The sequence below is a fragment of the Sphingobacterium sp. UBA1498 genome (genome assembly GCF_002325125.1).
Classification (GTDB): Bacteria; Bacteroidota; Bacteroidia; order Sphingobacteriales; family Sphingobacteriaceae; genus Sphingobacterium.
Map to the genome: position 1 here is coordinate 1 of NZ_DCRG01000026.1, position 115,343 is coordinate 115,343.

The window sequence follows — 115,343 nt, forward strand, 5'->3', positions numbered from 1 at the left end:
AATTGGCCCAATATCACCGAAATCACTGTCCCAGTATCACCGAAATAGACACAAGCAACGTGCACAGGCAATTCGTGCTGATGCTATTATTGGGCTTAGTGTAGATATCGACGAAATCTCAGGAAAGGGGAGTCAAATGTTTATGATTACTGCAGTGAGTACACCAGTACATCTTAAAGAAGTTGCTTGTGTTCCCGTAGAGAAGCAGGATGATCTATTGGACGGCGAACTGATTCAGCAGAAGGTTCGAGCCTGTGATGTTATCTAATATAGATTAATATGATGAAGACACTGATTAAAAATACATTGAATTGTTCCAAATAAAATTAATATTATAAGGGATACCATTGTAACTGTGCAAGAGTATAATTTTAAGAAGAAATTGATTTAATGAAATATTTTGCTTTTTTTTGGATTATGGCGAGGGAATAATTATTGATTTGTATTGCGTTCGTGCAATACGTATAAGAATGTCGAAAATAGCTTCTTAATATTTTAATATATCTCGATAACTGTAACTTTCTAAAACTGTTAAGTCAAGTTAGATTACATTATATCATAACATATTTTTCTGTTAAAATAATTCTAATAGGAAAGTTGAATAACCCTCGCCATTTATGGAATTTTTATCTATCAAAAACAAAGATAATCTTTGTGAATTTCTCGAAATATCTTCTCAGGAATTGGATTATATTCTTTTGAATATTAATAGACTATATTATACTTTTAAGATTTCAAAAAAGAATGGAACATTTAGGGAAATTAACTCCCCAAATTTAAATTTAATAAAAATCCAATATAAAATTAAAGAGGCTCTAATGGAGAGTTTTAAACCTAAGAAATGTGTGCATGCTTATGTTAAAAAGAGAGATATAAAATCAAATGCTCGTATGCATGTAAGAAGCCAAATTGTATTAAATTTAGACTTAAAGGATTTCTTTCGAACAATTACTTATAATAGAGTTACAGGTTTATTAAAAGCATACCCATTTTGTTTAAATGAGGAGGTCAGTCAAATCTTGGCACGCTTGGTTTGTTTTCAATCACGACTTCCTCAAGGAGCGCCAACTTCACCAATTATCAGTAATTTTATTTGTAGAAATTTTGACAAGTCCCTTACAGAAATTTGCCGAGAATTAAAGTGTTATTATTCAAGATATGCGGATGATATTACAATTTCAACTCGAGTTAAAACATTTCCTACATTTTTTGGTTCGTACGATGAAATAAATCGTAAATTCATTCTTTCCGACAAATTTAAGAAGATTTTTAAGAATAATGTGTTTTTTATAAATGACGATAAGATAAGATATCAAACAAATAAAGAACGACAAGTAGTTACTGGGTTAATCGTGAACAAAAAACTCAACATTAATCGTCTCTATTTGAAAAAGATTAGAGCTACATTACATTCGATCGAGGAATTTGGGATAGAAAAGGCTATGTACCATCATTTTGAAAAGCAAGGTATAAAAATAGAACTTGGCAATTTTCAGAAAAATATTAATTATTTCTTGAAACGTATTGTGGGAAAGATATCTTTTATTGGTTTTATTAAAGGTAAGGATAATGAAACATATGTAAAACTCGTAAATAGGATAAAAAAGATTTTTCCCGAAGCAAATTTATCAATCATTTATAAAGAAGTTGCTCAGTCCAATCTTCCGGTTATAATTACGGAAGGCAAAACCGATTGGAAACATTTAAAGGCTGCATTTAATCATTTTAGGTCAGCGCAGCATAAGTTCGTTGACTTAAAGTTTAAATTTCATGAATATGAAAACGATATTGAAATGGGAGCTGATAATTTACACACTTTTTGTAAACATCAAGGACAAGGAGTGTTACAAAATAGGAATAAAATAATTTGCATTTTTGATAGAGATATTCAAAGGATTACGACAAGTGTAACATCTTCAAAAGAACGATTTAAATACTGGGGCAATAATGTCTATTCATTGGTAATTCCCTCACCAGATTTTAGGGAATTTAATGAAGTATCGATTGAACACTTATATAAAGATGATCAATTATTAGTGCCAGATTCAAAATCTAGAAGAATTTATTTGTCAACAGAATTTGATCCTATATCTGGTGAGCATATCAAGCAAAAAGATATTTTGTTGAAAAAAGCATCTATAGCTAAATCTCCTTTTCCCAAAATTATATCGGAAGGTGTTTTTAAGGAAAGTGAAAGTTTGGCACTTTCAAAGAATGAACTTGCAGAATATATTTTAAATGAAAGGCCCCCTTTCAATAAGATGAGTTTTGAAGCATTTTTAACAATTTTTACAACAATTGAGAAAATTATTAATATTGCGTGAGAATTCCTAAAGAGTCACATAAATAAAATCTCATTATTTTCGGTAGATTGTTATCGCAATAAATAGACTTTGCGATTTACAACGAGTTCAATTATTCTTTGGATTGGGAGTGTAAATCGAACTGTGTCACTAGTTCCTTTTAGGGTTCGTGCTCAGAGGCTGTAAGCCTCGAGTGCGAACCCTAAAAGGAACCGCCGAAGGCTTTAATCCTCTCCCCAAATTTAATATGTAGTTGTTGCATTGTCAAGCCCCAATTGTGAATCGGCATTGTCCATTTTTTTGTAATATCCTGAATAACCAGGTAAATGAGCTTTAACAGAGACTGATCAGAAGTAAAAGCACCCTTACTTTTAGTAACTTTTCGGACCTGTCGATGCATCGCTTCAATAGCATTAGTTGTGTAAATGGCTCGTCTTATCTCTGGAGAATACTCAAAATAAGTGGAAAGATTCACCCAATTATCCAGCCATCCTTTGACCGAAAGCGGGTATTTCTTACCCCATTTATCCTCAAATTCAAGGAGTTTCTCATAGCCTTGCTCTTGGTTAACTGCTTGATATACTGGCTTCAGATCAGCAACAACTATTTTTTTATCCTTCTCAGGCACGTAACGAAGACTCGTACGAATCTGGTGTACAATACACAGCTGAATCTGTGTCTTAGGGTAAACAGATTCAATAGCTTCCGGAAACCCTTTTAATCCGTCAATACAGGCAACAAGAATATCTTCCACACCACGCTGCCTGAGCTCGCTCAAAACCGAAAGCCAGAATTTAGCACCTTCGCTTTCTGAAAGATAGACGCCAAGAAGCTCCTTTTTACCCGCTCTATTAATACCTAGAATATTATAGACCGCACGACTCTGGACAGAGCCGTTCTCTTTAACTTTAAAGTGCATACAATCAAGGAAAATAAACGGGTAAATGGATTCAAGTGGACGGTTGCGCCACTCCGTCATAGCAGGAATTACCTTATCGGTGATATTGGAAATCTCCGTAGCTGAGATGTCCATAGCATACATTTCCTTAATATAATTTGAAATATCACGGGTACTCATACCTCGTGCATACATGGCTAAAACATTGGACTCTAGCTCTTCAGTAATAATTAACTGTCGCTTAGCAACAATTTTAGGTTCGAAAGTTCCATTGCGGTCACGACCACTCTCCCGTTCAAAATGTCCCGATTGAAGGCTACGTACAGTCTTTGTGGTCTTCCCATTTTTACGATTGGTCGCTCCAGAAGCTTTACTCTCCTGCAAATGGTGATCAAGCTCTCCTTCCAACATGGATTCCAAAAGATGTTTTAACATCGGTGCAAAAACACCATCGGTACCACCCATTTTCTTACCTTCATAAAGGCCTTTCATGGCTTCCTCTTTGAAGCGTGCAAAATCAAATTCCTCTTTCATGATTATCTGTGTCTAATATAAAAAATATTTTATATGACACAGTTCACTTTACACCCTCTTTGGATTTGCTATTTTTATCAGCAAATATCCACTTTAGACGAGAGTTCTCTTCTTGAAGAGCCTTCAGCTCTTTAAGTTGCTGAGCATCCATACCACCGTACTTTTACTTCCATTGATAGAAGGTAGCTGCTGAGATCCCGTGCTCTTTGCAGATATCCTCTATGGCCTTTTTTGACTCATATTCCTTGAGAATATTGACGATCTGATGTTCTGAAAACTTGCTCTTTTTCATAATATATAACAAACTAATTTAACATTTTTAATTTGTCTGAAAAACAGGTAAGTCTACCAAAATGGTAAGTCTTAAAAATGTACAAAATTAAAAGTTGATTTTTTTGATCCACTATTGCTTTTTAGTACCGGAAATTTTCGTAAATTAGTTTTATCGAAAAGACGTTAGTAATGTTTGTGTTTTTTGAATTTTGAGTTCTTTGAAACCACTCATTTCGCCAATACTTTTCTGTTGCATGGAATTTAACCAAACTAAAGTTTGTGAAAATATTTAAAAGTGGCGTGGACAGGTGTCCGACCGGAAACGGTTTGCTGGGTTCGATTCCTGGCCGAAGATATTTTTTTTGTTGTCTTCGGTCAGGGTTGACCTAAATAATGAAAAAAATGACTCCAATTGAACTAAATCAATACTTTCATTATCATAACTCCAATATTAGGCTTCTAAAAATTGGGTTTGAGCACATAAGAAATCAAATTAAAGATCTTTATCATAAACAAGATAATAACGGTAATTATATTTTTAACTTGTCTGATAGCGATATAAAGAAAATTGAGACCAAAAAAATCGAAAAATCATTATCACGAATTTTATCTGGAATACAAGTTTCATGGGCTGAAGAATCAGTAAAAAGACTCCTATATGAAACGAATCTTTTTACTGATACCCAACGTACTCATATTATAACAAAAGGTGCGTTAGATCAAAAATGGTATGAGAGTTTAAAAATTGTTTTCTGTATCGCTTATGATTTAGTCCCTATTGGAGATGAAATCTGTGCTTCTGTAAGTATAAACACAGAGAGAGGAAATTTAGGAAACGAGTTAGTCAATCAATATTTTGAACTTCGAGACATTATAACTAATCATTTTGTTCCTAATTTCTTTATAAGAAATAAAGTACAACACGGTGAATGGGAATATGCATTTAAACCAAAACATTCAGCAGAATATAGTCAAGAAATAACTGATTCGCTAAATTCTGAAAATATAGTAACAACGACATCAAGGTTTACATTAGTAAATACCTTTTATCAAATGGTCGTTGATTTAGGGCGTTTTAAAAGTAATAGTTTTGCTTTAGATTCTATGCAAACTCCATTTGAATTCTTCTATGCAGGATATATGAGAAAAATAAGATTTGAAATCTCAAAGATAAATTCCACTGATTTAGAAAGTTTTATTTCCGAAATAATTGATAAAGAAAAAAGGGGTAAATTATATAGACAACAAAATTCTGCTAATTAAAAACGTTTTGCAAAATTATCGCCTATAATTATATAAGATTATTACCCCGCAAGCTCCATTGTCAAAGTAACATCAAAAAAATGGACCATACCTATTCAAAAGTGGCTACGGACAATGCAACAATTACATATTAAATTTGGAGATAGAATTAAGGCCTTAGACGACTCTTTTTAGGGGTCGCACTCGAGGCTTCCAGCCTCTGAGCACGAACCCTAAAAAGAGTGATGTGACACAGTTCAGTTTACACTACCGTCATTTCGGTCGGATGGTGCCAGATATTGCGGTTCAAATGACATGTACTACTGTATGTCATATTTGGATTCCCTCGTTTTGAATGCCTCTTTTCCTCCTTCTAATCTTAACAATCTTTCCCTATTTGATAAATCTTCAATTGTTGTGGATGTAACGTTCGTATATAAATCTTTGTGTGGAATTTCTAAAATATGTATTAATTCAGCGTCTCCATTTATAACAAAATTTGAATTATGAGTTGCAAAAATTATTTGTCTATCAGGCTTTTTTGTCTTTATTAATTCAACGAGATATTCTGCAATTAATTTGTTGTCTAAATGAGCTTCTGGCTCATCAATGATTAAAGGTTTAATTCCTGTCATCAATAAAGTGACGACAACAGCTGTACATCGCTGACCAAAAGAACAAGACTTTAAATCCTTGTCTCCATAGAAACCTTTGAATTTAATATAGGTTGGAACATCATAGATATGTTTAGTGATGATTAATTTGTAAATAATGAAATTTGCTCTACTTTTGAAAATTTCCTCAATTATTTTTATATAATTTGTTGCTCTATTAAAATTTAAAAATATTTTAGATTCAAGTTCTTTTCTAAATTGATTATAATCTAGATTTACTACATCACTCAGTTTTAATTCTAATAGGGCCCTTTTAACATCACTTTTAGATGTTCCGCTAATGTGATATTCTAAAAACTTATTATAAAATTCATCAAAAACATATTCTTCGATTTTTTCATTATCAACATAGGTATCGAAATTAATTTTTAAAAGATTTTCATTTTGTATATCAAGTCTAGAATTTATTATATCTAGATTGGATGAAATTAATTGAGAATACTCTTTTGAAAGAGATACATATGTTTTTGTTATTGATTCATTCTCCTTATATTCTTCTAATAAATTCTTTATTTCCGTTTCTAATTTTAATATTTCCTGATTTAAAAGAGATATTTTCTCATTTGCGTTTTGTGAGTCTTTTATCACCTCTTCACTTGTTCCTTTCTCTTCGAAGAAGCTCTTCAATTTTTTGATTTCAGTATCGAAAGATTGATTTAATAGTTCTAACCTGTCATTTACCGATTCAAAATTTTTCTCGACAATAATTGTATCACTTTCGATAAATTCCACTTCATCAATTGTTGTTAATATATTAAGTATTTCGTTATATCTTTTTGAATAATCGTCGACCTTTTCAGAAGTTGGATATTTGTTAATAAGATTTTTAATATCCTTTAATAATTCCGAATATGAATTTTTACTAGCCTTCAAAGCGTTTACTTCTTCTTTGTTTGTACTAATTGCATTCGATATTTCTTTATATTTGACATCATTGACTGAATCAATTATTTTTTGAAATGTGTCCTTCTCATTATTTTTATCCTTTTTAAGTTTATCCTTTTTATCTATGTCGTCAATAATCTTGATATTTGAATCTATTTTAGATTTAATTAATTCAATTCTATTATCATGAACTTCAAAGTTAGAGTCCAAGTTTTTGATTCGTTCATCAAATACAAGATTTGTTAGTCTGTTTCCTTCTGCGAGTTGTTCTATCTTTCCTTGGCTTACAAATTCTATTTCGTTTGTTCCCTCTAATTCTACAAATGTTAAATTATCGCTTCTTAAATCATATTGCTTATTATCAACTGTTAGAAAATTATTTGCAAAGAAATCTGACTCTTCATTAAGTTTTTCTGCAAGTAGATTTATTATTGTACTTTTACCTGTACCTCTTCCGCCTACTAAACAAGTAAAATAATTACTGAATTCTAATTTACCTCTAATGTTTTTCAGACAAAATTCTTGAACATCAGATGAATCCTTTCTTTGAATTTTTATATTAGCTGGAAAATTGAAATTAATATATTCAATTTTTCGAGTAGAGTTTCTTGGTTCAGTCTCTTGAATTACGATTCTATGCTTTGGTTCATATAACACTTGTTTTAAGCCTTCAAAACTCAAATCGGCCTTAATCCAAGTGTTATCGCATATAGTAATCGAATTATCTCTATCGTCAAGTAATTTTTTACCGAGTTTTAGTTTTAAATCATCAAATGAATGTGCATCACAACCGCTTAAAACAGGTTTAGGTTTAGATATTTTAATTGGCTCTTCATATCGATCTGTTGACATATAATAATCAACGTTTTGGACACCTCCAAAAAATGCATCACATTTTTTATCAATCTCATCTGTAATAGATAATTTTCTAGGCGATCTAGTAGGACGTAAGCCTGCGTTATTAGCTGCTGCAACTATTAAATATGGTTTGTTTGTGCCAAAAACTTCTTTTAAACCTCTATTAATTTCTTCAATTGAAATTGTAGCACTTATAAATTTATCTGGTGTTAGATTCTTACATTTTATATTTGCTCCATTTTCATCAGTATCACTTGTCTTTAAATTTAAAAGAAATTCATCAATTTTGCTTTTTTGTACTTTGTTGTCAAATATAATATGGATATTTACTTCTTCTCCTTGTCTGTTTACTGCTACTGGCAATCTAAATTCAATATTCAAAAAAAATACTTTTCTTGATTGTGGATGGTTACTTTTAAATAGGGATAAGAATTCAAAATAATTTTCACAGCAGAAATAATCTGTTATTCCAAATGCAGAAACATCTGATTCTTCTATTAATTTACAGTACTCTTTCCAGACCTCTATTTCATCTTTTCCTTCTAAAATATAGTGGTTTGATAGTTTAGTTTTAGGTGTATGTAAATGTAGATCCCATTTTCTCCAAATTGAGCCTTTCATATTTTAGCGGTTAATTAGTATTGTGTATAAAATTATTATATACGCAATATATTAAATTTTCTGATAAGCTAATAAAAAAATAAAGAGAGTAGTTGGGATCTTCTTCGTCCGCATTTAACCGATACTAGATTCTCACAAGATGCAATATTTAGAAATCAGATACTGTATCCTGAATTAGCATGTCGGTAAGCTTTAGTGAATGCAATAACACATAGAGATTACAGTAGTGAAGGGAGGGGGATCGAAGTCAAAATTTTTAACGATAGACTTGCCATCAATAATCCTGGAGAACTTTTATCATCAATAACCGTCAAAGATTTAAAATCCTTATCTGGTGTGCATCAATCTCGAAATACTTGTATAGCTAGAGTTCTGAGAGAGACTGGCAATGTCCGAGAACTATGTGAGGGGATTATACGCATCCACGAGTTAATGAAAAGTAATGATATGGTCGAGCCTGTCTTGGAATATAGAAATAAAACCTTCTCAATCACTCTATTTTATAAACATGTTTATAGCACTGAAGAAAAACTTTGGCTAGAAGAATTTGATAGCCTTACATTATCCAGAGAGAAAAAAACAGTTGTCAGACTAGGAGTTAATGGGAGACTTATCTCTGCAAAAGAGATTTTCGAAGCCGTCGGCATTATCGATGAGAAAGAGTATCGTGAGCTAATTCAATCTTTAAGGTTACATGGGATTCTATCCACAACAATGTCTTCAAAAGAAGCAACAATTAAAACATAAGTATGGAGGATCGAGAAAAGCAGTCCCTCGATACCAAATCCATAAACCAACAACAGAATCGATTGAGGAAATGGGAGAGGAAGATAGATCTGATTACGCTAGGATTTATGTAGGAAATATTCCATATAATATAAAGGAAGAGAAGATGTACGAAGTTTTAGGGAAATTCGGTGAAGTCGTAGATGTAATCATCCCAAGATGGTCAGGAGGAGCAAGAGATGGGCAGTCGAAGGGTTTTTGTTTTGTTGAATTTGAAAAAAGAATTTCAGCCAACAATGCCTTAAATTCTACTAGACCAGTAGTAATTGAAGGAAGGAAATTAGGATTCAGAGAGTCAAATAAATTAGTTAATTAGTATCTTTCAATACGACACTATCGTTTTATAATTTTTATTCACAAACCTTTTTGAATTAATTTTTTCTCATTATTATTGTATAATCTTGTATAAGGTTGTGTATAGTTTATATGAATAAATATTATAAAGTTAGTGAAGCCGCTGAGCTGCTGGATATTAGTGCAGAAACCTTGCGGCGCTGGGATAATTCTGGAAAATTCAGAAGCACCCGACATCCAATAAATAATTATCGAGTCTACTCGGAAAATCAATTACTTTCTTTGGCGAAGGAATTTAATCTGAAGGAATTTGATTTATTCGATACCGTTCTCTATGATCAAAACAGGTTATTAGAGCCCATATTTAGGACCGATCTTGGTCAGCTCTATAATATGGATGCTATAGAATTTATGCGAACTATTCCTTCGAATTCTGTACAACTAGTTTTTGCAGATCCACCATATAATATTAAGAAAGCGGAATGGGATACTTTCGAATCGCAAAAAATATATGTAGAATGGAGTATGGAATGGATCAGAGAGGCGCATCGTATATTAACGCAAGATGGTTCTCTATTTATTTGTGGGTTTTCGGAGATACTTGCTGATTTAAAATGGGCATGTTCATCTCTTTTTAAGGGATGCAAATGGTTAGTATGGTATTATCGTAATAAAGGTAACTTAGGGAAAGATTGGGGACGTTCACATGAGAGTATTTTGCACCTTAGGAAGGGATCCAATTTTATCCTCAATATGGATGAAGTAAGAATACCTTATAATGCTCACACTACGAGGTATCCGAATCGTACACAAGGCGCTTCTTCCCAATTTTCAAATGGCAAGGAGAAGAAGCCTGAATGGAGCCCAAATCCTCTTGGTGCAAAAGCTAAAGATGTATTTGAGATTCCGACAATCTCAAATGGTTCATGGGAAAAAATGGCTCATCCTACACAAAAACCTGTTGAATTGATGCGTAAGATAATTCTCGGCTCATCGAATCAGGGCAGTCTTATTTATGATCCATTTGGAGGATCAGGATCTACTTACGCAGTGGCAGAAGCATATGGACGTCAATGGATAGGCACAGAATTTAGTCTTGAATATTGTAACCTGATAGCAGGAAGAATTCAAGATAAAGAACACATTGAGCGTATTAGGTCTCGAAAAGACGAAATTTCTTCTGCCAAATTGCGGGGGAAATTAAGATGATAATATTTTATGTAAATCTTCACTCAATAATTTTGAAAAAGGTTTAATATGTCTATTATATGGTGATAACAATGCATTTGGGGGAGGGTCTAGATAATAGACACCTTCCAATTCTGTTAGAAATCTATTATAAACCATGAATAGCCCAGAAACTAGGGTGAAACTGATATCATTATCCTTTTTTCGTTGTACATCATTTAGAAATATACCCAAAACTTTCACGGGATGTCCAATAAATTTTTCAAGCAATATTTTATCCATAAAGATCTTACCCATTCGATCTTTAGACGTAGTTTTTACGGATACCACGATTTCTGTTTGATCGAGTGAGCGCACATGGGTAAATTCCTTTGAAGGGCTTAAAATTAAATCATTCTCACAGCTATAAAACTTAGTGCCTTCAGATGTTTCATAGGGAATTTTTGTAACTCCTTTTTTATTATGAATAGCGATTTCGTTAAATACTGAACGTACAAGTTCTTCAAAACGGTTACCAACGTGTTTTTTTGAACTATTCGATTCGACAAGAAGGTCAAGTCCCATACCTACTGACTGAATCAACGTGTATAAAAAGCTATCGATTATAAACTCTTCTTCATTATTAATAGATACTTGGATTTTAATTTTTTCAATTATTTCCCTAAATTTTATTTCATGAAAATCTATTCCTGCACTGCTAGGTATAAATAGTAATTTGTTGATAGGTCTTACAAACTTTTTGGTATTACCAATATCTGAGGAATATATATAATAATTACCCTTTTCCTCTTTTCCCGAAAGTACATTCGGGGTATAATCTAAAACTCTTTTAGCAAGTATAATAAACTCATCTAAACTATTCTTTTTTATTTGTAAGTCTGTTGCTAGTGGTAACATTTTAATTTAGTATCTTTTTTATTAAATGGGAATGCAATTTGAAAATTATTATGCTATTGATAGCCATGGTTAAAGCGATTTTATTCTAATATGCAGAGCTCCAATCCAAACTTATTATTTTTTTCCTCTTTCAAGAATCAATTGCTAAGCAACTCCAAAATCTCTTCCTTCGACATCTTTTCATACTTTGCGGCATGATCCTTATGTACAAAGATCTTTGGCGAAGTTTTTTCGAAAAGCGAAACAATTATTTTGTTGCGCGGGGATTTGCTTAGAAGATTGGTAATTTCGGTTGATTGCTTCTCCGAGAGTTTCTCGTCCATTTTTGAATGGAGATATTTTGCTGTACAAGGCTTATTTAAACAACCTTCCGAGATAAGACGATCGAGCTCATTTGCTAAAAGTCTATCTTTATCTATACTCTTTTTTCCTATGGATTTTCTCCTTATTAATACTTCTTTTATATTTCTTATGAGTTCATCTTTATCAGGAATCGGATAGCTTGGATTTGCAAAATTATAATACACTTGCCCAAAGAGATTTGCAATGGTTATCATTTTGCCAATCGTAAGACCAACTTTTCCTTTTAAAATATCATTCACATTATCTTTATTGGATTTGATTAGTTTAGTGAAATCATTAATGTCCAAACCTGATTTTTTTAAGTACTTGGTTACTTGTTTCCCAAATTCAATTTTATATTTCTCCTCAATATCCATAAATATAGATTATAATATTTTGTAAACTCTATTTAATTGTTTATCTTTGTTTAGCGATTGAAATTCATGGCTGTATTGCCTTGATTAACGATGTTTTCTCATGCCAAAAAGACCAAATTACCAGTGAGGAGACCGTGAAATCGCCCTATGCTTAAAAAAGTTTTATACCTTTACATAAGTTATAGGGTGGTTCTCACGTTAACTTCAGATGGTAACTATAAAGTAATTTATAGGAGGGTTGGTCCCCTTGGCTCTGGAGTTGTGAGGCCACCTTATTTATTATAGGTCACACTTATCTTAAGAGTAACATCGTTCACATAAAACCAAAACAATTATGAGAACGAACAGTAAAAACACCACCCATCACCCGCAATCGATCCAAATTGGATTGACGAGGTATTCCCGCAAATCACTTTTAAAGAACATATTCCGCGCACCCGAATAGGTTGCGCTCCATCAAACACAGGCTGTAAAGAGCAATAAAAAGGGGAGGTCTTAACTTTCCTGTAAACGAAAAGACAGCTGACCCCTGTTCAGTCTAATGTCCCGCTATTTACGCCTGTCACCGACCTATTTATCAATATAATTGCATTAAAAGGTAATATTGGCCAATGATACAGCTTGATTTAAAATTCGCACCTTAAAATTAAGCAATTTTTCATTGTGTCCAAACTTTTTATCCGTAGTTTTTATTGCAAACCAATATTGTGTTAGGTCGGTACTTACTTCTTTCCGGCAGGGAGCGCCATAATGAACCCTATTTATGCCTTGAAATTGTATCTCGGCGCTTTTCGGACTTTTAATATTATTTGTCCATTTCGCATAGGTCGCATTTGATCTGTGCAATGACAAGCCTTTTGAACGTGAAAAATCGCGAAGGGGAAAGCTATGCCTTTAGCTGAGCGAGCATCAAAAGGTTTGTCGTACTCGATGAAACTAAGTTATGAACCAACAATCAAACAATCTGCTGCCTTTTGAGCTAGCATGTTATGAAATATACGACAATGGATACGATCCATTACATACCATTCGGGAGTTGTGGTCCCAACATACCATAACCGACTGTCAGGAAACCCTGTGGACACTTTTTGAAAACTATAGAAAGGGCATCGCACAGGAAGATGCTGCCGACGTAAAGCAGATGCATACCGTTTTAATGAAACTGTGCCGTGTGCTGATGGCTTATTTCCTGGTACACTTCCGCAAGATCGGTATCGATGCGGTGCCATTCACCTTTGCTGAACCTACCGACGTCATTACAGCCGATCTGGAAGCCAAACAAAGGATCCACAGTTTCTTTAACCGAATTGCAGAATAATACCTAATCCATAAGCAGATGACAAAAAGAGCCAATCTTTACGCTGCCTTATTGGATAAGGTAGTCAATATTCCAGTTATACAGATTACATTTCTTGTAATCGTGTTCCTCTTAGTTTCTATGTTTAGTTTATCAGCTCAGACGCCCCGCAAGGACAGCGGGGCCAATGGGCTTTTAACAGTGTCTGGTACTGTTGTATCCGCTTCGGATCGCAAACCAATAGCAGGGGTATCCGTCAGCATAGCCGATGAAAAGGGGCGGGCATCCTCCAAAAGTGATGGCTCCTTTACCATCGAAGTGAAAGCGAAGAATGGTAAAATACTATTTTCCCATTTGGGCTATAATGCACAGTCATTGAATTATACTGCAGGAGTATCAATCGATGTGCAATTGATACCTATGGATAATAGACTGGATGAAGTGGAGGTATTCAATACGGGTTATCAGCGTATTTCAAAGGAAAGGACGGTAGGGAGTGTCGATGTGTTGGACCAAAAGCTGATCGACAGGTCAGTTTCTTCCAACATACTGTCGCGAATAAATGGGCTTACCACTGGGCTGCAACTGCCCAAGATCAATAGTAACGAGGGCGGCAATCAGCCCGAATTTACCATCCGTGGTAAGAGTACATTATTCGCCAATTCGGAGCCACTGATCGTTGTAGATGGCTTTCCCTATGACGGTGGATTAAGTAGCCTCAATCCTGCAGATATTGCATCGATCTCTATCTTAAAGGATGCCGCTGCGGCTTCAATATGGGGGGCTCGCTCGGGCAATGGTGTTGTTGTTATCAGTACCAAACAGGGGAGTAAAGACCGACTTTCCTTGTCTGCGGAAGTGACCCAGAGCATCGCCGATAAACCTGATCTTTATTATAACAAATCCATATCGAGCAGTGACTTTATTGACGTGGAGATGTTCCTCTTTGAAAAGGGCGCTTATAATGCTCGATTGAAGACTGGCTATCAGCCGGTTTCACCAGTGGTGGAGCTATTGGATAAAATGAGGAAAGGTGAATTGGCAGAAGAATTAGGGAATGAAATGATTGATGCTTACCGCTTAAAAGACAGTCGTATACAGCGATTGAAATATTTATATAGGATCCCGCTCGAACAGCAGTATAATCTGGCGATTTCAAGACCTTTTAAGGACGGCAGTTTTTATATTTCGGGCGGTCTCAATCGAGTAGATCAGGCAACGAAATATACTCAAAATGAGCGCAAGACACTTCTGATGAAATACGATCAGCGATTTCTGAATGATCGGCTCAATTTTTCCTTTCAAACCAGTCTGACAGATACAAGAGTACAGAGTGCACAGAACAGCCCGTCGATGTATCCTTATGAAGAATTGGTCTCGGCCGATGGTTCGCCAGTCGCAGTAACAGGTGCTATGCGTAATAGCTATGTGGATACTATCGGCAATGGGAACCTGCTTGACTGGCACTATAATCCGTTGACGGATCTCGGTAAAGGGATGTCTACCAGTTCGCTGTTCAACCTACGGCTGAATGGTGGAATAGATGCCAAAATCTTACCATTCCTGACAGCCAGTGTAAAGTACCAGTATAGCAAATCCATAGGGGATGATCTTATGCGTTATGCAGAGGATTCCTATTACGTGCGAAATATGGTCAACACGTTTACACGGTATGATAACGCTACAGCTAAATATGTACAACAAATACCAGTCGGGGAAAATCGCACAATCAGTCACTTGCGTGGGACTTCGTATTTGTGGCGCGGGCAACTGGCGCTGGATAGGAAGATCAATAAAGATCATCATATAACGGCGCTAATGGCGATGGAATTGTCGGATGCTAGGAGTGAAGTGGATAAGAAGCAACTGTTTGGCTATGATCCCTCTACTGCGGCATCAGCGACAATAGACCATATCAATGCCTTGCCGCGTATCTATGGGGGTAGTCAGGTCATCAATAATGGAAATTACCAGAACTGGCATGTAGACCGTTACCGTTCGTATCTGCTAAATGCCGCCTATAGTTACAAAAGTATCTATGATGTATATGGGAGCATCCGTAGAGATGAATCTAATCTATTTGGTGTAGCAACCAACCAAAAGGGGGTGCCGCTCTGGTCGGTAGGCGGTGCTTATAATGCCAAGCGGGATTTGCTAAATTCAGTGCATTGGCTGTCTGAATTGAGGCTTCGTTCTTCCTATGGTGTACAGGGAAACGTAGACAAGACGATGTCGGCCTGGTTAACAGCAAGGTATCAGACATCTAAGAATGGTTATCAAAATTTATATGCTACAATCCTTAATCCGCCTAATCCATCGTTGCGTTGGGAAAAGACAAGGGTCACCAATATTGGCTTAGACTTAGGGATCTATAATCAGCGTATTGTGTTGCATTTTGATCATTACTGGAAAAAGGGAAATGATTTGATCGGCAATGGACCGATAGCACCGCAGACTGGACTGATCCAGTACAAAGGTAATGTTGCGGATACGGAGGTAGAGGGATTTGATCTCTCGCTGACCAGCAAAAACTTAACAGGGGCCTTCCAGTGGCAGTCGGTATTTAATTTTTCAAAAGCTAAGGATAAGGTTGTTCACTATCAGGTCAAACAGGCAAGTAATTTTAGCTATATGACCACTAATTATCTCAACCCGTATGAAGGATTTCCGCAATCGGCATTATTTAGCTTCCCTTATGCTGGGTTGGACAATGAAGGTAATCCGATAGGCTATTTGAATGGTGTGGAGAGTAAAGATTATAGTGCCATACTCAATAATAAGGAGTTGGAGAATATCCAATTCCATGGGCCCCGTATACCGCCTTTTTTCGGGTCATTTAGAAATGATTTTAGCTATGGTCGCTTGTATGGCAGTTTTAATATCATGTATCAGTTTGGTGGATATTTTAGGCGCATATCCTTAAATAATACAGACCTTTATAGTCCGACTGTGATGGGTGCTGCGATATACGATTACGATAAGCGCTGGCAACAGGCTGGGGACGAAGTGTCGACAAGTGTACCTGCGCTAATTTATCCTACAAACTCGTCGCGGAGCAATCTGTATGCTTACAGTACTGCGCTGGTTGAAAAGTCCGACATCGTCCGTCTGCAAGATATACAGATCGGTTGGCGTTTAATAGACTATTTCCGATGGATGAAGTCATTGGACCTGACTTTTGTGGTCGATAATGTAGGCATTCTCTGGCGGGCCAATAAACAGGGCTTAGATCCAAATGTATATCAATCGGCCTATCCCGTGCCAAGGCAATTCAGCCTAAGGCTAAAAACAACTTTTTAATGATTAAAAGATATTAAGATGAAAAAGCAGCTTTTTATATATGTATTGTCCATGCTATTATGCGTGGGCTGTGCAAAGTCTTTTTTGGAAGAGAAACCCGATGCGAGTATAGTAAATCCAAAGACTTTAAACGATTGCAGACGTCTTCTAGATAACGATGGTCAGTTAGTGCAGGGATTAAACTATTGGTTTCCGTCTTTGGGCCAATTGGCTTCTGACGAATATTACTATAACAAGGCGACCTGGGAGTCGACAGTATTTGTACAGGAACGGAATTCCTATATCTGGGAAGATGATATCTACGAAGGCAATCCGCAGATCAGCGAATGGAACAATTGCTACTACGCTATTTATGTATGCAATGTTGTCCTTGATGTATTGAACAATATCGAGGTTACTGCCGCGAATAGGGATGAATACAATGATATCAAAGGTACGGCATTATTTTTCAGGGCAATGTGGAATTTCGCGCTTGCCGAAACATTTTGTCTGCCTTACGATCAGAAGACTGCTGCAAGTGAAATGGGAATTCCGTTGCGCTACTCGCCGAATATAGATCAGTTGGAGAAGAGGGCATCACTTGAGGCCACATATAATAGCATCGTGAAAGATATGGAAGAGTCTGTTGGGCTGTTGCAAAACAAGATCCCTTCGACTTTTAGGAATAGACCTTGTACAGTTGCTGCCGAGGCTATGCTGGCAAGGATTTATTTGGTTATGGGTGATTTTGGAAAGGCTTTGCAATATAGTGAGAAGTCGTACAATACATACAATGTGCTATTGGATTATAATAAACTTCCGTTAGATGGTGATGCAATTTTCGATCGGAATAACGCGGAAATATTAGTAATGTGCACTCAGCAAGGGTATCTGTCAACTGCTGTGGGGAGATTTGCTCCGAATAGTTTTGTAGACTCGACCCTAATCGCACTTTATCAACCCAAAGATCTGCGTTTAAAGGCGTATTTCACATTTACCGAAGATGGAAAAGCGAACAGAAAGAATCTGTATACTACAGGGCTAAATGGAACGAATTGTTTTAATGGAGCGGCGACCGATGAGGTCTTGCTGATACTCGCGGAATGTAAAGCAAGAACTGGCGATCTTGATGGAACAAAAATATTGTTGGACAATCTCTATAAAAATCGTTTTGTTGCAGGCAACATACCAAGAGTCAATTTTAATACGAGTAATGATGCCATTCAACAGCTGTTGGATGAGCGTCGCAAGGAACTTCTTTTTCGGGGGATGCGCTGGTCGGATGTCCGTCGATTAAATGTGGAGGGTCGGAATATAAGTTTTAAAAGAATATTGGGCGATAAGGAATATATACTGCCGCCCAAAAGCTTAAAATATGCGTTTTTATTACCAATACAGGAAATACAGTTCAGTGGATTAACACAAAACAAAAGATAGTATATGAGAACAAACAACTGGAGATTATTTATGCTAGGCATATTGATCGTTTTAATATCGGTTACATTTCAAAATGTATCAGCAACAATAAAATTGAATACAACGCAGCTTGATAGCGCGATGGCTTATCCTTTTGAATTAAAAGATAGGAATGGAAAGCTTATACGCATGGCGGATTTTAAAGGTAAGGTAGTGGTAATTGATTTTTGGGTAAATCGGTGTGCACCATGTTTGGCTTTGTCAGAACCGTTAGCCAAAATAAGAAAATACTATGAATCCAATAAAGACGTCGTTTTCATTGACATCAATCTGGATGATGATGCCGATGTATGGAAAAATTGTTTAGATAATGGTGATGTTCAAAAAAATCGAACTATTTACTATACCGACTCCTTATCAATTTCTTTAAGCACAGCTCCAGAAGGTTTTTATCATCCGATCACAAGTTACTATAGCATGAAAGGAGTACCTCGGTGGATCATAATCGGCAACGAGGGGGAAATCATAGCAAGAAATCCCCCTAGGCCGTTGCCTGAAAAGAATGGGATAGAATCCGCCGGATCGCTGAGATTTAAAGCGCTTATCAACGAATATTTACTATCCCATAAAAAAAAAGCTAAGGTGCGGTAGCAAAATCACCGTTAAATTCTCCTTGACTGACAGGCTGCGGTGAGGGAGCCTGATTTTGAGGAATTGTCAATTGGTCACTCTCAATTCTCCAGAGACAGGTGTTCGGTGTCGTAGGCTGACACTCACCGCTAGTTTCGTCTACCATACGGTATTCATTGCCTACTAATTTGTAAAGATGGGAGTCTGCTTTTTTGAAGCTATTGAACCCAAAGAATGATGCGATTGCAACGGCTACAGCTACTGTAGCTTTTGCATTAAATTTGATTTGTTTCATGACATTTTTTATGAATGATAATAATTTTGTAAATGGCTCTTCTATATAAACTAAAGGAGCTAAAGGAAAACCAGTTCTTTACTTGTCTTTTGGCAGACGGGCCCTTCCACCAAACCATCCTAGGGCTTAGCTTCTGCTGTAGCGTTTAGCATAAATATGTTTTTAGGTAACGTAGTTATTAGCTCGTATCCTTATACTTTCTAATAGTAGTCCTGTTAGAGCAGACACGGCAATAATGCCATTGATCCAAAGATGGCCCTTCCAGTCAACGGGGAACTCCAGCGTGCAATCGCATGGAATAAATCCCCATCTTCTTTTTAATACAAGTGCGATATACCAAGAGAAAGCCATCATAAGTAAGATTGTCAGCAAGAATCCGTAACGCCTAGTCTTTTCGAAAATTAAGAGCATGCCTGTACCAAGTTGCATTAATGGTAGGAGGTACGACAATACAACTCCATAATTATCTTCGAACGGCTGATCTAGCATAGCTTGTCGAAACGCAGTATAGTCAAAAACCTTTCTTGAGCCGACAACAATCCACAGGATTAAGAGCAAGTAAGTAATGGATTGTACCACAAACGCGCGGGGATGATTTTTACCAAAATAGATCAGTTCAAAAAATTTTGCTTTTAAAAGCGCCAATGCTACCCAGTGCCCTCTTCCCCGGTTTGGTGCCGGAGCTGTTTGCTCAATATGATTATTAACTTTATCCATTGTATTAACGATTTACTTTCTGTATATACTTATTTCTACTCTACATTGGCAGTTTTGTTATATGCTAATCCACTACCATCCCGTCAACCATCTTATACCAAAGTTCGACAGTAAAAAGCAAGTGGGATATACAGAATCTGGACTCTTGTATATACAGAATGTGGGTAATGGATGCCAATAGCCATAAAAATGTAGAATAGGGGCGTGTCAAATCATTGGTTATTGCGCTTAAAATATGCCGTTGGTGTCATGCCCGTTTGATTTTTAAAAAAGCGGACAAAGCTGCTGGGCGATGTGTAGCCGAGTTCATAGGCAATTTCGTCGGTGTGCATGCCATCCGCTATATACTTCTTGGCAAGGCGTACCATAAACGCTATTTTCAGCTCCTGGGGACTCTTTCCGTAATAGCTATGGATGAGCTGATGCAGATAGTCTTTACTGATTCCAAACCGGTAAGCAATATCTTCCAGTTTAAAATCCTGGCCTTGCGCTGCCACAGCCTGTTTGATGGCTGAATAGGCTGCTTTGGACTGTGCTTGCGATTGCGATATCTTCTCATACTCTTCAAAAATCTTTTCCTTCGATAGCTGGATCAGTTTCTTGATCGCCCAGAGGATATTGACCTCGCTATCCAGGTCGCCTTTTTTGATTTTTGCCGCAATGGACTTCATCAATGAAATGGTTCGGGGGCCCACACGAAAATCAATGCTGCAGCAGGATCGCTTGTCTCCATTTCGATAGGCATCGACCAGGTGATGCAAGAACTGGAAGGGGCGCTCGTTGCCATCCCGGAAAATACTGCCGCGGAAATAAAAGTTGACAAGCGTACAGCTGCCTGCAGGAATGTATATTTCATAATCGCCTCTGGTTAAGTAGAAATAACGACCGCGATTGCAAGCGATGCTGTAACTGGTCTGCTGGCCGATATCTTTGATCTGAATTGCAGAGTCGTCACTCAAAACATAGATGATGTGCATATCGGAGCGCTTTACCCTTACCGGGATGACGATATCGCTTGATACCGCAACATCCAGCAGGTTGATGTAGCCGAGCAGCCCATCAAACTCCTGCAGGCAGGCTTGGCCAGAGGGTTGTCGGTAGTGGCTGATCTTTCCATTGGATAGTGCTATTTGTGGCTGAATAGTCGATTCAGCAAGCGGACAGGACGCGCCAAAGACAGATTCAAGATGGAGATGTAATGCTTTTTTCATTCGCTTTAGGCGTATAAGTTTCCCCCGGCCAGGATTGCGGGATGATCATGGGGAGTGATTTTTCGATAAGGTCCAATTGCTTTCCTACTGTTTTAAATTTTTATTTATCTGATTACTATTTAGTATAAATATGGCGTTTATTTGGTCACGGATGCAAGTGTAGTGTCCTAACCTCCGCTATTTTGGAGGATAATTTTCCTTTTAAGCGCCGTAAATCAGTTTTTAGTAAATTTTATTTAGTAAATTGGGTGATTAAATAATAACATAATAACAACCTAAACCAATTAAGGGAATTTGAATGAGCTTATGAAGGGATTAAAACTAATTGCGCTGAGCCTGCTTATCGCCGTGCTTTTTAATTTGATCGGAACGAACGAAATCGGGCTAAAGCCTTTTTGGCCGCCCATGTCTTGGACCTATGTATTCCAGTTTGCCCTATCCATCCTCTTGCCTGTGCTGTTTACGCAGGCGCTCCTAAAAGTTTTTTGGACCCATTGGCAGAAGCAATATCCCGATCTGAAACTGCTCGATAACGGCAAGATCAACACCAAGAGTTTGCCCCGTACTAAGCGCATCAGCGCGATTCTATATACCGCCGCAGGGAGTATATCCATGCACCTGGGTTGCATGTATGTGTTGTTTGATCGCATCGACGGTCAGGATAAGCTGTTAAGCATCTATTGCTTGTATTATTTGCCCTGGGTGAGTACGGGGTTGGTCGCCAATGCAATCGTTGTTTTCTGTAAAGGCAGGCTATGGTGGCTAACGTCGGAAAACGTAATGGTCTTATTTGAAAAGGAGATTATGGCGCAGCATCGCCTTGTTGAAAATAACAGCGAAAGCGCAGCGCGCCCGCAACTGCCGACGGTGTCGGATGCGTATATCGTACCCGGTTTTCTTTTTGATGTGCTGTATCATAGCAGCCCCTTCAATATCGAAAACTTGCAAAAAGATGCGGTACGGATGTTTGATGTACCCTTCTATTTTTCGCATAAAAGAAAAAAAGAACTCATTCTGATCGACGGCAGCCGAGTGGACGGAAGTCATTTTGTGCAGGAGCTGGAACAGCTGGGGCTCGACAAATGGTACTTCCGTATCAGTAAAACGTGCCGGGTGAATATGATGCTCGTGCGTTATCCGGTGGATCCGTATGCGACGCATCTCGAGTTTAGAAAAGAGGTCTTCGATTATCTGCATACAAAGATGTCGGAACTGGAAATCACGAGCCTACTGCTCGTCACCGAATGGATGCGTAAAGAAAAAAAACTAAAGGATTTTATCGATAACCTTCATACACTGCGGCATGAGAACTGGGATCGCCTTATACCGCTAAACTGATGTATCCCGCAATTGTAAACTGCGATAGACCAAGCGCGGCAGACAGCCATTGCCCAACTTTCTTGGCACTTTCTCCCGACCAACTCCTGCCTTTACAATAATCTTGCTCGTATTGGGCTCAGCTTTTCCTCGGAATAAATTCGAGCAGCGCCCGATGCCGTCCCGATGAAATCCCGATGAAAGCTGGGAGTTGATAGGGAATTGATTGCGTGTTGACTTTGCAATGCTATCAATTTTTTTGTGTTAGAAAACTCAACGTTGAGACAAATTCGGACTGTAATCGGTTAGGTTTCCGATGCTCTTCGGTCAGCTGTAAGTCTTTAGGTGATTTGCTTTTTGTTCTTGATTTAGAGTTTTTTATCTTTTTCCAATTTCCGAAAACAACCGATCGACATCTTTCTTGGCAAACAGTCCCGTTCCCTCTGCCATTGTGGTCGCCGAGCCGCAGGCGATGCCCATCTGAAGGACATGCTCCAGATCTCCCTGTTGAGCCAATACAGACACCATGCCGGCGACCATACTGTCACCAGCGCCCACAGTACTGCGTACTTTTACCAGTGGGGAAGGCAGCTGAATTCGTTCTGTTTCTGAATACAAGATAGCGCCCTGTGCACCTAGCGAGACCACGATCAGCGTTGCTTTACCCTCCGATATGAGCTGCTGGGCTGCCATGTCCAGATCAGAATGCCCCAATTCCTCTTTCCCTACAAGCGCAGCAAGCTCCCCGGCATTCGGTTTGATTAAAAAGACACCTTCCTCCAATGCAACGTGGAGTGAATCGCCAGAGGTATCGACAATTATTTTACTGCCCTTGGTTTTGTACGTATGGATCAGTGACCGTAAAAACTCGGGCGGTACACCAGCCGGCATACTACCGCTGATAACGACAAAATCCGGAATATACTTCAGTTCCGCAATTGAGGCCATGATCCCCTCGAGCTCGTTGGATTCAACGTGTTCTCCTGGAAAGCCGAATCGATATTGCTGATTGGTTGAACGGTCAACCACAATAAAATTTTCGCGGGTTTCGCCATTTACCCGGATAGGATCGACGGCAATATCTTCGAGCTTCAATAAGCCTTCGAGCAAGCTGCCAGTCTTTCCACCAGATGTAAAAAGGGCAGTAGAAGCCAGGCCGAGTCTCTTCAAAGCCCGCGATACGTTAATTCCGCCGCCACCTGGTTGGTATATCGGTTGTTCACAGCGCAATTTCTTTTCGGGAACGATATGCTGTACGCTGCTACTCTTGTCTACGGATGGATTCAGGGTGATTGTTAAAATAGATTTTGCCATTTTTTTACGTTATAATTGCGATTCAGAGATAAAATAGTTCATTGTCGAAATGCACTAGCCGATAATTTAAATAAAGCTACTGATTATTGTTGATAGTGTGCGGCCTTATCCACCGAACTTAAAACGAGCAGCTGACGTAAGCCGGATCTTCATCAAGACACCTTCATCATCCGTCAAAGGAACCTTGCAGATTCTAGGGAGGTAGTTGAAAGCACACGAAAATGCCAACCGCAAAAAAAAGCCATGCGTGGGCATGGCTCAATGATACAAGTGGTCGTCAGCTTAAACAGTGGATGGGGAAGTGAAATACTTCCTCCGGAACCAAAAAGCCAGATTAACCAGTGCGATCAAGGCAGGAACTTCAACCAATGGGCCAATCACGCCGACAAAAGCCTGTCCGCTATTTATGCCAAATACGCCGATGGCAACAGCTATAGCCAATTCAAAGTTATTTCCCGCGGCAGTAAAAGCAATTGCCGTACTCTGCGAATAATCTGCGCCAACTTTCTTGCCAGCGATAAAGCTAACAACAAACATCAACGCAAAGTAAATCACCAACGGAACAGCAATGCGCAGTACGTCGAAAGGAAGCTGGAGGATCATTTCCCCTTTAAGGCTGAACATGACGACAATGGTGAACAGCAAAGCAATCAGTGTAACCGGAGAGATAAACGGAATAAAACGTTCCTGAAACCAGTTTTCACCTTTTAATGCAATGAGTCCATACCTACTGAGGATTCCAGCAAGGAAAGGAATACCCAGATATATGCCGACGCTTTTTGCAATCTCCCGAATTGAAATATCAACAGAGAGCCCAGACACGCCAAACAGCGGAGGCAATACAGTAATGAATAGATAAGCGTAAAGACTGTACAGCAGTACCTGAAAAATACTGTTGAGCGCAATCAGACCAGCAGCATATTCCCTGTTTCCATCAGCAAGCTCGTTCCAGACAACAACCATTGCAATACACCGGGCCAGCCCGATCAGTATCAGTCCTGTCATATACTCCGGATAACCGTTCAGGAAAAGGAGGGCCAAAACAAACATCAATACCGGACCGATCACCCAGTTCAGCACCAGCGAGGTGCCCAGCACCTTAACATTTCGGAAAACCTTTCCAATATGTTCATAGCGTACTTTGGCCAATGGCGGATACATCATCAGGATCAGACCGACTGCCAGCGGAATATTCGTTGTTCCGCTGTTGTAACTGTTTACCCAGGTGGAGAAGGAGGGAAAGAAATTCCCGAGCAAGATTCCAGCGGCCATCGCCAAAAAAATCCATAGTGTAAGGTACCGGTCAAGAAATTTAAGTTTCGACTGCATGGGCCTAGAGTTTAATGGTATGGAAAACATAGAACAGCGCTGTTGCGATCTGAAGACTCCGCTGTTCGTAAACCTGAGTCTGCTGCGGCGTTCCGTCTGATACCTTGGGATCTTCAAAAGTTAGGGGGATGCGCTTTTCTGCTCCGGCAATAAAAGGACAGCCACCGTCCGCCTGGGAGCAGGTCATAATTGCCGCAAAATCAGTTGAAGGGTTAAACGGACTGTCATACTTTTTTGAAAATCCGATCATGGGTACCGCATTGTCGCTGCTCTTTATAGCATATACCGGATTATTGCTGTCGGCAATCTTTAAGATCTGAAAGCCCTGGGCTGTCAATGTTTTTGCAACCTTTGGGAACAGCGCCGTTTCTTCTGTACCACCGGAGTAGCAACAGACATTCGGTATCTTGAAATAAGTGGCGGCAGTTTGCGCCCACACCTGAGCTAAATGGCTCCGGCGCGAGTTGTGGGTGCAGATAAAGTTCAGGTTTACAGGTCGCCCTGCAGTGACCTTCTGCTGGATATAATCTATCAGGAGCTGTAAGGAGGCTTTGCGTTCTTCATCAGCGAACTGTTCCCATCCCAACTTTCCGATCGTATCTGATAATGTAGGATACATCATGCGAGTTTAATGGTTTAGCAGCATCCCGAACCCGGCGTGCAGCTGGATGATTGATTAACAGATAGCTCAATAAGATTCTTTTTTTGTTTTTCAACTGGAATACCACAGGCATCCTCCGCAAGACAAGCAGTTGTGCGGCTTTTTAAAACAAAAGTCTTCCCATTGAAATCAAGTCCATATTTACCAATGGTATCGCGCTGATATTCTACTTCGATCTCTGCATCTTCCATTCCCAACTTTTCTTCCGAAAGGTTAATAATGTGGAGCAGCTTGGCGGGTTTCAGGCGGTGCTCATGATCATCGGCATTCCAAAGCTGAAAGTTTACCGTTTTCTCCTGACGTATAACACCGCCACAGTCAATAAAATTTTTTGTGATCTGGCCCACTTCGGTGACGTGGAAGTGCTCGGGAACAAATGCTCCGTTATCCAATTGGAATTCAACATTTTCCAATGTTGGGAGGATTGCTTTGATTTCTGATAGTCTCATGGTATTGAATTTAAATTAGTATAATTATATATTGCAATATTACGATATCGATGGGTAAAAAAAAGCGCTACGGACAGCAGCTCTTTACTTTTACCTCCTGGTTGAAGAAAGCATTGAAATTGCGCTGCACCGACTTCCACACCGCTTCGTCAATACAATAACAGACAGACTTTCCTTCAATAGTCCCCTGAATAATACCCGTACTTTTAAGTTCCTTTAAATGCTGTGAAATGGTTGCCTGGGCGAGTCCCAGTTCATCCACAAGATCATTGCAAATACAGGCTTTTTTATCGATAATGTACTGAAGTATGGCGATCCTTGCAGGGTGGCCCAATACTTTGAATGCCGAAGCCACTTTATTCTGCTCGTCTGTAAAAATCTCTGTCTTGGTAAGTCCCATAGTGAAGCTTATTTAATATTGCAATATTACGATATTAATAATTAAGATACAAATGGAAATAAAAAATGTCAGCTTAATTAGTTCTTAGTTGCTGAACAGATTGACTAGCACAGCGCAATTTCTTTTCGGGAACGATAGGTTGTACACGGCTACTGATTATTCCTGTTGGTACATGAGGTCTTTGCTGAGGCAGTGCTCTTCCCAAGGTATTTCTATAAGCCGGCTATGTGCATTTTGTGGAATGATACGCTTTGCTGTTGGCAGGTAAAAATGGGTTTTATTTCCGTTTCGCAGGGTGTCGCGTAATTCGGGGATCTTTTTGAGGTTGCGCTGCAAAGCTGCAAAAAATGCTTTTGCGGATTTGTCGGCATGCTTCATAATTTGCCGTAAGTGAATGATTTCTCTTGTCCGGTCTGTTTCATAACCGCCGCTTCCTGCAAGGGTATATTCGGCTACAGGCGAATCGTAAAAGATGCCGGAGCTTGTAATAGCTTCCTGATCGGAAAAGGGATAGGTGGACAGGAAAAATCCATGATAATCCGCTGATGCTATGCTTTTCAAAAATGCCGACTCATTTTCTTGGCTATATTTGATGTATTTCCGCTTGCCCGATTTGCGGTTTATCGTCTCAATATAAGCATGCGCACCATGTTTTTCCATCGTTTGGCCACAATACTGAAAAAACAGCTCTGCAGGTATGGCAATCCAAAAGTATTCGCTCATTTTCTTTTCTGTATTTAAATTCACTCGTATAGGATGTTCGAGTTCTAAGTAGCAAAGTCCGCGCCTGATTATACTTGGAGGTTGACGTGGTTATTTATTTTTTATTATCTTAACTGAACGAAAGATAAAGAAACAGACTTAAAATAATGCTTGAACAATTTAAAAAACACCTGGATAAATTTATAAAAATTTCCGATGATGAATTTGTCGATATAACCAACTATTTTGAGCTGCAGAAGTTAAAGAAGAAAGAAAATTTAATGACTGAAGGGCAGGTCTGCAAAGCCAATTATTTTGTGCTGGATGGAATTCTGCGAAAATTTTTCATTAACGAAAAGGGTGTACAGCAGACAACAGAATTTGCGATTGAAAACTGGTGGATGACAGACACCTTCTCTTATATAAATCAGACCGCCACAGAGTTTTACATTCAGGCTGTACATCCAACGGAAGTCCTGGTCATCCGCCAGCAAGCCTATGATGAACTGCTCGAGAAGCACCCGGTCTTGGAAAAGTATTTTCGCATGGTGTACCAAAAAGCGTATGCCGCAGCACAGATGCGTATCAAGTTTCTTTATGAATATTCCAGGGAGGAGCTATACCGTCAATTTCTCAAAAACCAGCCTGCATTCCTTCAGCGTGTACCTCAATATCTCGTGGCTTCCTACCTAGGCTTTACACCCGAGTATCTCAGCGAAATCCGAAAAAAAAATTTTTCTTAAACCCGTTTAAGTTTTTCAGGTTCTCCATTTTCCAATTTTGTAGTAGCAAAACAAAAAATAAGAAACATGGAAAAACGAATCAACATCAGCACAACAGAACCGCAGGCATTCAAAGCAATGTTGGGATTGGAAGGTTATCTTTCAAAAATTGAGATCGCGCAAACGCTTAAAGAGCTCGTCAAAATACGTGCATCACAGATCAACAACTGTGCGTATTGTATCAGCATGCACACCAAGGATGCCATTAAAAACGGTGAAAGAGCCGAGCGTATCTTTTTGTTGAGTGCCTGGAGGGAAGCTACCAGATTTTTTACCGAAGAGGAGCAGACCATACTGGCAATGACAGAGGAAATAACCCTTATCCACCAGCAGGGATTAAGTGAAGAAACCTACAGCAAGGCGACGCAATTTTTTACTGAAAATCAGATTGCTCAGATCATTATGCTCATCGTGACCATCAATGGATGGAATCGGATTGCCTTGAGTACGCATCTGAAAATAGAAGATTAAGGATCAGGAATACAGGGATCTATAGCAATAAATCAGAAGTATTTCTTTAGATCCCTTTATTTGACATTTTTTAAATTAAAAGACGACAAGAAAAACTACCGCATGAAACCAGGCGACTATTGTATCGCCCGTAAAAATCGTTTGGTGCGTTAGACTAAATATATTATTGCCGGCATAATCATAAATGCAGGTCGACGCCGACCTGCATTTAAGGGTAAAAGAAGTAGGGGACTTAATGTGATGCAGTATGCAGTGCCCAGTCCTCAAAATAGATTTTACCGGCATGGTATGTTCCAGCAGGTACAAGCAACGATCTTGGAACGACAAGATGCATGTACTTGCTATCCTCATCAGAAACAACCTTTAGAGGCTTTCCGGCTATCACTATATATTTTGCAACAAAATCATCCATATGGGCCCTTGTAGGCCCCGCAATCTCTACGGTACCGTTTTTCGGTTCTTCGAGTGCAAACTGTACAATGTAATCGGTGACATCTTCGAGGGCAATGGGCTGGTAGTCGATCTTCGAAACGAATACCTCGTCTCCCTGCCCCTGAACGGAAATGATGGCATCGGTATGCTCATAAAACTGTGTCGAACGAATAATGGTATAGGGTATTCCAGAACTTTTGATGTTGTCTTCCTGATATTTCTTGGCGCGAAGATAGCCGATCTGCGGCGCATTGTCCGTTCCGACAATGGAAAGTACGAGGTGATGCCGGATGTTTGCAGCCTGCTCCGCTTTTAATAGATGCTTGCCCGCGGTCTGAAAAAAGTGGATGGCATTTTCTTCTTCGGGAGAAGAGGAGTTAGATAGATCGATCACGATCGCTGTGTTTTCCAGTGCCTGTGTAAGACCTTCGCCTGTCATAAGATCCACACCATGTGTAGGCGAACCGATGACCACTTGGTGACCCAGGTTTGCCAGCTTTTTTGTGACCAGTCTTCCAGTAAGACCTGTACCACCGATGACTAAAATTTTCATATCTGAACGATTTAAATTTAAAACTTATCTGTAGGACAAAATTGGTCAAAAATTGAACCCAGGTAAACTGACAAACAAAGGTAAAAGGTGGACAAAAAAAGAAGCCGTGTCGGAGTTGAAAGGACTGGGTTGCCTAAGTCAGGTCTGGATTGGGGCGTAGTGCCTTTCTGTAATCGCCTGGCGACCGTCCGGCTTTTTTCGTGAAAAGCCGGATAAAGTATTTGGTGTCTTTGTAGCCCAGCTGCACCGAAATTTCCTTGATGCTCAATGGTGAATAATAGAGCAGGCGCTGTGCTTCGCTTAGTATTTCCTTTTGGATCAGTGCCGATGCGGATAAGCCCGTCACATTTTTTACGATATCATTGAGGTAGGCCACGGAAATATTTAACTTTTCGGCATAATCAGAGGGGCGTTTAAGACTGCGGTAATCGCTCCTGACAAGATTCCTGAAGGCGTTGGTTATACCGATAATCCGAGGGCTATGACTTAGGGACCCAACTACTTTGCGCTGTTGGCAAATTACCGCCTGTGTTATAAAAGCTGAAAGCAAGGGTTGCTGCACGTCCTGATGTACAATATTGTTTATGCTGTGCAAATTTATTAACGAATCGAGCACGGACGTAAACCATTGTTGCTCGGGCGCTGCGAGTGACACTATAATGGTTTCATGTAAAGATGCATCAAGGACGTCTTTTGCCGTCCTCGTGATATGACGGCCTTCGAACGAAATGTAATAGCCCGATGCCCCTAATGTGCCGGTAATCTGATGCACCTGGTGCGGCGGACAGATAAAAAGCGTTGCGGCGGGCATGGTAAGCGGTTCAAAATCAAATTGGACTTCCAGCGGTCCGGCTTCAACAAGCATGCAGGTATAGTGGTCGTGCCGATGGGGATTCAGCGCTTTGAGGATGCCCGGCGTGGAGCCATCCCAAATTCCAACAGCAATACTGCTGCTGGAATCCATGCTGTTCACTAAAATAGAATCACTTTTCGACATGCGGCGCTTTTTAAATTCAAATGTAGTGCATATACTTTAAAAATTACTATCTATTACAAAATCAACCACGAACCGTTTTCAGCAGATCGTGCTGATACCCGAGGCTAACTGAGCTTAAAGCATCCAGTTTGGTCAGCTCATCAGCTGTCAAATTAATTTCAGCCGCTTTGATACTTTGCTCAAATTGATTGATATTGCGTGCCCCCAGTAAAGGGAATGCCTCTTTTGATAAATTCCAGGCAAATGCAATCTGACCGGGAGTTGCTTCATGTTTTTTTCCCATTGATACCAATTCATCAATGATCTGTTTGGTTTTTTCGTCTTCCGAATATTCAGCAATAGAAGAATGGTTGATGCGCCCGGCTTCTCCCTTTCTGTATTTTGCGGTGAGCAGTCCGCCAGCCAGTGGCGAGTACATCATCAGACCCAAACCAAATTCCGTTGCCATCGGGATAAGTTCGCGGTCTGCAGTACGTTGCAATAGGTTATATTCAATCTGTAAAGCAGTGATTTTTGTTTTAGATGCAATGGACGATGCCTTCCATGCTGGGAAATTACTGAGCCCCGCATAAACTATTTTCCCTTCGCTGACCAGATCTTGGAGACCCAAAGCTATTTCTTCCAATGGAGTTACACCATCATCATAATGAGGCATATAAATATCTATGTAGTCCGTCTTAAGCCTTTTTAGACTTTGTTCAACAGCCTGTCGCATAGATTTACGGTTATTTCCAAAATTACTGATTGCAGGGTTGGGATCACTACTCCGGGTATATTTTGAACAGATAATAAAATTACTTCGCTGCCCCTTTAGATAGTTGCCTACGATTTCTTCTGCCTCTCCAAATTGATAGACATCCGATATATCGATAAAATTACCACCTGCATCTGCATAAGCTGTTAAAATCTTCTTTGATTCTTCGGGGTCGGCTCCGTAGCCTTTTCTTGTTCCAAAGTTGGCTGCTCCCAAAATTATTTCACTGGCATGTAGTCCTGTATTTGATCCAAATAACTTGTATTTCATATTTTTATATTTACTTTGTCGCAAAGTTAAGGGCATAAAGTACGCGTGTCAATTATGGATAAATTTATCTATACCCACTTTATACCTTCGTAAAATATAGCAGCTATGTACGAAAAAAAGCTTCCGGTTAATTTAGATTGTGGTTTACATCTGTTTCTACAGGTGGTTCAAGGAAAATGGAAAATAAACCTGCTATGGGCCATTCATTCAGGTATCAAGCGTCCGGGTGAGCTGCAGCGAAAAATTCCTAATGCTACCCGCCGTGTACTGGATGCGCAGCTTGGCCAATTGATCGAACATGGATTAATCAATAAAATCGTATTTGATCAGCATCTGCTGAAAGTAGAATATGAACTGACTAGGGTGGGTGAAAGCCTTATACCGGTCATCGAGATAACAGCCAAATGGGGTGAGGATCACAGAAATGAATTGGAAAAGATTTTATGAAAAATCCATGTTCGATTGGAGTTGCGCCTTTTCTGGGACCCGAGCTTTTTTACCATGTATAATTGAGCTTTTTTACCAAGTTGAATGAGTAGGATATCGCTAATGGCTGGAACCGTATTGCCTTGAGTACGCATCTGCAAATAGAAGATTAAACATCAGTAGTACAGGGAGCTGTAGCAATAATCAAGAAGTATTTCTTTAGCTCCCTTTATTTAATTTAGAATAGACCACGGTATCAAGAAACTTGCCGTTATAAAATTCATTTTCTTTAAAATAAGCTTCTTTTACAAAACCGCATTTTTCGAGTACGGCGCATGAAGCTATATTTTCGGGATCGACTAACGCTTCGATGGAGTGAAGTCCCATCGCCTCAAAGCCGTAGTGGACGACTGCCGCAATCGCTTCAGTGATATAGCCCTTCCCCTGAAATTCCGGGAGCAACATATAGCCAATCTCTGCACGATAATGCTCAGGCTTAATGTGGTAGAAGCCTATTGTGCCAATCATGGTAGGGTCACCCTTGACGGTGATCATCCAATTGATCATTTCATTGGCTGCAATTTTTTCATCCGTCAGCCGCAGAAACTCGGCGATCTCGTCTAGTGAAGTGGCCGGCGGGCGTGGGATGTATTTCATAATCTGCTCGTCAGCGCGTAAGCGATAGAGCTGCTGTATATCTGTTGCATCTGCCCGTCTCAGGGTTAACCTGTTGGTGTGTAACTCGGCAACTGTGGAGAAATCTAGTGTTAACATGGCCTGTATAGTTTGTTGTCGATTAAATTAGGACGTGTATTTTTTAATAGAACTGCACTGAAGCGCTGCGTCAGTGGCTAAGGCTTTGCATAGGGGAGTCTTTCAATGCGCGTTGTGGTATGGTAGCTGTCAAGTCCGCTGGTGGTTACTGAACCGGCTTCTTCGATATCAATATAGCCATCTTCCTTGACATACGTATCCGGCACCAGCACCGTTGTAATCTGCCCAATGACCAAGGTCGTACCGTTTAGCTCAATGGCTGTTTGCTGCACAAAATTACAGGCAAATTTAAGTGTACTTTCGCGCACAAAAGGAGCGGGGATGTTTTCCAGGTATTCGGGGGTGAGCCCAACCTGTTCAAATTCGCTCACGCCTTTTGGATACTTGGCGCTGCACTGGTGCGCCTGTTGTACGAATGCAGGTGAAACATGATTAATGGTATAACACTGCTGTTCCAGAATATTATCCAATGTACTGCTAAAAGGAGTGGCCGGCCGAAGGATAATACCACAAAGTGCAGGATCTGCGCCCAGGTGGAATAAGCTACTGAACGTAGCTAAATTTTCACTTCCGTCGCTGTTGTTGGTGCCGATCAGTACCAGGCTTTTAAACCCGCCCAGTGAATTGATAAAGTTGGCCCTGTATCTTCTTTCAAATGCAGCAATGGCGTCTTTAGTATAAATCATCGTGTCTAAATGCTTATGTTCAATTTTCAGCGACCCTGTGTAACAGCCTCCTGCACAGGAAGCTACAGAAAGCTGATATGATATACGAATAGTGCTTTCTGGCGCTAACAGGTTATCACCGTTAAATTGATGCATAAATATACTACAAACATCGATTGCAACATCATGTTTACAAAAACTTTTGCTATGGCAATGTTACATTCGCGTAGTACGTCATTGTTTATATTTGTAGCGTATGCAGATCAAATTGCATGCATTAGACGTAATACAACCTATGTTAAGACGAGTCATATTTCAATTTCTCTTACTGGTGAGTGCGATGCTGCTAGTTGTAAAGCCTTTGATCGGCTTTTCACTCTACCATCAGGCAAAAGCGCAGGGCGAGAATGAGTTTATCACCGTTATCAAAGCCTTTAGTAAACGCAAACAGGAATATTTGGACTGGGTGGATGCAAAGGATGGTGTGTGCCTGACGCTATCGCCCGTCCGCCACTTTGTGGCCAAAGTGAAGGAGTTTTTCATCACTCATTTTTTTAACACTTTTGTTCCAAATTTCGACGCGTTTTCTACCGGGCACTTCCTGTCTAACATATTGCCGCTAGAACGGCTTTACCTGCGTAATCTCCAGCTCACCTTATGATAAAAAAGCCATTTTAATCGTATGCAATGGTTCCCCGTGGGACTACAGACATTCATTTATTTAAAATAAGCTTTTTATATGTTTCAGAAACTTGTCCTTATGGGGCATGTGCTGCTCTGCTGTAGCCTATTGGGCTACGGTCAGGAGCGTCATGTGCCTATCAAACTCAACGAACTGCTCGCTTCGGTAACGCAGCATGCGCCCTCTTTGCGGACCGACTACGTGCGTACACAGGTACAGCAGGCCCGTGCCGCCGAAGTGAAAAATAACCGTCTGCCAAGCCTCCAGCTGTCGTATCAGGCAGATGTCGGATCCAATAATAATGTACCGGGGCCTTACTTCGGATTTGGCCTCGTGCCGACCAACAATGGCGGTATCCGCGCCGATAATAAGTATCAGGCGGTGAGCAGCAATCTTGGCATCGCAGCTTTCCAGTGGGAACTGTATAACTTTGGTCAATTCAACGCCCAGGACGCACTCGCCCAGTCGGAGGTAAACGTCGAAAACCGCCGTTTTGATCAGTCTAAATACGACTTACAGTCTTTTACCATCTATAGTTACCTGCAATTATTAAAGCTGCACGACCTGATCGGTATTCAGTCGCGCAGCATCGCCCGTAACCAGGAAATCCGCCAATCGATATTTGCACTTGTCAAAAGTGGTATCCGGGCGGGGGTAGATACCAGTATGGCCGATGCCGAAATATCGCGGAGCCAGCTTAGCCTCATCGAGCTGGACAATCAGCAGCAGCAGTTGCAGATTCAGCTGGCCACGCTGGCGGGAATATCGCCAGCTCAGATTGTAGCCGATACCACGGCCGAAAAGATTCTTTTTGAGCAGGTCAAGAATGCCCCCATTGCGCTCGATGGTGGCCGACAGCATCCGATGGTCGCCTATTATAATGCATTGTTCGATAAGACCAAGATGGAAGAAAAGCTGGTTGCCAGCAGCTACCGCCCCAAGCTGTTCCTCTCCGGCGCAGTCTGGGGAAGGGCTTCCAGTGTCCATAGCGACAATAGCTATGGGGCGCTCACCGATGGCTTTGGCTTGCAGCGTGGCAATTACCTCGTTGGCCTGGGCATCAACTACAACCTATTCGACCTGCGCCGCAAAAAGGTAAAACTCAATACGCAGCGCCTTATGGTGAACGAGGCGGGCCAGAAACTACAGGAACAACAGGCCAACATTTCCATGAATATCGCACAGTCGGCCGCCGAAGTGGAAACTGCCGGAAGACGGCTCAAGGAAATACCGCGTCAGACCAAGGCTGCAAATGCCGCCTACCGTCAGAAGTTTTCCCTCTATAAAAACGGTCTCATCGACATCGTGGAGGTTAATGTAGCCCAGAACATGCTCTATCAGGCAGAGCGCGATTACATCACGGCCAAGTACAATTATTACCTGGCATTGTTTCACCAGGTGGTGGCACAGAACAATGTCGATGGCTTTCTTCAACTTTTTAACTAATCACTTATGTCACTAGTCACAGCTGCTTTACGAAGGCCCATTACCACGGTTATCATCACGCTGAGCCTGTTGCTCTTTTCGGTGCTCGCTGTACTGAAAATACCGATAGATATCTTTCCGCAGCTCAATTCGCCGACAATTTACGTCATCGAATCATACGGCGGAATGTCCCCGCAGCAAATGGAAGGTTTCTTCTCCTCGCGGATGCAGGATCAGTTTCTGTATGTAAATGGAATCAAGAATATATCCGCCAAAAATATTCAGGGCCTCACCCTCCTGAAACTTAGTTTTTACGAAAACACCGATATGGCCGAGGCCTCGGCGCAGGTGGCGCTGCAGGTAAACCGGGCCATGAAGTTTTTCCCGCCTGGAGCCTTGCCACCACAGGTGGTCCGTTTTGATGCCTCTTCACTACCGGTGGGGCAGCTGGTTCTTTCGTCGAAAACCAGAAGCCTCAAAGAGATCTACGATATGGCGAGCACGCTGGTACGGCCCACGTTTTCGTCGGTACCGGGACTCTCGGCACCGCCGCCCTTCGGCGCCAACTCCAGAACGATCACGGTGAATGTAGACCCCAATAAACTGCGGAGCTACAACCTCACCGCCGATGAGGTGGTGATGGCCTTGTCCAAATTCAACGTGATGTCGCCATCGGGTAACCTGCACCTCAATAATACGATGTATGTAACCACCATCAATTCATTGATCAAGAATGTGGCCGACTTCGCCGATATCCCTATTCTGACAAAAAATGGGATTCCGATTTACATCAAAGATGTGGCACGGGTATCGGATGCTTCGGACGTGACCGTAAGTTACGCCCTGATCAACGGGCGGCGCTCGGTTTATATTCCTGCCGTCAAGACATCGGATGCATCTACCTGGGCCGTGGTGAGCAACCTCAAAGCCAAATTGCCCGAAATCCAGAATCTGCTCCCAGAGGATGTCAAGGTGTCTTATGAGTTTGACCAGTCCGTGGCCGTAATGAATTCGGTGCAGAGTCTTTTGCACGAAGGTGGGCTCGGTGCTTTGCTTACCGGCCTGATGGTACTCTTGTTTCTGCGCGACTGGCGAAGCAGCCTCATCGTCATTGTAACCATACCGGTGTCCATTCTGATCGGCGTACTGCTGCTCACCTTGTTTGGCCAGACCATTAATATTATGACCTTGAGCGGATTGGCACTGGCCATCGGTATTCTGGTCGATCAGGCCACGGTGACCATCGAAAGCATTCATCAGCATCAGGAACAAGGGGCACACAAGCGTAAGGCCATCTATCAGGCCTGTCAGGAAATTGCGGTACCATTGCTTTTAATCCTGTTTTGTATTTTGGCCGTATTTGCACCTTCCTTTATGATGACGGGCATACCGCGGGCGATGTTTCTGCCGCTCTCTTTGTCCATCGGATTGACCATGATCGCTTCTTATTTCATGGCGCAGACGCTGGTACCCATTCTATCCAACTGGCTGCTCAAAGAGCATCACATTGGTCATTTCCAGTCGGATTCGCCTGGATTTTTCGATAAGATCAAAAAGCGGTATCGCTTTGGCCTGTATCGGTCCATGCGGCATAAGGGCAAAGTGATTGTCGGTTATCTGCTGCTCACGGTCGCTCTTGCAGCGGCAGCATTTATGTATATCGGCAAGGATATGATGCCCAAGGTCAACAATGGGCAGTTTCAGTTGCGCATCAAGGAACCGGATGGCACTAGGCTCGAACGTACCGAAGAGTCCGTCAAGCAGGTGCTCCAAGTAATCGATAGCACGGTAAACCACCAGGTTGCCATCAGTTCGGCCTACGTCGGTCTGGTACCCAGCAGTTATGGGGTCAGTAACCTGTATGTATTTAATACCGGGACGCATGAGGCGGTGATCCAGGTGAACCTCAATGCGGATTATCATGTCAATATGGATGAGCTTAAAGATGCCTTACGGCGTAACATCCACTTTAAACTGCCCAAATTGCGCCTCAATTTTGAGCCTATTGATATGACCGAAAAGATTATGAGCCAGGGGGCGGCAACACCGATCGAAGTGCGCGTTGCCGGAAAGAAAATGGACGAACTAAAGGTCTATGCCGATAAAGTGGTCAGTTCACTGCGGCATATCGACTATCTGCGCAATGTGCAGATTGCGCAGCCACTACGCTTGCCGACGATTGCCATTGCCATCGACCGGCTCAAAGCCTCACAGCTTGGTCTGCAGATGGATGATATTGCGCGATCGGTAACTGCGAGTACCTCGTCCAGCCGATTTACGCAAAAGATCCAATGGCTCGACGAAAACAATACCTATACGTATCAGGTACAGGTGCAGGTGCCGGAATATGTGATGAATACCATGGACGAACTGCGAGAGATTCCGCTGGTAAAAGGGCAGCTCACGCCCACCTTGGGAGATATTGCCACGTTCAATACCCAATATGTACCGGGAGAGTATGACCGGCAGGGGCCAAGGCGGTATTTGACAGTGATGGCCAATATTCATCAAAAGGACCTGGGTACAGCAACGGCCGATGTGCAGCAGGCGATTCGCGAGCTTCCGGCACCGCCGCGCGGTGTTATGGTGGAAATGAAGGGGATGTCGACACTGTTGCTCGATACCATGGGCAGTCTGCAGCTCGGTCTGGCCTGTGCTGTTGTTGTGATCTTTCTGCTGCTGGCCGCCAATTACCAAAGTGTCAAGCTTTCGCTGACGGCATTGGTGACTATTCCAGCCGTAATATTGGGCTCGCTGGCCATGCTTTTGCTCACCGGTTCTACGCTCAATCTGCAGTCTTATATGGGCATGATTATGTCTACGGGGGTGTCGGTCGCCAATGCGATCCTGATCGTGTCCAATGCTGAAACGCTGCGGCTCGACTTTCGCAATGCCCGTACAGCGGCTTTGGCCAGTGCAACCACACGGCTGCGTCCCATCCTGATGACCAGTATGGCCATGATTGCCGGCATGATTCCCATGGCCATGGGCATGGGTGAAACAGGCGAACAGGCTGCCCCGCTGGGCAGAGCCGTTATCGGCGGGCTGTTTGCATCCACCTTTGCCGCCCTTTTTGTATTGCCGCTGCTGTTTGTGTGGATGAAGGAAAAATCATCGTTTGATTCCGAATCCCTGTTGCCGCAGGACGAGCCCGATCATGGGTCTTTATCCATCGAAACCCATCCGCAGGAACTGCGATGATAAAGGCCGCAAGGGGATTGCAAAGGAAGAGAATAGTATTAAAGATAAAAACGCCAAAGGTATGCGGGCTGATTGAATGCGGCGCGCATGCCTTAAAGAAAATACCAAATCATGAACAATAAAATAGAACGGATAAAAAAAACAGGCTTTGTACTCGTGCTGGCAAGCTTACTTTCGGCTTGTGGTAACACCGAAAAGCCGATTGATCTGACGCTGAAAAATCCGGCTAAAGCCAGTACCTACCAGACCACCGTAATACAAGAAAAAGTAATGTCGAGCAGTGTACGCCTGCCCGGCAAACTCAAACCCTTTAACGAGGTAAATATCTATGCCAAAATGAACAGTTTTGTGAAGCATATATATGTGGATAGAGGAACCCTTGTAAAAAAGGGACAGCTGCTGATGCAGTTGGAGGCACCCGAGATGTTGGCCGCGGTGCAAGCGGCGCATTCCCGCTTTGTGCAGGCTCAGGAAACGGCTTCGGCGAGTAAGGATAAATATAAAAGGCTTAAAAATGCAGCGCAGGAGGAGGGAGCAGTGTCACCCCTTGATCTCGACAATGCGTTATCGAAGATGAAAGCGGACGAAGCGGTTGCCATGTCGGAAAAAGCAAATGTGGAGGAGGTTGAGATGTTGCAGTCTTACTTGAATATCAAAGCGCCTTTCAATGGGGTGATTGTGCAGCGTAACGTCTCCGAAGGTGCGCTCGTAGGACCGGGAAAAGGGAATGATCAACCGCTATTGATCTTGCAGGATCTCAATAAACTCCGGTTGGAAGTACAGATCCCCGAGACTTATGTCGATAAAGTGGATCTCTCGAAGAAAGTGACCTATCGTTTTAATAATACACCGAATAAGGTATTTGAAGGGATGATTGCGCGTTCGGCAAATTCTTTGGGTGCGATGCAGTCCGAAGCCATAGAGGTGGATGTGCCCAACTCGGATAACAGACTCAAGCCGGGGTTATACTGTGAGGTGGATATTCCCTTATCTGCCGGAGCGAATTCGTTATTGGTACCCTCCAATAGTATTGTACGTTCGACAGAAAGGCAGTACGTAATTCAGCTGATAGACGGCAAAACTCATTTTGTGGATATTAAAGAGGGGGTGTCCACACATGATTCGACCGAAGTTTTTGGAAAGCTGAATAGGAGTGATCAAATCTTGCTGCATGCCAATGACGAAATAAAAGAGGGGGTCAAACTGCCTTTGGAAGAATAAGTATACGGTGTGATTTAGTAATTTGAAAGGCCTCCGAAAGGCCTTTCAAACTTTTGATCATATAAATCCGGGTTAGCGCGTTGGAACAGGAATTTCGGATATTTTTCACCCACAGCATACGCGCCCCGATTTTTAATTTCATACCTTTAACACCGTTAAGATTTCTAATGATGATTCAATTTCTCTCGGCATTGGGCAACGATGCTCTTCTCACAATACTACAGCAATCCGGTGATCCAATGGCAATTTATACAGGTGAGGACCTCTGCCTCCAGTTTGCGAACAACGCAATGCTCAAAATATGGAACAAAGATGAATCGGTATTTGGAAAGAAATTGGAGGTGGTATTCCCTGGGCTGAAGGGTAATTCGATCCTGGCGCTTCTGCGGGAAAGCTGGCATTCGGGAAAAGAAGTTGTGGCTTGTGGTGTGCACTCGGCCCCAGCGGTGCATGGCGAAACGACCCCATTATATGATGAGTATACCTATCAGCCTATCGTAGATAAAGCCGGTAAAGTCTCTTGTATTTTGCAGCGGGTAAATAAGCTGAATTGGCGCAGCCACGATGCGCATTCGACGGCAGAAAAGATACTGCTGAAAGATGGCGAAAGCCTACACGCTGATGCGATTAAACATTTGGAGCAAACGATTAAAGCGAATGAATCCTTAGAAAGGAATCTAAGGGAGAGCGAGCGACGGCTTAGGTCTATATTGGAAACGATGGCAGAAGGTGTCGGTGTTACTGATGCCGCAGGTCAAATGGTGTATGCCAATCCGATGGCTCAGCGCATTTTGGGTTTGAAAGAGAAAGACATTAAAAAGCGTACCTACGATGATCCACAATGGCAGAATCTGCGTATCGACGGAACGCCGCTCCCCTCCGAGGAGCATCCAATGTCAATCATGATGCAGACCCAAAAGCCGGTCACCGATCATGAGATTGCCGTAAAACCGCCAGATGGAGATATCATATATCTTTCGATCAATGCTGCACCCATGTTCGATGAGAAAGGGGTGCTCACTGGGGGGATAGGAACCTTTATGGACGTGACCGAAAGACGGCTCGTCACGCAAAGTAAAGACGATTTTATCAGTATAGCCAGTCACGAACTCAAAACCCCCGTCACTGCACTCAAGGGGTCATTATATATGCTTCAAAAGAAAAGCATGGATTTGTCTGAAGAAATTAAAGTTAAACTTGTTGATCAATCGGTGCAAAGCCTCAATAGACTGACGGTTCTAATCGACGAGCTGCTCGATACAAGAAGAATGGAACAAGGGCATGTGGCATTAGATAAAAAGCCTTTTGTACTATCGGAATTGTTCGAACAGTGCCGTGCTAATTTTAATCATCAAACAGCTGAACAAATTACTTTCGGAGGCGATCTACAGGAAGAGGTTACGGCCGATATGCAGCAGATCGGGCAGGTTATAGTCAATTTGATCAATAATGCCATTAAATATGCACCCAAGTCGAATATTGCTATCAAAGCAAATAAACTTGATGAGAAGGAGATGATGATTAGTGTGCAGGATGATGGCCCTGGTATACCCGAGCAAAAACGCGCCCAACTCTTTGAGAGGTACTACCGCACAGACTATCAGGGACAAAAATTCTCAGGTCTTGGCTTAGGACTCTATATCTGTGCAGATATCATCAAAAATCATGGTGGTACTATCGGCGTGGATAGTGTGGTAGGACAGGGAGCAACATTCTGGTTCACTTTGCCTCTCTAGCATTTTGCCTTCTAGCATTTTAGGCTATACACATTCCGCGGATGCTGAGCTATCATTTTGACAGCACGAACTGCTGGATAGATAGGTAATAATTTGTCATTTTTTATAGCGATTTTCAATGCTTTTGGCACGATTATTTATCGATATTCATACTTTCATCGCATTCGTTTTGGCGTAATTGCCATAGTTTAAAAATTTTAGAAGGTTTATATTTATGCAAGGCACAATTGACAGGATAAACAGCGAGCATCATCGTTCGCAGGTTTTCCGTTTAACGTACAAAGGACAGGATTACCAGTTGATATTGTTAAAAAAATCTTTATCAAAGTTCGATACAGAGCTGCCAATTTTGCTGGATGGAATTGACCAAAAATTAGTAAAGAAAGGCGACAGCTGGTTTTTTGAAAATATGCATTCCGATCAGCACTTTGCTACCGAGATCTGGCGCAATCTATCGCTTCGGTACCGCCTTTAAGCCAAAATAAATCTTGCCTCGTCTTCCTGTGGACAATAAAAGAATTGTGCAACTCGGCCAACCTCGAGGCAATCTGTTGTAATTGTTTGATTTTCGTCAGCTATTGTTTCTATTTAGTCACCACCGCCGCCGAACGATGTGCTAACTTTGTCCTATAATATGAATTGATATGGAGACAAATAAAGTATGGTTTATAACGGGAGCGTCCAAAGGTATGGGGCTGTCGTTGGTCAAAAAACTCATTGAAAAAGGCTATCGCGTAGCAGCAACAAGTCGAAAAATACGCGCTTTAATTGACGCTGTGGGGAATGTAGACATGGCGCATTTTTTACCTCTTGAAGTGGATTTGACTAGTGACAAAGCCATCCGTGAAGCCGTGGAACGCACAGTTGCACACTTTGGGAAAATTGATGTGTTGGTGAATAATGCAGGCTATGGGATAGGGGGAGCGGTGGAAGAAATAGATCAGGACGAAATCAAAGATAGTTTTGACATTAACGTCATGGCCGTCGTCAAAACCATGCAGTCCGTCATGCCTTACTTCAGGCAGCAACGATCGGGCAACATCATTAACATTTCTTCTATTGCAGGTTTCGCCCCAGGAATTGGCTGGGCAATGTATGCTGCCACAAAATATGCGGTAACTGGGCTTTCGGAAGTCATGGCAGAAGATGTAAAGGAGTTTGGCGTGAAGGTGACGGTGGTGGCGCCGGGGGCATTCCGCACCGCGTTTCTGGACGACAGCTCGCTTGTTTTGGCCAAAAGGAAAATCGATGGCTATAGTGCGGTAAGGGCCTCGCACGAAAGATATGCAGCGATGAATGGAACCCAGATCGGTAATCCCGAACTGCTGGCTCAGGTTTTTATCGATCTTGCAGCGCATCCCAATCCGCCTGTGCGCCTCTACCTCGGAAGCGATGCCTACAAAAGGGCAAAGGAGAAAATCACGCTGCTTTCGGAAGAGCTGGAAAGTAATAAGCCTGTTTCTTTTACTACTGATTTTAAGGAAATGTCTTAAGCGGCAAATAAAGGCGTTGTCACTATCGAGTGACAACGTCTTATTTGATTTTCGTATATTCAACACATGGAAAAATTGCAGTCGCTGGAGGAATTTTACCGGTCTAAATTTGACCGCATTCCCGAGAATATCCGACATGGGGTAGGGCATTTCAATGTCTTTACAATCGATGAATACATAGGTAAGCATACGAAGCCAGTGGTCTATAGCCGAAAAGATTATTATAAGATCACCCTGATTATTGGTAGAAACAGAATACATTATGCCGACAAGGTGATTGAAATAAAAAAGCAGGCCTTGTTTTTTACCAATCCGCAGATTCCCTACAAATTTGAATGGATTGACGATTATAAGTCGGGATTTTTTTGTGTGTTTACGGCATCATTCTTTCATCATTTTGGCAACCTCAATGATTACGAAGTGTTTAAACCGAATGCCTTACCCGTATTTGAGCTGACGGATGGGCAACTGGAAGATATTAAACAGGTGTATGGGAAGATGCAGGATGCCTTAGATTCGGATTATGCGCATAAATACGATCTGCTGCGAAATCTTGTGTTTGATCTGCTGCACTATACGCATAGCATGCAGACGGCTTCTAAAGTGGAAAAGCAGCAAGCAAATGCATCTCAACGGATTACGCATATGTTCTTGGAACTCTTAGCGCGTCAGTTTCCGATTGAGGATGCGCGGCAAAGGATCGGCTTTCGCTCACCCTCGGAGTTTGCGGGCCAGCTTGCGGTCCATGTCAATCACCTCAACCGCGCCGTCAAGGAGATCACTGAAAAGACTACCTCCACGATTATTGCCGACCGTCTGCTGCAGGAGGCCAAAATATTGCTGCGGCATACGGAATGGAATGTTTCCGAAATCGCTTATTCGTTAGGTTTTAAAGAGGCTACTCATTTCAGTAATTTCTTCAAAAAAAAGATGCAGATGACACCGCTCCGCTTTCGGGAAATGGATTGATTATTTGTTGAGTAGTTCCAGTGCTTTTAGGATTTTCTTGTCTCTCTTGAGATTTTCAAAATTATCGCCTTGCAAAACTTCAACATCAGGCAGGATATTTCGGGTGTAAATCTTTGAATTTCTGTCAACGACATAGTCGGTGGAAAGATTTATTCCAGCTTCCTTGCTGATCGTGAAGCCCTGCACAGCGGTCGTATAGTCAGCCGTTGGTTCACCAACGATATACGTGTTTTTTCTTCCGATTAACGATATAGCCGTCATTTCACCAGCGCTGGCGGTGTAGCAACTCGTAAGTATAATCAGGGGAATATCTTTTTTTAATGGTTTTTTTAATTGTACCTGCCTAAGCAATTTAATGCCGTCAATCCGCATGTTTCCATCCCTGATTTCCCATTGCCCGGATGATAAGCCCTGTGCATTTCTAAAACCTCCGAAAACCATGTTATCACCGATAAACTCCTGCAAACCCAAGAAAATAGGATACATATTGCCACCGGTATTTGTTCTTAAGTCGATGATCCATGCCTTTATCTTTGCAGTGGATACTTTGTTGATATGGGCTGTGATATCATTGGCAATGCTGTCGACTTTCTTAAATGCAAAGTCATGATTGCCGGGTATCCTGAGGTACGCTGTTGTACGATCAATGATCTGGCTGACTACCGCCTTTTCAGTTTTTAACCTCCCTTTTACATAAGTGTTTTCAGGCCGCTCAGCCTTGTCCCAGCCGTAGGTTCTATCCTTGTATTTAAGTGATCCGTGATGATCCCTGAGCAGGCGAAAGACCTCAGTATATAGTGGAGCTAGGTCAGATACTGTATCCAGATTTTTTGCTTTGCTATATAAGATGCTTTCAATCAGGTTGATGTTGGTCGTATCAACGGCGTTTGATCTGATGAGGTTAATGGAGTTGTCCAGAAATGATTTGACGCTGTCACTTTTAAACGTTTGCGAAAAAGACGAAAGACAGAGAAATAGCAAAATTTGGAATAGAAGATACTTGATCACTTGCATCAATTAAATTAGACGATAATGATATAAAGATAAGTAATTTCCCGGCAACTATTATGTTGCGACTTCCAGAGGTGATTCCATTGCCAGTTATTTTCTGTTAACACTCGAACGCAATCGATTTATGGCTATCAAGCGCGCATAGCCTCAAATGACTAGAACGAAATGATCTCGTGATTCGATTGAACTATTTGTGGTCTTCTCGTGTTCTCTAAAGAACTGTAGATAAATTGTAACGATAAATTTAAAAACATAACTAGCAAGATATGAATGGATTGAATAAAAATATGCTGGGCGGATTGTTCGGTGCGCTCGTACTTAATATAGTCCATAGTGCTGCCAAAAGGTTTGACTCCAAAGCTCCTGAAGTGGATAAAGTGGGTGAGGAGGCGATGAAAAAAACAGTGCGCTTTGCGGGTTTTAAACCGCCAAAAGGTAATACTTTAGTCGCAGCTACATTTGGTGCGGATGTCGCTTCAAATGCGATGCTGTATACGCTTATCGGATATGGTAGTCAGAATAACCTGCTGCTCAAAGGGGCACTCCTGGGTACTTTGGTGGGGGTAGCTACATTGACTATCCCAGAGCAGGCCGGGCTGAATGCCGAGCCAATAAAAAAGACCGATCGTACCAAATTAATGACCGTAGCATGGTACGTAATTGGCGGTATTGCAGCTGGAATGGCGATAAAGGCTATGGGAAAAAAATAATAAACAGTTTCATCGCTTTATGCACAGGGGAAGTACCCTGCGCGTAAAGCGATGAGTTGATAAACAGTTTTATGTGCTGGCGAAGGGGCAAAGCGTAGGCATTAGTCTAAAATAAAATTTTCCTGATCCTTCGTCAGTACAATCGGATCTGTCATTATTTTCTGGACATCGCTGAAACTGGCATTTCGAAAGTTCGCAACAAATTTCTCGAGATGAAAGGCATTTTCGGGTAAGAAAGCTAAGGCATTATTCTTCGCATTGCCCTGAAACTTTGTGATAACAGGCTGCATCAGGTGGTTGTATTTTTGACAGGCGGACGGCAGGTCATCGGGCTCCAGAGCGATATAATGAGCCAAAGCCTTAGCCCCGTAAATAGACAGTGAAGCGCCCATGCCCGATAGCGCTGTAGGACAATAGCCTGCATCTCCCAGCAACACCATCCTGCCATTGACCAGGTTTGACGTATGTACCATGCCCATTTTGTCGATGAAAAATAAACCTTCATCCAATAAGCTGTCCAGCAAATGGTTTACTTCAGCATTGTAACTTCCAAATGCATTTTTAAGAATGGACGGTGCGCTGTTTCTCAACGTTTTGAGGTCTTCAAAACTGCGTAAATAGCACTGGATGGCTATCTCATCTTCTGCGATGGGATAGATCGACAGCATCTTGTCTACATCAATATAGATTTTAAAAGCACCAACTTTCTTGTGGTGATGTTGCCTTAATTTGCCGCCTACGTACAGCATATTGAAATCCTCAAATTGTACGTTGTCAAAATACTGCTGCCGAGTAGCGGAACGCAGTCCTTCCGACACGATAATTAAATCGACACACAGCGTACTCCCGTTTGAGAGCTCGACTTCTGCATAGTCTTCCTTTTCATTGACTTGTACCAGCGTGGTGTCAAATAGGATATGGACATCGTTTTTGATGGCCTCGTACAATACCTGGTGCAATCCGCCCCGCGATATCAATACGGAGCGTTCGATGTTTTCATTCATTTTGTCATAAGCGATGTGCTGGATAACGCTGTCATTGGTTTCAACAAAATCGACTGTCTCGGAAGGGGATGATGCTGCCTGTAGCGCCCAGCTAAGCCCGAGCTCGTCCATGATTTTAACACCGAAGCTCTTTAGGGAAATAAGAAATCCGGCCTTGCTGAATGAAGGTGAGCGATCAACTAGCGTGACACAATGACCTTGTTGCGCCAAGAAATTTGCTGCGGTCAAGCCGGCAATTCCGGCACCGGTAACTAAGATATGTTTTTTCATTGCTTTTATTTGTAAGGATTAATGCAAATTTATGCATACTTTTAAGGCTAAAATAGTTCAATAAAAAGCAAAATTAGTCCAATAAAATGAGTAGTGTCGCTAAAAAATGAAGAAATGAGCTACTGGGTGGATCGCTTGGGCGTTTCGCTATCGCCCGACAGATCCGAATTGGAAATGCTCGAACTGAATGAGCTTAAGATGGTCGATCTGTTGCCCGAAATGCTGCTTATGATTCGTTCGGTAGTGGCCAAGCAAACCTTTTGCTTTCGAAGGGAGCCGATCAAAATCATCGAAAATGGGGTATCCATTTCGTTTCAGAATATCATTCATTCGCCCTCAACTCCGCAGGTACAACCACATGTCCGCATCGTACCCTTACATGTGGCAACCGAGTTGACATTTCCAAAAGCCGTCAATATCCAGCAGGTAACCATTCTGGTGAGTCTCGATTATTTAAAAAGTTTCATTGGAAAAGCACACCGCACATTCGATTATCTGTTTGATAACGATAAAACGCTCTGGATTGAAGAATTTATGTCGCCAGAAATAGCGGCAATTGCCAATGAGATAGCGAAGTCTAGCTGTGGTGAACCGCTTTCTGATGCCTTTTATAGGTTAAAATCACTCGAGTTACTCTTTCATCTGTTTAAAAACCTGTCTGCCAGAACGCAGGTCACTCATCAGCAATTGACAAAATATGAACTCGAATCGATCTATCGGGTGAGGGATCAGCTAGCGAACTACATGGACCGGCCTTTTCTTCAGGAAGAATTAGTGAAAATAAGTGGTATGAATGTCATTAAACTTCGTAAGCTTTTTACACAGGTTTTCGGTATGGGAATGTATCCTTATTATCAGCGTCTGCGTATGCAGGAGGCTGGACGGCTTTTAAGGGACGAGTTATTATCTGTTTCTGAAACTGGGTACCGCTTAGGATTTAGCAACTTAAGTTATTTTGGCAGATTATTCGAAAGCCATTTCGGATCTAAACCGAAAAAATGGATGCAGCTGCACAAGCGTACTTCCTCCGGATCTAAAAAACAGTACGATACGTAATGAGCCTATTTTGACATGGCTTCCAGGACTTTTAAATGCGACCTAAAGGCAGTGCCAAAGCTACGGAATTCGTTGTATTTTATTTTATACTCGCTACAGGTCTGCTTGACGATGCGGTTGAGTGCCGGATAATGCACGTGGCTGATTTTTGGAAAAAGATGATGCTCAACCTGAAAATTGAGTCCGCCAAGCAACCAGGTTAGTACCTTGTTGCGGGTAGCAAAATTTGCGGTGGACTGGATCTGGTGGATCATCCATTCTTCTTCGACCTTAGACTGGTCAATGGTTTTGAATTCGGTCTCCTCAACTACATGGGCCAGTTGAAATACGGTGGCCAGACTCATGCCACAAACCGTACCTGAGATCAGCAGTCCGATAAGCGTGGGCAGCCATCCTACGAAGATCACCGGAATAATGACAAATAAGCTGAGGTGAACAAGCTTACTAACCCAGAAAATAATACGTTCGCTGAGTGGAAAATGAAATCGCTCAATTTTATCGCCCATACGGCCACGAAAATACTTCTCATAATCCTGGTAAAAGATCCATGCCAAATAGGAAATTCCATAGAGCAACGGAAAATAAAACCGTTGATAGCGATGGTGCTTACACAGTTTCTGGTCGTGATGTATACGCATAAATTTAACCTCAATATCGTGGTCTTCGCCATCGATATTGGTGTAGGTATGGTGGGCGATATTATGTTTGAGTTTCCAAAAGTAGATATTACCGCCCAATAGATTGAGCGAGTAGGATAGTAATGTATTGAGGCGTTTGTTGTCTGAAAAAGAATTGTGCCCCGCATCATGCATGATATTAAAGCCAATAGCAGCGAGGTTGATACCAAAAATAAGGCATAATACGATTGCAACGCTCCAGTGCAGGGGCGCGAATACGAGCAGCCCATATAACACTATAAAGCTGACGAGCAGGATAGCGGCCTTCAGGTAAATTTTACGATTCCCCGTTTTGGGTTGCAGCGAAGTTTGAAAATAAGTATTGATTTTTTGTTTTAGGGTTTTAGAGAACAATGTATTTACATTGCTGAATTTTACAGACTGGGACATTTGACTTTTTACGGGAGAGATATTCTTTCTTTTTTTATAATCCGATCTTGAGTGATTGAATTGGCATAAAGGTACGCTAATTTATTCGATTGATTATAATAATAAAGTTAAAGATTGTTAAAGCTTATCGTTCTCCTAAATTCAAGTGGGGAGACCGATGTTTTCTTTTTAAATAATCGATTGAGGGACTGTGGCTGTTCAAATCCGAGCTGATAGGCGATTTCGGCGACAGAAAGCTGAGAGCGTGAAAGCAGATTTTTTGCTTTTTCGATGATCTTATGCTGGATGTGGTTCTGTGCGCTCTCACCGGTTTGCGCCCGCAGGAGATCGCTTAAATAGTTTTTTGACATATTCAAACGTTCCGCAAAATACCCTACCTGCGGAAGGCCGGTGTGTTGTGTGCCGGCGTCAAAGTATTCATCCAGCAACTGCTCAAACCGGCTAACCAATGGTATATTGTGTGCTTTACGGGTGATAAACTGACGGTCATAAAAGCGCTGTGAATACACCAGTAACAACGCTATATGACTGACAATGGCATCTTGGCTGTAGCTGTCAATGGTGCCTTCATATTCGCTCAAAATACCCTTTCCGATCGTTCTGATCTGCTGCTTTTCCTTTTCGGATAGGAAAAGTGCTTCATTGACCTCATAGTCGAAAAAACTATAGCTACCGATGTTGTTTACCAGCTCATAGGTACGGATAAAATCTGGGTGGAAAACAACCGAATAGCCGACTTTGACATCGGAGCTCGTCGGATCTACAGTAATGGCCTGACCGGGCTTAAAGAAGGTCATTAGGCCCTCCCGAAAGTCGTAGTGATGGGGGCCATAGCGCAACATGCACTGCGCATCTTCTTTGACGGAAATACAGTAGAGATTGAGTAGAAAGGTGGTTTCTACCGAGGGATGTGTATGCTTGTTCTGCGAGAAATCGGTGATACTGAAAAGCGGGTGCTGCGGTTTGGGCAACTGCAATGCCTCATGATATTCCGCGATGCTATTTATCTTAACGAATGCTGGTTCTTTTTTTGACATGTTCGTATGGCCTATTAAATATCGTTGACATGGTCGTATTGCCTAGTGTATGATACGCTAATTTAAGTAAAATGTCATGCGCTTTGGGCAAACATGACATTTATATTTTCTAGGATTGCAGCGGTATGCTGACATCGCGCGATCCGGTATCGAGCCCTACGGGTAGAATAGCCTCAATGCGCTGTAGCTCTTCGGGAGTCAACAGGATTTCGGTCGCTGCGATATTCTGTTCCAGATAGCGTACCTTTTTTGTGCCAGGTATGGGCACAATGTCTTTTTGGATGAGCCAGGCAAGGGCCAGCTGGGACGGAGTAACTTGTTTTTCCATGCCGATTTGTTCAAGCTCGCGCACGAGCGCCACGTTTTTGTAAAACTGTTCGCCCTGGAAGCGTGGAATAAGTCTGCGAAAATCATCTGCTGGAATATCGTCCGGCGACTTGATCTGTCCGGTAATAAATCCGCGGCCCAAGGGGGAGTAGGCGACGAGGCCGATGCCCTGCGCTTGTGTGAGTTCGTATACGCCGTTGGTTTCTACCTCACGTCCGAATAGGGAAATTTCATTCTGCACCGCCGTAATCGGAAAGGTCGCATGTGCTTTTTTTATTTGCTCGGCACTGACTTCTGAGATGCCCAGGTACCGGACTTTGCCGGCTTTGACCAGTTCGGCCATGGCACCGACAGTTTCTTCAATAGGCACATTTGGATCAGGCCGGTGCATATAGTATAGATCAATTACATCGGTATCGAGGTTTTTAAGGGAGCGTTCGATTGACTTTTGGATATAATCTGGCCGGCCATTGATACGCCAGGTCACTTGGCCGCTGGCATCAATCTCAAAGCCGAATTTGCTGGCGATGATAAACTCATTCCGCTTACCCTTGATGGCTTTGGCGATAAGCTTTTCGTTTTCAAAAGGACCGTAGAGATCGGCAGTATCCAAAAAGTTGCCGCCCAGTGCTAAGGATCGATGGATGGTCGCAATGGATTCTTTTTCGTCGGCCTTGCCGTAAATATCGCCGGTGGACGCAAAACTGCTCATCCCCATACAGCCGAGCCCTATCATTGGAATTTCGAGCCCTTGGCTGCCTAGTTTTCTTGTTTTCATTTGCTGCTTTTTTTTGTTGCTCAAAATTACGGTGCAAGACCCGTTGGCCACTTACCCCAATTACAGAATAATGTAACCGAATTACGGATCGTAAGGTATACTTGCCCGTATACCTTTTCGTACGCGCTCCGGTGATCAGAGCAACTAAGGGATCTCGTTGATGGATAGGCAGAACGAGGCGACCGTACGGCAACGAATGTTGGCACAGCGATGACGAATTGTAAACGGCTGCAGTTAAATATTAAATCGCTAAACAAATCGATCATAAAAACGCTTAAATTACATCAAAATTGAGCGCATGTTAGGCTTCAATGGATAATTTAAATAATCATGATGAGAAAATATTGTTGTATACTGCTTCTTCTAGCGGTGGTAGTAGGGAATGTACAGGCGCAAATAGTAACGACTAAACTGCTCCCGCAGCGCATACCCGCAGGGTTTGACCGTGTGAAGGAAGCGGTTTCCGAGATATCCGGCAGGAATGGAGATAGCAAAATACAGGTCACACCGCTTGCAGCAACCGATACGACGGCTACCTTTGAAATTGAAGAACAGGGTTTAAGTATCGAAACTGTGGTGGACGACGAAAAGAAGTTTAATAAACTAGTCGCTGAAGCGGCAAAGGACGTTTCAAAACCGAGTATTCATATCTTGCATACCTATACGTTAAAGGATAAAAAATTGAAAGTGCCACCGCCAAGAAAGATTTTCTTCTCTCCGGAGTACGGGGTAACCTGGACGTTGACCCTAAAAAAAATAGCAGACAAGGAAACGGAGCTCGTACTTAACTATAAATCGATAGCGCCCGCATTTGCCAAGAAGATTGAGCTTGAATTTGAAAGTGATACCTATTACAACAATAAGATCGTTAAAATTGCTGTCGATGATATCCGGATGCGTCATCTGATCCGTGAAATTTTAATCGATCAAATGCATGTCGACCGGGATTACCCTGCACCGACATATCCGGCGTCTAACTAAAAGGATTTGCTCAGCAATTTGCTAGCTAAAATAATGGCCGAACCCCGGGTTCGGCTTTTTTAGTATAGGCTATTTTACATTGGAACACGACCCACTTCACTCGTGGCAGTGGCTAATTAAGATGGTCGTCAAAGCCCGATAAAGGTGCCAACTTTTGTAGGAATTCATCTGTTATAAAAATTGTAATACTAATAATATTATAAATGTGTACCTTTACCGCGGTTCATAAGGGCCGCTAACTTTATTCAACTGTATGATTAACTTGTATGGTACGGATTCTACTTTTACAGTATCCCAAAAACATCTCGCTCAGGCGCTTGAACAAGCTCGTATGGGCTTTTGGGAAGTAAGCTTGGTAGAAAACAATTATATGTCTTGCACGGATCAGTGCAAAAGAAATTTTGGGTGGGACACGACGAAGGAGTTTAGTTACAGTGATATGCTGGGCTGTATCGTAGAAGAAGACCTAGAAGCGATGCAAGATTGCGTGGCCCGGTCTATTGAACTCCAAATTCCCTATAACGCGCAGTACCGCGTACGTCATAGCGATAATACCATACATTGGATTGAGGCGCGTGGATGGGTCACTTATGACGAGGCCGGTTATCCGCAGGTCATATCGGGAACAACGCTTGATATTACCGAAAAGAAAGAACTGGAAATTTTGCGCGACGAAATGTTGAGCATTGCCATGCATGAAATCAAGACTCCGCTGTCATCTGTAAAAGGAACACTGCAAATGCTGGAAAGGAAATTGGAAGTGCAGGAAAACACACTATCGAACAAGCTGGTTCAGAATGCGCTTAAAGCTACCGAGCGTATCAACCGGTTGCTCAATGAAATGGTTGCACCCGTGATGGTTATGGCCAGGGGCATTACATTGGATAAGACCGAAATAAATCTCTCGCAACTCATTCTTGAAATAAGCCAAAACGCTGGACTGGTGTTCCCTGAAAGTGATATACAAGTCCATGTACCTAGTCAAGATGTCTTTTTAGAGGCCGATGGATACCGTATCGGACAGGTCATCACCAATCTGATCAATAATGCGATTAAGTATAGCGATGGAAAATCGCCCATAAACATCAAGATGGTAGTCCTTCAAGATGAAGTATCCATCGTGGTGAGCGATCAGGGGATGGGCATAAAATCAGAAGATCGGAAAAAAGTATTTGAGAAGTTTTATCGGGCCAATCGTGAGGGGCATATTGAAGGACTTGGTATTGGACTTTTTCTATGCGCCGACATCATATTGCGGCACGGTGGTCAGATCAAGATCCTTGAAAAGGAGGGACCAGGTACGGATATCTCTTTTACACTTCCTTATAATAATTAAGGCCGAAACTCTTCAATAAAAACACCCGCTATATATACACCTGACTTTTGATAAGTAATGAAGTTTTACAATCAACTTTAACGTAGCGTGTAAAGACGGAATATCTATTTTCATTTATTTAAAACTATTGTTGTTGAATGCAAGTTCTGATTTAAATGATCGGAAAAATAACTTGCTTTTTTCTGTTCATTTAAAGATGGAAAAAGATGAAAAGAAAAATAGTGGTTTGCGATGAGAGCTCAATGGTATTGGAGGCTCTTTCATTGGTTTTAACGGATAAGTATGAGGTGTATACCATTTCCCAATCAAAAAAGCTGATAGGTGCAGTTGAAAGCATTCATCCCGATATCGTGCTTATGAGCGCAGAAATGCATTGGCAGTTTGACGGTAATCTAATCTTGCAAAGTCTTTTTTCTAAAACCTTCAAAACTATTCCGGTGATCATGATGTCTGCCAATCTGGCGGATAGTGAGTCGGCAAAGGCATGGGGTGCGGATAGCTTTTTACCAAAACCTTTGGACTTAAATGAGCTATACTATCAGCTTGAGAAATGTACAAAAATGACATGTCGCTCGACAGCTTGATCAGCATGTAATGAAAGTGCTGTGGTCGATTTGCCGACATGAAAAACGATGCAGTATAGTGGCAGAATTAAAAAGCATAGGGTATGGTAAACCAAAAATTACTACCTTCGCCCGGTGTGCTATCCACTCCGATTTCACCGCCATGCCGACGCACGATTTCAGCAGAAATATACAGCCCTAGCCCAAGACCAGAGTATTTCTTTCCGTCCGGATAGACGCGGTAATAGCGTTCGAAAATTTGATGCTGCAGTTCGGGGGCAATACCTTCGCCATAATCCCGAACGTGGATTTTCACATCGTCGGCTTTCTTTTCGATCCGCACATCAATTTTATAGGATTCGGGCGCATATTTGATCGCATTATTGATGAGGTTGGAAACGACTTGTTCGATACGCTGCTCATCGGCATTGATCACAGCGTCAAGATCGCCGATCAAATTGAGCTGATGCTTGCCGATAATATTGATATCCTGGAAGCAGGAGCGGATCAATTTAGCCGCTGAAATAGGTGTTTTATTCAGTTTTAATTGCCCCAAACTGATGCGGTGCATATTGAGCAGATCATCGACCAGTGCTGTTATTTTTTTGACACTGACGCCCGACATGTCAATCAGTTTGCTGATGGTAACATCTGCCGATTTATCCTTGAGCATCTCCAGCATCTGTATTGTGCCCCGTAAACTGGTAATGGGAGTTTTGAGCTCATGGCTGGCGATACTGAGAAAATCCTCTTTCTGGGCTTCGTAATTTTTGCGTTTGGTGACATCTACGGTGACGCCGATGAGGTCCAAGGGTTTCCCTTTGGCATCATAACGGGTTAGTCCCGAAGAGTTGATCCAATGTAGTGAGCCGTCGGGCCAACACGTAAGATATTCGGCCTGATAGATTATATTCTTAGCAATAGCTTCCTGAACTTTTTGCTCTACCGCCTCACGATGCTCGGGCACAATGGCTTGTATAAAGTCTTTAAATTGAAAGTCTCCTGTTGGGGGAAGACCGAAATGGCTTTTGCAGGTGGCTGATGCATTGTTTTTCCAGTTTTGAATATCGAGGTGGTAGGTTCCCAATTCTCCCGCTTTCAATGCGATTTCCAATTGCTGGTTGAGTGCTTCAAGATTTTCTTTCTGAAGGATACGATCGGTCACCCTATTGGCAATTACAATGATTGATTCCGTTTTTCCATCCTCGCCACTTAAGGGTTCATAGATAAAGTCAAAATACTGTTGAGATAGTACGCCGTCATATTCAAGCATGACAGGCGCGGTATCACCAATATAGGTTTCCCCACTGGTAAACACGTTATCAAGAATATCGAGATAAGGCTGATCTTGCAGCTCTGGCAATGCAGTGGCCAGCGGATGCCCGATGACAGCGGTGGTTTTGCCCCAGATTTTGAGCACCATATCATTGGCCACTTCAATCGTCAATTCGCGGCCTGTTAAAATGGCGAAAGCAATCGGAGCCTTGGTAATAAATGATTTTAAACGCTGCTCGCTCTTTTTCAGATTCTTATTGAGCAATAGCGTGATGTCATAGGATTTATACAGCTTGCTGTTGGTGAGCGTGAGCTGCTCGTTTGTAGCCTCCAGCTCGCTGTTGAGGTCGAGCAGCCGCTGCTGCATATTGCCTAGGTTGATATTGGTGGAAGCCACTTCTTGGACGTTTTCAATGGCTGCATAACGTAAAGCGACCTGATCCATTGCAGTACGGGCAAAGGACGCCAGCATGCGCTCTTCGGCGGCACTAAATTCGCGACATTGATAATCAGCAATACTGAATGTACCGATATGAAATCCATCGGAAGTGATCAATGGGGCAGCAGCATAGAAGCGCAGTCCATGTACCTCGTCAAAATTAGCCTCTGGTCTGACCAGCACTTCGCCTTGCTGGATGATGTGCGATAGCAGGCTATCCGTACGGCTAATCTGTATAGGATCGATGCCGATGGCTGACTTAACAAAGATACGTTCTGCGTCAATAAAGGATAGCAGCAGTACCGGCGTCTGGAAAACCTGGGCCGCAATTTCCAACAGGCCATCAAAAATTTTTTCGGAAGGGCTATCCATAATTTCGTAACGCTTCAGTGCGGCAATCCTTTCAATTTCCCTACGTGGTGTAGCCGCTTCGCTGAATACATCTTCTGTCATATGACCGGATTATCTTTACGTAAAGATAACCCAATCTTGGCAGATATACTACGCCGATGCAATAAAATTAATTTTTGTATAATAAAGCTGTTCGGAGTCGTCAGTTAGCTGTGCTGGCTCATTAATGAACAGGGTTTAATACCTCAACCTCCTGAAATGTGAAACCTACGCGTATGGCTTTCAAACCGATCAGCCCCTGTAGGTCTTCCACCTCAAACTGTTCGATATCAGCCTCGAGCAGGCCTTTGTGCTGAAGCAGTTTTATATAGCCCAGGTATTCGGTTTCTTCGTGAATGGTGGAATAGACTATGACCAGTTTTCCTTTTTGGGTAATGCGCTCCGATTTTCCTTTAATCTTTGCTTTGTCGATGCGTTTCTTGGCAATTTCATACCGTACATTGTAGGAACCGTCGATATCAAACTGTTTTTCGTCCATCCGGAAACGGATGGAAATAGGTGTTGCAAAGACAAGCACTAGCGAGGTCACCTCCAGTTGATGCGGCAGTGAGGGCTGCAGCAACTTAAATTCGTGTTCCATTGCGCACATGACCTGCAGCTGCCATAAGCGTAAGTTGCGCAGGTAATACAGCTCAAAGTTGCGGTCGGGCGCAATGGATGCACCGATATACATATTGTGTTCGATACCATCCGTTTTGTAGCGTTCGTAATAATGGGGGAAATATTCTTGGGCTTCGACCTGTTTTTCGTCCAACACGGCCACGAGCTTTTTATTGATGAGGGTGATGGAACTGTCATAATCGCGACGCGCCTCATAAAAACCACCGATTGCTAGGTTGATACGTTCAAAATAACGGTCGATTGCGTCGACAATGTTGGTATCTCGAGCGTTTTTTCGGAAGTTTTCCAGGATAGGATGGATGTCAGCATTAAAATAATCGAGCATCTGCTGTTCGGTATCGGTCAGCAGCGCATGCTGAAGTGCCGCCAGGTTTCTTTCCAGATCGAAAATCTTCTGCTCAAACAGGGGTAATTTTTGTGTCTGATTGATGGCCCTGAATAGGGCGATCAAATCACTGTTTTGGTTGGACAGGTCCTGCCGTATCGCCTGGTTGCGCGATTCGGATGACCCCTGTACGTCGATCTGTCCGTAAAGCGGATACACATGATCGAAGACAATCTCCTGCAGGGCATAGTCTTTCCCGAAAGCGCGGTCGTTCAGAAAGTGGACAGCTTCTTCCTGAAACCGCCATTTGACACTCGGGTGGATGGAGGTGTATTCCTTTTGGATCACTGCCTCGATCTGATTTTCTGTCTCGGAAAATGCTTTGGACACTTTATCTTTAATAAAAGGCAGAATAAAGTTGAGCTTGTTGGCATTGACAGAATTGAGTTCGCGTACCCGCGACGATGACATCTCCAGCAGACCCAAAACTTTGCCGCCTTCGATAAGGGGCACAAAAATAAAGCTCTTGACCTGCTGTTGCTTCAGCTTATTGATAAAATAGGCCTGTTTCGGATCAGTGATGGGCATCTTGTCGATATCGGGCACGACAAGATATTCATCTTTTGTCAGCAGGCTCTCGAGAGTGTCGCTGCAGAGCATCTCTTCACACTCGGTGATCGTGGAATCGTAGAGCAAATGGCTGTAAAGCTGTTTTTCGACAATCCGTAAGTTGTATTCGTTTCGGACCTTTTCAAAGGAGGTGAGACCGATGCGCAGATCGCTAATTTTGTAGATAGACCTAAAAATATTTTCAATTTCTGCCAGCTGGATTGCGCTTTTCTCGCGGAGTAGATTACTCTTGAAGCTCGATACCGCATTTTCAATGGTGGCATCAAAAAGGGTCATTATGGCAAAGCCTTTTAAGATCCAGCTCCGTTCGGGGAATTTGGATTTCCATAAGGCAATATCCGAAAAATTGTCGATCAATTCAACAATATCTTCTTCTGAAAGATGCACGGCGCGTTCAGTGGGGATAATATCCATAAAATCGGCATTGAACAATACGCGGTAATGATGGATAATATTATTTTTATCTGGAATATCCAAAAATTGGGGCGCATCCATAGCATCTACCTTAAAGCCATAATACTGGCTGATGATGACGCAGCAATTGAGAATATAATAGGTGTCGGCAGAGATGTCGCGAAGACTGAATTCATAGTGATCGCCAGCATCGTTTAAGATTTTTTCGAGCCTTGCGGTGTGATTGAACGTGTAGAGATGAAAGGGAATCGTAACGGCCTTGATCTCATTGTGTGTTAGTGAACTCGGGAACAGGTCTGCCAGCAGCACCCTGATGATAGGCTCGTAGCGCAACAGATCGTCAGCTTTCTCCACACCTTCGATCAGTTGGGGATATTTCTTGATTTCGTCCAGTAACGCGCGCGCGTAAGCGGCCTGAAAATCGATCGGCGATAAGGCGGCTTTTTCAAAGGCGGGTATAATCTTGTGAAAAGCGATCAGGGTTTTGAACGGACTGGAATCAAAGGCGAAATTAAACTGCATAATGGTTGTTCCCGACTAAATTAGATATTGCTGGAAGATGTACAAAAATAAAAAATAATCGGCGATTGCAGGACGTATTTTTAATACATTTTTCCGTTTTTACGGAAGGATGTCATAGCGGCTCCGTTCACTGCTGTCTAGCTATAGGTTAAAAATAGTAAAAGCATCAAACTGTATGGGCATGCGCTTGTTCTATACACAAAAGACATAAGCAAGCGGAATCAGATCGCACAGAAAGAATGTTAGGAGGTTGCTTAAAGCAGCGAATAACTTGAGCTCAGCGATCGGGAAATGCAGGCAGAGGTCAGAAGGCTGGCAACAGCAATAAGGATATGACAATGTATATGAAAATTAAAAACTAATACCATGGAAGAGAGAACTACATTTACCGGGATTCCTGTGACCAACGACGAAGGAATAGAAAAGTATTTTGATTTTGAAGTAGGTCGGGAGGAAGGCCAAAACGAATATGCACGCATTACAATGGATGGATGCCAGCTCATCTTAGATGAACAACTGGCTTATCTCAGCGGTGATCTGCCGGAAGAATGGCACAGGCCAGCAATCGATAAACTTCTCTTTTTATTGTCGGTAGACCGTAATAGTGATGATAGCGCACAGGCGTAATAGGTGAAAATAAGGTCGTATACAGCGAATCGTCTCAATAGACTACTGGATCGAAGGGACAATGGGTAGGCTTGACGTGTTGGATGGTGCGGAGAAACAGTCTATGGAGTATAAACAAAAAAAGCTCATCGTATGATGAGCTTTTTTTGTACCTAGGGCGGGAATCGAACCCGCACTCCCTTAACGGGAACAGGATTTTAAGTCCTGCGTGTCTACCAGTTCCACCACCTAGGCAGGTGAGCGAAAAACGAGATTCGAACTCGCGACCCCAACCTTGGCAAGGTTGTGCTCTACCAGCTGAGCTATTTTCGCATTGGAATTATTATTCTTTCAATCGGTCAGAACCTTGCGTTCTTCCTTTTCGGTGGTGCCAGCTGGATTCGAACCAGCGACACAAGGATTTTCAGTCCTTTGCTCTACCAACTGAGCTATGGCACCTTTTCAACGTGAGCTGTTTGCCTTATTGATGATGCAAATATAGACGGATTATTTGAATTACGAAAGCGAAAAGCGCTTTTTTTTACGTTTAAACGCCAACCTGCTGATTTTTAAGTAAAAAAAAAATAAGGGGCTATCCGTATGGAATAGCCCCTGTATAGTTTGTTGATGCTGTTGATTACGACAATTTGCCAACTTCTAAGACCAAATCAACAATTTTGTTTGAATAACCCCACTCGTTATCGTACCAAGATACCACTTTAACGAAGTTGTCATTCAATGAAATTCCAGCTTTCGCATCGAAGATTGATGTACGTGCATCACCTAAGAAATCTGAAGAAACAACTTCGTCTTCAGTATAACCCAAGATACCTTTCAATTCACCTTCAGAAGCTTCTTTCATCGCTGCCTTGATGTCTTCGTAGGAAGCACCTTTGTTTAAACGTACTGTCAAGTCAACAACTGAAACGTCTGCTGTAGGAACGCGCAATGACATACCTGTCAATTTACCTTTCAATTCAGGAAGAACCAAACCTACTGCTTTAGCAGCACCTGTAGATGAAGGGATGATGTTTTGGTATGCACCACGGCCACCTCTCCAGTCTTTTACTGAAGGACCATCCACTGTTTTTTGTGTTGCAGTTACGGCGTGAACTGTAGTCATCAAACCTTCAACGATACCAAATTTATCATTCAATACTTTAGCGATAGGCGCTAAACAGTTTGTTGTACATGAAGCGTTCGAAACGATATTTTGATCAGCTTTCAATTCTTTGTGGTTTACACCCATTACGAAAGTAGGGGTATCGTCTTTTGCTGGAGCAGACATTACCACTTTCTTAGCACCTGCATCGATATGTTTTTGAGCCAACTCTTGTGTCAAGAAGAAGCCTGTAGATTCGATGATCACTTCAGCACCTACTTCATCCCATTTCAAGTTTGCTGGATCTTTCTCAGCTGTAACGCGAATAGTTTTTCCGTTAACAACCAAATTACCGTCTTTTACTTCTACAGAACCGTCAAATTTGCCATGTGTTGAATCATATTTCAACATATAAGCCATATAGTCTGGTTCAACTAAGTCATTGATACCAACAATTTCAATTTCTGGACGATTGATTGCTGCTCTGAATGCTAAACGACCAATACGGCCAAATCCGTTAATTCCAATTTTCATATTCTTAATTTTTATTGATATAATATTTAATTAAATTGTGTATTGGTTCCTTGACTACAGTTCCAATACTGATATTAAATTCTTCTGTGGCAACTTCCCGGAGGAGGTTCTCATAATTGAACGCAACCGAACCGGTAAAGTTTACGTCACTGTCGGGATATTCTTTCATTAGCGGCTTGATGTAAGTTTTAATAAACGTACGAAGCCCGTTTTTAACCAGCTGATTGATGAATAAATGATCTTTGTTGTCAAGTACAAAATCGGTAAAGGAATTCAGAAAATTTGTCGGTTGAGGTGCAAAATAAACCCGTTCCAAAATCATTTTCTTATCAATATTAAATTGTCTTTCCAATTTGTCCCGAAGATCAATAGGGAGAGATTCTGTCATATAATGTTTGAGCAGCTGCTGGCTATTCCAATTTGTCGCTCCCTCATCGGCTAGGATGTAGCCTAGACCATAGTTATTATCAATGATTTTTTTCCCTGTATAATAAGCTGCATTCGATCCACTTCCTATAATCCCAATGATGCCTCTTTCGTCGCCAAACGTAGAAATCGCCGAAGCGATTACATCATGGTCTACCCGCACACGAGCGTTGACAAAAAAACGTTCCAAGACATTCTTTATTTTATCTTTGCGCTCCTTGGACGATGACCCCGCACCAAAAAAATAAATCCGCTTTATTTTCTCGGCGTTGTTGATCAGATTGGTGTTCTTGTGCAGGTGCTGTAGTATGGAACGCTCATCTTGAAGATAGGGATTGATCCCGTTCATGCGAAAACCAGTGGTTATACGGCCTTTATCGGCCAATCTCCAGTCCGAAAATCGCGATCCACTATATACTACTGCTATCATGTCTGTTCAATTTATGATTATAAAATCTCAGCCATTTCCAATAAATCAGGGCTAAGTTTGATTTCCTTATTGCTGATTGCTTCTTCAATTGGAGTTGTTTGGATTTCATTGCCACGCAGACCTACAGTTATTCGTGTATTTCCTGCCAATAATTCATTGACAGCAGCAAAGCCCAATCGACTAGCAAGCACGCGGTCGAAACTCGTTGGAGAACCACCTCGTTGCAAATGCCCTAATATACTAACTTTCGTGTCGTAATGATCAAACTTTTCTTTTACTTTTTTCGCTACATAATATGCTCCACCGTTTTGGTCGCCCTCAGCAACAATAACGATAGAGGATGATTTCTTCTTAATAGCCCCATCTTCCAGGTGGCGGATCAGATCGTCAATAGCCGTTTCTTTTTCAGGAAGTAAAATGGCCTCGGCTCCGCCTGCAATACCGGCATTTAAAGCGATACAACCCGAGTCTCTACCCATTACCTCCACAAAGAAAAGACGCTCATGCGAAGCTGCCGTATCTCTGATTTTATCAATTGCTTCGATAACGGTATTATTGGCCGTATCATACCCAATGGTATAATCCGAACCATACAAATCGTTGTCTATCGTTCCCGGTATCCCTACTACGGGAATGTCGAATTCTTTGGAAAAAAAGTTTGCACCGGTAAAGGATCCATCACCGCCGATTACCACCAAAGCGTCAACACCAGCAGCTTTTAGATTATCGTAGCCTTTTTGACGGCCCTCTGGCGTTTTGAACTCCATGCAACGCGCCGTTTTCAATATTGTACCGCCACGTTGGATGATATTACTGACCGAACGCGTATCCATTTCTATAAAATTGGCATCGATGAGGCCTTGATAACCTTGGTAAATACCAGTAACTTCTAATCCCTTATGTAATGCTGTACGAACTACAGCACGTATACAGGCATTCATGCCAGGAGCATCACCTCCAGATGTTAAAACGCCTATTTTTTTAATTTCTTTTATCACACGCAATATTTTAGGTGATACGAATATAAGATTTTTATAGTGTATATTCTACACTTTGAATAAATTTTTCAATATTTTTTTGCGCATCACGTTTAGGAAGCGTATAATTGTTACAGATAACCCGATGATTAGTAACCGCTAAATTTAGCTCAGTATATTGCACATAAATAGATTTAGAAGTTTTGTATAGTAATTTTACCGTAGACTGTGTCATATTAGGCTTTCACGAAGGAGAATTAAAAGTTCTTCTGGCCGAAAGAAATGAATATCCTTTTAAGGATTGGTGGGCATTGCCAGGCTTTTTCGTGGATAACGATGAAGAGATGGAAGATGCCGTAAAGCGGATTTTGTATGAAAATACAGGTTTGAAAGATGTCTTTATGGATCAGCTCCATTCCTTTGCTGGTTTAAAAAGGCATCCAAAGGGAAGAATTTTAACAGTGGCTTATTATGCTCTCATTCAATTGGACAGTACCAAACTGAAAACGAAGCCTGTTACAAATTACATGAAACAGGCCAAATGGTTTCCTGTTCGTAATGTACCCGAACTGGCCTTTGACCACAAGCAGATTTTGGATCTCTGTCTGGAAAGATTGCAGCGTCGCCTCGCTTATAAGCCTATCGCTTTTGAATTGCTTCCCGAAAAATTTACCCTTACCCAATTACAGCTGGTCTATGAGGGAATATTGAATAAACAACTCGATAAACGCAATTTTAGAAAGAAAATGCAAAACTATGGGTTTCTAAAAGAACTCGACGAGGTACAGACCGGTGTGGCGTATCGCGCAGCAAGGCTCTATAAATTGGACAAACGTAAGTTTCTAAAACATTTTCAGAACACGGTCGCGTTTTGATTGCACGATTTATCCTAATAAAGGCAAACTTATAAAGTTTGCCTTTTTTGTTGTCAGCTCAATATCAAAATTATTACAATTTCAAAATTTATTTTGTACGGCATGTTACTTTTTATATTTTTGAACAATTTCTGATAAAAGTCAGAAAGTTGAAAGGAGTTTTTTGAAGAATGGAAGATAGAAAAGATCAAATCATCGAGGCGGCGATACGGCGCTTTATGCATTACGGTTTTAGTAAGACTACGATGAATGAAATTGCGGAGGATATAAAAATTACTAAAGCGAATTTGTATTACTATTATTCAGAGAAGAATGCACTGATACGCGATGTGATTGTGCGTTTAACAGATGAATATAGGGAAGAGGAAGAAAAGATGGCCGATGCACATGAAGGTACTACGTACGAACTGATCATTAAGATTTTGGAGCTGCGTGATGCATTTGTACGGAAATATTATATGTTGCACATGAACGAAAATCTGGAATGGATAAAGGGGCTTTCTATGCAGGATTTTTTTCAGTGCCTGCATGACCGCGATGTAAAAGCGTTATTTGAGATTTTGCAGGTAGGTGCCGAAAAGGGGGAAATCGACGGTGAGGAACTCTATAAGACCGCTGAAATCTATGTGGAATTGATGAAGAGTCTCTCGCTGATGTGCAATATTTCGGATATCATTTCGGGCATACCAAACCAGGACCGTTTTGATGAAGTATTACAAAAGCAAAAGTTGGCTACCAAGCTTTTTTTTAATGGTATAGGTAAAAAGTAGATATAAAATTAGGATAAACAAATTAGGAATGAAAACAATCAGAATACTAGCCAGCCTTTTATTAGGTACGATGGTTTTCCAAAGTCATGCACAACAACAGTTAACCTTAAGTGACGCCATTAAATTTGCGTTGCAAAATAAGGCTGATGCAAAAAAGGCAGGTCTTGATATTGCAAATGCTGAGCACAAAATTGCGGAAGTTAAATCGGGAGCATTGCCGCAGGTGAATTTTAACGGTGGAATTACCTACAATCCAATGATCCAAAAAGTTGCTTTACCGGGGGAAATTGTCGGTCAGCCGGGAACAACTGTGATGGCCGCTTTTGGACAAAAATGGCAATCTACCAATACCATCAGTTTAAACCAACAGCTGTTTAACCAGACGGTATTTACGGGACTGAAAGCTGCAAAAACGACTCGCGAATTTTATGTGATCAATAAGACCTTGACGGATGAGCAACTGATCGAGAAAGTGGCTAATAGTTATTATGATGTTTACCAGTCCAAACTGCAGTTAAAAACCGTGGACAATAACCTGGAAAGTACCACCAAAACACGGGATGTTATTGAAGGGTTGGTTAAAAACGGATTGGCGAAAAAAATTGACCTGGATCGTACCAATGTTGCCGTGACAAACCTGAAAGCTTCTAGGCAACAACTTATTAATGCGGTGGAACTGAAAGAAAATGCATTGAAATTTGTTATCGGCATGTCCATGTCCGAGCAGATTACCATGCCGACTTCAACATTTGAAACCGTAGCACTGGATGCGATATATGATCCGCTTGATGTGTCGAATAGGACAGAAATCCAGGTGCTTTCAAAACAGAATGAATTGCTTGAACTAAATAAAAAGGCAGAGATCTCCAAATATTATCCGACGCTTTCTCTTACAGCGAATTATGGAAGACAGGGATTGGGACCTGTATTCCCGATATTTTCTAAGGCACAGGGCGTAAATTGGTCTGGCTTTTCTGGTATCGGACTGAACCTTACCGTTCCTATTTTTAACGGTTTCCTTACACGCTCCAAAGTGCGTCAGGCGCAGATTGATATCGATAAATTGCAGATCGATATTGCCGACACCAAGCTGGCATTGAATATGGCAGCTGAGAATTCACGGGTACAGATCAAAAACTCATTATTGACAATCGAATCGAACCGTAAAAATGTGGATCTGGCAAAATCAGTATTGGATGATACCAACAACAATTATAAAAATGGCCTAGCGACATTGACTGATCTGCTGGATGCTGAAAATGCGTATGCAGATGCGCAAAATAATTTAAATACTTCTTTGCTGGATTATAAAATTGCAGAGGTGCAGCTGATCAAAGCGAATGGAAAACTTAAATCATTGATTAACGAATAATTGACTAATACAATATGAAACGCGGAATTATTACCCTACTTATTATTGCTGCTGGTCTAGCAGGAATATTTTTTGTGTTAAATAAAAATAAAAAGAAAAATGAAGCCGAAACAGCGGAGGTTGCCAAAAAGAATGCAGCAATCGCTGTACGTATCGATACAGCGAAAGTGTCTTCCATGGATTTACGCTATACCGCAAATGGCACATTCTCGCCCAAACAGGAAGTAACCGTTTCGGCTCAAACTGCCGGCAGAGTTGTGAGAGTATTGGTGGATGAAGGTTCCCGTGTGAGCGCCGGGCAGACCTTGGCGATCATTGAAGGCGATAAACTGAATGTAAACGTAGCCAATGCGCAAGCTGCATTTACCAATGCGCAGGCTGATCTTCAACGCTTTGAAAGCGCTTACTCGACCGGAGGTGTAACCAAACAGCAGTTGGATCAGGTGAAATTGCAGTTCGAAAATGCCAAGAATAATTTAAAAGCATCTAAATTGAATGCCGGCGACGTGACCATCAAAACGTCAGTATCGGGAATCGTCAATGCACGTAAGATTGAACCGGGTACCTACCTGAATATTGGCGCTCCAGCCTTTGATATTGTCAATGTAGCCACCTTGAAATTGCGCGTTAACGTCGACGAAAAGAACGTTGCGACGTTAAAGATCGGTCAGTCTGTTGACGTGAGTGCAAGTGTGTATGCAGATCAGCGCTTTACAGGAAAGATAACGTTTATTGCCCCCAAATCGGACGGTAGCTTAAATTTTCCAGTAGAGATAGAGGTCAACAATGCATCAAATAAATTGCGTGCAGGTATGTACGGTACAGCAATCTTTGGTGAGGGTGTTGCCACCAATACCTTGATCGTGCCGCGCAATGCTTTTGTAGGTAGTGTGAGTGACAATAAGATTTTTGTGCTCAAAAATGGTAAAGCAATTGAAACAACGGTGAAATCGGGTAGAAACTTTGGTGATTACATCGAGATTTTAGGTGGTTTGCAAGATGGTGATCAGGTGATTGTATCGGGTCAGATCAATTTATTTGACCAAAGCCCTGTAGAGATTATTAAATAGAGGATACTGTAATCAATAGCTGATGAAACGCTGTCTTTGCACGGCTATTTAAAATAAAATATTCTAATGAAAATTACCGAAATATCGATAAAACGCCCCAGTATCATTATCGTATTATTTATAATACTGACATTGGGTGGGTTGTTTTCTTATACGCAATTGGGCTACGAACTGGTCCCTAAGTTTGAAATCAACGTAATCACGGTACAAACAATCTATCCGGGGGCATCGCCTGCGGAAGTGGAAAGTTCGGTCACCAAGAAAATAGAAGATGCGATTTCTTCGTTGGAAAGTATTAAAAAGGTGGAATCGACCTCGCTCGAAGGAGTTTCTATTGTGATGGTTACCCTGAATAACGGTGCAGATGTCAACTTCCTCCTTACAGACGCCCAGCGAAAAATCAACGCTGTCGTCAACGATTTGCCGGACGATGTGAAGACGCCTTCGCTCTCCAAATTCTCGTTTGATGATGTAGCAATCATGAGTCTGGCCGTCACATCCAACCTGTCAGAGAAAGAGCTTTACGACTTATTGGACAATAAGATCCAACCGGTTTTTGCACGGATCAATGGGGTAGCCAAGGTTGACATGATCGGTGGGGAGGAACGCGAAATACAGATTTCCGTAGATCCGAAAAAAATCGAAGGTTATGGACTGACAATTTCTCAGGTGCAACAGACTATTGCATCGTCCAACCTGGATTTTCCTACAGGTAACGTCAGTACCCGCGACAACCGTACAACGATTCGTCTTGCAGGTAAAGTAACCTCTATCGAAGAGTTGCGCAATCTGCCTATCACTACACCTGCAGGCGTGCAGATCTATCTGCGCGATATCGCCGATGTGCAGGATGGTATCAAAGAGATTGAAAAGGTGGCACGTTTGGACCGCCAAAATACGATATTGCTACAGGTATTTAAACAGTCTGATGCGAATGCCGTGGCAGTGTCTGAGGCCGTAAAGAAAGTTATCGCTGTACATGATAAAGATGGAAAAGTGATTAGTGGGGTAGAGAAAGATTATGCGGCACAGAATATTAAAATTCTGGTGGCTAATGACTCTTCTGATTTTACCTTAAATGCGGCTGATAACGTTATCCACGATTTGATGATCGCCATTGCTTTGGTGGGTTTTATCATGCTTTTCTTCCTGCAAAGTTTGCGTAATGCTGCCATTACCATGGTGGCGATCCCGCTCTCCTTGATTGCAACTTTTATCGGTTTGCTACTGATGGGGTATACCTTAAACCTCATGTCCTTACTGGGACTGTCATTGGTGGTAGGTATCTTGGTGGATGATGCGATCGTGGTGATCGAAAACATTCACCGCCATATGGAGATGGGAAAAAATAAAGTACGCGCAGCGTATGATGGGGCGTCTGAAATTGGATTTACGGTAACGGCAATCACCTTGGTCATTGTCGTCGTGTTCCTTCCAATCGCCATGTCAACGGGATTGGTGGCCAATATCCTTGCCCAGTTCTGTGTGACTGTCATCATCTCGACGCTATTGTCCTTATTGGTATCCTTTACGGTCGTACCTTGGTTGTATTCACGCTTCGGTAAATTGGAGCATCTGAGCAAGAAGTCGCTGTTTGGTCGTGTTATCCATGGTTTTGAAAGTGGTCTGAACAGCTTTACACATTGGGTTGCCGGTCTGTTAACCTGGTCATTGAAGAATGTCAAAACCAAATTAGCCACCTTAGGTTTGGCAATCGGTTTACTTATTGCATCATTTGCACTCGTGGTTAAAGGTTATATCGGTTCGGATTTCTTTCCGAGTGTAGACCGGAAAGAATTTTTTATCCAGCTGGAACTCGATAAAGATGCTTCTTTGGAAAAGACAAACTTGTTAACGCAGAAAGCCGAGGCTTATATCACGGCGAAGCCAGATGTCAAGGAAATCATTACCACAGTAGGTCAGTCTTCAGACGGAATGGCGTCGACAACAGGCTCACGTTATAAATCGGAGATCCATGTGATTCTCGACAAGGAAAATTTTGAAGGCAACTCGCAGGTGTATTCAGCAACATTAAAACGCGAACTGGAAAATAAGCTGATCGGTGCCAAGATCAAAACGGTAAACGTGGGTATCATGGGAGCGGAACAAGCGCCATTGAAATTGACCATCATTGGTGCCTCGGTCGAAGATGCGCAGGAATTTGCTGAGAAAGCAGCAGATCTATTGCGGAAAATTCCTGGATCTGCAGGGGTTAAGTTGACTTCCGAAGCCGGTAATCCGGAGATCAATGTGAAGATAGACCGCGATAAAATGACTTCGTTGGGATTGAACGTATCTACCGTAGGTATGACCATGCAGACAGCATTCTCCGGTAATACGGATAATAAATATAGAGCGGGGGATAACGAGTATGACATCAATATACGCTATAACGAAAGTGGTCGTGCAACGATCGACAACGTGCGTGCCCTTAAATTTATCAACAATCAAGGCGCTTCCATTTCATTGGATCAATTTGCTGAAGTGACTTATGGCTCGGGACCTACTTTGCTAGAACGACGCGACAAATCGCCAGCCGTATCTATTCAGGGGCAGGCCATCGGTAGACCGATGGGTACTGTCGCTCAGGAGTGGCAGGCGCAGTTTGAGAAATTGCCACGTAAACCCGGAATTGTATTTGTATGGGGTGGTAATATGGAAAACCAAAGTGAAGGTTTCGGTACATTGGGAATCGCTTTGTTAGCATCTATCATCTTAGTATACCTCGTTATGGTCGCATTGTACGACAGTTTTATCACACCGTTTGTCGTGTTATTTTCGATTCCATTGTCGTTTATTGGTGCATTGTTGTTCCTGGCATTAGGAAATCAGACTTTGAACATCTTTACCATTTTGGGTATTATCATGTTGATTGGTCTAGTTGCTAAAAATGCGATCATGCTGGTCGATTTTGCAAACCACCGTAAGGAAGCCGGCGATAATACACACGACGCTTTGGTCGCTGCCAACCACGCGCGTCTTCGCCCGATCCTGATGACTACAATTGCGATGGTTTTCGGTATGATCCCTATTGCGATCGCTACTGGAGATGGAGCAGATATGAACAGGGGGCTCGCTATTGTTATCATCGGCGGGCTGTTGTCCTCTCTGTTTTTGACTTTGGTTGTCGTGCCCGTGGTATACTCTATTTTTGACAGTCTTCAACGTCGTTTTGGAAAGAAAGAAAAGACTGACTATGAAGCCTTGATGAAGGAAGATTACGACCATGTGGACGTGGCAGAACATTAAAAAATAAGTAAATGTAATATCCAAAAAAGGCGGTTAATATGTGTTAACCGCCTTTTTTGTATTAATTTTAGGTTAATCAATCGATTGCATAAATATTTTTTATTACATTGCGTCGCATTAACAAAATATACACTTAAAATTGAGACAAGCATGTGTGGAATTGTAGGATACACAGGTTATCGTCAGGCGTACGGTATCGTCATTGACGGATTGAAAAAGTTAGAATACCGTGGATATGACAGTGCTGGAGTGGCATTGCATAAAGGTGATCAGATCGATGTTTACAAAAAGACAGGTAAAGTCGCAAACTTAGAAGAGTTTGTGTTCGGTCAGGATCTCCAATCAACTACAGCGATAGGCCATACACGTTGGGCAACACACGGTGAGCCTTCGGACAGAAATGCACACCCCCATTATTCTAATAGTGGACGTATAGCCATGATCCATAACGGGATTATCGAAAACTACGCTTCTTTGAAGTCGGAATTGATCAACAAAGGGTATACGTTTAAGAGCGATACGGATACAGAGGTGCTCGTCAATTTTATTGAAGAGATTCAATCTCAGAACGAATGCTCGCTAGAGGAAGCTATTCGTATTGCCTTGAAACGGGTAGTAGGAGCTTATGTGATCCTCGTATTGGAGGCAGGTCATCCGGATCGTATTATTGCAGCGCGTAAAGGAAGTCCTTTAGTTATTGGTATCGGTAAAAATGAGCATTTTTTGGGTTCAGATGCTTCGCCGATGCTAGCCTACACCAAAGAGGTGGTATACATCAACGATTACGAATTGGCGATCATTACGCCGGACGAACTGATCTTGAAAAATCTAGGTAATGAACGCATCACACCTTACGTTCAAAAATTAGATCTTGAGTTGTCAGCAATCGAAAAAGGCGGTTACGACCACTTTATGCTAAAGGAAATATTCGAACAACCCGATACTATTTTCGACTCCATGCGTGGTCGGCTAGACCTGCAGTCGCATCAGATTACGCTGAGCGGTATCGAGAAGTTTGCAAACGAAATCAGTAATACCAACCGCATTGTGATTGTCGCTTGTGGAACAAGCTGGCACGCCGGACTTATCGCAGAGTATATTATTGAGGAACTGTGCCGAATTAATGTGGAGGTCGAATATGCCTCGGAATTCCGCTATCGTAATCCCGTTATCCATCCTGGAGATGTAATTTTGGCCATCTCTCAAAGTGGTGAGACTGCGGATACGTTAGTCGCTTTGGAAAATGCTAAAAAACAAGGTGCTATTATTTTAGGCGTTGTCAATGTGGTGGGATCTTCTATTGCCCGTCTTTCGGATGCTGGTGCCTATACACATGCAGGTCCTGAAATCGGCGTAGCAAGTACCAAAGCGTTTACAGCACAACTGACAGTACTGAACCTAATTGCTTTAAAAGTCGCTTCATTAAAGGGTTCAATCAGCGACGAACGTTACCAGGCACTTGCTCGGGAATTGAATGAAGTTCCGAAGAAAGTGGAATGGATCTTAGATACGCAGGTGGAGAAAATCAAACAGATTGCCAAAAAGTATAAAGATGCCCGCGACTTCCTATTCTTAGGCAGGGGATATAACTTTCCGGTTGCCCTCGAAGGTGCCCTGAAGTTGAAGGAAATTTCATACATCCATGCCGAAGGTTACCCGGCAGCGGAAATGAAACATGGTCCTATCGCATTGGTAGATGAAAACTTACCTGTTGTATTTATCGCCACTAAAGATGCTTATCACGAAAAGATTGTATCGAATATCCAAGAGATCAAAGCGCGTAAAGGCAAAATCATCTCGGTTGTCACCCAAGGCGATACTGTTTCTGAAAGCTTATCGGATGATTTTATGGAAATACCAGAAGCCGATGAAATCATTGCACCATTGATTTCTGTTGTGCCACTGCAACTCCTATCGTATTATATTGGCGTAGAGCTAGGATTGGATGTGGATAAACCACGTAACTTGGCTAAGTCCGTAACTGTAGAGTAAGGAGGCTGATGAGTATATTGAAGAAAAAACCTTTGGAGCAGCTGGGATATGGATTTATCCCAGCTGAATTTATTCCAGCAGGACAAGACGAATATACCCTGCGTTTTCAACAAAATCCGCGGAATGACTTTCGGGATCTGACGGATGAAGAGATTCAGCAGTTAATCAAAAACGGCAACTGGTCCAGCGACTGGTCCAAAGTTAAAGTATCGGCGGTCTTTGATCCAAATCAGATCCAACATTGTAAATTCTATGGTCTGGTCCGTATCGGAAATCTGAGCCCAAGTTACCTGGACTATCGCAATTTGAAATTGCCTATTGGCCTGTATCATTCCACGATTGTAAGTTCGGATTTTGGCGACGATGTTGCTGTCCATCACGTGGGTTTTCTGTCTTACTTTATTGTTGGTAATGAGGTGCTGTTAAGCCAGATTAAGGAAATGGAAACAGGCAGTACAGCGAAATTTGGCAATGGTATCCTCCGCGATGGCGAAGCGCCCGAAAAACGGATACAGCTGGAGCTCTGCAATGAAAATGGTGCACGCTCGGTCTATCCTTTTGATGGCATGCAGTCTGCAGACGTATACCTCTGGACCCGTAATCGACAGGATCATGTGCTGCAACGCCGATTTGGGGAATTGACTGATCAGAAATTTGGCAGTCAACGTGGCTTTTACAGTCAGATCGGCGACCGTTGTGTCATCAAAAATACCTTCACGATCAAAAATGTAAAGATCGGAACTGATGTATATATCAAAGGGGTCAGCAAACTGAAAAATGTGACGGTCAATTCCTCGCAGGAATCTTATACCCAGATTGGCGAAGGCTGTGAGCTTGTCAATGGTATCATAGGCTACGGCTGCCGCATATTTTACGGTGTTAAAGCCGTACGTTTTATCTTGGCTTCTTATTCGCAGTTGAAGTACGGTGCCCGTCTGATCAACTCGTATCTGGGCGACAACTCCACTATTTCCTGTTGCGAAGTATTAAATTCTTTGATCTTCCCGGCACATGAGCAGCACCATAACAATTCTTTTCTATGTGCGGCGCTCGTGATGGGCCAAAGTAATATGGCTGCGGGAGCTACGGTAGGATCCAATCACAACTCTAGAGCAGCGGACGGTGAAATTATCGCGGGACGTGGTTTTTGGCCGGGACTCTGTGTCAGTTTAAAACACAACTCCAGATTTGCATCGTATTGTCTTATTGTCAAAGGAGATTTTCTGCACGAATTGGACATTAGATTGCCTTTTACGTTGGTAAGCAATGATGTGCAGCATGATCAGCTGGTATTGATTCCGGGCTATTGGTTTATGTACAATATGTACGCGCTGGTGCGTAATGCCAATAAATATGAAGCCAGGGATAACCGACATTTCAAAAACCAATATTTTGAATACGATATGTTGGCACCGGATACGGTGAATGAAATGTTTGAAGGAATGGATCTGTTGGCTTTGGCCGTTGCAGATAGTCTTCATACCGCAGCAGGTAAGGAAGTGCAGGAGCGTATTATTGCCGGCCGGGCACTGCTCGCCAACAATATGGATCTTAAGAACCAGACCATTGTGCTCCAAGGAGCAGAGAATTCCCGAAGACCTACCGTGATTCAGAAAGTAGGTGAGGCGTATCATTTGTATCGCTCGTTTATCAAATACTACGGTGTGTTGCATTTGATGGATGCACTCGAGGACGGTCTTTCGCTGCAGGATATCATAGAATCCTTAGCGGATAAGACGCGTACAAGCTGGCAAAATATAGGTGGGCAGCTGATCGAAAGCAACGCGTTGCAAACTTTTCTGAATGATATTAAATCTAAAAAAATAGATTCTTGGGATGAAGTCCACGAGTTCTATCATGATAAGAGTAAAGCTTATGCCTTGGATAAACGTGAACATGCGCTCTTGTCTTTAATGGAGATTCTAAATTTAGAAGGGATGGCTTTATCAGCAGATAAAATTGTATCTTTGTTGGATCAGGCACTCGGACACCGAATCTGGATTGGTGAACAGATTTACAAATCGCGCGCTAAAGACTACAAAAATCCATTCAAAAACATGGTGTATGCCAATGATGAAGAACGAGATATTGTGGTAGGAAAGCTGGAGGAGAACTCCTTTATCAATCAACAACAAAAAGAATTAGAGACATTTAAGATAAGGGTTGCTAATTTGAAAGGGCAATTTTAAAAGAAAGGCTTCCGCTCGGAGGCCTTTTCTTTTTTGAACTCTACACTGCCTGAAGAAGCTCCACACTGCCTGAAGAAGCTCCACACTGCCCAAAAATCCGCGCTGCTCTCGAGCGTGAATTGCAGTTCTTTAATCATTAATCTTATCAAGAGGTTTGCGTTTATTCTCTTTGATCTGTTTAAAGTGACTCGGTGTAAGTCCAGTAACCTTTTTAAATTGATTACTTAAATAAGCAACACTGGAGTAATTGAGTTTATAAGCAATTTCACTCAGGGTGAGTTCGTCATAAACCAATAACTCTTTGACATATTCAATTTTTTGGCCAATGAAATACTTTTCGATGGTCATGCCTTCCACTTCTGAAAAAAGATTGGAGATGTAGTTGTAGTCGTGATGTACTTCCTTGCTGATAATTTCGGAAAGATTGAGGTTAGTATCATTATGCTGGTTGCGGATAAGGTCCAAAATAAGATGTTTGACCTGCTCAATGATGACCGTTCTTTTATCGTCAATGAGTTCAAAGCCAAGGCTGGAAAAGGTGGCAGCAAGTTGCTTGGTCTCCGCTTTGGTTAGTTCTTCATCGATTTCAACCTGACCCAAGGAAATATGTTTGATATGGAGATTGAGCTTGGCCAATTCATTTTCAACGACCATAATGCACCGATTGCACACCATATTCTTTATCGCAAGTTTCATATGTAAATTATTTTAAATACAAGTTACCAATGTAAACCCAAAAATCGATAATTTATTGGATATGGGGTTGTAAGATTTGGAGATTATCTTGTATTATTTTTTAAAGCGTTACGGTTTGATTTCAATGGGAGTGCCAATTGGAACTGCTTTAAAAAGTTCATCAATCTCCGAGTTAGTTAGCGCCATACAACCTAAAGTCCAGTCCATGTGCCGCTGCAACTTGCCGATAAAACCCATACCATTTCTAAGCCCGTGGATCTTAATGTCGCCGCCGGCTACCTTTCCTAGGGCTTTGGCCTGGGCGATATCTGCTTGATTGGGATAGGAGACCCCAAGGTTTTTGTGGTAGTCGCTATACTGATTTTTATCGTTGATCGTATATAGACCCTCAGGTGTTTTTAAATCGCCTTCAAACTGTTTGGCACCGATAGGTTGCCTACCCAGTGAAATCCGGTAAGTTTTTAACAGCCTTCCGTCACTATACGCTAATAGCGACCTTTTCGATTTGTAGACGACAAGCTTGTCGACTTTAGCGTTGTTACTTAGTGCAGGTTCCGGATAGCTGTTGTAGCCCCACAGCCCCAGGGCAATAAGGATAAAGAGAGCGATAACCGTTTTTAATACTATTTTACGTTTTTTTTGTCGCTTCATCTTTGAGAAGTTTTAAAAGTGTATAAATGGGTAAACGAAGTGCCAGACACTGCGCTGGCACTCGGTTTATTTTTATGCTTTCGTTTTCCGGAAGATAAAGTATAATCCGACTAATATAAAAGGTATACTTAATAACTGACCCATGTTTAGAGCCATGCTTTGCTCGAACGCTTCCTGGTCGATTTTAAAATGTTCCAGCACCATACGCGCGCCGAACAATAAGACCATAAAAATGCCGAATAGCTGACCTCTCTGACGGTTGGGATTTGACTTGAATAGGGAACCGATGATGATAAAGATCAAAATATAAGCGATAGCTTCATAAAGCTGTCCGGGATGACGGGGTATATTGTCTACACGTTCGAAGACAATAGCCCAAGGAAGGTCGCTGGGGGTTCCAATAATTTCGGAATTAAAGAAATTCCCAATACGGATAAGTGCTCCGGCAATAGGGACAACGACAACGAGTCGGTCTGCCAGCCACAGAAAATCGGTTTTCGTTTTTCTGCAAAATAAATAAAGCGCGACAAGAATCCCCATGGCCCCACCATGGGAAGCTAGGCCTGCAAAGCCTGTGATATGAAATCCTGTATTATCCCACTTGAATGGTAGGAAAATCTCCAGGATATGATCTTTATAATACTCAAAATCGTAAAACAGGCAGTGCCCCAATCGTGCTCCGATTAAAGTGCCCAGAAAAATATAAATTGATAGTTGATCTAGTTGCTCCTGTGTACGGCCTTCTTTTTTGAAAATACGCAACATAATGACGTATGAGACAAAAAATGCCAATAGCCAGCACAATGCATAATAACGCAGGGCAAAGGCGCCGAAGTTGAACATTTCAGGGTCAATATTCCAATGTATTGCACTTAATATTGAATTCATAAATTTTATAGCTGTTTAAATTACTTTGGAGTAAAGATAAGCTTTAATCTCATTTTTTTGGTTATAATTTGCTTAAACAAGAGCAACACGATCATGGCGTTTGTTATTTCAGGTAGGCAGGCCTTCTTTCTGCTATTATTTTCCAAAAAACATTTTTACTTTTGCAATTCATTGAAATTTTCATATTTTGACGAAAGTAAATAGAAAAGGAAAAGATGGCAGAAAAAAACAAGAAAAAAGAGCCGAAACACAATACGATTGTGACTAAAGATTCGCTTTCATTTTTTGAAAAATATATCAACAACGCTTCTCCAACAGGATTTGAGTGGGATGGACAGCGTTTATGGCTGGATTATTTAAAGCCTTATGTCGACGAGACGTTTGTAGACAACTACGGTACTGCCGTGGGTGTAATTAACCCGAGGGCGGAGTACAAAGTGGTTATAGAGGCTCATGCTGATGAGATTTCTTGGTTTGTCAATTATATAACAAAAGACGGGCTGATCTATGTGATACGCAACGGTGGTTCGGATCACCAGATAGCACCCTCTAAGCGCGTGAATATTCATACGGAAAACGGTATCGTCAAAGCCGTATTCGGCTGGCCGGCTATTCATACACGTTCGGGCGAGAAAGAAGAGAACCCTACATTAAAAAATATCTTTTTGGATTGCGGTTGCAGCACCAAAGAGGAGGTCGAAGCTTTGGGTATCCATGTCGGTTGTGTGATCACTTACGAAGATACATTCTCTATCCTGAATGATCGTTATTATGTCGGACGTGCGATGGACAATAGGGCAGGTGGCTTTATGATCGCTGAGGTGGCACGCTTGCTAAAAGAGAATAAAAAGAAATTGCCATTTGGATTATATATCGTAAATTCGGTGCAGGAAGAAATTGGTTTACGTGGAGCAGAAATGATTGCAGACCGGATCAAACCGAATGTCGCTATCGTTACCGATGTAACGCATGATACGCAGACTCCGATGATTAATAAGATCACGCAGGGGGACCTGTTCTCAGGAAAAGGCCCGGTATTGTCGTATGCACCAGCAGTGCAGATCAATTTGAATAAGCTGTTGGTGAAGGTTGCTGAAAAGAATAATATTCCATTCCAGCGTCAGGCTTCTTCCCGTTTTACTGGAACTGACACGGATGCATTCGCCTATAGTAATGGTGGTGTACCGTCGGCGCTGATTTCTTTGCCACTGCGATATATGCACACGACAGTAGAGATGGTTCATAAAGAGGATGTCGACAACGTGATCAGACTGATCTATGAAACATTATTGAATATAGAGAATGGTCAAGACTTTAGAACATTTACAAAGTAGAATTTAGAATATATTAACTTATCATTAGAATTATTATGGAAAATAACCAAAATCAAAACGAATTGAGCATCGAGTTGACAGAAGAAGTAGCAGAAGGAATCTACTCAAATCTTGCGATTATCACTCACTCTAATACTGAATTTGTGGTTGACTTTATCCGTGTGATGCCAGGAGTGCCAAAAGCAAAAGTGAAATCAAGAATCGTTTTGACTCCGGAGCATGCTAAACGCTTGTTAGGTGCATTGGTTGATAACGTAAATCGTTTCGAAGCATTGAACGGTCCGATTAAAATGGATGTAGGCGCTGCTGAACAATCTCAACAAGGTGGAGACCCTACTGTAGCATTTCCTTTCGGAACTCCACAAGGTCAAGCATAGTTGATAAAAACTATCCCTGAGATATAAAAAGCGTCAATGATCCCATTGACGCTTTTTTTTGTCCTTAATTTAACAATTACTGCTGTTTCGCCTTTAAGAAAGGGCTTAAGAATGTAATACAGCAACGTTTTATCGCATTTTCTGAAACCCTATCGTACCTAATCTTTTCGGATTTTCTCCATATAAACGAACTTATGTACTCAAAAGTTGTTATCTATGGATGCTGGCCCTTTTAGTGCATGCTACATACCCGGTATATTACCTATGGATAGCCCTTGTACCAGGCCTTTACTTTTACTAAATTTAGATAACTAATTTCAAAAAGGAGAATTATATGGATATTCAAGTGCGGAACTTGACAAAGAAGGATTATGTTGATTTGAAAAAATCGATGGAACAGGCATATGATGGTGTAGGTGAAACCTGGTCGAAAGAAAATATTCAAGACCTGATCGATTTATTTCCAGAAGGACAATTATGTGTGGAGATTGATGGGCATGTTGTCGCTTGTGCCCTGTCCATTATTCTGAATTCAAAAAAGAATAATATCTACGATAGCTATTATGAGATTATTGATAATGGCAAGTTTACCAAGCATAGTGATGATGGGGATACCCTCTATGGGATAGAAGTGTTTGTGCATCCCAGTCATCGGGCTCTTCGACTTGGACGCCGGCTTTATGATGCACGTAAGGAGCTGTGCGAACAGATGAACCTCAAAGGTATCATTGCTGGCGGTCGGATACCCAATTACCATAATTATGCAGAAAAAATGAGTCCGCGGGTGTATATTGAAAAGGTCAAGCGCAAAGAAATTTTTGACCCCACTTTAACGTTTCAGCTTTCAAATGATTTTCACGTCAAGAAAATCCTCAAGCATTATCTGCCTGAAGATGCAGAATCGATGGAGTTTGCTACGCTCCTCGAGTGGAACAATATCTATTATGAGGCCGAGACGCGATCGATTTCGACGACAAAGCAAACCATCCGTCTGGGGTTGGTGCAATGGCAGATGCGTTTATTTGATAATCTTGATGCATTTTACGATCAGATTGAATTCTTTGTGGATACAGTAAGTGATTATGGAACCGATTTTATTATGTTTCCCGAGTTTTTTAATACGCCGCTCATGAGCCCGTACAACGATCTTCCGGAACGTTTGGCAATGGAAAGGCTTGCGCAGCACACTGCGGAGATTATTGATCGCATACAGCAATTTGCCGTATCCTATAACGTTAACATTATTGCAGGCTCTATGCCTTTGGTAGAAAATAAAAAGCTCTACAATGTTTCTTACCTCTGCCATCGCAATGGTAAACTAGATCAGTTTAAGAAAATTCATATTACACCGAACGAATTTAAATACTATGGTATGGTCGGGGGGAGTGAAGTGAAGGTTTTTGATACCGACTGTGGTAAGGTAGGGCTATTAATCTGCTACGATGTCGAATTCCCTGAGTTGAGCCGAATCTTGGCAGACCAGGGCATGCAGATTCTCTTTGTTCCCTTTATGACCGATACACAAAATGGTTATATTCGTGTGCGTACCTGTGCGCAGGCCAGAGCGATAGAAAATGAATGTTACGTAGCTATCGCTGGTTCTGTGGGCAATTTGCCGCGTGTGAACAATATGGATATTCAATATTCGCAGTCTGCTGTCTTTACGCCTTCAGACTTTGCCTTTCCAAATAATGCCATTAAAGCGGAGGCAACCCCAAATGCCGAAATGGTACTGATCGCCGACGTTGATCTGTATGCGCTTCGGGATCTACATGAATATGGTACCGTTAAAATCAAGAAGGATCGGCGTAAGGATCTATATGAAGTAAAACTTTTAAAGTAATTTTATATATGCTTTTAATTTAATAAAATATGATACAAAAAGTCAAGTGGGGAACGCTGTCGATCGTTTTCATGATGATGTCATGTCAGTCAAATAAGAAAAGCGATACGGCTCAAGAGGTCCGGACCAGTTTTTTTGACGTTTCGGGAATGGATACCACGGTGCATCCAGGGGATAATTTTTTTGAGTATGCGAACGGAGCCTGGATGAAAAATACCCAGATCCCGGCATCAGAAACAGGATGGGGGTCATTTTACATTCTTGAGAATGAAAATTTGGAGAAGCTCAGATCTGTTTTGGAAAACGCTGCAAAATCAGCTGACAAGAAGGGATCCGATCAGCAAAAGGCAGGCGATTTCTATGCCAGTGGCATGGATACCGTGACCATCGACAAATTGGGAGCAAAGCCGATCGAAGGAGCAATCCAGAAAATCAATGCGTTGAAAAGCATCGAGGAACTGATCGCTTATGCTGCAGATGGATTTAAGGAGGGTGATGGAGACCTTTTTACATTTTATGTCGCTGCGGATGATCGGATCAGTACGAAAAATGCATTGCAATTTTTTCAGGGCGGACTTAATCTACCTGAAGCAAGTTATTACCTCGATCAGGATGATAAAGCAAAGAAAATCAGAAAGGCTTATGTGGCCTATCTGGTTAAATTGTTTGGATTGATCGGAGAGGGAGCCAACGCACAAAGATTGGCAGAGGAAGTACTTCAACTGGAAACCGCTATAGCCAAATCTCATGCGACTCCGGTAGAATTGCGTGATCCCGTTAAAAATTATCATAAATTTGCGGTGCAGGATTTCCAAAAACAGACGCCAAATCTTAATTGGAAGGATATCCTAAGTCGTTTGGATATCAAAACCGATACCATGCTCGTGCAGCAACCTAAGTTCTATCTTGCTTTAAATAATCTGTTGAAATCACAATCGCTAGCGACCTGGAAGACAAAGCTCAAAGCAGATTTAGCAAATGCGTCGGCTAACGCTTTGAGCAAGGAATTTCGAGAAGCTAAATTTGATTTGTTTGGAAAAATATTGAATGGTCAGCAGCAGGAGAAAGAACGTTGGAAATTAATGGTGAGCTCCGCAGATCAAAACTTGGGGGAGATTGTCGGAAAGTTATATGTGGATGAATATTTCAAACCTGAAGCAAAGAAACGGATGCTTGAATTGGTCGACAATCTACAAAAGGTGTATAAAAGTCGCATCGAGAAATTGGACTGGATGACACCAGAGACCAAGAAGAAAGCAATCGAAAAATTGGAGGCTTTCACCAAGAAAATCGGTTATCCTGAAAAGTGGAAAGATTATAAGGACGTGGAAGTGTCCAAAGATGCCTACTATGCCAATTTACAGTCTGCAGCCAAGCATGCTTATAAAGAAATGGTAGAAAAAATCGGTAAACCGGTTGACAAGTCGGAATGGCTGATGACAACACCTACGGTAAATGCATACTATAATCCGCCTTACAACGAAATTGTATTTCCAGCCGGGATATTGCAATTTCCATTTTTTGATGTGAACGCAGACGACGCCATAAATTATGGCGCTATTGGCGCCGTTATCGGTCACGAGATGACCCACGGCTTTGATGATCAGGGACGTCAATATGATAAAGATGGTAATTTGACAGATTGGTGGACTGCGGTCGATGCAAAGCAGTTTACAGAAAGGGCCAATCAGGTAGCAAAGTTATATAGTAGTTTCACATTGTTGGACAATCAACATGTGAATGGTGAGCTCACGTTGGGCGAAAATCTCGCTGATATCGGAGGACTCAATATTGCCTATGACGCCTTTAAATTGACCAAGCAAGGGCAGGGGCAAGAGAAAATCGATGGTTTTACACCGGATCAACGTTTCTTCCTGAGTTTCGCGCAGGTGTGGCGCGTAAAGAGTAGCGATGAAAGAATGCGTTTGCGTTTAAAAGTCGATCCGCATAGCCCCGAACAATTTCGCGTGAATGGCCCAGTGTATAATATGGAGGCTTTCTATAAGGCATTTAATATACAGCCCAAGGCAAAAATGTATGTGGCACCCGAGAAGAGAGTTTTGGTTTGGTAATAACTTTTGGGCACGAATGTTATTGTCTTGATGCTGTTTAGGGCAATACTATTCACAAAATAACGTTTAACTAGAAATGAAAATGTAAATTTGTCTTTGAATTATGATAAAAACTGATTACTTTTGCCCTTCATTTAATAACACATTTAATTAATTAACAATGTACGCAATAGTAAATATAGCAGGACAGCAATTTAAAGTTGCAAAAGACCAGTTCCTTTTTGTACACCGTTTACAAGGAGATGAAGGCGCTAGTATTGAATTTGACAATGTATTGTTAGCAGAAGACGGTGGTAAATTTACCATTGGTACACCTAGCGTTGCTGGTGCAAAAGTTTCGGCTAAAATTTTGTCTCATTTAAAAGGCGATAAAGTTATCGTTTTCAAGAAAAAACGTCGTAAAGGCTACAAAAAGAAAAACGGTCACCGTCAACAATTTTCTAAAATCCAGATCACTGGTATTACGTTATAATTGAATTTTTAATCAGACAAACAGTCTTAAATTAAGATAAAGAAATGGCACACAAAAAAGGTGCGGGTAGTTCGAAGAACGGCCGTGAGTCACATAGCAAGCGTTTAGGTATCAAAATCTTCGGTGGTCAACAAGCAATCGCTGGTAACATCATCGTACGCCAACGCGGTACACAACACAATCCTGACACAAATGTTGGTATTGGTAAAGACCACACATTGTTCGCTTTAGTAGACGGTAAAGTAGTTTTCCGTAAAAAAGCTAACAATAAATCTTATGTATCTGTAGTTCCTACAGAACAAGCATAAGGTTTTGCAACAATATTTAAGAGGCATCAAGAAATTGATGCCTTTTTTTTACTACTTATCTGCTTTTCCCTTATGCCAGCGGCCACACCTGGCCACCTCGGAAGCTGTTGCAATAGCGCACTAACACCATCTTAAAAAGTTTGGTTGCAGCACACTACTGTTTAAAAGTCTCATCCCACTGTACTCAATTTGTTAGGCTTGATAATGAACTGTTTAAGGTTTTAAACAGATTTAAATTGTTATTTTCTGTTAAATGTAACTGCTTTGGTACAATTTTTATAAAATATTAGTGTTTCTAAAATAAACACCAATTGATGAAATATCGACAGAGACGGAATAGGACTTTCCAGGCAGCAGCAGCGACGCCCGCTTGGTTTGTATATCTGTACACGATGTGCGCGTGTAGACGAGATGATTTAGATATTTTATGCCTATAAAAGAGCGAAATGTGATGGATTCATGTGTCCATATCATGCAAAAAAGAACGAATAAATACTTACATATGAAATACAATAAGTTGGGATATGCTATGTGCGCTGGATTATTTGCCTGTTCATTCTATTCCTGTAGTTCCATTTATATGCCCAATGTGCCATCCGCGCCAATGTTTACAGAAGCGGGGGAAGTATATGTGTCGGGTAATATTAATACCAAAGCCAATGTATCGGCAAACCTCGGTGTAGCTGTCACTGATCACGTGGCGGTGATTGCCAATGGTTCCTATGTAGATAGTAGATCCAATATCAAAGACTATGCGCAAAAGATGGGAGAGGCAGGAATAGGCTATTATACACGGTTTGGTCGTAAAAATAATCGTGTATTTGAGGTTTATGGCGGTTATGGGGTGGGAAATACAAGTGTAATCGATAAGCGTTCATCGACAATGGGACAAGCAATTGTGGAAACGAAGGACATGGATTTTGACAAAGTGTTTGTACAGGTCAACTTTTCATCGGAAAAAAAGGATGCCCTGAAACTATTTGGTAACCGGCATGACATCGATTATGGTACCATCATCCGTCTGAGCAATATGCGCATGAAAAATTTTGCGATCGATGGCCTTCCGGCAGAAAAAGAGGAAAATATGCTGGTAGAACCTGTATTTTATACCCGGATGGGGCTTGGAAAAGGGTGGAAGCTGCAGTATACAAATGGTATGGTTTTCGGTCTCAAAAGTAATACCTATTTAAAAGCAGGATATCCATTGTTTACGTTGGGAGTTTTATATAAATTTGGAGGAAAATAGCGGCTATGAACAAGAAAATATTATTGGCGTTTTTTGTAGTGCTGGGTTTTTTTATTTCCGGCTGTGGAGTAAATCGACAAAAAGCGCAGATCGAGAACTTAGCGAAATGTAAGTTCGATGTAGAATCAGTGGATAGTATCCGGTTGGCAGGCACATCCCTGCAACGACTGATCAGAAATAATCAGATTGACTTAGGAGCCGCGCCAAGCTTAGCATTGGCGTATTTGCGGAAGGATATCCCCTTAGACGCCGTAATCCGGCTTAAAATAGATAATCCAACGCTTAAGAAAGCGTCCATTAATAAATTTCAATATATCATTCTTTACGGTGGGCAGCAGCTTGTTGAAGGTATTGTCAATCAGTCCTTACAAATAGAACCCGGAGAATCTACGGTCGCTAATGTACGTATAGCAACCAACATCTACGATTTGTTGAAAAATTCGGATCTACAGGATTTTTTAATGTCAAGCGATGAAAATAAAAAAGGAATATTCACGTTAAAAGTGAAACCTTCAATCAATATCGCCGGTCAATCTGTTTTCTATCCAGGTTATATTACCATAGATAAAGCGGTAAGCCGCAAGATCCTGCTTTAGCGTATAAGCGTAAGCGGCTAGATAATAGGGTTTTTCATGGAAGTGGAAAACCTTTTTTGTTTATTCGGCGGGCAAAGGATTGGTCAGAGGCAGTTTACCAACTGCTTTCAAAACTGTGGGCCTTGTTGACATGGGGAAGATTTTAGGAGCTGATTTTTCAATTGTTGCGATTTTTGGACGGTGGTATGTGATTTTGCTAAACCGTTATTATAAATGGACTATTATGTGAAGAATTAAACTGTAATAAAAAAGTTATAGTGTCAAAGTGTAAAGTATACACCTTATTTTATATTTTAGTCCTTAATTACAAACCTAAATATGTTTAAAAAAATCTTTATTCCTGTTTTATTATTTACTGGCGTACATGCTATGGCACAAAAGGCCTTCGAGCCATACGAGCAGTCTATTGAAGGAACTAATTTGACATTCAAAATGCTCGCCATCCCTGGCGGTAATTTTACAATGGGAAGCACGAGTGGAGGTAAGGAGGATGAAAAACCTGCGCATGAGGTTAAGTTGGATCCGTTTTGGATGGGTCAGTATGAAGTAACATGGGATCTGTTTGAGCCATTTCTCTATAAAGACTATGAGATTGCAAAGAGCAAGGACGGACAAGTAACCAAAGAAATCGATGCTGTTACCCGACCGACCAAACCGTATTTGGATATGACTTTTGGTTTTGGGAAAGAAGGACATCCAGCCTTGGCAATGACCCATTACAATGCTATCCAATTCTGTAAATGGCTATATGTGCGCACCGGGGTGTTTTATCGTTTGCCCACAGAGGCGGAGTGGGAGTATGCTGCCAGAGCAGGTTCCAAGACAGCGTATTTTTTCGGTGATCAAGCAACACAACTAGCAGATTACGCTTGGTTTAAAGAAAATGCGGAAGAGAAAACGCATGTTGTCGGACAAAAGAAGCCGAACCCCTGGGGTCTTTATGATATTTATGGCAATGTAGCCGAGTGGACTTACGACCAATATAAAGCCGATAGCTACAGCGAAGGTACGGGAAAGGTGTTGACCAACCCGGTAGTGGTACCAACTACCCTCTATCCACACGTTGTCCGTGGTGGTGCATTCGATAGCGCGGCTGATGACCTTCGTTCGGCGGCTCGGGGAGCATCAGATCCAGTATGGAAGCAACTGGACCCGCAAGTACCAAAAAGTAACTGGTGGTTTCCAGAAGCACCTTTCGTCGGACTGAGATTGGTAAGACCAGCTACTCCGCCTAGCCATGAAGAGATTATGGCGTATTATGATAAAAAACCAATTAAAGATTTTTAAAAATAAAATAATCAATATAAAACTGTTATGGAGAATCTAGAAAGAAGAGATTTTATTAAAACTTCTGCTGTAGTAGCCGGTGGCGCAATGTTGAGCTCGTTACCGCTATCGGGCGCATATGCTGCAGGTTCAGATGTCATTAAAGTTGCCTTAGTCGGCTGTGGGGGCCGGGGAACAGGAGCTACTTTCGATGCACTGAGCTCGGGAATGAACATTAAGGTTGTAGCTTTGGCCGATGCCTTTAAAGATAATTTAGATAGTACATATAATACTCTCAAAGAAAAATGGCAAGATAAGATCGATGTGAGCGACAACCATAAATTTGTCGGATTCGACGCTTATAAAGATGCGATTCAATTGGCAGATGTTGTTATCTTAGCCACGCCGCCAGGATTTAGACCGGCACATTTCGAAGAGGCAATCCGCCAGGGTAAGCATGTTTTCATGGAAAAGCCCGTCGCCGTTGACATCCCGGGAGTGCAACAGGTGTTGCGGGCAGCGGCAGAAGCGAAGCGCAAAAAACTGAATGTTGTTGTGGGGTTGCAACGCCGTTATCAAACAAATTACCGGGAGGCTATCAAACGTATCCAAGAAGGTGCCATCGGTGATGTTACATCGGGACAAGTGTATTGGAACTCGGGTGGTGTATGGGTGCGTCCACGCAAACCGGAACAGACAGAAATGGAATATCAAATGCGTAACTGGTATTATTTCAACTGGTTGTGCGGTGACCATATTGTTGAACAGCATGTGCACAATATTGATATTGCCAACTGGGTAAAAGGAGCTTATCCGGTATCGATTCAAGGCACAGGAAGTAGGGCCCATCGTACCGGTAAAGAGTATGGCGAAATATACGACAATTTTGCATTAGAGTTGACCTATGCGGATAACAGTGTTGTCTACAGCCAGTGTAGACACTTTGAAGGAATTCATAACCGGGTTGACGAACAATTCCAGGCAACCAAAGGACGGGCTTATCTCTCTGCAGGTGGACAGGCTGTATTGTACGACTGGAAAGGAAAAGAAATCTATCGGCATGATGCTAAAGGGAATCCAAACCCCTACCAACAAGAACATAAAGAACTTTTTGCGGCCATTTCTAAAGGCGAATATAAATTTGATAATGCTGAATACGGTGCTTACAGTACATTGACAGGTATTATCGGACGTATTGCTTGTTATACAGGTAAAGTAATCAAGTGGGACGAAGCATTGAAATCGACCATTAAATTGGGCCCGGATGTACTCGCATGGGATGCAAAACCAAAATTGCTGCCAGATGCAGAAGGCTTTTATCCGGTAGCAGTGCCTGGCCAAAATACAAACCTCTATATTTAAGCTTTTGGGCTGATGAGATTAAAGTGGTATGTGTGTCTCCTATTTTTTAGTATCGTTTGTCGCATGCATGTACAGGCGCAAACCCCATTGCCTGAATTACACAAAATTAGGCTGGAAGGTCCCGCGCAGGGGACACAATACCATATCACTTATTTTGCTTCCGACAGTCTTTTGAGACGGTCGGAAGTTGATAGTATATTGACGGCGATCGATTTGTCGATGTCAATATATCGCAAGGACTCGAAAATATCCCAGTTCAATACCGATTCGGTGAGGTCTATTGTCATGGATAACCACATGGCCAAGGTGATAAAAGCTTCCTTTAAGTATCATAAATTATCACATGGTCAATTTGATATTACGATTGCCCCTTTGGTCAACCTTTGGGGTTTTGGTGCCTATAAGAGTCCGGCAGCTCCAGATTCGGCGACGGTATTGAAAGTGAAGGAATTTGTTGGCATGCAGTATCTAAAGGTCCGTGGCAGCCATCTGATAAAAAAGAAAGAAGGAATTAAAATTGATGTCAATGGTATTGCACAGGGCTATACGGTAGATGTTTTGGCGGACTATCTTGAGCGAAAGGGAATTGTGAATTATATCGTTGAGGTCGGTGGTGAAATCAGGACTTCGGGTACGCCGCCTGGGGGGCAGGGGTTTTCCATTGGCATTGTCCAGCCAGATGATGATGGTGGTGAAGAATTGATTACTGCTGTGGCGCAGCTAAAAAAAGGAGCGCTGACCACAGCTGGTAGTTTCGAAAAGTATATCCAATATAAAGGGAAAAAATTGGGACACCATATCGATCCCGTTTCAGGTTTTCCATATCAGAGCGATATCCTAAGTGTCAGCGTCTATGCAAAAACTGCTATGGAAGCAGATGCACTGGATAATTATTTTATGGGCATGGAACCCGATAAAGTGATGACAGAAGCCAAAAAAATGAAAGGTGTGGCAGTATTTGTCATTTTTAAAAATAAAAATCAATCCATTCAAGCGATTTATTCGGAGGGATTTGGTAAATTATTTAAAAATTAATCAATTATAAAATAAAATGAAGAGATCGGATTTTATTAAAGGTAGTCTTTTGGCAGCTGGAGCCGGACTAGCTGGTCAGACTTTTGCGTCAACAGATCAACATACAGCTAATATGATGGATAAAGGTAAGACATTCAACCTAAATTACGCGCCCCACCAAGGGATGTTCAAAAATTATGCAGGTGATAATTTTCTGGATGAAATTCGTTATATGTATGATTTGGGCTTTCGTGGTATAGAAGATAATGGCTTTTTAGGGAGAACTTTGGATGAGCAGAAAAAGATCGGTGATCTTTTGGCTAAGTTAGGCATGACCATGGGGGTATTTGTGGTGGACGGCGGACAAAACTGGATGCCATCATTGGCGACCGGCAAACAAGAGTATTTGGACAAGTTCGTCGAAACATGCAAGAAATCTGTGGAAGCTGCCAAGCGTTGCAATGCAAAATGGCTAACGGTAGTGCCAGGATTTTATGAACGTAGACTTCCCTGGGGCAATCAGTTTAGCAATATCCTAACAGCGATGCGAAAAGGCGCCGAGATCTTTGAGCCGCATGGTTTGGTGATGGTATTGGAAACATTAAGTGATACACCAGATTTGTTTTTGCAGCAAACACATGAGACGTACGCCTTATGTAAGGCCGTGAACAGCCCATCCTGTAAAATTTTATATGATATCTATCATATGCAGCGTACCGAAGGGGATTTAATTGCCAACATGAATCGTTGTTGGGACGAAATTGCCTACATTCAGATCGGCGATAACCCTGGAAGAAAAGAGCCAACTACAGGTGAAATTAATTACAAGAACGTATTCAAACATATTCACGGTAAGGGATATAAGGGAATTATGGGGATGGAACATGGTATCTCCAAACCGGGTAAAGAAGGCGAGGATCGCTTGGTGGCAGCGTATCGCGAGGTGGATAGCTTTTTGTAATATTTTAATAGTGTACTATTGACAATTAGATTTAATTTCTTAAATTGAGCTGGTAAAACCAATTAGTAGTATTGTAAAACACCATTTTTTTTATGATTTCATCAACAATTAAATTTAAACTATCTTTTATGATGTTCCTCGAATTTTTTATTTGGGGGGGATGGTTTGTCACATTAGGTACTTTCTTGAGCAAGAATTTGAACGCTACAGAATTTGAAAAAGCTAATGTATTTTCAACGCAATCATTGGGTGCGATTATCGCTCCTTTTATTGTCGGAATGATTGCCGACCGCTATTTTAATGCGGAGCGTATTTTGGGTGTTTTGCACTTGGTTGGTGCCGTATTGATGTATCAGATGTATGGTGCTGCAGATATGTCAACATTTTATCCGTATGTATTGGCTTATATGATTCTTTATATGCCAACATTAGCATTGACAAGTTCAGTTTCGTTTAGGCAACTGACCAATCCAGAAAAACAATTTTCAGGTATACGCATCTGGGGCACAATTGGCTGGATCGTTGCAGGTTTAGTTATCAGTTATTTTTGGGATGCAAAAGCTTCTGAAGGGGCATTGAAAAACACCTTTTTATTATCTGGTGTTGCTTCTTTAGTTCTTGGTGTATTCTCGTTTGCTCTGCCTAAGACTCCGCCAGTTAAATTGGATGAGGGCGAAAAACCTTCGTTTGCATCAATCATTGGCCTGGATGCGATTAAATTGTTGAAAGACAAGAACTTTTTGATCTTTTTCGTTTCTTCGGTATTGATCTGTATTCCATTGGCATTTTATTACTCCAATGCTAACCCTTTTCTTTCTGAGATCGGGTTAGAAAATGCAACTGGTAAAATGACTATTGGTCAAGCATCGGAAGTATTGTTCTTATTGGCCTTACCAATCTTCTTTACAAGATTTGGCTTTAAGAAAACAATCCTGGTAGGGATGCTGGCTTGGGTAATTCGCTACCTTTTATTTGCTTATGGCAATGCGGGCGAGTTATCGTTCATGTTGTTGATCGGTATCGCACTACACGGTATCTGTTATGACTTTTTCTTTGTTTCAGGACAGATTTATACAGATAGCAAAGCTGGTGTTAAATACAAATCGGCTGCTCAGGGCTTAATTACTTTGGCAACTTACGGTGTTGGACAGTTGATCGGTTTCTGGGTTGCGGGCTATGTCGGAGACAAGTACAAAGATTTGAAGGCAACAGACCTGGCGGCATTCTGGAATCATACCTGGGTCGTACCAGCAATTATCGCAGCGGTGGTATTCTTTATCTTTCTAGCCCTTTTCAAGGACGAAAAGATCGATAGTACAAATGCTGCACACTAAACAGAAAAATAACTATTTAAAAAACAAATAATTAGAAGAGAGATGGCAACAAATACTTATGACGCAATTGTAATCGGTTCGGGGATAAGTGGTGGATGGGCTGCGAAAGAATTGACAGAGAAAGGGCTGAAAACAATTATGCTTGAGCGTGGTCGTAACATCGAACACATCAAAGATTATACTGCGCCAAATAAAAATCCATGGGAATGGCCTCATGCTGGCGGTCGTACGCAAAAAATGATCGAAGAGTATCCAGTTTTGCGTAGAGATTATCCATTGAACGAGAAAAACCTGGATTTTTGGGTAAATGAAAAGGAAAGCCCTTATACAGAAGTCAAACGTTTTGATTGGTACCGTGGGTATCATGTCGGCGGTAGATCGCTTATGTGGGGAAGACAATCTTATCGTTTAGGCGATTTGGATTTCGAAGCTAACTTAAAAGATGGTCACGGTGTGGACTGGCCGATTCGTTATAATGAAATTGCCCCTTGGTATAGTTATGCTGAAAAATTTGCCGGTATCTCGGGTAATCGTGACGGTGTGCCGTCTTTGCCAGATGGAGATTATATGCCTGCAATGGCGATGAATATTGTTGAAAAAGACTTGGCGGAGCGTTTGAAAAAACAATACGGCGGTCAACGTCATTTCATCATGGGTAGAACGGCCAATATTACCGTTCCGCATCACGACCGTGTAAATTGTCAATATCAGAACCAATGCTGGTTGGGTTGTAATTTTGGTGCTTATTTCAGTACACAATCCGCAACTTTACCCGCAGCGAAAAAAACAAATAACCTGACATTACGTCCTTTTTCCATCGTAACCAAAATTATCTACGATAAAAATACGAAAAAGGCAAAAGGTGTAGAAATTGTCGATGCTGAAACAAATCAAACCTATGAATTTTTCGCAAAGGTCATCTTTGTTTGTGCATCTGCATTGAACTCAACGTGGGTATTGATGAATTCTGCTACGGATGTTTGGGAAGGCGGTCTGGGTAGCAGCAGTGGTGAATTGGGGCACAACCTGATGGATCACCATTTCCGTTGTGGTGCCGGAGGTAAGATTGATGGTTATTTGGATAGCTACGTGTACGGCCGCAGACCAACAGGTTTGTATGTGCCTCGTTTTGTAAACGTAGAAGGTGATACCAAAAAGCGTGATTATGTTCGTGGCTTTGGATACCAGGGTGCCGCAGGTCGCGGACGTTGGTCTGGTGCTGTTGCAGAAATGGAAGTTGGCGGTGCATGGAAAGATGCAATCTGCGAACCAGGTGACTGGACCGTAGGTTTTACCGCTTTCGGAGAAACCTTGCCTTATCACGAAAATAAAGTTACACTTGATAAGACCAAAAAAGATAAATGGGGATTACCTGTATTATCATTTGACGCGGAGATCAAGGATAATGAATTAAAGATGCGTGGTGACATGCAGAATGAAATGAAAGAAATGTTGGAAAACATTGGTGTGAAAGATATCTATACCTACGATAATGTATATGGCTTCGGTCAAGGTATCCACGAAATGGGAACCGCCCGTATGGGACGTGATCCAAAGACTTCGGTCTTAAATGGTAATAACCAGGTGTGGGATGCTTTGAACGTATTTGTGACTGATGGTGCTTGTATGACATCTGCAGGTTGTGTCAATCCTTCATTAACGTACATGGCGCTTACTGCGCGTGCAGTTGACTTTGCAGTGAGCGAATTGAAAAAAGGTAACATCTAATAGCTAAAGATTGATAACAATGGAAAATAACGCAAATAAGACGAGTAGAAGAGGTTTTATAAAGAGCGCAGCAACAGCTGCTGCGGCTTTTATGATCGTCCCTCGCCATGTATTGGGCGGAAATGGCTTTACAGCTCCAAGCGACAAATTACAAGTAGCAGGTATCGGTGTTGGAGGGAAAGGTTTTAGTGACATCAATGCGTTTCATGATTCAGGAAAAGCAGATTTGGCTTTCTTGTGTGATGTGGACGACCGTCGTGCAGCCGGTGCATTAAAACGTTACCCTAAAGCAAAATATTATAAAGACTATCGCGAGATGTTGGATAAGGAACACAAACGTATTGAAGCTGTTTCTGTTTCGACTCCAGATCATCAACATGCAATTCAGGCGCTTGCCGCTATGCAATTAGGTAAGCACGTGTACGTTCAAAAACCGCTGACACACGATGTTTGGGAAGCCAGAGCATTGACGCATGCCGCTAAGAAATATAAAGTAGTGACCCAAATGGGAAATCAGGGGGCATCGAATGATGGACCACGTTTTGTGCGTGAATGGTACGAAGCTGGTCTTATTGGTGATGTACATACTGTATATTGTTGGACAGACCGTCCGGTATGGCCTTCAGGTATTGCTTGGCCTACAGGTAAAGCTGATATTCCGAAAGAATTGGATTGGGATCTTTGGTTAGGTACTGCACCTTACAAAGAATATGTCGACAAACTGGTGCCTTTCAACTGGCGGGGCTGGTGGGATTATGGTACAGGAGCGTTAGGAGATATGGGCTGTCACTTGTTGGAAGTTCCTTTCAGTACGTTAGGGCTGACATATGTACAAGATGTACAAGCAACTGTAGGTTCTGTATATGTAGACGAATTCAAACGTGGATATTTCCCTGAAAGCTGTCCGCCATCAAGCCACGCGACATTAACATTCCCGAAAACACCGCGTACTAATGGCCCTGTCACGTTACACTGGATGGATGGTGGTATTCAGCCTGCCCGTCCGGATGAATTAGGTCCAAACGAAATTTTTGGTGATGGTGGTAACGGAATCTTACTTGTGGGTACAAAGGGAAAAATCCTTGCTGATACTTATGGACAGAATGCACGTTTATTACCAACTTCAAGAAAAGAGCAAATTGCCCAAAAGTATGCTCGTGTACCGGGACAAGAAAGTGGACACTATGCACAATGGGTAGAAGCTTGTCAGGCTGGATACGGTAAGAAAGAGGTGAGTTCGCCATTTGAAATCGCCGGTCCGTTGACAGAAGCTTTATTGATGGCTAATTTGGCAATTAGAGGAGCTGATTTACGTATCGATGGCAAATATCCTGGACGTAACCTGAAATTGTTGTGGGATAACAATAATATGCGCGTTACAAACTTTGATCATGTCAATCAGTATGTAAAACGTAATTACAGACAAGGTTGGGAAATGAAATATAATTTCTAAAATTAAGATATTTAGTAGTATGAATAGAAGAGAAGCATTACAACGAGTTGCCTTAATTTTAGGAGGTACCGTTATTGGCGCTAATTTATTTTTGGAAGGTTGTACACGTTCGGCAACGAAAGATGTACAAGCATTATTTGAAGCTAAAACGACCGATTTATTAGGCGACCTAGCTGAAGCAATCTTACCAGCTACCGCTACCCCGGGAGCGAAAGAAGCAGGAGTAGGAAGTTTTATTCCTGTCATGGTACGTGATTGTTATACAGAGAAGCAGCAAAAAGCGTTTTTAGATGGTTTGGGCAGTTTGGACGATAAGTCGAAAGAAGTGAAAGGGAAACCATTCCTGGAACTTTCGGCGGAAGATAGAACGGCGGTTGCGGCGGCTTTGGATAAAGAAGCGAACGAGTTTAACAAAAAACAGGCTGAAGATCAGAAAGATATTCGGGAGAAAAATAGAGAGAAACAGAATGAATTGTACAATTATGTGGATAATGATCCACCTCATTGGTTCACCATGTTTAAACAGCTCACGTTGACTGGTTTCTTTAACTCTGAACTGGGCTGTACGAAGGCACTGCGCTATGTGAAGATTCCCGGAAAATTTGATGGTAACCTTCCCTACAAAAAAGGAGACAAAGCATTTGCTTAACAAAGCTTGCAATAGTAAAGATAAAAAGGAGGCCATGGTCTCCTTTTTATTTTGTCTCGATTGCCAGGGCAAAATGGATCCGCTGCTGTTTAGTAACGGTCATGAAATATCCCTGATCGGTAGAATCACCATTGATTTCTACAGTATCATTATAGCGCAGTTCACGAAGATAGTTCATCTCCAGCGATTTGATCTGATTAGTTAACACGAGCTCCATAGGCAACCTGTCCATACACCAGTCGAGATATTTGACATTGTTGGCGTGGTTGACAATATCCAGATCGGAAAGTTTTACGATATATTCATCCCTATTTTTGACCGTGCTGGAAATATCGAGTTTAGAAAACGGCCGCTGAGTAGCCGGACGGTCTGGGTATGTCACAAAATCTCCAGTCGAAATTGCGAGCGTTTCGGAACTTCTTTTCACCGTATTGATGACAGCCCAGTAACTGCTTGCTGTCACATAGAGCTGCCCATTCACTGTAATTTCAAAATTTCTGGTCGAGCGCGCGCCTTCTAATTCTTGTACCCAGGTCTTCACCTTGACAATATCCATCCATTTGGGTAATCTCGCAATCTCAATTCGTATACGGCTTAGTACCCACGTTTGGTTATGTTTGGCCATTTCTTTAAATCCAAACCCCGCTACATTGGCATGCTCTCCAGCGGTGAGCTGCAAAATATTAGACAAATCGGAGAAGCGGATGCGACCATTGGAGTAGCACTGCGTGAAATTAATTTCCCACTCTCTTTCGAAAACAGAACGTTCCATATAGCATATATTTTCGGCAAAAATAGATAATATGAATGATTTATGCCATCCTCACACTATGAAATGACACTATATTCAGATAACGCGCACTCGCCCCAAGGTGCAAACGTTTTTTTATTGTAAAATAAATGATAGTTTTCTATTATAGTATTGATTTTTATAAGTGGAATTGGTAGATTTAAATAAGCCAATGGCAGAAAGGAATAAAATAAGATTGGCTTTTGCGCGTTATCAATAGTGAACGCAAAGAATATTTTTACACATTAAATGCTCGTATTATGGTTGGACAACTAATAGCTAAAGAGGAAATTCCTCAGTTTAAATTTATCCCGGCGATTGAAGATAAAACAGCTACCTTTATGGATAAATTGAAAGGCGCACTTCGGTTGGGAAATGAGTTTAAATCCAAAACCGAAATTGCCTTTCAGACAGATTCCGGACCAAAGCGTATCGAAACCACTGTGTGGTCTTTAACCGATAGATATATTCAGATTAAGAGTGGCGTTTTAATACCATTAAAGTCTATTATAGCAATTGATTATTAAGCAATAAAACGAGAGGCTCCTAATTTAAGGAGCCTCTCGTTTTATACGATTACATCTTGCCTGTTGGCAAAAAAAGAGTTTATTGTCTTTTCTTCAAAAGGGAGCTTTTGTAAACCGTAATTTTTAGTACGATTCACCGGTCAATTCTTTTAGTCGTATCTCCGAGACTTTAGCATCGTATTGTGCAGTATAACTCCGCGTCATTGCATTGATGTAATTTAACTGCGCTGTTCTTACTTCCAACGTTGTTATGGTACCGATCCGGAATTTATCCATGGTGATGTTTAAATTTTCTTTTGCCAGTTCCTCATTTTTCCGTTCTACATTGGCCAGTTCGATGTTGGTAATGTAGGTTTGAAACAAAGTCCTTACCTGAGCCTGTATATCTTGTTTTTGCTGTTTTATCTGTATTTCAGAACTTTTGATCTGAAATTTGGCGATACGTTCGTTTCTGTTTTGCAAAAAGCCATTGAAGATGTTAAGGGATGCTGATACACCGTAGGTGAGACCTCTATTTTTGTTTTCTGTAGAGAAACCAAGTGAGGAGTGAGATTCGTTCCAATTATACCCACTATTTAAACCAATTTTAGGGTAACGTTCGGCTTTCACTGCCTTTAGGTTGAGTTCGGCGACACGATTGTTGATGATGGCAAGCTGAATTTGAGGATTTTGTTGATCAGCAATTTCGATGAGATTACCCAGTTTAAGATCCGTATCCAGTTTCATTTCATCTTCAACTTCAAAGTCTAGGCTCAAATCTCTAGTCATCAATTGGTTGAGGTAAGTTTTGGTGTTTTTAAAGCTTTCGAGTTGCCTGAGTAGGTTTGTCTGATCGGTATTCAGGTCGACTTTGGCATTCAGCAGATCGAGCTTGGAACCTTTTCCGATCTGTAGGCGATTTTCGGCCAGAGTAACCCGATATTGAGAAAGTGTAATGGTTGTATCTAAAGCGTCAATCAATCGTTTTTGCTGTACAAGATTATAATAGGTGGCCATGACTTCACTGAGTTGTGTAATGACCTCATATCTAATCTCCGCCTCACCCTGACGCTGTATCTCTTTAAATCGATCCCTACGCGCAAACATACCCAATCCGTCAAATATCGTCCAGTTTAAGTTAACGCCATACGACATATTGTCATTTTTAGCATTGGAAACCTGCTGTACTTGTCCATCGGCCCTAACCTGTCGTGAATTCTGAACCGAATTGCTTCTGTTAAATGTGCCGGTTACTGCGGGAAGCATACCAGCGCTTCCCAAACTGGTATTCTCGATATCAATGTTGTTGTCATTTTTAGCCAAAAGAATATTGAAGTTATTGCTCAACGTTGTTTTTAGCGCATCTTCCAAGGTCAATATCTCTTGGGCACGAGCTTGAAACATGATGGAGCAAAGCCATATTAGTAGGGTGAAATTTCTCTTCATGTTTAATTATTCGTAGCTTTTAATGTTATCAAATTCTGGTCTATGCTTTTTTTGTCGTGACCACATATAGTAGATGGCCGGGATGATGAATAAGGTCAGAATAAGCGAAAATATGGTACCCCCGACGATTACTACCCCCATTCCAATTCTGCTGGTCGAAGCAGCACCGAGCGACATCGCAATTGGCAATGCACCGAGTGCGATGGCCAAACTGGTCATTAAAATTGGTCTAAGGCGCGATTCGGCTGCATGCATGATTGCCTCAAATTTTTCCATTCCTTCTTCTCGCATCTGGTTGGCAAATTCGACAATCAGAATACCATTTTTGGTGACGAGGCCGATTAGCATGATTGTCCCAATTTGACTGAATATATTCCAGGTTTGGTCAAATAACCACAAACTGATCAGGGCGCCGGCTACAGCCATCGGTACCGTAAGGATAATGATAAATGGGTCGAGAAAGCTTTCAAATTGAGCCGCTAGGATCAGGTAGATAAGCAACAAAGCAAGGCCGAAGGCAAATAGGGTATTGGAGCTACTCTCAACAAAATCACGCGATTCACCGCTAAGATCGGTCGTAAAGCTCTGATCGAGTACTTTTTCCTTTATACGGTCCATTGCAGCAATGCCGTCGCTCATACTCATACCAGGAGCCAAGCCGGCGGAAACGGTCGCGGACATATAACGGTTGTTATGATAGAGTTGGGGCGGACTGCTTTCTTCTTTCACACTTACAACGTTGTCCAATTGGATGAGCTGCCCCATGTTATTGCGAACATAGATGGAAGAAAGATCCGTTGGAGTCGCCCGACGGTCATTCTCAACCTGGCCAATTACTTGATATTGTTTACCATCGCGCATAAAATAGGCAAATCGTTGACCGCTTAGCAACAGTTGTAAGGATTGAGATACATCCAGTACAGATACGCCAAGGCTCAGCGCTTTTAGACGGTCAATTTCGACATGAAGTTCTGGTTTGTTGAACTTTAGGTTGATATCCGTTGTCGAGAATGTTGGATCACTGTTCACCTCAGTCATAAATTGAGGTATTTTTTCCTGCAGCTTTTCGAAATTCTGCGCCTGAATAATATACTGAACGGGTAATCCGCCTCTTCGGTTCATGGATATCGTTGGCGTCTGTGAAACATTGACGCGAACGGCATCGTATTGTTTGGTCCACTTGGTCAGTTCTTTAGCGATATCGTCCTGCGATTTCTGACGTTCACTTGGGTCAACCAACGTCATCCGGATACGTCCGGAGTTGACCGATGCGGCGCCAAATCCCGGCGAAGTGATGTTAAGACTGATCTTATTCTCCGGGATCGAATCATACACCAGTTTATCAAGTTCCTGCATATAGCGATCCATATATTCATAGGTGGCACCCTCTGGACCTGTTACATTGACAGAAATATTACTTCGGTCATCATAAGGTGCAGTTTCCTTTTTAATGGACGAAAAAAGGATTCCAATAATCACAAAGCAGATGATCAGGATCGGAAAGCTGATCCATTTAAATTTCATGAATTTGTCAAGGGCATTGGCATACCCCTTGTTCATCTTGACAAACATGGGTTCGGTCCAATTATAAAATTTCGTCTTCTTGTGTCCACCACCCTTGATCAAATAGGCATTGAGCATAGGGGTGAGGGTCAGGGAAACAAATGCAGAAACCAGTACGGCCGAAGCGATAACGACTCCAAATTCACGAAATAAACGCCCCACAAAGCCCTGAAGAAATATAACAGGTAAGAATACGGCTGCAAGTGTGATTGAAATCGAGATAACAGCAAAGAAGATTTCCTTCGAGCCCTTCAAAGCAGCCTCTATAGGAGACATACCTTCTTCCACTTTCTTAAATATATTTTCCGTCACTACAATCCCATCGTCGACGACAAGACCTGTCGCGAGTACAATGGCGAGCAACGTCAGTACATTAATCGAAAATCCAAAAATGTACATAATAAAAAAGGTTGCAATCAATGAGACGGGAATATCCAGAAGAGGCCGCAATGCGATACCCCAGTCGCGGAAGAAAAAGTAAATAATCAAGGTAACCAAGATAATTGAAATCAGCAGTGTCTCGGCGACTTCCTCAACAGATTTTTTAATAAATGTGGTGTTGTCAGAAGCAATGTTAAGGATAATATCTTGGGGTAGATCTTCCTTGATCTGATCGAGCATTTTATAAAAATTATTGGCAATATCGAGGTAGTTTGTACCGGGTTGAGGAATAATCGCTATACCAACCAATTGCTTCCCATTGCTGACCATTTTTGTTTCCAGGTTTTCGGCATCTATTTCTGCCCGGCCAATGTCGATGAATTTGACAATACGGCTGCTATCGGATTTCAGAATGATATCATTAAACTCTTCGGGTGTAGAAAGATTTCCTACTGTCTTTACGGTGAGCTCCGTGGTGTTTCCGACAATTTTTCCAGAGGGCAATTCAACGTTTTGGTTATTCAGAGCCGTGCGGATATCAGAAGCCGTAATGCCATACGCAGCCATACGGTCGGGGTTGAGCCATAATCGCATGGCGTAGCGTTTTTGACCATAAATTTGGGTACTGCTGACACCTGGAATCGTCTGTAGTCTTTCCGAGATCACATTTTCTGCGTAGTCGCTCAGCGAAAGTTTATCGCGCGTTTCACTTTGTAGCGTCAACGTGATGATAGGATCGGAATCAGCGTCAGCCTTGGAAACAACGGGTGGGGCATCAATATCCTGAGGTAAACTTCGGATGGCCTGAGAGACCTTATCACGGACATCATTTGCCGCCTCTTCAAGATTTTTTTGCAGACCAAATTCGATGGTAATATTACTGGACCCCTGGTTACTGGAGGAGGATATATTCCGGATACCATCGATCGAATTGATAGCCTTTTCTAAGGGCTCGGTAATCTGAGATTCAATGATATCTGGATTTGCACCCGCATAGTTTGTTCTAACAGAAACAATAGCGGGGTCAATGGAGGGGTATTCGCGGACGCCCAAAAAGCTAAAACCAATGTAGCCAAATAATATAATGGTGATATTGACAACAATAGTTAAAACCGGGCGTTTAATAAAAATAGCAGATAAATTCATGCACAGTTAGTTAGCTAATGATACCTTAACTTTTGATCCATCTTTTAACGACAGGACACCTGTGGTTAGAACGGTGTCACCGGCACTGATCCCAGATAAAATGACAATATCTTTGTCGGTACGTGCGCCTGTTTCAACCTTCACTTCTTTGGCTAGGCCATGCTGTAATACAAACACTTTTTTTCCGTCCTGAACAGGTACGATGGCTTCAGTTGGAATGGATATCGCATCGTTTTCTACCTCGATTGGAACGCTAACGTTAACAAATGATCCTACTTTCAACTTTCCCTGCTCATTACTTGCGCGGGCTCTCACCGTGAGCGTTCTGGTGTTAAGTGATACTTGAGGTTCTATAGCGTAGATGTTTGCTTTCATGACGGTTGGGTCATTAGCTACACTAAACTCAATAGGCATATTCACTTTAACGATACTGCTGTATTTTTCGGGAACTGCGAAGGTGATTTTTACCAAGTTGTCCTTGACCAGATTTGTGATCAGCGTGGTGGGCGAGACAATGGCTCCAACAGAAATATTACGTAATCCAATCATCCCACTAAATGGTGCCCTTATGGTGGTCTTTGATATTTGTGCCTGGATCAACTGGATATGTGCGGCTGAAGTTTTTAAGGCCGCACTGGCAATATCAAACTCCTCCTGACTGATAGCGCCTTTTTGCAACAGCAATTTGGCCCGGCGTTCATTTTCTGCATTGAGTTGATTGGTCGTTTGTGATTGTCTTAATTGCGCCTGCAGTTCTATATCATCAATTTTGATCAAAGGTTCGCCCTGCCTGACCCGCTGTCCTTCTGCAAAATATATTTTGGTAATTCGACCACTGACTTCACTTCTGACTTCGACCTGCTCTTCTGCATCGATGCTTCCCGAAAGATTGATCGATCTATCGGCGACAGAAGATTTGGCAATGATTGCCTGTGCCGGCACTGGCACATCTTTTTTCTCCTTCGGCTTATCGGTTCCCTCTTTATCTTTTTTAGCAGTAAGTAGAAAGTATCCACCTCCAAAAACAGCGCAGGCCAAAAGAAGGTAAATGATCGATTTTTTATTCATATGGTATAGTATCTTATGTACTTTTTACATTTAACTGGTAAATATAGGTTTATTATAATGCAGATACGGGTTGTCAAAAGGATTTTACAATACACACAAAACTCAGGCAAGAAGCTGCACTGTGCGTTTACTGGGAGCGAAGGGAGATAAAAAAAGCTAGAAATGAATTTCTAGCTTTGTGTCTACTATTTTTTTGATTTTGTTTTTTGTTCAATTTCTTTTGGCTCCGCATTATCTACTTTTGGCTTGATTGCTGCTCTTGACAAATGTGGTCTTCTTTTTCCAAAAGAACCATTCGATATTTTTCCTCTTCTGGTTTTGATGTCACCTTTTCCCATAGTGTAAAATATTTTGGTTTTAAAAATTATATATAACCTAAATATAGGGATTTGTTTTTAAAGATTCAACTGTTTTATCTTCAAATAATGGGAAAAATGCGTTTTTGAACATCAATTTTGAAATTTTGGGTAATGGTATCGAAAAATAAATTATTGACTGGTTTATTTTCAGCAACCAAATAGGGGATTTCCAATATGTTATTTTTTAATTTGATACGGTAATAGCCATATAATAATCCTTTGGTCGTCTGAATGGATTCGATTTTCTGCACGGCCTCGATATCCTTAAAAAGGTTAAAGCTATAATTTTCTCCTTTTAATTGTTCAATAAAAACTTCATCAGTTTTGGCATTATACCATATTTGCTGGCTTTTTACCTTACTAAAATGATTGTTGAATAAAAATAGATAACCCAAAAGAAAGATTGCAATTGGAAGTAAGAACAGTACAATTTTTATCTTTATGAAAAGCAATACGACAATCAGCACGAGGATAACCCCCATAATGACATTGGAAATGGTTTTTTTTAGATTCGCCTGAATGACTGCGGGTGAAGCCTCAATCAATTGAAAGCCTGTTTTTAAGTCCTTAGATACATCGGTGGCAAACCCAAAAAAATTAAATTTTTTGCGTATCATCAGATAAGCAATTAGAATGATAAGTCCAATGATCAGAAACCGCATATTGTATACCTAGTATTGTTCGTCTTCGTTTGGGTATTTTACTGCTTTCACCTCAGAGACGTAATTGCTTACTGCGGTGATAATTTGCTCATGCAAGTTAGCAAAATGACGCATAAATTTAGGTTTAAAATCTGCATTAATGCCCAGCATATCGTTAATGACAAGTACCTGCCCATCGCAATCCGGTCCAGCACCGATACCTACCGTAGGAATTGTCAATGTTTCGGTCACTGTCTTGGCCAATTTAGCAGGTATCTTTTCCAAAACAATGGCAAAACAGCCGGCGTCCTGTAAAGCAAGTGCATCTTCGATTAGTTTAGCTGCTTCTTGCTCTTCCTTTGCACGGACACCAAAATTGCCAAATTTGTTGATAGATTGGGGAGTGAGGCCCAGGTGACCGCATACGGGAATGCCTCCGGCAATGATTTTTTTAATGTTTTCTATGATTTCAATACCACCTTCCAGCTTCAGTGCATGTGCACCAGATTCCTTCATCATACGGACGGCTGCGTTATAGGCCGCATTGGCAGATCCCTGATAGGATCCGAACGGTAAGTCTGCCAGTACCATGGCGCGCTGCGTACCCCTTGCAACAGACGCCGCATGGTAAATCATATGATCAAGGGTAATAGGCAAGGTAGTTTCGTATCCAGCAAATACATTGGCGGCAGAATCTCCAATCAAAATAACATCAACACCAGCCTGATCGACCATTTTAGCCATGGAATAATCGTAGCTGGTCAGCATAGAAATCTTTTCCTGACGGTCTTTCATGGCTTGTAGCATGGCGGTGCTAACGCGTTTCATTTCTTTGTTTACAGACATCTTAACTTTTATTTTGTGTCCAAAAGTAAGCTTTTTATCATACATTGACCAATATTCTGCCTGGTGTTTTGTATTTTTGCCAAATGATACAAAATGAGAATCGTCTATTTAAATTTCCCAAATTTTCAGACTTAATCATCCATGAGGATGAAAATTTGATTGTTATCAATAAGCCACCGTTTGTAGCTTCTTTGGATGAGCGCGAGGGTGGAGAGGTTAATATCCTTCGATTGGCGAAAAAATACCATCCGGATGCGCAGGTGTGCCACCGTTTGGATAAAGAGACTTCGGGTATTTTATTAATTGCCAAAAACCCAGAGACGTATCGTACAATTTCGATCGCATTTGAAAAAAGAAGAGTGAATAAGACCTACCATGCGATCATAGGCGGTACGCATACTTTTCAGGATTTGCTGGTTGATTTACCGATCTTGAATCAAGGCAATAAAAATGTATCTATTGACCGTGCCAATGGCAAAGCAGCAGAAACTATTTTCAATTCGATCAAATATTACAAGAATTATACATTAGTAGAGTGTAAGCCCATTACGGGACGGATGCATCAAATCCGTATTCACCTCGCGACACAACATGCAGCAATTGTTGGCGACGATATGTATCGCGGCAAACCGGTCTATTTATCCCAAATCAAAAAACGAGGCTATACGTTGTCGAAAGATGAAGAAGAACAGCCTATCATGAAGCGTTTTGCGCTACATGCCAAACATATCGAATTCGAACTGAATGGAGTTAAAATGGTTTTCGATGCGCCCTATCCAAAGGATTTTGCGACATTATTGAAACTGTTAGATAAGTTTGATTCGTAAATAGCCCAGTTACACATGAATCCGAAGACAAAAAAAATAGTCGGAAACGTTGTATTTGTACTGCTTATTGGCTTGTTGATTTGGCCTACAAGTAGAAGTTATTTTCAGCAAGCCCTAATGAAAATAGGCTTCTTTAAACTAAAATTAGAAGTTCCGCCGGACGCTAGAAAATCTTTTGCGACTTCGCCCAAGATAGGCACTGAGGTATCTTTTATAAACCAGCAAGGCGAGCCTGTAAAAGTGGCTGATCTCAGAGGAAAGGTGATTTTTATCAATTTCTGGGCAACTTGGTGTGCCCCTTGCCGGGCCGAAATGCCCTCGATCAACAAACTTTATAATACGTATAAGGATAACGCCCATGTCGTGTTTTTGATTGTTGAGGTGGAGGGTGATCGAGCGAAGGCCGAAGCGTTTATTAAGGGAGAGGGTTTGAGCTTACCAGTAAGCTTTCCGAACAGTGATATTCCAAAGGAGTGGCTTTCTGGGCCTATTCCAACAACGCTCATATTGGATAAGGAAGGAAATCTTGCCGCAAGGCATGAAGGACTGGCTGACTATTCCACTCCAGAGGTGACCACATTTATTCAAGATTTAATCAATAAATAATTTTTTAAGATCTCTAAAATAAGCATGACAAGAGCAGAACTTATTCATCAAATAAAAGCGAAACGCTCATTTCTATGTGTCGGACTGGACACAGACCTTGCCAAAATCCCTGATCATCTTTTAGACGATGAGGATCCGATCTATAGCTTTAACAAAGCTATAATAGAAGCAACAGCTGATCTTTGTGTAGCCTACAAACCGAATATAGCATTTTATGAATGTTATGGAATAAAAGGTTGGCAATCGCTTCAAAGAACCTGGGCCGCCTTTCCAAAGGACTGTTTTAGTATTGCTGACGCAAAAAGAGGGGATATCGGTAATACATCCGGGCGTTACGCAATGGCATTTTTTGATGAAAAAGCTTCTGGTCTCGGATTCGATAGTATCACCATTGCCCCGTATATGGGCAAGGACTCGGTAACGCCGTTTTTGGATTTTAAAGACAAATGGGCTATCGTACTTGCTTTGACATCAAATGAGGGTAGCTTAGACTTTCAGAATTTTGAGAATAAAGAAGGGCTGCAATTGTTCGAACAAGTGATTGACAAAGTCAACACCTGGGGCACGCCAGAAAATCTCATGTATGTGGTAGGAGCAACCCGAGGAGAAGGGTTTATCAAAATTAGGGAGCATGCGCCAGATCATTTTTTATTGGTTCCGGGAGTGGGTGCTCAGGGGGGCTCGCTCGAAGATGTTTGTAAATTTGGTATGAACAAAGATTGTGGACTTTTGGTAAACAGCACAAGGGGCATTATCTATGCTTCGAAAGGGACTGATTTCGCTGAAAGAGCACGGCAGGAAGCCTTAATTCTTCAAAAAGAAATGGAAGTAGAGCTGTTAAAAGCGGGTATTATTTCCTGATTTGACATTTAATAATTCATTCGTAATACTTACCTTTGCAGCATGCCAGAAAAAATTATAATTCTAGACTTCGGGTCTCAATACACACAGTTGATCGCAAGACGTGTCAGAGAGCTAAATGTGTATTGTGAGATACACCCGTTCAATAAATTGCCAGAGTTTGACGACACCGTAAAAGGTGTTATCTTTTCGGGCAGCCCTTATTCTGTTAGACAAGAAGATGCGCCACAAATTGATTTTGTCGCTATTCAGGATCGTTTCCCACTCTTAGGCGTATGTTACGGAGCCCAATACATTGCTCAAAAATCAGGCGGTGAAGTGTTACCTTCTGAAATTCGTGAATATGGTCGTGCAAATCTGCAGTTTGTCAATAGTGAGAATGAATTATTGGCAGGCATACCCACGCAGTCACAGGTATGGATGTCTCATGGCGATACCATTAAAGAAGTACCTGCAAATTTTGAAATTATAGCGAGTACCGATAAAGTTCGCGTAGCAGCGTATCAAGTGAAAGGTACCCGTACTTACGGTATACAATTTCATCCAGAAGTAACCCATAGTACAGACGGTGCTATCGTATTAAAAAACTTTGTTGTCAATATCTGTGGTTGTGCACAGGAATGGACACCAGACGCTTTTGTAGAAACAACAGTATCTTCTTTGAAAGAGCAACTAGGTGATGATCATGTTATTATGGCTTTATCTGGCGGGGTAGATTCGACAGTTGCAGCGGTGTTATTGCATCAGGCAATCGGAAAGAAACTCCATTGTATCTTTGTGGATCATGGTTTGCTTCGTAAGGACGAATATGAGCAAGTATTGGATTCTTACAAAAATATGGGCTTAAATATCAAAGGAATCAATGCGAAAGATTTATTTTATGGTCGATTAGCTGGAGTTTCCGAGCCAGAAGAAAAACGCAAGATCATTGGTAATTCGTTTATTGATGTCTTCGATGAAGCAGCAAAAGATATTCAAAAGGAATTGCCTGAAGGCATTGAAGCGAAGTGGTTAGGGCAAGGGACAATTTATCCGGATATCATCGAATCAGTTTCAGTGAAAGGGCCTTCGGCGACTATCAAATCACACCATAACGTTGGGGGCTTACCTGATTTCATGAAACTGAAAGTTGTGGAACCACTTAAGACTTTGTTTAAAGATGAAGTAAGAAGAGTAGGAAAAGCATTGGAAGTTGATCAGGCAATTTTAGGCAGACATCCATTTCCTGGTCCGGGCTTGGCAATTCGTATTCTGGGTGATATTACACCCGAGCGTGTACGTATTGTGCAGGAGGCTGATGCGATATTCATCAATAATCTGAAAGAAGCCGGTTGGTATGACAAAGTATGGCAGGCAGGCACAATTTTCTTGCCCGTGCGCTCAGTAGGCGTAATGGGTGATGAGCGCACTTACGAGCACGTCGTTAGCTTACGCGCGGTGGGTTCGCTAGATGGAATGACTGCGGATTGGATACATTTACCATATGATCTGTTGGCAAAAATTTCAAATGAAATTATCAACCATGTGAAAGGAATAAACAGAGTTGTATATGATATCAGTTCAAAACCACCCGCTACAATTGAGTGGGAATAAAATATGGGTTGCGGCGCTTGTAGCGTTATGCCTTGCAAGCTGTACAACCAAAAAAAGCACAGTATTGCGTTCGCCGTCCTCTGGTCATGGCGAACAGCAAACTGCTGTTACTAAACCTCCTGTTGACAAAGAAAGTACCATTACCAAGATGGGCGATACCCAACGTGTCAATGGCTATGCTGTGAAAAATAATCGCATCGCACTGCTGTTGCCGTTCGAGTTAAGTAATATTGCAGGTACAGTTAAGAAGGAAGACGTGGAGCGCTCTTCCTTGGCGCTGGATTTTTATCAGGGATTTCAGTTAGGCCTTGACAAAATTGCGAAGGAAGGTGCCTTGTTCGATTTGCAGGTGATTGATTCTAGAGACAATGTTGCGTATAATGCAACACTGGGTACAGCGGTCAATGTCAAAGATGCTGTGCTCGTGGTGGGACCCGTATATCCGCGTGAGATTAAGAGCTTTGGGCAGACCTTTGCAAACAAGAACGTTCTACAGGTTTCTCCATTAGCAGCAACCATGGCTTCTGAATTTAGCCTCCCCAATTTGGTTTCGATAACACCATCTATTCGTACACACGCCGAAACATTGGCGAAGTATGTTGCAGAGCAATATTATAATGGGGATCAGATTGTTATTTATGATGCTGGGGATGATGACAGCAAACAGTTTTTGATCAATTTTGCAAACGAGATTACCAAAGCTAACCCGCAGGCTAAAGTAAAAACGGTTATGAGCATCAATGAGCTTAATAACAGTCTTGTGTTGGCAGGCACCAATCATATCATTTCAGGGACTGCCAATAAAAATTTAGTAAAGGGCCTTTTGGATGCTATGGATGAACGCTTTCTGAATCCAGGTAATCAGTTTAAATTATATGGACACCCCAACATGGCCAAGCTTTCGTTTGAGAATTTCGAAAACATGGATTTTTACGCATTGACCATTACTTCTTCCAACTTGGTCGATGAGACGGATGGAGATACCAAAAAGTTTATTGGAAATTACAAGGCTGCTTATAAAGTTGATCCGTCCGAGTTTTCTTACAAAGGGTATGACGCGGCATTGTATTTTGGTCGATTGATACATCAATATGGAGTGGATTATGTCAGCCGAATGACGCAGGAAAAGTTTTCGGGATTGAATAGCGATTACAGATTTGAATTTTACCCAAAATGGGGCTATGCAAACAGATCGTTGGGGATGTTGGTCTATCACGATAAAAAATTTGAAAGAAAATAATCTTTGAATGGCTGAATTCAGTGAAAAACGTGTTCATCAGCAAATACGTAATTTTGAGCGAGCAATGGATGGTTTTGAAGCTGATCAACCATTTTCACGTTATTTAACAACTTTTTTTAAGCTAAATAGACAAATGGGATCTTCAGACCGAAAGGCCGTCTCCCGTTTGTGCTATAATTATTTCCGTCTAGGGACTGCAGCTCCGCAGTTATCACAACAACGTAGGTTGGTAGTCGCCGAATTTCTATGCGAGCAGGAAAGCCCCTTGGTGGCGGTTCTTGAACCTGCTTACGCCGATAAACTCCATCTTTCAATCCGTGACAAAATTACATTTTTGGAGTCCGAAGGCTTTTTTAAATTGGAAGACCTATTTCCTTTTACGGAGCATATTTCTGAAAAAGTGAATTTAACTGCCTTTTTGGAAAGTCAGTGTATTCAGCCCTATTTATATATTCGGGTAAAACGAGGAAAGACAAATTTCGTGCGCGCCATTTTAGATGGTAGTCAGATTCCCTATACCACTATCGGCGAGCAGACCATTGCCTTAAATAATGGTACTTCCTTACAGCGATTTGATGCCTTAGATGGCATTATTGAAGTACAAGATCTTTCCTCGCAACGTACGTTAGCGTATATGGAGCCAGGAGAAAATGAATCCTGGTGGGATACATGTGCAGCTTCAGGTGGCAAATCTCTTTTATTGATGGATGCTTGTCCCACGGTAAATTTGTTGGTGTCGGATATTCGTATGAGCATTCTTCGGAATCTCGATGAGCGTTTTGACCGTGCCGGAATAAAGCATTACCGAAAGAAAATACTCGATCTTACCAAGGATACCTTTTCAATTCTTGGGAGCGAACGATTTGATGGAGTATTATTGGACGCACCGTGTAGTGGATCGGGGACTTGGGGGCGTACACCAGAAATGATTCGGCATTTTAGGGCTGATAAGATTGGCGAATTCAATGCACTACAAAAAAATATTGCAAGTAATGTAGTAGGACATGTTAAAGTGGGAAAGCCTTTGATTTATATAACCTGCTCCATTTTTAAAGCGGAAAATGAAGATGTTGTCAATTACATTGTGGATAATTTTGGTTTTGAAATAGCACGCATGGATTATCTGGAAGGGTATACCGAAAAGGCCGATAGCATGTTTGTGGCGCGTTTGATAAAAACGTAATTTCTGATCGTAGAAAGCGTATAGGCTATTTTTTCCGTTTGGAAAAAATAGCCTTTTTCATTACTATAAATGTTTTTTTGTTGTATTCGTCAGTCACATTTACTGGGGATCACCAGCACCGGGCAGGTGGATTTACGAATAACCGATTCAGAGACAGAACCAGATATAAAATGATCAAAACCGGTCCGCCCGTTAGACCCCATGATAATCAGATCGGCAGACCATTCGTGCGATGCAGCCAGAATTTCTTCTTTAATAGATCCTATTCGATTAAACAAATAGACCTCACCAGCACCAGTAAACTCGCGGCTTATCTTCTCAAGATACTTTTGCGCATTGTCCTGTTCCATTTCCGAAACCTCCGGAACGATGATAGGCTGCTGCCCCAATAAGGGATCTGCGCCAAAATTGGCAGGAGAAGTAGGGGGGATAACGGTGACAAGTGCTACGGAGGCTCCAAATACTTGGGCCATTTCTTTCGCATAATGTATTGCCTTTTCAGCGCATGGCTCGTCGTCAACAGCGACTAATATCCTTTTGAATTTTGAATTTGTATTCTCCATATCTGCTATTATTAATTTATCTTCGTCATATAATATATAATCATAGATTGGACGATTTTGTTTTATTAGCATATGAAATATGGTATTTGTATACTTGCTCTCGTACCGTTACGTCTAGAACAGGCACATCGTAGCGAGATGGTTTCTCAGGTTTTGTTTGGAGAGCTTTTTGAAATTGTGGACGAGCAGGCGGATTGGACATCCATACGCTTATTGGAAACGGATTATTTGGGTTGGATTCAAAACGGGCAGTTTCAAAAATTAGAGGACTCAGATAAGGAGCAATATTTTTTAGGAAGACGAACTGTGGTTGGAAGAGAGGGAGGGGTACTTTTGGGCGAGGCAACCCAACTGCAGCTCTGTCATGGGACCACGCTGTATCTAAATGAAGAGAACCGGACTAATCTGCCACTATTGGACTTGACTTATCAGGGAAGCATAAGTTTATTTTCGAAGGAATTAGTCGAAAGTGAGCTCCAGCAACTCGCCTTGAGTTACAAAGATGTACCGTATTTGTGGGGCGGCCGTTCGGAGTGGGGGATTGACTGTTCGGGTTTCTCGCAATTGATCTACAGCTGCTTTGGACTTTATTTGCCCCGCGATGCTTATCAGCAAGCGGAAAAAGGGGAGACCGTCGACTTTATTTCAGAAATAAAGGTAGGTGATTTGGCGTTTTTTGACAATGCGCAAGGCCGGATTACTCACGTTGGTATTATGCTGGATCGCGATACCATTATCCATGCTTCTGCAAAAGTCCGTGTGGACCGCATGGATTCAGAGGGTATTTTTAATGCGGAACTGAATCGCTATACACACAAACTCCGAATTGTTAAACGGTATAACTAACATAGCAAAGGGCGATAAAATATTTTATCGCCCTTCCTTTTTCTATTTTTTTCGTTGAGACTAGAATTTGAATGTCAAACCAAATTTAGCAGTATCGAAGAAGTTGTTAAAGCTATTGATGTTTGCATTAAATTCATTAGATGATTTAGCACCATCAACATCAACTTTTGATGTTCTGAATGACAATAAGTCAGTTAAACCAAAATTGATTGCAATTTTAGGCGTTACAAAGTAGTTGATACCCAAACCTGCGTTCGCACCGAAACCTTTTGTTTTAGCGATATCACTTGTGGTAGTTCCATTATTGATTTTTCCATCTTCTTGCGCATAACCAGCACCAAGTTGTGCATATGTTTTGAATCGTGAACCTAACTCAAGAAAGTAGTAACGTCCAAATGCACCTATACCGAATTGGTTGTTTTTTACATAGGATTCATTCGACTGATCTACGTTTTTTGTAGCTTTTTCATTACCAACGTTTACATCTAAACCAACAGCAATCTTGTCAGAAACAAAGTAACCAACAGAAGGGTTGAAATTAAATGAATTTGTTTTTGTTTGATTAGTTTTGTCGTTTGAAGTATTAGCGGATAAGTTACCTTCAACAATAACATCGCTCTTTTTGAAACCGAATTCTTGTGCTTGTGAAGCCAATGTCAAACCAGCTACAGCTGCTAATGTAAGTAAAATTTTTTTCATGTCTTTTTTATTTAAAAGTTGTTTAAATGTGCCAGTAATTACTTCCTGACTTTTTAAATTTGTTAGTCAAATATCGAAATCATATTTTATTTTTTTGTCATTGGATTGTCTAGATATTTGATATAATCGTAAATTATAGTGGATCAACACCTTAAAATTTAATATAATTTTATTTTTACAGATTCTATTTAACGATAATGATATTGGGCTGACTTTTTGTTCTTTAATGTCAATTTTAAGTAAGAATAGAAAAAAAAAGCCATTTGTCAATATTTGACAAATGGCTTTTTTATGATTATCTAACTGGATGTTACTCGAAATATTCTTTGATTCGCTCGAAGAATGACTTTTCACTTTTGCCAGGTTGAGGCTTAAAGTTCGGTGATTCTTTCAATTTATTCAACAGTTCTTTTTCTTCGATAGATACAGCTTTTGGTGTCCATATATTAACATATACAAGCTGGTCTCCCTTGTGGTAAGAATTAACCTCAGGAATACCTTTTCCTTTTAACCGTAAAATTTTGCCGCCTTGTGTGCCGGGTTCAATTTTGATTTTCGCTTTTCCGTCTATTGTCGGAACTTCCACGCTGGTACCTAATGTAGCATCTACAAAATTAATATAAAGATCATAGATGACATTTAGTCCGTCGCGTTTTAAACTTTCGTGTGCAACTTCTTCGATCAATATAATTAAATCTCCTGGTACACCACCACGCGGAGCCGCATTTCCCTTTCCGCTCATGGATAGTTGCATGCCTTCACTCACCCCTGCCGGAATATTGATGGAGATTGTTTCCTCGCCACGTTCAAGTCCTTCACCTCTACACGTTGTACATTTTGCTGTGATTTCTACGCCTTCACCATTACACGTAGGGCAAGTGCTTGTTGTTTGCATTTGTCCTAAGATCGTATTGGTAACTCTTCTGACTGAGCCCGATCCACCACAGGTTTTACAGGTATGGAAAGAAGATTTATCTTTAGCACCCGATCCGTCACAGGTATGACAGACGACTTGCTTGTTGACTTTTACCTTTTTCTCAACGCCTTTGGCAATTTCTTCAAGCGTTAACTTAACTTTTATGCGTAAGTTGCTTCCTCTTGCTACGCGGCGTCCGCCACGCTGGCCACCGCCACCGCCAAAGAAACTTTCAAAGGGATGTCCTCCACCAAAGATATCACCAAATTGACTGAATATGTCTTCCATATTCATGCCGCCGCCACCGCCGAAACCACCGCTGGCAGAATTACCAGCATGTCCAAATTGGTCATAACGTTGACGTTTCTGTGGATTGCTCAAGATATCGTATGCCTCAGCAGCTTCCTTAAACTTTTCCTCAGCCTCATGGTCACCAGGATTTTTGTCCGGATGGTACTTTATCGCTAGTTTGCGATACGCTGATTTAATCTCCTTCTCGTCCGCTGATCGCGAGACACCAAGTATATCGTAATAATCTCTTTTTGACATCGTCTTAATATTATTGACCTATAACTACTTTTGCGTGACGGATAACTTTGTCACCTAAGTAGTAACCTTTTTCGATCACGTCCACCACTTTATTTTTTAATTCTTCTGTAGCGGCAGGTATTGCTGTAATAGCTTCTTGTAATTCAGGATCGAAATCTTGGTTTTTAACGTCCATTTCCTTTAATCCTAATTGCGATAATGTTTGTCTGAATTTATTGTTAACAATATCCATTCCTGTTTTTACCGATTCAACATCAGTTGCAGTTTCCATGGCTGTTAATGCTCTGTCAAAATCATCCAATGTAGGCAACAACTTGCTGATGACATCTTTTCCAGCTGATTGAATCAATTCAACACGTTCTTTACTTGTACGTTTTCTATAATTGTCAAATTCGGCAGATAGACGAATGTACTTATCCTTTGCCTCTGCCAATTCTGCAGCCAGTTTATCTTCAGTAGACAGTTCTTCTGCTAGATTATCAGCAGGTAGTTCTTGTTGTTCAGAAGAATTTGTTTCTACTGGATCTTGGCTTTCATCGTAATAATTATCTTGCTCATTCATATCTTCAATGCTAAAATTAGATTCAAAAATTTACTCTATGCTTCGTTTGTCAAAGTTTTTGCCAAACAATAAAATTCCGACAGCTTGTCAGATTTTATTAAAAAAGCCTAACAATTTGTCGGAATCGGTATTTTTATATGTCAGTTTTCCGTCTAGATACTGACATTGTCCTGTAATATACCATCGCCGGTTTTGATGATACGAGAAGGCATATTGCGGATAATGGTATAATCGTGTGTGGCCATCAATATGGCTGTTCCTGAGCTGGCAATGTCTCTTAGCAACAAGACAATTTCCTCTGATGTAGCAGGGTCCAGGTTACCTGTAGGCTCATCTGCCAAAATAATTTCTGGATTATTTAATAAGGCACGGGCAATCACAATACGTTGCTGTTCACCGCCAGAAAGTTCATGTGGCATCTTCTTTAATTTGGAGCGAAGTCCAACTTTTTCCAATACGTCCAATATACGGCTATCGATCATTTTCTTGTCTTTCCAACCTGTTGCTTTAAGGGCAAATTCGAGGTTTTTCTCGATACTTCTATCCGATAAAAGGTGGAAGTCCTGAAAAACGATTCCCAGTTTTCTACGCAGGTAAGGAACATCATTTTCATGCAGTTTTTTTAAATCAAAACCAGCAATCATGCCCTCTCCATTACCAATGTATAAGTCGCCGTAAATTATCTTTAACAAACTACTCTTTCCACTGCCGGACTGACCTATAAGGTAGATAAACTCGCCTTTGCCGATATTTAAATTTACATTGGACAATACCAAATGTTTCTGTTGGAAGATGTCAACGTTCTTTAATGTAATAACTTTATTTTCAATCATGGAAGCTAAAATTCTAATTTTTTAATTTGTCCAAAAGGCATTTCTCTGACCAGTTGCATGATATACGCTGCCTTTTCTCCTAATCCGATCTTATCAAGTGATTTGTCCGGGCGGTCGACTCTAAAATATGCAAGCAAGGTGAAGGCATCATCTCTTAGTTGTACATAATCAGGGATTTTGGCGACACCTTTTACTTTAATGATATACATAGATTCAAAGTTAGTATTTTTAATGCAATTTCTTTACTACGAATTTAAAGGAAGCTTAACGGTTGGCAAATAGAAAATCAAGCGTATTCACACCGTCAGCGTAATCATCCAGCGATGGACTTTGGCTTTCGCCAAAATGAAAAACGGGAGACGGCACTTCTAATGGCAGTTTGGATACAATACATTGGATGTTTTCTTGCGCTAATATCAGTTTATTTTCGACTTCAGCAACTGTTTCGTAAGTTTCATAATAAACCACAGCAAGGGGAGAAGCTGTTTTCTCGTCTTCTTTGAGCAATAAAAATCCGTTATCAAAATGCTTATCGCCATTGATCAGATAGATGGATTTGTTGTAGTCGTAATTGTTGGTATATTTAAAATGCGCTGTCACATTGTTGAATATCGCTATACCCTCAAAAAACTGCGCTATTGGATAATTTTTTGGTATAAA

Annotated in this window: 105 protein-coding genes and 3 tRNA genes (1 of these 108 running past the window's edge); 59 read left to right on the forward strand and 49 right to left on the reverse strand. The window is 41.5% G+C overall.

Annotated elements, in window-relative coordinates; genetic code table 11:
- On the forward strand, nt 1-268 hold a 268-nt coding region (locus B3139_RS15100; RefSeq protein WP_293884432.1), incomplete at its 5' end, for a hypothetical protein.
- Nucleotides 269-617: 349 nt separating this feature from the next.
- The gene (locus B3139_RS15105) at nt 618-2,324 is read left to right on the forward strand and encodes a reverse transcriptase domain-containing protein (protein WP_293884433.1); all 1,707 of its coding nucleotides are present in this window, start codon (nt 618-620) and stop codon (nt 2,322-2,324) included.
- A 181-nt stretch (nt 2,325-2,505) separates the two neighbouring features.
- On the opposite strand, the gene B3139_RS15110 is transcribed toward B3139_RS15105, so the two are convergent.
- Both B3139_RS15110 and B3139_RS15115 read right to left on the reverse strand, forming a co-directional pair.
- Nucleotides 2,506-3,735 carry an IS256 family transposase gene (locus B3139_RS15110; RefSeq protein ID WP_293884434.1) on the reverse strand — a complete coding sequence of 410 codons (1,230 nt, stop codon included), beginning with the start codon at nt 3,733-3,735 and terminating at the stop codon, nt 2,506-2,508.
- Nucleotides 3,736-3,898: 163 nt separating this feature from the next.
- Nucleotides 3,899-4,027 carry a transposase gene (locus tag B3139_RS15115; RefSeq protein ID WP_293884435.1) on the reverse strand — a complete coding sequence of 43 codons (129 nt, stop codon included), beginning with the start codon at nt 4,025-4,027 and terminating at the stop codon, nt 3,899-3,901.
- A 383-nt stretch (nt 4,028-4,410) separates the two neighbouring features.
- On the opposite strand from B3139_RS15115, the gene B3139_RS15120 reads away from it, so the two are divergent.
- On the forward strand, nt 4,411-5,271 hold the full coding sequence (locus B3139_RS15120) for a hypothetical protein (protein ID WP_293884436.1): 861 nt from the start codon (nt 4,411-4,413) through the stop codon (nt 5,269-5,271).
- Between the two features lie 299 nt (nt 5,272-5,570).
- Here the strand turns inward: B3139_RS15120 and B3139_RS15125 are convergent, their stop codons facing one another.
- The gene (locus tag B3139_RS15125; protein ID WP_293884437.1) at nt 5,571-8,288 is read right to left on the reverse strand and encodes a TrlF family AAA-like ATPase; all 2,718 of its coding nucleotides are present in this window, start codon (nt 8,286-8,288) and stop codon (nt 5,571-5,573) included.
- Between the two features lie 195 nt (nt 8,289-8,483).
- Between B3139_RS15125 and B3139_RS15130 the strand changes: the two genes are divergently transcribed.
- The 3 genes from B3139_RS15130 (at nt 8,484) to B3139_RS15140 (ending at nt 10,577) form a co-directional block, all read left to right on the forward strand.
- The gene (locus tag B3139_RS15130; protein WP_293884438.1) at nt 8,484-9,035 is read left to right on the forward strand and encodes an ATP-binding protein; all 552 of its coding nucleotides are present in this window, start codon (nt 8,484-8,486) and stop codon (nt 9,033-9,035) included.
- 70 nt (nt 9,036-9,105) lie between these two features.
- Nucleotides 9,106-9,390: an RNA recognition motif domain-containing protein gene (locus tag B3139_RS15135; RefSeq protein WP_293884439.1), complete on the forward strand. Its 285-nt coding sequence runs from the start codon at nt 9,106-9,108 to the stop codon at nt 9,388-9,390.
- A gap of 95 nt (nt 9,391-9,485) precedes the next feature.
- Nucleotides 9,486-10,577, forward strand: a complete 1,092-nt coding sequence (locus B3139_RS15140) for a DNA methyltransferase (RefSeq protein WP_293884440.1) — start codon at nt 9,486-9,488, stop codon at nt 10,575-10,577.
- Here the strand turns inward: B3139_RS15140 and B3139_RS15145 are convergent.
- Entirely contained in the window at nt 10,569-11,453 is an 885-nt protein-coding gene (locus tag B3139_RS15145) for a hypothetical protein (RefSeq protein WP_293884441.1), read from the reverse strand. The genes B3139_RS15140 and B3139_RS15145 overlap by 9 nt on opposite strands.
- Before the next feature lie 137 nt (nt 11,454-11,590).
- Nucleotides 11,591-12,172, reverse strand: a complete 582-nt coding sequence (locus B3139_RS15150; protein WP_293884442.1) for a hypothetical protein — start codon at nt 12,170-12,172, stop codon at nt 11,591-11,593.
- 943 nt (nt 12,173-13,115) lie between these two features.
- Here B3139_RS15150 and B3139_RS15155 point away from each other — a divergent pair.
- The 4 genes from B3139_RS15155 to B3139_RS15170 are packed head-to-tail and all read left to right on the forward strand — an operon-like array spanning nt 13,116 to nt 18,815.
- Nucleotides 13,116-13,490, forward strand: a complete 375-nt coding sequence (locus B3139_RS15155) for a hypothetical protein (protein WP_293884443.1) — start codon at nt 13,116-13,118, stop codon at nt 13,488-13,490.
- An 18-nt stretch (nt 13,491-13,508) separates the two neighbouring features.
- Nucleotides 13,509-16,769, forward strand: a complete 3,261-nt coding sequence (locus B3139_RS15160) for a SusC/RagA family TonB-linked outer membrane protein (protein ID WP_293884444.1) — start codon at nt 13,509-13,511, stop codon at nt 16,767-16,769.
- 18 nt (nt 16,770-16,787) lie between these two features.
- Nucleotides 16,788-18,185, forward strand: a complete 1,398-nt coding sequence (locus tag B3139_RS15165) for a RagB/SusD family nutrient uptake outer membrane protein (RefSeq protein WP_293884445.1) — start codon at nt 16,788-16,790, stop codon at nt 18,183-18,185.
- A 3-nt stretch (nt 18,186-18,188) separates the two neighbouring features.
- Nucleotides 18,189-18,815, forward strand: a complete 627-nt coding sequence (locus B3139_RS15170) for a TlpA family protein disulfide reductase (RefSeq protein WP_293884446.1) — start codon at nt 18,189-18,191, stop codon at nt 18,813-18,815.
- On the opposite strand, the gene B3139_RS15175 is transcribed toward B3139_RS15170, so the two are convergent.
- From B3139_RS15175 to B3139_RS15185, 3 genes are all read right to left on the reverse strand, one after another.
- Complete coding sequence (locus tag B3139_RS15175) at nt 18,802-19,089, reverse strand: hypothetical protein (protein ID WP_293884447.1); 288 nt, start codon at nt 19,087-19,089, stop codon at nt 18,802-18,804. The genes B3139_RS15170 and B3139_RS15175 overlap by 14 nt on opposite strands.
- Nucleotides 19,090-19,251: 162 nt before the next feature.
- Complete coding sequence (locus B3139_RS15180; RefSeq protein WP_293884448.1) at nt 19,252-19,806, reverse strand: MauE/DoxX family redox-associated membrane protein; 555 nt, start codon at nt 19,804-19,806, stop codon at nt 19,252-19,254.
- 212 nt (nt 19,807-20,018) lie between these two features.
- Nucleotides 20,019-21,017, reverse strand: a complete 999-nt coding sequence (locus tag B3139_RS15185) for a helix-turn-helix domain-containing protein (protein ID WP_293884449.1) — start codon at nt 21,015-21,017, stop codon at nt 20,019-20,021.
- Between the two features lie 306 nt (nt 21,018-21,323).
- Here B3139_RS15185 and B3139_RS15190 point away from each other — a divergent pair, with 306 nt between their 5' ends.
- Nucleotides 21,324-22,355: a hypothetical protein gene (locus tag B3139_RS15190; protein WP_293884450.1), complete on the forward strand. Its 1,032-nt coding sequence runs from the start codon at nt 21,324-21,326 to the stop codon at nt 22,353-22,355.
- A gap of 357 nt (nt 22,356-22,712) precedes the next feature.
- Here the strand turns inward: B3139_RS15190 and B3139_RS15195 are convergent, their stop codons facing one another.
- The 6 genes from B3139_RS15195 to B3139_RS15220 all read right to left on the reverse strand — a co-directional run bounded on the left by B3139_RS15195 (nt 22,713) and on the right by B3139_RS15220 (nt 27,210).
- Nucleotides 22,713-23,648, reverse strand: a complete 936-nt coding sequence (locus B3139_RS15195; RefSeq protein WP_293884451.1) for a 1-phosphofructokinase family hexose kinase — start codon at nt 23,646-23,648, stop codon at nt 22,713-22,715.
- Nucleotides 23,649-23,930: 282 nt separating this feature from the next.
- Nucleotides 23,931-24,977, reverse strand: a complete 1,047-nt coding sequence (gene arsB / locus B3139_RS15200; protein WP_293884452.1) for an ACR3 family arsenite efflux transporter — start codon at nt 24,975-24,977, stop codon at nt 23,931-23,933.
- Nucleotides 24,978-24,981: 4 nt separating this feature from the next.
- Nucleotides 24,982-25,596: a low molecular weight phosphatase family protein gene (locus tag B3139_RS15205; protein ID WP_293884612.1), complete on the reverse strand. Its 615-nt coding sequence runs from the start codon at nt 25,594-25,596 to the stop codon at nt 24,982-24,984.
- A gap of 17 nt (nt 25,597-25,613) precedes the next feature.
- Nucleotides 25,614-26,087: a DUF6428 family protein gene (locus tag B3139_RS15210; RefSeq protein WP_293884453.1), complete on the reverse strand. Its 474-nt coding sequence runs from the start codon at nt 26,085-26,087 to the stop codon at nt 25,614-25,616.
- Between the two features lie 67 nt (nt 26,088-26,154).
- Entirely contained in the window at nt 26,155-26,487 is a 333-nt protein-coding gene (locus B3139_RS15215) for an ArsR/SmtB family transcription factor (RefSeq protein ID WP_293884454.1), read from the reverse strand.
- A gap of 156 nt (nt 26,488-26,643) precedes the next feature.
- A complete protein-coding gene (locus tag B3139_RS15220; RefSeq protein WP_293884455.1) occupies nt 26,644-27,210 on the reverse strand; it encodes a hypothetical protein in 567 nt (188 codons plus the stop codon).
- A 146-nt stretch (nt 27,211-27,356) separates the two neighbouring features.
- On the opposite strand from B3139_RS15220, the gene B3139_RS15225 reads away from it, so the two are divergent.
- Nucleotides 27,357-27,932, forward strand: a complete 576-nt coding sequence (locus tag B3139_RS15225; RefSeq protein WP_293884456.1) for a Crp/Fnr family transcriptional regulator — start codon at nt 27,357-27,359, stop codon at nt 27,930-27,932.
- Between the two features lie 66 nt (nt 27,933-27,998).
- Complete coding sequence (locus tag B3139_RS15230) at nt 27,999-28,442, forward strand: carboxymuconolactone decarboxylase family protein (protein WP_293884457.1); 444 nt, start codon at nt 27,999-28,001, stop codon at nt 28,440-28,442.
- Between the two features lie 232 nt (nt 28,443-28,674).
- Here B3139_RS15230 and B3139_RS15235 read toward each other — a convergent pair whose 3' ends face one another.
- From B3139_RS15235 to B3139_RS15245, 3 genes are all read right to left on the reverse strand, one after another.
- Nucleotides 28,675-29,427 (reverse strand): SDR family oxidoreductase, encoded by a 753-nt coding sequence (locus tag B3139_RS15235; RefSeq protein ID WP_293884458.1) that lies wholly within the window; start codon nt 29,425-29,427, stop codon nt 28,675-28,677.
- 133 nt (nt 29,428-29,560) lie between these two features.
- Entirely contained in the window at nt 29,561-30,424 is an 864-nt protein-coding gene (locus B3139_RS15240) for a helix-turn-helix domain-containing protein (RefSeq protein WP_293884459.1), read from the reverse strand.
- A 61-nt stretch (nt 30,425-30,485) separates the two neighbouring features.
- Nucleotides 30,486-31,448, reverse strand: coding sequence for an aldo/keto reductase (locus B3139_RS15245; protein ID WP_293884460.1), 963 nt, complete (start codon nt 31,446-31,448; stop codon nt 30,486-30,488).
- Nucleotides 31,449-31,553: 105 nt separating this feature from the next.
- On the opposite strand from B3139_RS15245, the gene B3139_RS15250 reads away from it, so the two are divergent.
- Nucleotides 31,554-31,895, forward strand: coding sequence for a winged helix-turn-helix transcriptional regulator (locus B3139_RS15250; RefSeq protein ID WP_293884461.1), 342 nt, complete (start codon nt 31,554-31,556; stop codon nt 31,893-31,895).
- A 198-nt stretch (nt 31,896-32,093) separates the two neighbouring features.
- On the opposite strand, the gene B3139_RS15255 is transcribed toward B3139_RS15250, so the two are convergent.
- Nucleotides 32,094-32,648, reverse strand: coding sequence for a GNAT family N-acetyltransferase (locus B3139_RS15255; protein WP_293884462.1), 555 nt, complete (start codon nt 32,646-32,648; stop codon nt 32,094-32,096).
- Nucleotides 32,649-32,725: 77 nt separating this feature from the next.
- Nucleotides 32,726-33,469 (reverse strand): flavin reductase family protein, encoded by a 744-nt coding sequence (locus B3139_RS15260; RefSeq protein ID WP_293884463.1) that lies wholly within the window; start codon nt 33,467-33,469, stop codon nt 32,726-32,728.
- A gap of 139 nt (nt 33,470-33,608) precedes the next feature.
- Between B3139_RS15260 and B3139_RS15265 the strand changes: the two genes are divergently transcribed.
- From B3139_RS15265 to B3139_RS15300, 8 genes are all read left to right on the forward strand, one after another.
- Nucleotides 33,609-33,974, forward strand: a complete 366-nt coding sequence (locus B3139_RS15265; protein ID WP_293884464.1) for a hypothetical protein — start codon at nt 33,609-33,611, stop codon at nt 33,972-33,974.
- Between the two features lie 78 nt (nt 33,975-34,052).
- Nucleotides 34,053-35,441, forward strand: coding sequence for a TolC family protein (locus B3139_RS15270; RefSeq protein ID WP_293884465.1), 1,389 nt, complete (start codon nt 34,053-34,055; stop codon nt 35,439-35,441).
- A gap of 6 nt (nt 35,442-35,447) precedes the next feature.
- Nucleotides 35,448-38,621 (forward strand): efflux RND transporter permease subunit, encoded by a 3,174-nt coding sequence (locus tag B3139_RS15275; protein ID WP_293884466.1) that lies wholly within the window; start codon nt 35,448-35,450, stop codon nt 38,619-38,621.
- A 111-nt stretch (nt 38,622-38,732) separates the two neighbouring features.
- The gene (locus B3139_RS15280) at nt 38,733-39,842 is read left to right on the forward strand and encodes an efflux RND transporter periplasmic adaptor subunit (RefSeq protein WP_293884467.1); all 1,110 of its coding nucleotides are present in this window, start codon (nt 38,733-38,735) and stop codon (nt 39,840-39,842) included.
- 167 nt (nt 39,843-40,009) lie between these two features.
- Nucleotides 40,010-41,578 (forward strand): PAS domain-containing sensor histidine kinase, encoded by a 1,569-nt coding sequence (locus tag B3139_RS15285; protein ID WP_293884468.1) that lies wholly within the window; start codon nt 40,010-40,012, stop codon nt 41,576-41,578.
- Nucleotides 41,579-41,792: 214 nt separating this feature from the next.
- Nucleotides 41,793-42,053: a hypothetical protein gene (locus tag B3139_RS15290; RefSeq protein WP_293884469.1), complete on the forward strand. Its 261-nt coding sequence runs from the start codon at nt 41,793-41,795 to the stop codon at nt 42,051-42,053.
- Nucleotides 42,054-42,222: 169 nt separating this feature from the next.
- Nucleotides 42,223-43,071, forward strand: a complete 849-nt coding sequence (locus B3139_RS15295; RefSeq protein WP_293884470.1) for an SDR family NAD(P)-dependent oxidoreductase — start codon at nt 42,223-42,225, stop codon at nt 43,069-43,071.
- A 66-nt stretch (nt 43,072-43,137) separates the two neighbouring features.
- On the forward strand, nt 43,138-44,040 hold the full coding sequence (locus B3139_RS15300; RefSeq protein WP_293884471.1) for a helix-turn-helix domain-containing protein: 903 nt from the start codon (nt 43,138-43,140) through the stop codon (nt 44,038-44,040).
- Here the strand turns inward: B3139_RS15300 and B3139_RS15305 are convergent, their stop codons facing one another.
- Nucleotides 44,041-45,048, reverse strand: coding sequence for a S41 family peptidase (locus B3139_RS15305; RefSeq protein WP_293884472.1), 1,008 nt, complete (start codon nt 45,046-45,048; stop codon nt 44,041-44,043).
- Between the two features lie 269 nt (nt 45,049-45,317).
- Here B3139_RS15305 and B3139_RS15310 point away from each other — a divergent pair, with 269 nt between their 5' ends.
- Nucleotides 45,318-45,761 (forward strand): hypothetical protein, encoded by a 444-nt coding sequence (locus B3139_RS15310; protein ID WP_293884473.1) that lies wholly within the window; start codon nt 45,318-45,320, stop codon nt 45,759-45,761.
- 101 nt (nt 45,762-45,862) lie between these two features.
- Here B3139_RS15310 and B3139_RS15315 read toward each other — a convergent pair whose 3' ends face one another.
- Complete coding sequence (locus B3139_RS15315) at nt 45,863-47,035, reverse strand: FAD-dependent monooxygenase (protein ID WP_293884474.1); 1,173 nt, start codon at nt 47,033-47,035, stop codon at nt 45,863-45,865.
- A 114-nt stretch (nt 47,036-47,149) separates the two neighbouring features.
- On the opposite strand from B3139_RS15315, the gene B3139_RS15320 reads away from it, so the two are divergent.
- Nucleotides 47,150-48,091, forward strand: a complete 942-nt coding sequence (locus B3139_RS15320; RefSeq protein WP_293884475.1) for a helix-turn-helix transcriptional regulator — start codon at nt 47,150-47,152, stop codon at nt 48,089-48,091.
- A gap of 5 nt (nt 48,092-48,096) precedes the next feature.
- Here the strand turns inward: B3139_RS15320 and B3139_RS15325 are convergent, their stop codons facing one another.
- The 3 genes from B3139_RS15325 to B3139_RS15335 form a co-directional block, all read right to left on the reverse strand.
- Nucleotides 48,097-49,158, reverse strand: coding sequence for a fatty acid desaturase family protein (locus B3139_RS15325; protein WP_293884476.1), 1,062 nt, complete (start codon nt 49,156-49,158; stop codon nt 48,097-48,099).
- 107 nt (nt 49,159-49,265) lie between these two features.
- Nucleotides 49,266-50,195, reverse strand: coding sequence for a helix-turn-helix domain-containing protein (locus tag B3139_RS15330; RefSeq protein ID WP_293884477.1), 930 nt, complete (start codon nt 50,193-50,195; stop codon nt 49,266-49,268).
- A 109-nt stretch (nt 50,196-50,304) separates the two neighbouring features.
- A complete protein-coding gene (locus tag B3139_RS15335; protein ID WP_293884478.1) occupies nt 50,305-51,300 on the reverse strand; it encodes an aldo/keto reductase in 996 nt (331 codons plus the stop codon).
- A gap of 330 nt (nt 51,301-51,630) precedes the next feature.
- Here B3139_RS15335 and B3139_RS15340 point away from each other — a divergent pair, with 330 nt between their 5' ends.
- From B3139_RS15340 to B3139_RS15350, 3 genes are all read left to right on the forward strand, one after another.
- A complete protein-coding gene (locus B3139_RS15340; protein ID WP_293884479.1) occupies nt 51,631-52,281 on the forward strand; it encodes a transcriptional regulator in 651 nt (216 codons plus the stop codon).
- Between the two features lie 253 nt (nt 52,282-52,534).
- Nucleotides 52,535-53,617: a PAS domain-containing sensor histidine kinase gene (locus B3139_RS15345; RefSeq protein WP_293884480.1), complete on the forward strand. Its 1,083-nt coding sequence runs from the start codon at nt 52,535-52,537 to the stop codon at nt 53,615-53,617.
- Between the two features lie 206 nt (nt 53,618-53,823).
- Nucleotides 53,824-54,201 (forward strand): response regulator, encoded by a 378-nt coding sequence (locus B3139_RS15350; RefSeq protein WP_293884481.1) that lies wholly within the window; start codon nt 53,824-53,826, stop codon nt 54,199-54,201.
- Between the two features lie 67 nt (nt 54,202-54,268).
- On the opposite strand, the gene B3139_RS15355 is transcribed toward B3139_RS15350, so the two are convergent.
- Nucleotides 54,269-56,347 (reverse strand): ATP-binding protein, encoded by a 2,079-nt coding sequence (locus tag B3139_RS15355; protein ID WP_293884482.1) that lies wholly within the window; start codon nt 56,345-56,347, stop codon nt 54,269-54,271.
- A gap of 121 nt (nt 56,348-56,468) precedes the next feature.
- On the reverse strand, nt 56,469-58,817 hold the full coding sequence (locus B3139_RS15360) for a GAF domain-containing protein (RefSeq protein ID WP_293884483.1): 2,349 nt from the start codon (nt 58,815-58,817) through the stop codon (nt 56,469-56,471).
- Nucleotides 58,818-59,183: 366 nt separating this feature from the next.
- Between B3139_RS15360 and B3139_RS15365 the strand changes: the two genes are divergently transcribed.
- Nucleotides 59,184-59,444: a hypothetical protein gene (locus tag B3139_RS15365; protein WP_293884484.1), complete on the forward strand. Its 261-nt coding sequence runs from the start codon at nt 59,184-59,186 to the stop codon at nt 59,442-59,444.
- 149 nt (nt 59,445-59,593) lie between these two features.
- On the opposite strand, the gene B3139_RS15370 is transcribed toward B3139_RS15365, so the two are convergent.
- From B3139_RS15370 to pfkA, 6 genes are all read right to left on the reverse strand, one after another.
- Nucleotides 59,594-59,678 (reverse strand) — tRNA-Leu (locus B3139_RS15370).
- Nucleotides 59,679-59,683: 5 nt separating this feature from the next.
- Nucleotides 59,684-59,756, reverse strand: a tRNA-Gly gene (locus B3139_RS15375).
- Between the two features lie 53 nt (nt 59,757-59,809).
- A tRNA-Phe gene (locus B3139_RS15380) sits at nt 59,810-59,882 on the reverse strand.
- Nucleotides 59,883-60,060: 178 nt separating this feature from the next.
- Complete coding sequence (gene gap, locus B3139_RS15385; protein WP_209581127.1) at nt 60,061-61,059, reverse strand: type I glyceraldehyde-3-phosphate dehydrogenase; 999 nt, start codon at nt 61,057-61,059, stop codon at nt 60,061-60,063.
- Between the two features lie 4 nt (nt 61,060-61,063).
- Nucleotides 61,064-61,915 carry a hypothetical protein gene (locus tag B3139_RS15390; protein WP_209581123.1) on the reverse strand — a complete coding sequence of 284 codons (852 nt, stop codon included), beginning with the start codon at nt 61,913-61,915 and terminating at the stop codon, nt 61,064-61,066.
- 17 nt (nt 61,916-61,932) lie between these two features.
- Nucleotides 61,933-62,910 carry a 6-phosphofructokinase gene (gene pfkA / locus B3139_RS15395; RefSeq protein ID WP_409050308.1) on the reverse strand — a complete coding sequence of 326 codons (978 nt, stop codon included), beginning with the start codon at nt 62,908-62,910 and terminating at the stop codon, nt 61,933-61,935.
- 185 nt (nt 62,911-63,095) lie between these two features.
- Between pfkA and B3139_RS15400 the strand changes: the two genes are divergently transcribed.
- The 7 genes from B3139_RS15400 (at nt 63,096) to B3139_RS15430 (ending at nt 74,409) form a co-directional block, all read left to right on the forward strand.
- Nucleotides 63,096-63,767: an NUDIX hydrolase gene (locus tag B3139_RS15400; RefSeq protein WP_209581110.1), complete on the forward strand. Its 672-nt coding sequence runs from the start codon at nt 63,096-63,098 to the stop codon at nt 63,765-63,767.
- Between the two features lie 170 nt (nt 63,768-63,937).
- Nucleotides 63,938-64,537, forward strand: coding sequence for a TetR/AcrR family transcriptional regulator (locus tag B3139_RS15405; RefSeq protein WP_293884485.1), 600 nt, complete (start codon nt 63,938-63,940; stop codon nt 64,535-64,537).
- 28 nt (nt 64,538-64,565) lie between these two features.
- Entirely contained in the window at nt 64,566-65,909 is a 1,344-nt protein-coding gene (locus tag B3139_RS15410; protein ID WP_293884486.1) for a TolC family protein, read from the forward strand.
- A 14-nt stretch (nt 65,910-65,923) separates the two neighbouring features.
- A complete protein-coding gene (locus B3139_RS15415) occupies nt 65,924-66,979 on the forward strand; it encodes an efflux RND transporter periplasmic adaptor subunit (RefSeq protein ID WP_209581101.1) in 1,056 nt (351 codons plus the stop codon).
- A 66-nt stretch (nt 66,980-67,045) separates the two neighbouring features.
- Nucleotides 67,046-70,228, forward strand: a complete 3,183-nt coding sequence (locus tag B3139_RS15420; protein ID WP_293884487.1) for an efflux RND transporter permease subunit — start codon at nt 67,046-67,048, stop codon at nt 70,226-70,228.
- A gap of 150 nt (nt 70,229-70,378) precedes the next feature.
- On the forward strand, nt 70,379-72,220 hold the full coding sequence (gene glmS, locus B3139_RS15425) for a glutamine--fructose-6-phosphate transaminase (isomerizing) (RefSeq protein ID WP_293884488.1): 1,842 nt from the start codon (nt 70,379-70,381) through the stop codon (nt 72,218-72,220).
- An 8-nt stretch (nt 72,221-72,228) separates the two neighbouring features.
- On the forward strand, nt 72,229-74,409 hold the full coding sequence (locus B3139_RS15430) for a DUF4954 family protein (RefSeq protein WP_293884489.1): 2,181 nt from the start codon (nt 72,229-72,231) through the stop codon (nt 74,407-74,409).
- 129 nt (nt 74,410-74,538) lie between these two features.
- On the opposite strand, the gene B3139_RS15435 is transcribed toward B3139_RS15430, so the two are convergent.
- The 3 genes from B3139_RS15435 to lgt form a co-directional block, all read right to left on the reverse strand.
- On the reverse strand, nt 74,539-75,105 hold the full coding sequence (locus B3139_RS15435; protein ID WP_293884490.1) for a helix-turn-helix domain-containing protein: 567 nt from the start codon (nt 75,103-75,105) through the stop codon (nt 74,539-74,541).
- A gap of 108 nt (nt 75,106-75,213) precedes the next feature.
- Entirely contained in the window at nt 75,214-75,756 is a 543-nt protein-coding gene (locus B3139_RS15440) for a L,D-transpeptidase family protein (RefSeq protein WP_293884491.1), read from the reverse strand.
- A 72-nt stretch (nt 75,757-75,828) separates the two neighbouring features.
- Nucleotides 75,829-76,644: a prolipoprotein diacylglyceryl transferase gene (lgt, locus tag B3139_RS15445; RefSeq protein WP_293884492.1), complete on the reverse strand. Its 816-nt coding sequence runs from the start codon at nt 76,642-76,644 to the stop codon at nt 75,829-75,831.
- A gap of 215 nt (nt 76,645-76,859) precedes the next feature.
- On the opposite strand from lgt, the gene B3139_RS15450 reads away from it, so the two are divergent.
- From B3139_RS15450 to B3139_RS15525, 16 genes are all read left to right on the forward strand, one after another.
- The gene (locus tag B3139_RS15450) at nt 76,860-77,978 is read left to right on the forward strand and encodes a M42 family metallopeptidase (protein ID WP_293884493.1); all 1,119 of its coding nucleotides are present in this window, start codon (nt 76,860-76,862) and stop codon (nt 77,976-77,978) included.
- 35 nt (nt 77,979-78,013) lie between these two features.
- Entirely contained in the window at nt 78,014-78,355 is a 342-nt protein-coding gene (locus B3139_RS15455) for a DUF3467 domain-containing protein (protein ID WP_293884494.1), read from the forward strand.
- A gap of 334 nt (nt 78,356-78,689) precedes the next feature.
- Entirely contained in the window at nt 78,690-80,198 is a 1,509-nt protein-coding gene (locus tag B3139_RS15460) for a carbon-nitrogen hydrolase family protein (protein WP_293884495.1), read from the forward strand.
- Between the two features lie 29 nt (nt 80,199-80,227).
- Complete coding sequence (locus B3139_RS15465) at nt 80,228-82,270, forward strand: M13 family metallopeptidase (protein WP_293884496.1); 2,043 nt, start codon at nt 80,228-80,230, stop codon at nt 82,268-82,270.
- Nucleotides 82,271-82,430: 160 nt separating this feature from the next.
- Complete coding sequence (gene rplU / locus B3139_RS15470; protein ID WP_028068281.1) at nt 82,431-82,742, forward strand: 50S ribosomal protein L21; 312 nt, start codon at nt 82,431-82,433, stop codon at nt 82,740-82,742.
- Between the two features lie 44 nt (nt 82,743-82,786).
- Nucleotides 82,787-83,050 carry a 50S ribosomal protein L27 gene (rpmA, locus tag B3139_RS15475; RefSeq protein WP_046672918.1) on the forward strand — a complete coding sequence of 88 codons (264 nt, stop codon included), beginning with the start codon at nt 82,787-82,789 and terminating at the stop codon, nt 83,048-83,050.
- A gap of 502 nt (nt 83,051-83,552) precedes the next feature.
- Nucleotides 83,553-84,296 (forward strand): hypothetical protein, encoded by a 744-nt coding sequence (locus B3139_RS15480; RefSeq protein WP_293884497.1) that lies wholly within the window; start codon nt 83,553-83,555, stop codon nt 84,294-84,296.
- Between the two features lie 5 nt (nt 84,297-84,301).
- A complete protein-coding gene (locus B3139_RS15485; RefSeq protein ID WP_293884498.1) occupies nt 84,302-84,892 on the forward strand; it encodes a hypothetical protein in 591 nt (196 codons plus the stop codon).
- 318 nt (nt 84,893-85,210) lie between these two features.
- Entirely contained in the window at nt 85,211-86,179 is a 969-nt protein-coding gene (locus tag B3139_RS15490; protein WP_293884499.1) for a formylglycine-generating enzyme family protein, read from the forward strand.
- 27 nt (nt 86,180-86,206) lie between these two features.
- Entirely contained in the window at nt 86,207-87,520 is a 1,314-nt protein-coding gene (locus B3139_RS15495) for a Gfo/Idh/MocA family oxidoreductase (protein ID WP_209581036.1), read from the forward strand.
- 12 nt (nt 87,521-87,532) lie between these two features.
- Complete coding sequence (locus B3139_RS15500; RefSeq protein ID WP_293884500.1) at nt 87,533-88,555, forward strand: FAD:protein FMN transferase; 1,023 nt, start codon at nt 87,533-87,535, stop codon at nt 88,553-88,555.
- Nucleotides 88,556-88,571: 16 nt separating this feature from the next.
- The gene (locus B3139_RS15505; RefSeq protein ID WP_293884501.1) at nt 88,572-89,495 is read left to right on the forward strand and encodes a hydroxypyruvate isomerase family protein; all 924 of its coding nucleotides are present in this window, start codon (nt 88,572-88,574) and stop codon (nt 89,493-89,495) included.
- 95 nt (nt 89,496-89,590) lie between these two features.
- Complete coding sequence (locus B3139_RS15510) at nt 89,591-90,829, forward strand: nucleoside permease (RefSeq protein WP_209581274.1); 1,239 nt, start codon at nt 89,591-89,593, stop codon at nt 90,827-90,829.
- A 42-nt stretch (nt 90,830-90,871) separates the two neighbouring features.
- Nucleotides 90,872-92,557 carry a GMC oxidoreductase gene (locus B3139_RS15515; protein ID WP_293884502.1) on the forward strand — a complete coding sequence of 562 codons (1,686 nt, stop codon included), beginning with the start codon at nt 90,872-90,874 and terminating at the stop codon, nt 92,555-92,557.
- Nucleotides 92,558-92,576: 19 nt separating this feature from the next.
- Nucleotides 92,577-94,010 carry a Gfo/Idh/MocA family protein gene (locus tag B3139_RS15520; RefSeq protein ID WP_293884503.1) on the forward strand — a complete coding sequence of 478 codons (1,434 nt, stop codon included), beginning with the start codon at nt 92,577-92,579 and terminating at the stop codon, nt 94,008-94,010.
- A gap of 19 nt (nt 94,011-94,029) precedes the next feature.
- Nucleotides 94,030-94,659, forward strand: a complete 630-nt coding sequence (locus B3139_RS15525; protein ID WP_209581024.1) for a gluconate 2-dehydrogenase subunit 3 family protein — start codon at nt 94,030-94,032, stop codon at nt 94,657-94,659.
- Nucleotides 94,660-94,705: 46 nt separating this feature from the next.
- On the opposite strand, the gene B3139_RS15530 is transcribed toward B3139_RS15525, so the two are convergent.
- The gene (locus B3139_RS15530) at nt 94,706-95,431 is read right to left on the reverse strand and encodes an acyl-[acyl-carrier-protein] thioesterase (RefSeq protein WP_293884504.1); all 726 of its coding nucleotides are present in this window, start codon (nt 95,429-95,431) and stop codon (nt 94,706-94,708) included.
- Between the two features lie 278 nt (nt 95,432-95,709).
- Between B3139_RS15530 and B3139_RS15535 the strand changes: the two genes are divergently transcribed.
- Nucleotides 95,710-95,976 (forward strand): hypothetical protein, encoded by a 267-nt coding sequence (locus B3139_RS15535; RefSeq protein ID WP_293884505.1) that lies wholly within the window; start codon nt 95,710-95,712, stop codon nt 95,974-95,976.
- Between the two features lie 123 nt (nt 95,977-96,099).
- Here B3139_RS15535 and B3139_RS15540 read toward each other — a convergent pair whose 3' ends face one another.
- The 6 genes from B3139_RS15540 to panB all read right to left on the reverse strand — a co-directional run bounded on the left by B3139_RS15540 (nt 96,100) and on the right by panB (nt 103,405).
- Nucleotides 96,100-97,401 (reverse strand): TolC family protein, encoded by a 1,302-nt coding sequence (locus B3139_RS15540; RefSeq protein ID WP_293884506.1) that lies wholly within the window; start codon nt 97,399-97,401, stop codon nt 96,100-96,102.
- Nucleotides 97,402-97,407: 6 nt separating this feature from the next.
- Complete coding sequence (locus B3139_RS15545) at nt 97,408-100,491, reverse strand: efflux RND transporter permease subunit (protein WP_293884507.1); 3,084 nt, start codon at nt 100,489-100,491, stop codon at nt 97,408-97,410.
- A gap of 6 nt (nt 100,492-100,497) precedes the next feature.
- Nucleotides 100,498-101,559: an efflux RND transporter periplasmic adaptor subunit gene (locus B3139_RS15550; protein ID WP_293884508.1), complete on the reverse strand. Its 1,062-nt coding sequence runs from the start codon at nt 101,557-101,559 to the stop codon at nt 100,498-100,500.
- Between the two features lie 185 nt (nt 101,560-101,744).
- A complete protein-coding gene (locus B3139_RS15555; protein ID WP_209581011.1) occupies nt 101,745-101,897 on the reverse strand; it encodes a 30S ribosomal protein THX in 153 nt (50 codons plus the stop codon).
- 80 nt (nt 101,898-101,977) lie between these two features.
- Nucleotides 101,978-102,535, reverse strand: coding sequence for a hypothetical protein (locus B3139_RS15560; protein WP_293884509.1), 558 nt, complete (start codon nt 102,533-102,535; stop codon nt 101,978-101,980).
- 54 nt (nt 102,536-102,589) lie between these two features.
- Nucleotides 102,590-103,405: a 3-methyl-2-oxobutanoate hydroxymethyltransferase gene (panB, locus tag B3139_RS15565; protein WP_293884510.1), complete on the reverse strand. Its 816-nt coding sequence runs from the start codon at nt 103,403-103,405 to the stop codon at nt 102,590-102,592.
- A gap of 83 nt (nt 103,406-103,488) precedes the next feature.
- On the opposite strand from panB, the gene B3139_RS15570 reads away from it, so the two are divergent.
- The 6 genes from B3139_RS15570 to B3139_RS15595 are packed head-to-tail and all read left to right on the forward strand — an operon-like array spanning nt 103,489 to nt 109,715.
- On the forward strand, nt 103,489-104,232 hold the full coding sequence (locus B3139_RS15570) for an RluA family pseudouridine synthase (protein WP_293884511.1): 744 nt from the start codon (nt 103,489-103,491) through the stop codon (nt 104,230-104,232).
- Nucleotides 104,233-104,247: 15 nt separating this feature from the next.
- On the forward strand, nt 104,248-104,838 hold the full coding sequence (locus B3139_RS15575; RefSeq protein ID WP_293884512.1) for a TlpA family protein disulfide reductase: 591 nt from the start codon (nt 104,248-104,250) through the stop codon (nt 104,836-104,838).
- A gap of 24 nt (nt 104,839-104,862) precedes the next feature.
- Nucleotides 104,863-105,699 (forward strand): orotidine-5'-phosphate decarboxylase, encoded by an 837-nt coding sequence (pyrF, locus tag B3139_RS15580; protein ID WP_293884513.1) that lies wholly within the window; start codon nt 104,863-104,865, stop codon nt 105,697-105,699.
- A 42-nt stretch (nt 105,700-105,741) separates the two neighbouring features.
- Nucleotides 105,742-107,292: a glutamine-hydrolyzing GMP synthase gene (guaA, locus tag B3139_RS15585; protein ID WP_293884514.1), complete on the forward strand. Its 1,551-nt coding sequence runs from the start codon at nt 105,742-105,744 to the stop codon at nt 107,290-107,292.
- A complete protein-coding gene (locus tag B3139_RS15590) occupies nt 107,249-108,532 on the forward strand; it encodes an ABC transporter substrate-binding protein (protein WP_293884515.1) in 1,284 nt (427 codons plus the stop codon). Before guaA ends, B3139_RS15590 begins: the two co-directional genes overlap by 44 nt.
- A gap of 7 nt (nt 108,533-108,539) precedes the next feature.
- A complete protein-coding gene (locus tag B3139_RS15595) occupies nt 108,540-109,715 on the forward strand; it encodes an RsmB/NOP family class I SAM-dependent RNA methyltransferase (RefSeq protein WP_293884516.1) in 1,176 nt (391 codons plus the stop codon).
- An 89-nt stretch (nt 109,716-109,804) separates the two neighbouring features.
- On the opposite strand, the gene B3139_RS15600 is transcribed toward B3139_RS15595, so the two are convergent.
- A complete protein-coding gene (locus B3139_RS15600; protein WP_293884517.1) occupies nt 109,805-110,350 on the reverse strand; it encodes a universal stress protein in 546 nt (181 codons plus the stop codon).
- Here B3139_RS15600 and B3139_RS15605 point away from each other — a divergent pair, their 5' ends adjacent.
- Nucleotides 110,351-111,124 carry a C40 family peptidase gene (locus B3139_RS15605; RefSeq protein WP_293884518.1) on the forward strand — a complete coding sequence of 258 codons (774 nt, stop codon included), beginning with the start codon at nt 110,351-110,353 and terminating at the stop codon, nt 111,122-111,124. It abuts the gene before it with no gap.
- Between the two features lie 60 nt (nt 111,125-111,184).
- On the opposite strand, the gene B3139_RS15610 is transcribed toward B3139_RS15605, so the two are convergent.
- The 6 genes from B3139_RS15610 to B3139_RS15635 all read right to left on the reverse strand — a co-directional run.
- Nucleotides 111,185-111,823, reverse strand: a complete 639-nt coding sequence (locus B3139_RS15610; RefSeq protein WP_293884519.1) for an outer membrane beta-barrel protein — start codon at nt 111,821-111,823, stop codon at nt 111,185-111,187.
- Nucleotides 111,824-112,133: 310 nt separating this feature from the next.
- Nucleotides 112,134-113,288, reverse strand: coding sequence for a molecular chaperone DnaJ (gene dnaJ / locus B3139_RS15615; protein WP_209580978.1), 1,155 nt, complete (start codon nt 113,286-113,288; stop codon nt 112,134-112,136).
- A 10-nt stretch (nt 113,289-113,298) separates the two neighbouring features.
- Nucleotides 113,299-113,850: a nucleotide exchange factor GrpE gene (locus tag B3139_RS15620; RefSeq protein WP_209580974.1), complete on the reverse strand. Its 552-nt coding sequence runs from the start codon at nt 113,848-113,850 to the stop codon at nt 113,299-113,301.
- Between the two features lie 152 nt (nt 113,851-114,002).
- On the reverse strand, nt 114,003-114,683 hold the full coding sequence (locus B3139_RS15625; protein ID WP_209580971.1) for a cell division ATP-binding protein FtsE: 681 nt from the start codon (nt 114,681-114,683) through the stop codon (nt 114,003-114,005).
- A gap of 5 nt (nt 114,684-114,688) precedes the next feature.
- Nucleotides 114,689-114,892, reverse strand: coding sequence for a fructose-6-phosphate aldolase (locus B3139_RS15630; RefSeq protein WP_209580968.1), 204 nt, complete (start codon nt 114,890-114,892; stop codon nt 114,689-114,691).
- Between the two features lie 55 nt (nt 114,893-114,947).
- Nucleotides 114,948-115,343, reverse strand: the final stretch of a protein-coding gene (locus B3139_RS15635) for an acyl-CoA reductase (protein ID WP_293884520.1). 618 nt of this gene lie beyond the right edge of the window; 396 of the gene's 1,014 nt are visible here — the last part of the coding sequence; its start codon lies beyond the right edge, outside the window; the stop codon is at nt 114,948-114,950.

Bases quoted from the DNA above. Each gene is read 5' to 3' on its own strand.
- B3139_RS15545 (WP_293884507.1), bottom strand. From the start codon at position 100,491: ATGAATTTATCTGCTATTTTTATTAAACGCCCGGTTTTAACTATTGTT.
- B3139_RS15550 (WP_293884508.1), bottom strand. From the start codon at position 101,559: ATGAATAAAAAATCGATCATTTACCTTCTTTTGGCCTGCGCTGTTTTT.
- B3139_RS15285 (WP_293884468.1), top strand. From the start codon at position 40,010: ATGATGATTCAATTTCTCTCGGCATTGGGCAACGATGCTCTTCTCACA.
- B3139_RS15595 (WP_293884516.1), top strand. From the start codon at position 108,540: ATGGCTGAATTCAGTGAAAAACGTGTTCATCAGCAAATACGTAATTTT.
- B3139_RS15235 (WP_293884458.1), bottom strand. From the start codon at position 29,427: ATGAAAATTTTAGTCATCGGTGGTACAGGTCTTACTGGAAGACTGGTC.
- B3139_RS15250 (WP_293884461.1), top strand. From the start codon at position 31,554: ATGTACGAAAAAAAGCTTCCGGTTAATTTAGATTGTGGTTTACATCTG.
- B3139_RS15630 (WP_209580968.1), bottom strand. From the start codon at position 114,892: ATGTATATCATTAAAGTAAAAGGTGTCGCCAAAATCCCTGATTATGTA.
- B3139_RS15115 (WP_293884435.1), bottom strand. From the start codon at position 4,027: ATGAAAAAGAGCAAGTTTTCAGAACATCAGATCGTCAATATTCTCAAG.
- B3139_RS15355 (WP_293884482.1), bottom strand. From the start codon at position 56,347: ATGACAGAAGATGTATTCAGCGAAGCGGCTACACCACGTAGGGAAATT.
- B3139_RS15505 (WP_293884501.1), top strand. From the start codon at position 88,572: ATGAAGAGATCGGATTTTATTAAAGGTAGTCTTTTGGCAGCTGGAGCC.
- B3139_RS15335 (WP_293884478.1), bottom strand. From the start codon at position 51,300: ATGAAAACAAGAAAACTAGGCAGCCAAGGGCTCGAAATTCCAATGATA.
- B3139_RS15405 (WP_293884485.1), top strand. From the start codon at position 63,938: ATGGAAGATAGAAAAGATCAAATCATCGAGGCGGCGATACGGCGCTTT.
- B3139_RS15135 (WP_293884439.1), top strand. From the start codon at position 9,106: ATGGGAGAGGAAGATAGATCTGATTACGCTAGGATTTATGTAGGAAAT.
- B3139_RS15185 (WP_293884449.1), bottom strand. From the start codon at position 21,017: ATGAAAAAAGCATTACATCTCCATCTTGAATCTGTCTTTGGCGCGTCC.
- glmS (WP_293884488.1), top strand. From the start codon at position 70,379: ATGTGTGGAATTGTAGGATACACAGGTTATCGTCAGGCGTACGGTATC.
- B3139_RS15265 (WP_293884464.1), top strand. From the start codon at position 33,609: ATGTTAAGACGAGTCATATTTCAATTTCTCTTACTGGTGAGTGCGATG.
- B3139_RS15125 (WP_293884437.1), bottom strand. From the start codon at position 8,288: ATGAAAGGCTCAATTTGGAGAAAATGGGATCTACATTTACATACACCT.
- B3139_RS15160 (WP_293884444.1), top strand. From the start codon at position 13,509: ATGACAAAAAGAGCCAATCTTTACGCTGCCTTATTGGATAAGGTAGTC.
- dnaJ (WP_209580978.1), bottom strand. From the start codon at position 113,288: ATGTCAAAAAGAGATTATTACGATATACTTGGTGTCTCGCGATCAGCG.
- B3139_RS15600 (WP_293884517.1), bottom strand. From the start codon at position 110,350: ATGCTAATAAAACAAAATCGTCCAATCTATGATTATATATTATATGAC.
- B3139_RS15320 (WP_293884475.1), top strand. From the start codon at position 47,150: ATGAGCTACTGGGTGGATCGCTTGGGCGTTTCGCTATCGCCCGACAGA.
- B3139_RS15300 (WP_293884471.1), top strand. From the start codon at position 43,138: ATGGAAAAATTGCAGTCGCTGGAGGAATTTTACCGGTCTAAATTTGAC.
- B3139_RS15430 (WP_293884489.1), top strand. From the start codon at position 72,229: ATGAGTATATTGAAGAAAAAACCTTTGGAGCAGCTGGGATATGGATTT.
- panB (WP_293884510.1), bottom strand. From the start codon at position 103,405: ATGTCTGTAAACAAAGAAATGAAACGCGTTAGCACCGCCATGCTACAA.
- B3139_RS15225 (WP_293884456.1), top strand. From the start codon at position 27,357: ATGCTTGAACAATTTAAAAAACACCTGGATAAATTTATAAAAATTTCC.
- B3139_RS15560 (WP_293884509.1), bottom strand. From the start codon at position 102,535: ATGATACGCAAAAAATTTAATTTTTTTGGGTTTGCCACCGATGTATCT.
- guaA (WP_293884514.1), top strand. From the start codon at position 105,742: ATGCCAGAAAAAATTATAATTCTAGACTTCGGGTCTCAATACACACAG.
- B3139_RS15195 (WP_293884451.1), bottom strand. From the start codon at position 23,648: ATGGCAAAATCTATTTTAACAATCACCCTGAATCCATCCGTAGACAAG.
- B3139_RS15270 (WP_293884465.1), top strand. From the start codon at position 34,053: ATGTTTCAGAAACTTGTCCTTATGGGGCATGTGCTGCTCTGCTGTAGC.
- gap (WP_209581127.1), bottom strand. From the start codon at position 61,059: ATGAAAATTGGAATTAACGGATTTGGCCGTATTGGTCGTTTAGCATTC.
- B3139_RS15535 (WP_293884505.1), top strand. From the start codon at position 95,710: ATGGTTGGACAACTAATAGCTAAAGAGGAAATTCCTCAGTTTAAATTT.
- B3139_RS15500 (WP_293884500.1), top strand. From the start codon at position 87,533: ATGAGATTAAAGTGGTATGTGTGTCTCCTATTTTTTAGTATCGTTTGT.
- B3139_RS15275 (WP_293884466.1), top strand. From the start codon at position 35,448: ATGTCACTAGTCACAGCTGCTTTACGAAGGCCCATTACCACGGTTATC.
- B3139_RS15215 (WP_293884454.1), bottom strand. From the start codon at position 26,487: ATGGGACTTACCAAGACAGAGATTTTTACAGACGAGCAGAATAAAGTG.
- B3139_RS15575 (WP_293884512.1), top strand. From the start codon at position 104,248: ATGAATCCGAAGACAAAAAAAATAGTCGGAAACGTTGTATTTGTACTG.
- B3139_RS15120 (WP_293884436.1), top strand. From the start codon at position 4,411: ATGACTCCAATTGAACTAAATCAATACTTTCATTATCATAACTCCAAT.
- B3139_RS15210 (WP_293884453.1), bottom strand. From the start codon at position 26,087: ATGAGACTATCAGAAATCAAAGCAATCCTCCCAACATTGGAAAATGTT.
- B3139_RS15280 (WP_293884467.1), top strand. From the start codon at position 38,733: ATGAACAATAAAATAGAACGGATAAAAAAAACAGGCTTTGTACTCGTG.
- B3139_RS15415 (WP_209581101.1), top strand. From the start codon at position 65,924: ATGAAACGCGGAATTATTACCCTACTTATTATTGCTGCTGGTCTAGCA.
- rplU (WP_028068281.1), top strand. From the start codon at position 82,431: ATGTACGCAATAGTAAATATAGCAGGACAGCAATTTAAAGTTGCAAAA.
- B3139_RS15180 (WP_293884448.1), bottom strand. From the start codon at position 19,806: ATGGATAAAGTTAATAATCATATTGAGCAAACAGCTCCGGCACCAAAC.
- B3139_RS15150 (WP_293884442.1), bottom strand. From the start codon at position 12,172: ATGGATATTGAGGAGAAATATAAAATTGAATTTGGGAAACAAGTAACC.
- B3139_RS15610 (WP_293884519.1), bottom strand. From the start codon at position 111,823: ATGAAAAAAATTTTACTTACATTAGCAGCTGTAGCTGGTTTGACATTG.
- B3139_RS15170 (WP_293884446.1), top strand. From the start codon at position 18,189: ATGAGAACAAACAACTGGAGATTATTTATGCTAGGCATATTGATCGTT.
- B3139_RS15205 (WP_293884612.1), bottom strand. From the start codon at position 25,596: ATGTATCCTACATTATCAGATACGATCGGAAAGTTGGGATGGGAACAG.
- B3139_RS15570 (WP_293884511.1), top strand. From the start codon at position 103,489: ATGATACAAAATGAGAATCGTCTATTTAAATTTCCCAAATTTTCAGAC.
- B3139_RS15240 (WP_293884459.1), bottom strand. From the start codon at position 30,424: ATGTCGAAAAGTGATTCTATTTTAGTGAACAGCATGGATTCCAGCAGC.
- B3139_RS15590 (WP_293884515.1), top strand. From the start codon at position 107,249: ATGATATCAGTTCAAAACCACCCGCTACAATTGAGTGGGAATAAAATA.
- B3139_RS15315 (WP_293884474.1), bottom strand. From the start codon at position 47,035: ATGAAAAAACATATCTTAGTTACCGGTGCCGGAATTGCCGGCTTGACC.
- B3139_RS15165 (WP_293884445.1), top strand. From the start codon at position 16,788: ATGAAAAAGCAGCTTTTTATATATGTATTGTCCATGCTATTATGCGTG.
- B3139_RS15190 (WP_293884450.1), top strand. From the start codon at position 21,324: ATGAAGGGATTAAAACTAATTGCGCTGAGCCTGCTTATCGCCGTGCTT.
- B3139_RS15605 (WP_293884518.1), top strand. From the start codon at position 110,351: ATGAAATATGGTATTTGTATACTTGCTCTCGTACCGTTACGTCTAGAA.
- B3139_RS15145 (WP_293884441.1), bottom strand. From the start codon at position 11,453: ATGTTACCACTAGCAACAGACTTACAAATAAAAAAGAATAGTTTAGAT.
- B3139_RS15330 (WP_293884477.1), bottom strand. From the start codon at position 50,195: ATGTCAAAAAAAGAACCAGCATTCGTTAAGATAAATAGCATCGCGGAA.
- B3139_RS15365 (WP_293884484.1), top strand. From the start codon at position 59,184: ATGGAAGAGAGAACTACATTTACCGGGATTCCTGTGACCAACGACGAA.
- B3139_RS15255 (WP_293884462.1), bottom strand. From the start codon at position 32,648: ATGTTAACACTAGATTTCTCCACAGTTGCCGAGTTACACACCAACAGG.
- B3139_RS15465 (WP_293884496.1), top strand. From the start codon at position 80,228: ATGATACAAAAAGTCAAGTGGGGAACGCTGTCGATCGTTTTCATGATG.
- B3139_RS15625 (WP_209580971.1), bottom strand. From the start codon at position 114,683: ATGATTGAAAATAAAGTTATTACATTAAAGAACGTTGACATCTTCCAA.
- B3139_RS15480 (WP_293884497.1), top strand. From the start codon at position 83,553: ATGAAATACAATAAGTTGGGATATGCTATGTGCGCTGGATTATTTGCC.
- B3139_RS15390 (WP_209581123.1), bottom strand. From the start codon at position 61,915: ATGATAGCAGTAGTATATAGTGGATCGCGATTTTCGGACTGGAGATTG.
- B3139_RS15440 (WP_293884491.1), bottom strand. From the start codon at position 75,756: ATGAAGCGACAAAAAAAACGTAAAATAGTATTAAAAACGGTTATCGCT.
- B3139_RS15340 (WP_293884479.1), top strand. From the start codon at position 51,631: ATGATGAGAAAATATTGTTGTATACTGCTTCTTCTAGCGGTGGTAGTA.
- B3139_RS15295 (WP_293884470.1), top strand. From the start codon at position 42,223: ATGGAGACAAATAAAGTATGGTTTATAACGGGAGCGTCCAAAGGTATG.
- B3139_RS15435 (WP_293884490.1), bottom strand. From the start codon at position 75,105: ATGAAACTTGCGATAAAGAATATGGTGTGCAATCGGTGCATTATGGTC.
- B3139_RS15155 (WP_293884443.1), top strand. From the start codon at position 13,116: ATGAACCAACAATCAAACAATCTGCTGCCTTTTGAGCTAGCATGTTAT.
- B3139_RS15325 (WP_293884476.1), bottom strand. From the start codon at position 49,158: ATGTCCCAGTCTGTAAAATTCAGCAATGTAAATACATTGTTCTCTAAA.
- B3139_RS15555 (WP_209581011.1), bottom strand. From the start codon at position 101,897: ATGGGAAAAGGTGACATCAAAACCAGAAGAGGAAAAATATCGAATGGT.
- B3139_RS15230 (WP_293884457.1), top strand. From the start codon at position 27,999: ATGGAAAAACGAATCAACATCAGCACAACAGAACCGCAGGCATTCAAA.
- B3139_RS15350 (WP_293884481.1), top strand. From the start codon at position 53,824: ATGAAAAGAAAAATAGTGGTTTGCGATGAGAGCTCAATGGTATTGGAG.
- B3139_RS15410 (WP_293884486.1), top strand. From the start codon at position 64,566: ATGAAAACAATCAGAATACTAGCCAGCCTTTTATTAGGTACGATGGTT.
- B3139_RS15220 (WP_293884455.1), bottom strand. From the start codon at position 27,210: ATGAGCGAATACTTTTGGATTGCCATACCTGCAGAGCTGTTTTTTCAG.
- B3139_RS15485 (WP_293884498.1), top strand. From the start codon at position 84,302: ATGAACAAGAAAATATTATTGGCGTTTTTTGTAGTGCTGGGTTTTTTT.
- B3139_RS15450 (WP_293884493.1), top strand. From the start codon at position 76,860: ATGGCAGAAAAAAACAAGAAAAAAGAGCCGAAACACAATACGATTGTG.
- B3139_RS15110 (WP_293884434.1), bottom strand. From the start codon at position 3,735: ATGAAAGAGGAATTTGATTTTGCACGCTTCAAAGAGGAAGCCATGAAA.
- B3139_RS15310 (WP_293884473.1), top strand. From the start codon at position 45,318: ATGAATGGATTGAATAAAAATATGCTGGGCGGATTGTTCGGTGCGCTC.
- B3139_RS15345 (WP_293884480.1), top strand. From the start codon at position 52,535: ATGATTAACTTGTATGGTACGGATTCTACTTTTACAGTATCCCAAAAA.
- B3139_RS15420 (WP_293884487.1), top strand. From the start codon at position 67,046: ATGAAAATTACCGAAATATCGATAAAACGCCCCAGTATCATTATCGTA.
- B3139_RS15290 (WP_293884469.1), top strand. From the start codon at position 41,793: ATGCAAGGCACAATTGACAGGATAAACAGCGAGCATCATCGTTCGCAG.
- B3139_RS15525 (WP_209581024.1), top strand. From the start codon at position 94,030: ATGAATAGAAGAGAAGCATTACAACGAGTTGCCTTAATTTTAGGAGGT.
- B3139_RS15520 (WP_293884503.1), top strand. From the start codon at position 92,577: ATGGAAAATAACGCAAATAAGACGAGTAGAAGAGGTTTTATAAAGAGC.
- B3139_RS15495 (WP_209581036.1), top strand. From the start codon at position 86,207: ATGGAGAATCTAGAAAGAAGAGATTTTATTAAAACTTCTGCTGTAGTA.
- B3139_RS15460 (WP_293884495.1), top strand. From the start codon at position 78,690: ATGGATATTCAAGTGCGGAACTTGACAAAGAAGGATTATGTTGATTTG.
- rpmA (WP_046672918.1), top strand. From the start codon at position 82,787: ATGGCACACAAAAAAGGTGCGGGTAGTTCGAAGAACGGCCGTGAGTCA.
- B3139_RS15175 (WP_293884447.1), bottom strand. From the start codon at position 19,089: ATGAAACAAATCAAATTTAATGCAAAAGCTACAGTAGCTGTAGCCGTT.
- B3139_RS15245 (WP_293884460.1), bottom strand. From the start codon at position 31,448: ATGAAATACAAGTTATTTGGATCAAATACAGGACTACATGCCAGTGAA.
- B3139_RS15105 (WP_293884433.1), top strand. From the start codon at position 618: ATGGAATTTTTATCTATCAAAAACAAAGATAATCTTTGTGAATTTCTC.
- B3139_RS15540 (WP_293884506.1), bottom strand. From the start codon at position 97,401: ATGAAGAGAAATTTCACCCTACTAATATGGCTTTGCTCCATCATGTTT.
- B3139_RS15455 (WP_293884494.1), top strand. From the start codon at position 78,014: ATGGAAAATAACCAAAATCAAAACGAATTGAGCATCGAGTTGACAGAA.
- arsB (WP_293884452.1), bottom strand. From the start codon at position 24,977: ATGCAGTCGAAACTTAAATTTCTTGACCGGTACCTTACACTATGGATT.
- B3139_RS15360 (WP_293884483.1), bottom strand. From the start codon at position 58,817: ATGCAGTTTAATTTCGCCTTTGATTCCAGTCCGTTCAAAACCCTGATC.
- B3139_RS15515 (WP_293884502.1), top strand. From the start codon at position 90,872: ATGGCAACAAATACTTATGACGCAATTGTAATCGGTTCGGGGATAAGT.
- pyrF (WP_293884513.1), top strand. From the start codon at position 104,863: ATGACAAGAGCAGAACTTATTCATCAAATAAAAGCGAAACGCTCATTT.
- B3139_RS15260 (WP_293884463.1), bottom strand. From the start codon at position 33,469: ATGCATCAATTTAACGGTGATAACCTGTTAGCGCCAGAAAGCACTATT.
- lgt (WP_293884492.1), bottom strand. From the start codon at position 76,644: ATGAATTCAATATTAAGTGCAATACATTGGAATATTGACCCTGAAATG.
- B3139_RS15620 (WP_209580974.1), bottom strand. From the start codon at position 113,850: ATGAATGAGCAAGATAATTATTACGATGAAAGCCAAGATCCAGTAGAA.
- B3139_RS15530 (WP_293884504.1), bottom strand. From the start codon at position 95,431: ATGGAACGTTCTGTTTTCGAAAGAGAGTGGGAAATTAATTTCACGCAG.
- B3139_RS15490 (WP_293884499.1), top strand. From the start codon at position 85,211: ATGTTTAAAAAAATCTTTATTCCTGTTTTATTATTTACTGGCGTACAT.